General features: G+C 71.3%; 75 protein-coding genes and 1 pseudogene. 26 read left to right on the forward strand and 50 right to left on the reverse strand.

What is annotated here, in order from left to right; all coding sequences use genetic code 11:
* Positions 1-326 precede the first annotated feature (326 nt).
* Positions 327-1856 carry a helix-turn-helix domain-containing protein gene (locus IEZ19_RS18340; protein WP_189312275.1) on the forward strand — a complete coding sequence of 510 codons (1530 nt, stop codon included), beginning with the start codon at positions 327-329 and terminating at the stop codon, positions 1854-1856.
* Between the two features lie 297 nt (positions 1857-2153).
* Positions 2154-3371 (forward strand): sensor histidine kinase, encoded by a 1218-nt coding sequence (locus IEZ19_RS18345; RefSeq protein ID WP_229840453.1) that lies wholly within the window; start codon positions 2154-2156, stop codon positions 3369-3371.
* Positions 3372-3449: 78 nt separating this feature from the next.
* Here IEZ19_RS18345 and IEZ19_RS18350 read toward each other — a convergent pair whose 3' ends face one another.
* From IEZ19_RS18350 to IEZ19_RS18405, 12 genes are all read right to left on the reverse strand, one after another.
* A complete protein-coding gene (locus IEZ19_RS18350) occupies positions 3450-3644 on the reverse strand; it encodes a hypothetical protein (RefSeq protein WP_189312276.1) in 195 nt (64 codons plus the stop codon).
* Positions 3641-4705: an alpha/beta hydrolase gene (locus tag IEZ19_RS18355; RefSeq protein WP_189312277.1), complete on the reverse strand. Its 1065-nt coding sequence runs from the start codon at positions 4703-4705 to the stop codon at positions 3641-3643. The genes IEZ19_RS18350 and IEZ19_RS18355 overlap by 4 nt, the downstream gene beginning before the upstream one ends.
* Positions 4706-4951: 246 nt before the next feature.
* Positions 4952-6133 (reverse strand): macrolide family glycosyltransferase, encoded by a 1182-nt coding sequence (locus IEZ19_RS18360; RefSeq protein WP_189312278.1) that lies wholly within the window; start codon positions 6131-6133, stop codon positions 4952-4954.
* Between the two features lie 16 nt (positions 6134-6149).
* Positions 6150-7139, reverse strand: coding sequence for a Gfo/Idh/MocA family protein (locus tag IEZ19_RS18365; protein ID WP_189312279.1), 990 nt, complete (start codon positions 7137-7139; stop codon positions 6150-6152).
* A complete protein-coding gene (locus tag IEZ19_RS18370; protein WP_189312280.1) occupies positions 7136-8536 on the reverse strand; it encodes an NDP-hexose 2,3-dehydratase family protein in 1401 nt (466 codons plus the stop codon). The genes IEZ19_RS18365 and IEZ19_RS18370 overlap by 4 nt, the downstream gene beginning before the upstream one ends.
* Complete coding sequence (locus tag IEZ19_RS18375; RefSeq protein ID WP_189312281.1) at positions 8505-9332, reverse strand: NAD-dependent epimerase/dehydratase family protein; 828 nt, start codon at positions 9330-9332, stop codon at positions 8505-8507. Before IEZ19_RS18375 ends, IEZ19_RS18370 begins: the two co-directional genes overlap by 32 nt.
* Before the next feature lie 114 nt (positions 9333-9446).
* Complete coding sequence (gene rfbH / locus IEZ19_RS18380; RefSeq protein ID WP_189312282.1) at positions 9447-10778, reverse strand: lipopolysaccharide biosynthesis protein RfbH; 1332 nt, start codon at positions 10776-10778, stop codon at positions 9447-9449.
* A gap of 4 nt (positions 10779-10782) precedes the next feature.
* Positions 10783-11781 carry an NAD-dependent epimerase/dehydratase family protein gene (locus tag IEZ19_RS18385; RefSeq protein WP_189312283.1) on the reverse strand — a complete coding sequence of 333 codons (999 nt, stop codon included), beginning with the start codon at positions 11779-11781 and terminating at the stop codon, positions 10783-10785.
* On the reverse strand, positions 11768-12754 hold the full coding sequence (gene rfbB, locus IEZ19_RS18390) for a dTDP-glucose 4,6-dehydratase (RefSeq protein WP_189312284.1): 987 nt from the start codon (positions 12752-12754) through the stop codon (positions 11768-11770). Before rfbB ends, IEZ19_RS18385 begins: the two co-directional genes overlap by 14 nt.
* A complete protein-coding gene (locus IEZ19_RS18395) occupies positions 12751-13818 on the reverse strand; it encodes a glucose-1-phosphate thymidylyltransferase (RefSeq protein WP_189312285.1) in 1068 nt (355 codons plus the stop codon). Before IEZ19_RS18395 ends, rfbB begins: the two co-directional genes overlap by 4 nt.
* Before the next feature lie 122 nt (positions 13819-13940).
* A complete protein-coding gene (locus IEZ19_RS18400) occupies positions 13941-14513 on the reverse strand; it encodes a dTDP-4-dehydrorhamnose 3,5-epimerase family protein (protein WP_189312286.1) in 573 nt (190 codons plus the stop codon).
* 65 nt (positions 14514-14578) lie between these two features.
* On the reverse strand, positions 14579-15865 hold the full coding sequence (locus tag IEZ19_RS18405; protein ID WP_189312287.1) for a nucleotide disphospho-sugar-binding domain-containing protein: 1287 nt from the start codon (positions 15863-15865) through the stop codon (positions 14579-14581).
* Positions 15866-16226: 361 nt separating this feature from the next.
* Between IEZ19_RS18405 and IEZ19_RS18410 the strand changes: the two genes are divergently transcribed.
* From IEZ19_RS18410 to IEZ19_RS18425, 4 genes are all read left to right on the forward strand, one after another.
* Positions 16227-16835: a response regulator transcription factor gene (locus IEZ19_RS18410; RefSeq protein WP_229840454.1), complete on the forward strand. Its 609-nt coding sequence runs from the start codon at positions 16227-16229 to the stop codon at positions 16833-16835.
* Between the two features lie 309 nt (positions 16836-17144).
* On the forward strand, positions 17145-17465 hold the full coding sequence (gene fdxA, locus IEZ19_RS18415; RefSeq protein WP_189312289.1) for a ferredoxin: 321 nt from the start codon (positions 17145-17147) through the stop codon (positions 17463-17465).
* Positions 17466-17611: 146 nt separating this feature from the next.
* Positions 17612-18619, forward strand: a complete 1008-nt coding sequence (locus IEZ19_RS18420; RefSeq protein ID WP_189312290.1) for an AfsA-related hotdog domain-containing protein — start codon at positions 17612-17614, stop codon at positions 18617-18619.
* Between the two features lie 8 nt (positions 18620-18627).
* On the forward strand, positions 18628-21360 hold the full coding sequence (locus IEZ19_RS18425) for an AfsR/SARP family transcriptional regulator (RefSeq protein ID WP_189312291.1): 2733 nt from the start codon (positions 18628-18630) through the stop codon (positions 21358-21360).
* Between the two features lie 145 nt (positions 21361-21505).
* Here the strand turns inward: IEZ19_RS18425 and IEZ19_RS18430 are convergent, their stop codons facing one another.
* The 10 genes from IEZ19_RS18430 to IEZ19_RS18475 form a co-directional block, all read right to left on the reverse strand.
* Positions 21506-22393 (reverse strand): 4'-phosphopantetheinyl transferase family protein, encoded by an 888-nt coding sequence (locus IEZ19_RS18430; RefSeq protein WP_189312292.1) that lies wholly within the window; start codon positions 22391-22393, stop codon positions 21506-21508.
* Positions 22290-23159: a 2-oxo acid dehydrogenase subunit E2 gene (locus tag IEZ19_RS18435; RefSeq protein ID WP_229840456.1), complete on the reverse strand. Its 870-nt coding sequence runs from the start codon at positions 23157-23159 to the stop codon at positions 22290-22292. Before IEZ19_RS18435 ends, IEZ19_RS18430 begins: the two co-directional genes overlap by 104 nt.
* Positions 23156-23428 carry an acyl carrier protein gene (locus IEZ19_RS18440; protein ID WP_189312293.1) on the reverse strand — a complete coding sequence of 91 codons (273 nt, stop codon included), beginning with the start codon at positions 23426-23428 and terminating at the stop codon, positions 23156-23158. The genes IEZ19_RS18435 and IEZ19_RS18440 overlap by 4 nt, the downstream gene beginning before the upstream one ends.
* A complete protein-coding gene (locus tag IEZ19_RS18445) occupies positions 23425-24447 on the reverse strand; it encodes a 3-oxoacyl-ACP synthase III family protein (RefSeq protein WP_189312294.1) in 1023 nt (340 codons plus the stop codon). Before IEZ19_RS18445 ends, IEZ19_RS18440 begins: the two co-directional genes overlap by 4 nt.
* Positions 24444-27503, reverse strand: coding sequence for a type I polyketide synthase (locus IEZ19_RS18450; RefSeq protein WP_189312295.1), 3060 nt, complete (start codon positions 27501-27503; stop codon positions 24444-24446). The genes IEZ19_RS18445 and IEZ19_RS18450 overlap by 4 nt, the downstream gene beginning before the upstream one ends.
* Positions 27503-27790 (reverse strand): acyl carrier protein, encoded by a 288-nt coding sequence (locus IEZ19_RS18455; RefSeq protein WP_189312296.1) that lies wholly within the window; start codon positions 27788-27790, stop codon positions 27503-27505. Before IEZ19_RS18455 ends, IEZ19_RS18450 begins: the two co-directional genes overlap by 1 nt.
* 102 nt (positions 27791-27892) lie before the next feature.
* Positions 27893-29665: an acyl-CoA dehydrogenase family protein gene (locus IEZ19_RS18460; RefSeq protein ID WP_189312297.1), complete on the reverse strand. Its 1773-nt coding sequence runs from the start codon at positions 29663-29665 to the stop codon at positions 27893-27895.
* Positions 29659-31461 carry an acyl-CoA dehydrogenase family protein gene (locus IEZ19_RS18465; protein WP_189312298.1) on the reverse strand — a complete coding sequence of 601 codons (1803 nt, stop codon included), beginning with the start codon at positions 31459-31461 and terminating at the stop codon, positions 29659-29661. The genes IEZ19_RS18460 and IEZ19_RS18465 overlap by 7 nt, the downstream gene beginning before the upstream one ends.
* Before the next feature lies 1 nt (position 31462).
* A complete protein-coding gene (locus IEZ19_RS18470) occupies positions 31463-33250 on the reverse strand; it encodes a fatty acyl-AMP ligase (protein ID WP_189312299.1) in 1788 nt (595 codons plus the stop codon).
* Positions 33251-33392: 142 nt separating this feature from the next.
* Positions 33393-35330, reverse strand: a complete 1938-nt coding sequence (locus IEZ19_RS18475) for an HAD-IIIC family phosphatase (RefSeq protein WP_229840458.1) — start codon at positions 35328-35330, stop codon at positions 33393-33395.
* Positions 35331-35523: 193 nt separating this feature from the next.
* Here IEZ19_RS18475 and IEZ19_RS18480 point away from each other — a divergent pair, with 193 nt between their 5' ends.
* Positions 35524-36786, forward strand: a complete 1263-nt coding sequence (locus IEZ19_RS18480; protein ID WP_189312300.1) for an FAD-dependent oxidoreductase — start codon at positions 35524-35526, stop codon at positions 36784-36786.
* A gap of 369 nt (positions 36787-37155) precedes the next feature.
* Here the strand turns inward: IEZ19_RS18480 and IEZ19_RS18485 are convergent, their stop codons facing one another.
* From IEZ19_RS18485 to IEZ19_RS18500, 4 genes are all read right to left on the reverse strand, one after another.
* Positions 37156-38391 (reverse strand): cytochrome P450, encoded by a 1236-nt coding sequence (locus IEZ19_RS18485; protein ID WP_189312301.1) that lies wholly within the window; start codon positions 38389-38391, stop codon positions 37156-37158.
* Between the two features lie 127 nt (positions 38392-38518).
* On the reverse strand, positions 38519-38932 hold the full coding sequence (locus IEZ19_RS18490) for a DUF4260 family protein (RefSeq protein ID WP_229840460.1): 414 nt from the start codon (positions 38930-38932) through the stop codon (positions 38519-38521).
* Between the two features lie 157 nt (positions 38933-39089).
* A complete protein-coding gene (locus IEZ19_RS18495) occupies positions 39090-39863 on the reverse strand; it encodes a thioesterase II family protein (protein WP_189312303.1) in 774 nt (257 codons plus the stop codon).
* Between the two features lie 117 nt (positions 39864-39980).
* Positions 39981-40781, reverse strand: a complete 801-nt coding sequence (locus IEZ19_RS18500; protein ID WP_189312304.1) for an AfsR/SARP family transcriptional regulator — start codon at positions 40779-40781, stop codon at positions 39981-39983.
* A 214-nt stretch (positions 40782-40995) separates the two neighbouring features.
* On the opposite strand from IEZ19_RS18500, the gene IEZ19_RS18505 reads away from it, so the two are divergent.
* Positions 40996-41265 (forward strand): DUF6059 family protein, encoded by a 270-nt coding sequence (locus tag IEZ19_RS18505; RefSeq protein ID WP_189312305.1) that lies wholly within the window; start codon positions 40996-40998, stop codon positions 41263-41265.
* Between the two features lie 68 nt (positions 41266-41333).
* Here the strand turns inward: IEZ19_RS18505 and IEZ19_RS18510 are convergent, their stop codons facing one another.
* A complete protein-coding gene (locus IEZ19_RS18510; RefSeq protein WP_189312306.1) occupies positions 41334-41762 on the reverse strand; it encodes a DUF6299 family protein in 429 nt (142 codons plus the stop codon).
* Positions 41763-42009: 247 nt separating this feature from the next.
* On the opposite strand from IEZ19_RS18510, the gene IEZ19_RS18515 reads away from it, so the two are divergent.
* Positions 42010-42198, forward strand: a complete 189-nt coding sequence (locus IEZ19_RS18515) for a DUF5999 family protein (RefSeq protein ID WP_189312307.1) — start codon at positions 42010-42012, stop codon at positions 42196-42198.
* Positions 42199-42211: 13 nt separating this feature from the next.
* Here the strand turns inward: IEZ19_RS18515 and IEZ19_RS18520 are convergent, their stop codons facing one another.
* Complete coding sequence (locus tag IEZ19_RS18520) at positions 42212-42610, reverse strand: RidA family protein (RefSeq protein WP_189312308.1); 399 nt, start codon at positions 42608-42610, stop codon at positions 42212-42214.
* Complete coding sequence (locus tag IEZ19_RS18525; protein WP_189312309.1) at positions 42607-43968, reverse strand: acyl-CoA dehydrogenase family protein; 1362 nt, start codon at positions 43966-43968, stop codon at positions 42607-42609. The genes IEZ19_RS18520 and IEZ19_RS18525 overlap by 4 nt, the downstream gene beginning before the upstream one ends.
* A gap of 132 nt (positions 43969-44100) precedes the next feature.
* Between IEZ19_RS18525 and IEZ19_RS18530 the strand changes: the two genes are divergently transcribed.
* Complete coding sequence (locus IEZ19_RS18530) at positions 44101-45693, forward strand: AMP-binding protein (RefSeq protein ID WP_189312310.1); 1593 nt, start codon at positions 44101-44103, stop codon at positions 45691-45693.
* Between the two features lie 15 nt (positions 45694-45708).
* The gene (locus IEZ19_RS18535) at positions 45709-46521 is read left to right on the forward strand and encodes a PaaX family transcriptional regulator (RefSeq protein WP_189312311.1); all 813 of its coding nucleotides are present in this window, start codon (positions 45709-45711) and stop codon (positions 46519-46521) included.
* Here the strand turns inward: IEZ19_RS18535 and IEZ19_RS18540 are convergent.
* Together IEZ19_RS18540 and IEZ19_RS18545 are read right to left on the reverse strand one after the other, a co-directional pair.
* Positions 46506-48884 (reverse strand): bifunctional salicylyl-CoA 5-hydroxylase/oxidoreductase, encoded by a 2379-nt coding sequence (locus IEZ19_RS18540; protein WP_189312312.1) that lies wholly within the window; start codon positions 48882-48884, stop codon positions 46506-46508. The two genes, IEZ19_RS18535 and IEZ19_RS18540, sit on opposite strands and share 16 nt — an antisense overlap.
* Positions 48885-48886: 2 nt before the next feature.
* On the reverse strand, positions 48887-49714 hold the full coding sequence (locus IEZ19_RS18545) for an enoyl-CoA hydratase family protein (RefSeq protein ID WP_189312313.1): 828 nt from the start codon (positions 49712-49714) through the stop codon (positions 48887-48889).
* Positions 49715-50007: 293 nt separating this feature from the next.
* Between IEZ19_RS18545 and IEZ19_RS18550 the strand changes: the two genes are divergently transcribed.
* Positions 50008-50460 (forward strand): ATP-binding protein, encoded by a 453-nt coding sequence (locus IEZ19_RS18550; RefSeq protein ID WP_189312314.1) that lies wholly within the window; start codon positions 50008-50010, stop codon positions 50458-50460.
* Here the strand turns inward: IEZ19_RS18550 and IEZ19_RS18555 are convergent.
* From IEZ19_RS18555 to IEZ19_RS18565, 3 genes are all read right to left on the reverse strand, one after another.
* Positions 50420-51859: an amino acid permease gene (locus tag IEZ19_RS18555; RefSeq protein ID WP_189312315.1), complete on the reverse strand. Its 1440-nt coding sequence runs from the start codon at positions 51857-51859 to the stop codon at positions 50420-50422. The genes IEZ19_RS18550 and IEZ19_RS18555 overlap by 41 nt on opposite strands.
* Positions 51860-52047: 188 nt before the next feature.
* A complete protein-coding gene (gene argF / locus IEZ19_RS18560; protein ID WP_189312316.1) occupies positions 52048-53055 on the reverse strand; it encodes an ornithine carbamoyltransferase in 1008 nt (335 codons plus the stop codon).
* Positions 53056-53144: 89 nt separating this feature from the next.
* Positions 53145-54368, reverse strand: a complete 1224-nt coding sequence (locus tag IEZ19_RS18565) for an arginine deiminase (RefSeq protein WP_189312317.1) — start codon at positions 54366-54368, stop codon at positions 53145-53147.
* 168 nt (positions 54369-54536) lie between these two features.
* On the opposite strand from IEZ19_RS18565, the gene IEZ19_RS53490 reads away from it, so the two are divergent.
* Entirely contained in the window at positions 54537-55001 is a 465-nt protein-coding gene (locus tag IEZ19_RS53490; RefSeq protein ID WP_373297006.1) for a transposase, read from the forward strand.
* A gap of 38 nt (positions 55002-55039) precedes the next feature.
* On the opposite strand, the gene IEZ19_RS18575 is transcribed toward IEZ19_RS53490, so the two are convergent.
* On the reverse strand, positions 55040-55834 hold the full coding sequence (locus tag IEZ19_RS18575) for an alpha/beta fold hydrolase (protein ID WP_189312318.1): 795 nt from the start codon (positions 55832-55834) through the stop codon (positions 55040-55042).
* Positions 55835-56173: 339 nt separating this feature from the next.
* Between IEZ19_RS18575 and IEZ19_RS18580 the strand changes: the two genes are divergently transcribed.
* On the forward strand, positions 56174-56365 hold the full coding sequence (locus IEZ19_RS18580; RefSeq protein WP_189312319.1) for a hypothetical protein: 192 nt from the start codon (positions 56174-56176) through the stop codon (positions 56363-56365).
* 97 nt (positions 56366-56462) lie between these two features.
* Here IEZ19_RS18580 and IEZ19_RS18585 read toward each other — a convergent pair whose 3' ends face one another.
* The 4 genes from IEZ19_RS18585 to IEZ19_RS18600 all read right to left on the reverse strand — a co-directional run bounded on the left by IEZ19_RS18585 (position 56463) and on the right by IEZ19_RS18600 (position 61674).
* On the reverse strand, positions 56463-56945 hold the full coding sequence (locus IEZ19_RS18585) for an alpha/beta fold hydrolase (RefSeq protein ID WP_189312320.1): 483 nt from the start codon (positions 56943-56945) through the stop codon (positions 56463-56465).
* Complete coding sequence (locus IEZ19_RS18590; RefSeq protein ID WP_229840464.1) at positions 56911-57381, reverse strand: hypothetical protein; 471 nt, start codon at positions 57379-57381, stop codon at positions 56911-56913. The genes IEZ19_RS18585 and IEZ19_RS18590 overlap by 35 nt, the downstream gene beginning before the upstream one ends.
* 190 nt (positions 57382-57571) lie before the next feature.
* Entirely contained in the window at positions 57572-60142 is a 2571-nt protein-coding gene (locus IEZ19_RS18595) for a polynucleotide kinase-phosphatase (RefSeq protein ID WP_189312321.1), read from the reverse strand.
* On the reverse strand, positions 60139-61674 hold the full coding sequence (locus tag IEZ19_RS18600) for a 3' terminal RNA ribose 2'-O-methyltransferase Hen1 (RefSeq protein ID WP_189312322.1): 1536 nt from the start codon (positions 61672-61674) through the stop codon (positions 60139-60141). Before IEZ19_RS18600 ends, IEZ19_RS18595 begins: the two co-directional genes overlap by 4 nt.
* Before the next feature lie 83 nt (positions 61675-61757).
* Here IEZ19_RS18600 and IEZ19_RS18605 point away from each other — a divergent pair, with 83 nt between their 5' ends.
* The 3 genes from IEZ19_RS18605 to IEZ19_RS18615 all read left to right on the forward strand — a co-directional run bounded on the left by IEZ19_RS18605 (position 61758) and on the right by IEZ19_RS18615 (position 64229).
* Positions 61758-62642, forward strand: coding sequence for a Tn3 family transposase (locus IEZ19_RS18605; RefSeq protein ID WP_268248645.1), 885 nt, complete (start codon positions 61758-61760; stop codon positions 62640-62642).
* Positions 62643-62723: 81 nt separating this feature from the next.
* Complete coding sequence (gene sigJ / locus IEZ19_RS18610) at positions 62724-63677, forward strand: RNA polymerase sigma factor SigJ (protein WP_189312324.1); 954 nt, start codon at positions 62724-62726, stop codon at positions 63675-63677.
* 78 nt (positions 63678-63755) lie between these two features.
* Entirely contained in the window at positions 63756-64229 is a 474-nt protein-coding gene (locus tag IEZ19_RS18615) for a carboxymuconolactone decarboxylase family protein (RefSeq protein ID WP_189312325.1), read from the forward strand.
* Positions 64230-64842: 613 nt separating this feature from the next.
* On the opposite strand, the gene IEZ19_RS18620 is transcribed toward IEZ19_RS18615, so the two are convergent.
* Complete coding sequence (locus tag IEZ19_RS18620; protein WP_189312326.1) at positions 64843-65232, reverse strand: DUF2255 family protein; 390 nt, start codon at positions 65230-65232, stop codon at positions 64843-64845.
* Positions 65229-66107 (reverse strand): helix-turn-helix domain-containing protein, encoded by an 879-nt coding sequence (locus IEZ19_RS18625; RefSeq protein ID WP_189312327.1) that lies wholly within the window; start codon positions 66105-66107, stop codon positions 65229-65231. The genes IEZ19_RS18620 and IEZ19_RS18625 overlap by 4 nt, the downstream gene beginning before the upstream one ends.
* A gap of 195 nt (positions 66108-66302) precedes the next feature.
* Here IEZ19_RS18625 and IEZ19_RS18630 point away from each other — a divergent pair, with 195 nt between their 5' ends.
* Entirely contained in the window at positions 66303-67226 is a 924-nt protein-coding gene (locus IEZ19_RS18630; protein ID WP_189312328.1) for an alpha/beta hydrolase, read from the forward strand.
* Between the two features lie 74 nt (positions 67227-67300).
* Here the strand turns inward: IEZ19_RS18630 and IEZ19_RS18635 are convergent, their stop codons facing one another.
* Both IEZ19_RS18635 and IEZ19_RS18640 read right to left on the reverse strand, forming a co-directional pair.
* Positions 67301-67948: a class I SAM-dependent methyltransferase gene (locus tag IEZ19_RS18635; protein WP_189312329.1), complete on the reverse strand. Its 648-nt coding sequence runs from the start codon at positions 67946-67948 to the stop codon at positions 67301-67303.
* 224 nt (positions 67949-68172) lie between these two features.
* Positions 68173-68454: pseudogene (locus IEZ19_RS18640) on the reverse strand (hypothetical protein); the annotation flags it as partial.
* Between the two features lie 183 nt (positions 68455-68637).
* Here IEZ19_RS18640 and IEZ19_RS18645 point away from each other — a divergent pair.
* The gene (locus IEZ19_RS18645; protein WP_189312330.1) at positions 68638-69882 is read left to right on the forward strand and encodes a serine hydrolase domain-containing protein; all 1245 of its coding nucleotides are present in this window, start codon (positions 68638-68640) and stop codon (positions 69880-69882) included.
* A 365-nt stretch (positions 69883-70247) separates the two neighbouring features.
* Here IEZ19_RS18645 and IEZ19_RS18650 read toward each other — a convergent pair whose 3' ends face one another.
* The 5 genes from IEZ19_RS18650 to IEZ19_RS18670 all read right to left on the reverse strand — a co-directional run bounded on the left by IEZ19_RS18650 (position 70248) and on the right by IEZ19_RS18670 (position 74355).
* Positions 70248-71171 carry an LLM class F420-dependent oxidoreductase gene (locus IEZ19_RS18650; protein WP_189312331.1) on the reverse strand — a complete coding sequence of 308 codons (924 nt, stop codon included), beginning with the start codon at positions 71169-71171 and terminating at the stop codon, positions 70248-70250.
* A gap of 285 nt (positions 71172-71456) precedes the next feature.
* Positions 71457-71954: a DUF6099 family protein gene (locus tag IEZ19_RS18655; RefSeq protein ID WP_189312332.1), complete on the reverse strand. Its 498-nt coding sequence runs from the start codon at positions 71952-71954 to the stop codon at positions 71457-71459.
* Positions 71955-72184: 230 nt separating this feature from the next.
* Positions 72185-72526: a nucleotide pyrophosphohydrolase gene (locus tag IEZ19_RS18660; RefSeq protein WP_189312333.1), complete on the reverse strand. Its 342-nt coding sequence runs from the start codon at positions 72524-72526 to the stop codon at positions 72185-72187.
* The gene (locus tag IEZ19_RS18665; RefSeq protein ID WP_373297005.1) at positions 72523-73842 is read right to left on the reverse strand and encodes an AAA family ATPase; all 1320 of its coding nucleotides are present in this window, start codon (positions 73840-73842) and stop codon (positions 72523-72525) included. The genes IEZ19_RS18660 and IEZ19_RS18665 overlap by 4 nt, the downstream gene beginning before the upstream one ends.
* Before the next feature lie 123 nt (positions 73843-73965).
* On the reverse strand, positions 73966-74355 hold the full coding sequence (locus tag IEZ19_RS18670) for a cell division protein SepF (RefSeq protein ID WP_189312361.1): 390 nt from the start codon (positions 74353-74355) through the stop codon (positions 73966-73968).
* 239 nt (positions 74356-74594) lie between these two features.
* Here IEZ19_RS18670 and IEZ19_RS18675 point away from each other — a divergent pair, with 239 nt between their 5' ends.
* Complete coding sequence (locus IEZ19_RS18675) at positions 74595-76322, forward strand: hypothetical protein (protein ID WP_189312362.1); 1728 nt, start codon at positions 74595-74597, stop codon at positions 76320-76322.
* A gap of 7 nt (positions 76323-76329) precedes the next feature.
* On the opposite strand, the gene IEZ19_RS18680 is transcribed toward IEZ19_RS18675, so the two are convergent.
* Positions 76330-76839, reverse strand: coding sequence for a YceI family protein (locus IEZ19_RS18680; protein WP_189312334.1), 510 nt, complete (start codon positions 76837-76839; stop codon positions 76330-76332).
* Positions 76840-76950: 111 nt separating this feature from the next.
* On the opposite strand from IEZ19_RS18680, the gene IEZ19_RS18685 reads away from it, so the two are divergent.
* The 4 genes from IEZ19_RS18685 (at position 76951) to meaB (ending at position 82542) form a co-directional block, all read left to right on the forward strand.
* On the forward strand, positions 76951-77445 hold the full coding sequence (locus tag IEZ19_RS18685) for a MarR family winged helix-turn-helix transcriptional regulator (RefSeq protein WP_189312335.1): 495 nt from the start codon (positions 76951-76953) through the stop codon (positions 77443-77445).
* A 114-nt stretch (positions 77446-77559) separates the two neighbouring features.
* Positions 77560-79377: a methylmalonyl-CoA mutase subunit beta gene (locus IEZ19_RS18690; protein ID WP_189312336.1), complete on the forward strand. Its 1818-nt coding sequence runs from the start codon at positions 77560-77562 to the stop codon at positions 79375-79377.
* The gene (gene scpA, locus IEZ19_RS18695; protein ID WP_189312337.1) at positions 79377-81551 is read left to right on the forward strand and encodes a methylmalonyl-CoA mutase; all 2175 of its coding nucleotides are present in this window, start codon (positions 79377-79379) and stop codon (positions 81549-81551) included. Before IEZ19_RS18690 ends, scpA begins: the two co-directional genes overlap by 1 nt.
* 4 nt (positions 81552-81555) lie before the next feature.
* Complete coding sequence (gene meaB / locus IEZ19_RS18700; RefSeq protein ID WP_189312338.1) at positions 81556-82542, forward strand: methylmalonyl Co-A mutase-associated GTPase MeaB; 987 nt, start codon at positions 81556-81558, stop codon at positions 82540-82542.
* Positions 82543-82593: 51 nt separating this feature from the next.
* Here meaB and IEZ19_RS18705 read toward each other — a convergent pair whose 3' ends face one another.
* On the reverse strand, positions 82594-83031 hold the full coding sequence (locus tag IEZ19_RS18705) for a hypothetical protein (RefSeq protein WP_189312339.1): 438 nt from the start codon (positions 83029-83031) through the stop codon (positions 82594-82596).
* 171 nt (positions 83032-83202) lie between these two features.
* Here IEZ19_RS18705 and IEZ19_RS18710 point away from each other — a divergent pair, with 171 nt between their 5' ends.
* Both IEZ19_RS18710 and IEZ19_RS18715 read left to right on the forward strand, forming a co-directional pair.
* Complete coding sequence (locus IEZ19_RS18710) at positions 83203-83673, forward strand: cation:proton antiporter regulatory subunit (RefSeq protein ID WP_189312340.1); 471 nt, start codon at positions 83203-83205, stop codon at positions 83671-83673.
* Between the two features lie 4 nt (positions 83674-83677).
* Positions 83678-84400: cation:proton antiporter (locus tag IEZ19_RS18715; protein WP_189312341.1), on the forward strand; the 723-nt coding region annotated here is incomplete at its 3' end.

Below are 84400 nucleotides of genomic sequence, written 5' to 3' on the forward strand. Positions count from 1 at the left end.
GGCGACCCTTACTCGAGTGGCGACCGCGGTGCGCCTGGCAGATATCTCGATGTCGAGATAACTCTAGTACATGGGGCCGGGATGGTCATGCCCAGCCCGGTCCGACCCTGCCGCTTTCCGGCGGCAGCCCGCCACGGGATCATCCGGCGCCGGGATACCGGAGGTGCGCCTCTGGTACTTACGAGTGATTATCTACCAAAACGGGCAAACTGATTATTTGGTGGTCAATCCCTTTTATTTCCTTGTTCCCGCTGGTCATTGACCGGCCGTCACCCGAATGGACCCCCCAACAGGCGCCATCTCATATCTGAGATAACCTCAACCTCATGGCAGACGACTACCTCGTACGCATCGGCCGACTCATCCGTGACGCCCGGCAGCACCGGGGCTGGACACAGGCTCAGCTCGCGGAGGCACTCGGTACCAGTCAGAGTGCCGTGAACCGTATCGAACGCGGCAACCAGAACATCAGCCTTGAGATGATCGCGCGAATCGGTGAAGCCCTGGACAGCGAGATCGTCTCGCTGGGCTACGCGGGCCCGATGCATCTGCGAGTCGTCGGCGGCCGGCGGCTGTCCGGCGCCATCGACGTCAAGACGAGCAAGAACGCCTGCGTTGCCCTGCTGTGTGCCTCGCTCCTGAACAAGGGCCGCACGGTCCTGCGCCGCGTCGCGCGGATCGAGGAGGTCTACCGTCTGCTGGAGGTGCTCGGTTCCATCGGCGTGCGGACCCGGTGGATCAACGACGGGGTCGACCTGGAGATCGTGCCGCCGGCCGAGCTGGAGCTGGCGGCGATCGACGCGGAGGCGGCCGTACGCACGCGCTCCATCATCATGTTCCTCGGCCCGCTGCTGCACCGCATGGACCGCTTCAAGCTGCCCTACGCCGGCGGCTGCGACCTCGGCACGCGGACCATCGAGCCGCACATGATCGCGCTGCGCCGGTTCGGTCTCGAAGTCGCCGCCACCGAGGGGCAGTACCACGCCGAGGTGGACCGTTCGGTGCGCCCGGACCGTCCGATCGTGCTGACCGAGCGCGGGGACACCGTCACCGAGAACGCGCTGCTGGCTGCCGCCCGCCATGACGGCGTCACGGTCATCCGCAACGCGTCCTCCAACTACATGGTCCAGGACCTCTGCTTCTTCCTGGAGGCCCTGGGCGTCCGCGTCGACGGCATCGGCACGACCACGCTCACCGTGCACGGTGTGCCGACCATCGACGTCGACGTGGACTACTCCCCCTCCGAGGACCCGGTCGAGGCGATGAGCCTGCTGGCCGCCGCGGTGGTCACGGAGTCCGAACTGACCGTGCGCCGTGTGCCCATCGAGTTCCTGGAGATCGAGCTCGCGGTCCTGGAGGAGATGGGCCTCGACCACGACCGCACCCCGGAGTACGTCGCCGACAACGGCCGTACGCGCCTGGTGGACCTGACCGTGCGTCCCTCCAAGCTGGAGGCGCCGATCGACAAGATCCACCCGATGCCGTTCCCCGGCCTGAACATCGACAACGTGCCGTTCTTCGCGGCCATCGCGGCGGTCGCTCAGGGCAAGACGCTGATCCACGACTGGGTCTACGACAACCGCGCGATCTACCTGACCGACCTCAACCGCCTCGGCGGCCGCCTGCAGCTGCTGGACCCGCACCGCGTCCTGGTCGAGGGCCCCACGCGCTGGCGCGCGGCGGAGATGATGTGCCCGCCGGCCCTGCGCCCGGCGGTGGTCGTCCTGCTGGCGATGATGGCGGCCGGGGGCACGTCGGTGCTCCGCAACGTCTACGTCATCAACCGCGGCTACGAGGACCTCGCGGAGCGCCTCAACTCGATCGGGGCGCAGATCGAGATCTTCCGGGACATCTGACCCAGGAATGCCGCCGCACCCTCTCCGGCCTGCACGGATGCAGGTCTGGAGCGGGTGCGGCGGCATCTGTGGGACTTCGCGCGGACTTGACGGCCGGGATCGGACGCGGGAGTGGAAGCAGTTCCTGCCGTTCACCTTGCGTCGATCCCAACTACGTTGCTTGCCCTGTAAGGAGATTGACGGCATCAAGTCCCGTCTCTCCGGGCATCATCTGGCGGTGGACCCGCACGCACGAGCAGGCCTGCGCGTCAGTTGATATCCATGCGATTGCGCACATAGTTGTGAGAGGCCGTGAAGATGATGGACAGTCACGACCGTTGCGACAGTGCGGACGAGTCGAGGGGCAACAGACGCGAGGCGGCGACCCCGCCCGTACCCGGCAGCGATCTTCCCGCCCCCCGGCTGGCGCGCACCATCCTCATCGCCGCGCTGCTGAGCTTCGCGCTCCTGACCACCGTCAACATCCTGAGCGCCGGTGTCTCCACGACCGCCGAGACGACCGGTCTGCTCCTCCTCCTGATGATCCTCGCCCTGCAGCTCGTCCACTCCGTGCCGGGTGGCAACCGGGCGCCCCTGGCCCGCAAGTGCCTGACCCTGGCCGTCCAGGCACTGCTGACCTATCTGCCGCTCCTGCTGTTCCAGACCTTCTGGGCGACGATGGCCGGCTACCTCGCGGGTTCACTGCTGCTGCTCCTCCCGCCCCGGGTGGCCTGGCCGCTCTACGGAGTCGTGGGGCTCAGCATGCTGATCCCACCGGCCCTCGACGGCCGGCCGGTCATCGACAGCATCCGTCTCGCCCAGTCCTCGCTCCTGACCGGATTCGTCCTCTACGGGCTCACCCGGCTGACGGAACTGGTCACGCGACTGCACGCCGCCCGCGGTGAGCTCGCCCGCCGGGCGGTCACCGGAGAACGGCTGCGCTTCGCCCGGGACCTGCACGACCTGCTCGGCTACAGCCTCTCGGCGATCGCGCTGAAGAGCGAGCTGATCCACCGGCTCATTCCCGCGCATCCCGCCCGCGCGATGAAGGAGGTCGACGAGGTGCTGTCCATCGCCGAACAGTCCCTCGCCGACGTCCGCAAGGTCGCGGGCGGGTTCCACGACCTGTCACTACGGCAGGAGATCAAGTCGGCACGGTCGATGCTCGACGCCGTCGGCATCGACGTACGGGCGGAGGTCGAACTGGGGCCGCTCTCCCCGCACGTCGACACCGCGCTCGCCACCACGCTGCGGGAGGCCGTCACCAATCTGCTGCGGCACAGCAACGCCTCACGCTGCTGCATCGAGGCCGTTCAGCTGGACGGTCTGGTCCGGCTGGTGGTCGAGAACGACGGCGTCGACTCCGCCCACCACGCCCCCTCGCCCTACGGCGGCAGCGGACTCGGCAATCTGCACACGCGGATGACCGCGGTGGGCGGGCGGCTCGAGTCGGGCCCCTGGAAGGACGGCACGTTCCGGCTGCTGGCCGAAGTGCCCGCGCAAAGCGCCTCCTCCACCGCGTGTGTGGGCGGCTGACCGACCCGGAACCGGGGACGTGGGCGGCGGTATCGGCCGGACGGCCGCCGCCCACGCGCCGCCGGAGGCGGCAGCCGGTCAGAGGGGACCGGGGCCGCCGCCCACGTCGGTCGTGTTCCCCTGCGCGGACAGGGACCGGTGCGCGGAAGCCGGCCTGTGGTGGACGGTGGTCAGATCGTTCTCGGTGATGCCGAGCGAGGCCAGTGTCTGCCACGGCCGTACGCCGGTCACGGGGCCGGAGGTCACGTCCTTGTCGTTCCCGGGTTCGCTCATGAGGACCTCTCGCTGAGTAGGGTGCGGGTCGTCGGCCGGGTACCGCGGCGCGCGAAGCGCAGCCACAGCAGCCGGGAGATGAGCCAGCGCCGCATCGCGCCGAGATGGGCGGGCGAACCGTGCACGTCGTCGAACGTCTTGAACCGGACGTCGTCGAGCGTGCGGCGCAGCAGCGCCTGGTCACCGGCCGGGATGATCTCGTCGCGGCTGCTGGCGACGTACCGGACGGGAATCCGCACCTGACGCAGCTGCTCGGGCGTGAGCGCGAACTGCGGGAGCAGGTGCCGGAGTCCGGTGAGGTCCGCGCTGCCGGTGAGGCGGCGCAGAGTGTCGGCCGTGATGCCGGGCACCCGGGGCCACCAGGCCTCGTCGGTGAAGAAGCCGGCGACGGGTGCGCCCACGGTGAGGACGCGGCGGATGCGGGAGTCCTCGGCGGCGGCGCGCACGGCGAGGTGGCCGCTGAAGCTGAGGGCGAGCATCGAGGTGTCGGAGACCTGGGCGCGGTCGGCGAGCTCGTCGAGCAGGAAGCCGAGGATGCGCCAGGAGTCGGGGCCGTAGACGGAGGTGTTCTCGCCGACGCCCGGCAGCTCGGTGACGACGGCGGCGAAGCCGAGTTTGCGCAGCAGCGGCAGCAGGGGCGCCCACTGTTCCTTCACGCTGACGATGCCGCCCATGACGACCAGCAACGGGCGGGGCCTGTCGAGCCCGGTGGCCCAGCAGGCGACGGTGCCGTCGCCGTGCTCGAACTCCAGGCGCTCGATGCCGTCCTGGCCGCGGCGCCACTGGTCGAAGGTGTCGACGCAGAGCCGCTGGGCCCGGACGCGGTCGGCGTCGCCGTGGTAGGGGAACCGGGCGAGCGCATAGTGCCGGCACGCGTCGAGGAGGTCGCCGCGGTCGGCGGCGGCCCGGCCCTCTGCGGTCCACACCGCGGCCCACGACTCCGGGGCGCCGGGGGTGTCGGTGGTGATCCGGGTGAGGACCCGCGTGGCGTGCTCGGCCGTCATGCCCTGGCCCCGGGCGTGCAGACGGGCGAATTCCTTGAGTTCTTCCAGATGGTCCATCGGTCTCCTAGCGAGGGAACCACCGGCTTCGGCCGGTGGCGCCGTCGGGGCGGCGGGGACGCCGAGGGAGACCCTGCCCGCCGGCTCCCGCCGGAGCGGCTGTGCGCACCCATTGTTCCGTCGTCCGCTTGCGCCGTGCTTGTACGTGGCGCGACGTGCCGCACCGGTGTCGTAGGGCCTGTGAGCGGGGGCCTTACGGCACCGGTGCGGGTTCGGCCGTGGCACGGATCAGGGCCGCGGCAGCGATCAGTCCAGGCCGGCCAGGTACGTCTCGACGGCGTCGGCCGCGACGGCCGGGCCGTCGACGGACCGCATGCGCTCCCGCATCGCCCGCACCCGCTCGGCCACGGGCGCGTCGCCCGTCACCCGGGCCGCGACCTCGCGCAGGCTCTCCACCGTGACGTCCTCCTTGGCCAGCAGGCGGCCGAGGCCCAGCTCCTCCACGCGCAGGGCGTTCGCCCGCTGCTCGTTCGTCTGGGGCACGAGCACCATGGGCACACCGTTGTTCAGCGACTCCATGGTGCTGTTCATCCCGCCGTGGTTGATGAACAGCCGGGCGTGGCGCAGCACATCGAGCTGGGGTGCGTACCGCCGTACGTCGACGTTCGCGGGCAGCGGTCCGAGGTCGGCCGGGTCGGTGTGCTCGCCGACGGTGATGAGGACGTCCCACTCGGAGTCGCCGAAGGCCTTGATGGCCATCTGGAAGAACTCCGGCCAGCCCCTGGCCGAGGTGCCGAGCGAGATCAGCAGCACGGGCCGGTCCGGCGAGGCCGGCTGCCAGGTGCCCTGGTAGGGGCGTTCGGCAATGCAGGGGCCGGTGAAGACGAAGCGTTCGTCGAAGGTCTCGCCGGCGTACTGGAATTCGCGTGGAAGGAAGATGACGGCGAGCTTCTCGATGTGCGTGAGGAAACCCATCGGGTCGGCCGGCAGACCGAACTGTGGCAGCACACCCGCGAGTTTCCGCACCGCTTCGACGATCTGCGGGTCGTTCGGTCCGGCCACCGGGAACTTCTCCCGGATCGAGAAGTGTTCGTTCGCGCCGAACACGGGATACGTCCGGACCAGCGGAATGCCGTTCTTGGCGGCGAAGAAGCGCGCTCCCCAGGCCATGAAGTCATGGACGATCACGTCCGGCCTGTTCTCCTCGTAGAACGGGGCGACCTGGGCCACCAGGGAGATGGCCTCGTTCAGGCTCCGCAGTCCCTCGCCCGCGGTCTCCTCGGGGGTCAGGGGGACCCGGTAGAAGTCTCCGAAGACCGATTCGTATCGGACCGGTTCGGCACCGGCGGCCTTCATGATGGGGGCGAAGTGCTCCGTCACGGTGCAAGTGACGCGATGCCCCCGTTTCGCCAGTTCCTCGATCATGCCGACCGTGGGATTGACATGGCCTACGGCCGGAAAGTTGAAGAAAGCAATGTGGCGTCGCACGAATGTCTCCTGCCGCTCATCCAGTTCCGATGGGTTTGCCGTGTGAGGCGGACCGCTGTATCTGGTCGAGGAGTTCCGCCTGCCGCAGGGTCTCGCCGGTGTCCGGCAGGGCTCCGGAGCGCACGGCGGCGGCGAAGACCGCGACGGTCGCCGCCACCTGGTCGTGCGGTGCGAGCCGGATCTCCTCGGTCTTGCCGTCGCGGTGGAGGCCGATCACGGGGATGTGGTCGGCGGGCGGAGTGAACGCCCGGTCGACGGTGATGCTGCCCTCGCTGCCCCACAGTTCGTACGACGAGCGGTAGGCGTGCTCCATACCGAAGGTGATCTGGGCCGTGACGGTACCGGGCGTGCTCAGCAACGCTGCGCCGGAGGTCTCGACCTGCCGGCCCGCACCCCGGACGAGGCGGGCGCCGGTGACGTCGAGTCGGGGGCCCAGGAAGTGCAGCGCGGCGCGAAGGGGGTAGATCCCGACGTCCGCCAGGGCCCCGCCACCGAGTGCCGGGTCGTATCGGATGTCACCGTCCTGAAGCGGGGGAATGGTGAACGCCGCGTGGAACGCGCGCAGTTCGCCTATCGCACCGTCGGCGAGCAGACGCCGTACCGCCCCGTGCCGGTGGTGATGGACGAACATGACGTTCTCCATCAGCACCAGGCCGCGGGCGTCGGCGAGTTCGAGCAGCTCCGCGGTGCGGTGACGGTCTGTGGACAGGGGCTTCTCGGCGAGGACGTGCCGGCCCGTGGTCAGTGCCTTCTCGGTCCACTCGGCGTGCAGGGCGGCGGGCAGCGGCACATAGACGGCCTGGACGTCGTCCCGTTCCAGGAGCGCGTCGTATCCGTGGACCGCTGGGCAGCCGCCGAAGCGCTCGGCGATCTGCCGCGCCCTGGCCGCGTCCCGGCTGGCCACCGCTGCGATCTCGATGTCGGGGGAGGCGGCGAAGGCGGGGAGCATCCGGCGCACCGCGATGCCCGCGCATCCGATCACCCCGATCCGCAGGGGGTCGGTCATCGGGTCCTCACCGCCGTCGCGTTGAGACAGGCGAGCAGGGTGCGGGCCTGGACGTTGAGGTAGTGGCCGTGCCGGGCCAGGGAGGTGAGCTGTCCGGGGGTGACCCAGGCATAGCCGGGCGGCGGGTCCTGCGGGGCGTCGGCCTCGCCCGCCTCGACGAGGAGGTAGCGGCTCTCGGCGTTGAGGAAGCGGCCGCCCTCCTCGGAGTGCACGGCCTCGTAGCGGACGCGGTCCGGGCCGGCGCGCAGCACCGTGTCCAGGAACAACGGGCGGCCGCTCGCGGGCAGATGGGTGTAGTTGTCCGGCGTGTACTGCACGGTCGGGCCGAGTTCGACGGTGTCGAGGAAGCCGGCCTCGACCCGCGCGTGCACCAGGACGTGCGGGACGCCGCCGAACTCCCGGGTGAGGAAGGCGGTGACACCGGGGCCGACCGGCTCGAACAGGGGCTGGGTCCAGCCCGTCACCTCACGGTTTCCCGCCTGCACGGAGACGGCGACGACGTTGAAGTAGCGGCCCGCCTCGTGCTCGATGGTGCTCTCCCGGCGCTTCCAGCCGGGCAGGTTGTCCAGCGGGACGCGCTCGGCCCGCACACTGTGCCGGGTGCGCTCGCCGGTGATCCACGAGAACAGTTCGGTGTCGGAGAGCAGCGCGCCCTCCCAGGCGTCGCCGAACGGCAGGCAGGACAGCACCGTGCGCGCGTCCATGTTGACCACGTTGTCCAGGTGCAGCAGTTCGGCGATCTGACCGAGGGTGAGCCAGCAGAAGTCGTCGAGGAGCGGGACGTCACCAACGGCCTCGACCACCATGTTGCGGTTGGACTTGTGGTAGAACCACGAGCCGTGCTCGGACTGGAGCACGTCCGCGACGATCCGGCCGCGGTCCGGCCCGACGAAGTACTCGATGTACTTGACGTCGGCGCCCCGGTGGGCCTTGGTGTAGTTGCTCCGCGTCGCCTGCACCGTGGGCGAGAGCTGGAGCAGGTTGGGGTTGCCGGGCTCCATCTTCGCCTGCATCAGGAAGTGCAGCACCCCGTCGAACTCCTTGACGAGGATCCCCAGGACGCCCACCTCGGGCTGTTTGATGATGGGCTGGTACCAGTCGGCGTACGGGCCGTCGCCGTGCGGTTCGCCCTCCTCCGTCACGTGCAGGCCCTCGACCGTGAAGAACCGGCCGCTGCGGTGCACCAGGTTCCCGGTGGACTCCTGGAACGACCAGCCGTCCAGCTCCACGAACGGGATCCGCGCTACGCGGAAGGTGTTGGCCCTGCCTCGTTCGGCCAGCCAGTCGGCGAAGTCTTCGGTGCGCAGGTGCCCGCCTTGGACGGTGGCCGCCGAGAGAGCGATCCGGTCCGGCAGGCTCGTGTTCTCACGCGTCTGGAGTGAGTGGGACGACGGCATCGGAGAAACTCCCTGCCTTTCTGGTGAGGAGAGCGCGGCCGGGTCGGGCCTGGTCGGCCGCGATGAAGTCGTTGAGGACCCGGCGGTAGTAGTCGGGGCCGAAGCCCAGGTCCGCGACGTGCGGGACCAGGGCGCGCAACTTCTCGGTGGAGATGGCGTACTCGACGCCCGCGACACCTACTTCCACGTACCTCTTGCGCGGCACGAGCCGCAGCGCTCGGGCCAGATGGTCGACGATGTCCTCCACCGGGACCGCGAAGCCGGAGGCCACGTTGACCGTGTCGGCCCGCAGACCCGCGGCGAGCAGCCGGTCGATGATCATCAGCATGTCGCCGACACCGATCAGGTCGCGGGCCGCACCCCGGTGCAGGGACACCACCCCGCCCCGCACCTGCCGCACCAGCGTGGGGATGAGCTGGTGGTACCGCCCGTGCGGGCCCACCAGGTGCGCCAGCCGGAGGATGAGGTGGTCGGTCCCGGAGTCGCGCAACTGCTCCTCGAGCGCGAGTTTGTGTGCGCCGTAGGGGGTGGCGGGCGTCACCGGGGTGTCCTCCCTGCCGGGTCCCTCGGTGAGCCCGTACATTCCGGTGGCGGCCGTCGAGAAGAACAACAGCAGCTGCCCATTGGCCGCGCACTGCTTCGCGACGTCGCGCAGCAGTGCGGCCTCCCGTGCGTAGTCCGCGTCGGAGGCGCCGCTCGTCCTGGACTCCCCCGCCGCGAGGGCCACGGTGCCCGGATGCCGGCCGGCCAGCGGACGCAGGCTCCGTGCCAGGAATCCGGTTCCCACTATCTCCATCGTCGTCCCGATCTCCCTGGGGGAGGCGGCCCTGCGGGCTCCGAGCCGTCGGCGAACCCCGTTCCCGGGCAGGCGTGTTCGGGGCCTGGTCCCGGGGGGTGCGCCGACGGGCTCTCAGCCGTGCTGGGCCACGAACTCCTTGATCGTGGCGGTCATGTAGTCGAGCATTTCGTCGGTGAGTCCCGGGTAGACGCCGATCCAGAACGTGTGCTCGGTGATGACGTCGCTGTTCGTGAGGTCGCCGACGACACGGTGGGGCCGGCCGATGTAGGCGGGCTGCCGGGTGAGGTTGCCGGCGAACAGCCGCCGGGTGCCGATCCTGTGCTCCTCGAGATGGGCGACCAGTTCGGCGCGGGTGAAGCGGGCCTCGGGGTCGACGGTGATGACGAAACCGAACCAGCTCGGGTCGGACTTCGGGGTGGGCTCCGGGAGCAACAGGCCCGGCACGCCGTCCAGTCCCTCGCGCAGCCGGCGCCAGTTGCGCCGCCGCGCCTCGATGAAGCCGTCGAGTTTGTCGAGCTGGGCGAGGCCCAGCGCGGCCTGGATGTCGGTTCCCTTCAGGTTGTAACCGACGTGCGAGAAAATGTACTTGTGGTCGTATCCGGCGGGCAGGTCGCCCATCTGGTACTCGAACCGCTTGAAGCAGGTGTTGTTCTTGCCGGGTTCGCACCAGCAGTCCCGGCCCCAGTCGCGCAGCGACTCCACGATGCGGGCGAGGCCCAGGTCGGAAGTGAGCAGGCAGCCGCCCTCGCCCATGGTGAGGTGGTGTGCGGGATAGAAGCTGACCGTGGTCATGTGGCCGAACGTGCCGGTGATCCGGCCGTCATAGGTGGAGCCGACCGCGTCGCAGTTGTCCTCGATGAGGTAGAGGTCGTGCTCCTCGGCGAGCTGGGCCACCTCGGCGACCTCGAAGGGGTTGCCGAGGGCGTGCGCGATGATGATCGCCCGCGTCCTGGGCCCGATCGCCCGCGCCACCCGCTCGGCCGTGGTGTTGTACGTGGCCAGGTCCACGTCCACGAAGACCGGGATGAGCCCGTTCTGCAGGATCGGGTTGACGGTGGTGGGGAAGCCCGCCGCGACGGTGATCACCTCGTCGCCCGGCTTCAGCCGCCGGTCGCCGAGCTGGTGCGAGGTGAGGGCCGAGACGGCCAGGAGGTTCGCCGACGAACCCGAGTTGGTCAGATGGGCCTTGCGCCGCTTCAGCCGCTTGGCGAAGGCGGACTCGAACTTCCGGGAGCTGGGTCCGGCGGCGATGCGCATGGTCAGCGCGGCCTCGACGATGGCGACCCGGTCCTGCTCGTCCAGGACCGCGCCGGACGGCCAGATCTCGGTCACGCCGGGCACGAACTCCCGGTCGGGCGCGGTGTCCCGGTGGTATCTGCGGACCTCGTCCAGCACCAGTTCCCTGTGGTCGCCGTGGTCGCCGTTGTCGCTGGTCTGGCTCATTTCGTCATGTCCTTCCGTTGACTGGTGCCGGCACCGCGGCCGCGAGCAGGTCGCGCAGCGAGTCGTCGAGGGTGCGGCGCGGCCGCCATCCCAGGAGCCGCAGCGCCCGTGAGACGTCGAGTTGCTGCCATGCCACGTCGGTGCGCGGGGACGGGTCGGGGACGGCCTCGACGACCGGGAGGTCCACACCGCTGAGGTCGACCATGCGGTCGATCAGCGCGTGCATCGGGACGGCCTCGCCGCGGCCGACGTTGATCACCTGGCCGCCGGCGTCCGCCTTGGGCGCGGTGGCGGCGGCGCGTACGGCGTCGACGGCGTCGTGGACGTCCACGAGGTCGCGATGGGCGCGCAGCGGCGGGAGGCTGAGCTCGCCGGGCTTCTCGCCCAGGGCCTGGACGCGGGCGGCCTCGCCGAGGTGTGCGGCGACCCGGCCGAAGAAGCTGCCGGCCGGCACCCCGGCGCCGATCACGTTGGCGAGGCGGAGGACCACGGCGTCCATGCCGTCGTCCGCCGCGGCCTTGAGGACGGTTCGCGTGCCGAGGAGTTTGGTACGTCCGTACGGTGTGACGGGTGCGGGTTCCTGCTCCTCGCGGGTGCCGGCGCCCGGCGTACCGGCGCCGTACTCGTGGATGGTGCCCAGCTGGATCAGCCGTGGCGGGTGGGGCAGTTCGGCGAGTACCCGGGTGAGGCGGACGACCAGTTCCGCGTTGCCCGCGGTCATCTCGGCCTCGTCGCCCCGCCACACCCGGCCGGCGGCGTTGACCACCGCGTCGGGCCGCAACGAGCCGAAGAGACCGGCGAGTTCGCGTGCGCCGGCCGTGAGCAGGTCCATACGGACGTGGCACGCATCCGCCGGGCCGTCCCCCGCCGGGCTCCGGGACACCAGGTGCACCAGGGCGCCGTCGGCGTGGAAGGCCTCGCCGATACGGCGGCCCAGATAGCCGGTGCCGCCGAGCACCACGACACGGAGTCCGGATGCCGGCCCGTTCTCAGCCGTGGTCACGGTCGGCCCCGTACTTGACGGCCTTCCACCAGTCGGGGTGGTCGCGGTACCAGGCCACCGTGGCGGCCAGGCCCTCCTCGAACCCGATCTGCGGCACGTAGCCGAGTTCTTCACGGATCTTGGACTCGTCGATGGAGTACCGCAGGTCGTGTGCCTTGCGGTCGGCGACGTGGCGGATCATCCCCTCGCCGGATCCGGTCAGTTCGAGCAGGCGCTCGGTGATGGCCCGGTTGGTGCGCTCGTTGCCGCCGCCGATGTTGTAGATCTCGCCGGCCCGGCCGCTGTCGAGTACGAGGTGGATGCCGCGGCAGTGGTCGTCCACGTGCAGCCATTCCCGGATGTTGCGTCCGTCGCCGTACAGCGGCACCTGCCTGCCTTCGAGCAGGTTGGTGACGAACAGCGGGATGAGCTTCTCGGGGTGCTGGTACGGCCCGTAGTTGTTGGAGCAGCGCGTGATGGAGAGGTTCACTCCGTGCGTACGCCAGTAGGTACGGGCGACCAGGTCGGAACAGGCCTTGGACGCCGCGTACGGGGTGTTGGGCAGCAGCGGCCGGTCCTCGGTCCACGAACCTTCGTCGATCGAGCCGTACACCTCGTCGGTGGAGACGTGCACGACCCGCTCGACACCGCTGTCCAGCACGGCGTCGAGGAGCGTCTGGGTGCCCAGGACATTGGTGCGGAAGAACGGTCCCGCGCCCTCCAGCGAGCGGTCCACGTGGGACTCGGCGGCGAAGTGCACCACGGCGTCGTGGCCGGGCAGCAGGTCACGCAGCAGGCCCAGGTCGCAGACGTCTCCCTGGACGAACTCCAGGCGCGGGTGCGCGGCGGGCAGGTTGTCGCGGTTGCCCGCGTAGGTCAGCTTGTCCAGGGCGGTGACCCCGGCGTCCTCCCACCCCGCGTACGCGTTCGCGAGAAGGTTGCGGACGAAGTTGGAGCCGATGAAACCGGCTGCTCCGGTGACGAGGATCCTCATGCCGCGACTTCCACTCTGGTGTGGTCTCCGACGACCAGGCGGTAACGGTCCGTGCTCTGCCCGCTGGTGCCGACGGAGGCGGAGCGACCGATGACGGAACTGCGCAGGCCCTGGACGCCGGTGACCGAGGCACCGTCCAGGGCGATGGAGTACTCCAGCCGGCTTCCGGTGACGGCGCACGCGCGCCCGATGGACGTGTGCGGGCCGATGTGGCTGTCCTCCACGACCGTGCCGGCGCCGATGATCACCGGCCCCTCGATGCGGGAGCGCAGGATGCGCGCCCCCTCCTCCACGACGACCGGTCCCACCAGCACACTGGCGTCGTCGACCGCACCGTCCAGGGCCGGCCGCAGGCTCTCCAGGATGTGCTGGTTGCAGTCGAGGACGTCCTCCACGTTCCCGGTGTCCTTCCAGTAGCCCTCGTACTGGCCGGCCCTTACGTCCGCGCCCGTCGACACCAGCCACTGGATCGCGTCGGTGATCTCCAGTTCGCCGCGGGCGCTGGGCTCGATGGCCCGGACCGCCTCGTGGATGGCGGCGGTGAAGAAGTACACGCCCATCAGGGCCAGGTCGCTGCGCGGCTGCTGCGGCTTCTCCACCAGGCGCAGCACCTCGCCGCCGGGACCGAGTTCGGCGACGCCGAAGGCGCGCGGGTCCGGGACCTTGTACACCACGACATGGGCGGCCGGACGGTGCGCCGCGAACTCCTCGGCGATACCGGCGATCCCCTCGGGCAGCATGTTGTCGCCGAGGTACATCACGAAGTCGTCGTCACGGAGGAAGTCCCGGGCGATGGCGACGGTGTGGGCGAGGCCGAGCGGAGCCTCCTGCGGGATGTAGGTCAGCCGTGCCCCGAACCGCGAGCCGTCCCCGAGCGCCTGCTGGATCTCCTGGGCGCGGTCGCCGACGATGACGCCGACCTCGGTCACCCCCAGGTCCAGGATGTTCCCGAGGACGTATTCCAGGACCGGCGTGTTCGCGATGGGGATGAGCTGTTTGGGCATGGAGTAGCTGAAGGGCCGCAGGCGGGTGCCCGATCCGCCGGCCAGCACCAGAGCCTTCATGGGAGGTCCTCTCGCTTCATGTGTTGATGCCTCTTCGGTCCGGTGCGCGGTTCGCGGCCGCTCGGCCGTGTCCTCCTCGCCCCGGTGCGTGGGCGGTCGGCGGCACCGGGGGTGACGCCGGGTCAGACGGCGGCGAAATCCGACAGCGTGCCCGCGGCCAGGGCCTCGGCCAGCGTCGGTGCCTGCGCGTCCTTGTCCGAGATAAGCGGTGTCCCGGCGCACTCCCAGGGAAGGTCCAGGTCGGGGTCGAGCGGGTTGATGTCGATCTGTGTTCCGGGGACGTACGTGGTCGAGACGACGTAGCAGATGCAGGCGTCGTCGGTGAGCGCCAGGAATCCGTGGCCGACGCCCTCCGGCACGTACACGGACCGGCCGGAGGCGGCGTCCAGTTCGTTGACCTGGTGCCTGCCGAAGGTGGGCGAGCCGACCCGCAGGTCGACGACGATGTCGCGCAGCGCGCCCCGGACGCAGGTGACGAACTTCGCCTGGCCCGGAGGGACGCTCACGCTGTGGATGCCGCGCAGGGTGTGGCGCCGGGACACCGAGTAGTTGATCTGACGGGGCTGGAAGGCGATCCCGGCGGACCGCTCCAGTACGTCGGTGCGCAGCGACTCGTAGAACACGCCCCGGCTGTCGGATATGTGGTCCGGCTCGATCAGAAACGTGCCGGGGATGCCGATTTCCTCGACGCGCACGTTCGCCTCTTCTTCCTCAAGTCGACTGGCCTCGGTCCGGTACGGCGGCGGGTGGTGCCCGCAGCTCAGCCGCGGTGCTCCGCGGCCAGCCGCTCCAGGACCGGCACCACGTCCTTCGGTGCCGGGGCAGCCAGCATGTCCTCGTACAGGGCACGCGCGCCGAGCTGGAAGGACGGCTCCTCGAGCAGCCGTACGAGGTCCTTCTGCATGCTGTCGACGTCGATCGCGGCCGGGTCGGCGACCAGTCCCGCGCCCCGGCGGGCGACGTACCGCGCCGTGACCATCTCGTCCCACATCGGCAGCGGCACGACGAGCTGTGGCACCTTGAACGCCACGGCGGCGGCGAACGTCCCGCCGCCCCCGTGGTGGATGATCGCCGAGCTGGTGGGCAGCACCTGGTTGAGCGGGAGGTACGCGAGGGCGCGGACGTTGTCGGGGAGCGTGCCGGCCGCTTCCAGCTGCTCGCTGTTCAGCGTCGCGACCAGTTCCAGGTCGAGGCCGGACACGGACTCGAAGAACTCCCGCATCGGGAAGCCGCTGTGCCGGCCGGCGAGCAGCCGGCGGCTCACCCCCAGGGTGAGCACGACGCGGGGCCGCTCCTGCCGGGCGTGCAGCCAGTCGGGAAGCGTGGTGGCACCGTTGTACGGGACGCGGCGGACCGGGACGTACGTCAGGTCCAGCGGGGTGCGCATCCGGGACTGGGTCAGGTCCAGGGTCCACTGGCCGGTGAGCGTCTCCTCGGTGAAGTCGAGACCGTAGCGCTCCAGCACCGGGCGCAGCCACGGCAGCCACGGGTCCTCGGTCAGGTCCGAGGACGGATCGGCGAGCTCCTGACGCGTCTTGGCGCGGACCAGGCCGACGTTGTCGGTGCCGAACAGCAGACGCGCGTGGGCGGCGCCGCAGGCGCGGGCGGCCACGGCCCCGGTCGGCGCCAGCGGGTCCCACAGCACCAGGTCCGGACGCCAGCCCTGGGCGAACTCCACCAGCGTGTCCAGGACGGGCCGGCGCCCGCCCTCCACGGCCGCGGGCGGGTAGTACGCGTTGAACATGCCCCCGAGTACGGCCCTCGCCGTGCGCCAGGCGTTCGGGTCGTCGGGGTCGAGCGCCAGGGTGGGCCGGTTGGGGCCCGCGCCGGCGATGAGGGGCGCGAGCGAGGCGGTGAGTTCCTCCTTGCCGCCCAGCGTGACGGCGGTGAGGCCGGCCGAGGTGATGTTCTCGATCACCTTCTGGTCGACCACACCTTCGGGGCTGGCCACCACGACCTCGTGGCCGGCGCTCTGCAACGCCCACGCCAGCGGGATGGCTGGATAAAGATGTGCCGATGCCGGAAAGATGGTGAAAAGAACGCGCATCGCTGACCTCTCCGAGACTGCCGGCACCATGCCGACGCGTACGGTTCGCACGCATCCTGCGGGCGCCCTCTAAAGAGCCGCTTGTGCACCGCGGGCCGGGGGGAGGGGAGCGTTGTACCGCCACGGCCCGCTTCCACGCCTCCGGCCGAAGGTTCACCGGAAAAGATGAATCAGTTTCAACTCTTTTCCAAATGCCGGTCAGTTACAGAGTTTTGCGCTCACAGGGCTTTGAATGCCACACAATTTTTACGAGGTTGACTTACGATCTCCGCAGGATGGAGGCCGTGGAGATGATGGAGAGTCCCGACCGTTCCGGCACCGTGGACGAGTCGAGCAGTGCGGACGTCCCCCGGGGAGCTCAGTGATACGGATACTGATCGCCGAGGACATGAACATGGTCCGCGGCGCCCTGGTCGCGCTGCTGAATCTCCAGGACGATCTCGACGTGGTCTGTGAGGTCGAACGCGGGGACGAGATCGTCGACATGGCGCTCAAGCACCGGCCCGATGTCGCCATCATCGACATCGACCTGCCCGGCGTCGACGGCCTGTCGGCCGCCGGCCTGCTGCGCGAACAGCTCCCCCAGTGCCGCGTCCTCATCCTCACCAGCCTCGGCCGCCCCGGCGCTCTGCGCCGGGCCCTCGAGGCCCGGGTCTCCGGCTATCTCCGCAAGGACGCCCCGTCCTCCGAACTCGCCACCGCGGTACGGCGGGTGGCGGCGGGACACCGGGCCGTAGACCCGGAACTGGCGCTGGCCGCCTGGGGAGAGTACGAGAGCCCCCTCACCGACCGGGAGACAGAGGTGCTGCGGCTAGCGGCGGAGGGGGCGGAGCCCCGGGAGATCGCCGCCAAGCTGCGCTTGTCGGCCGGGACCGTGCGCAACTACCTGACGACCGTCGTCGCCAAGCTCAACGCCCGCAACCGCGTCGACGCGATCCGCATCGCACGGGACTCGGACTGGCTGCTTTGACCGCGCCGGCGGGTCGCGGTCGTTCGTCACAGGCCTGACGCGTCCGCCGCTCGCCGCCGCACACCCACGCCCGGCACCTCCGCCGGTCACGGCCGGAACTCGCACGCCCGCCCGGTGTTCGCACAGTGTCACGCGACCTCGCGGACCGGCTTTGGCCGATCACAAGGAGCGCTTTCTAGGGTGCGGCGGCAGGTGGTCAGCTGTGCGGCACCACAAGCCCGTCGGCGCCTTTCCCGACGTCGAACCGCACGGCAAGGGCGATCTCGCCTCCCTTCTCACCGGCAACGACTCCTGGACCGTGGAGACCTCATGACGTACGTCATCGCCCAGCCCTGCGTGGATCTCAAGGACAAGGCCTGCGTCGACGAGTGTCCCGTCGACTGCATCTACGAAGGTCCGCGCAAGCTGTACATCAACCCCGACGAATGCGTGGACTGCGGAGCCTGTGAGCCCGTGTGCCCGGTCGAGGCGATCTTCTACGAGGACTCCCTGCCCGAAGAGTGGGCCGGCTATCTCACCGCCGAGCGGGACGTGTTCGCCGGGACCGGAGCGCCCGGCGGCGCGAGCGCGGCGGGACCGCCGGCCGAGGACCACCCGATCGTCGGAAAAGAGCCGGTCGAAGCGGTCTGAACGCCATGGGTGCGGGGGACGCCGACCCCGCACTTCAGTGCGGCTTCCCCGGTCCTTCAGCGGAGTCGGGCAACGTGCACCCCGTCAAGCGCACGTGCCCAGCAAGCGTTCCGCAGAGCCGCCGGACACCGCCGCAGAGGAATTCCATGGACACCTTCACCCCACCGTCCCCCTCTTTCCTCGGACCCCACCATCTCGTCCACAGGCCGGGCAGCCCCGAGGCCTTTCTGCTCAAGGCGACGGCGCCGGTACGGCAGAACTTCGCCTTCTCGGCTCAACTGCCCGAAGAACACCCGCTGTTCGGCGACTCCGAATCGCGGTACCACGACCTGCTTTTCCCCGTGGAGTCGCTGCGCCGAACCATGCTGTTCGCGGCTCGCCGGTACTTCAGAGTGCCGGCGGGCCGGCACCCCGTAGTCGCCTCCGGCGGAGCCGCGATCACCGGTCTGGACGCCTGGCGCCGCGACGGCGTGCGGGCCGGGATCTCCCTGGAACTCGGGATGACACCGCTCGACGTCGTGGGCGGCGTGCCGCGCGGTCTGGAGTGCGAGGCCGCCGTCTCGATCGACGGCGAGCGCTGTGGCACGGCTTCGGCCCGGCTGGTCTTCCTCGCCCGGGGCGTCCACCACAGCCATCGTGCGCTCGGCCGGCAGGAGAGCGAGGAGCCCATGACGGCCCAGGACGGTGGCCCGGTGTCCGCCGGCATGCCGCTGCCCGAACAGGTGGGTCACCGGGACAGCCGTAACGTCCTGGTCGGGCTGCCCGAGTACGCCGGAGCGGACGGCGACGGCCTCGTCTTCCCCGTCCACGCGGGGGCGGCCGCCGCGTTGCTGTCCGAGGCGTCCGGCGCGCCGGACGAGGTGCCGCCGATGCTGTTCCTGGAGGTGTCCCGCCAGGTGGGGCTGCTCGCCGCCGCGGAGCTGCGCGGCTTCGTGCCGTCGTACGCCGTGCTGTCCCGGTGGCAGGCCTCGTTCCTCGGCTTCGCCGAGCCCGGGCTGCCGCTGCACTGCACGGTGCGGGAAGGCGTGCGCCGCACGGACGGACGGGTGTCCCGGGACGAGGCGGGCCGGCCGGTGATCGACCTGCGGCTGTCGTTCCTCCAGGGCAGCCGGGTCGTGGCGCGTGTCACCGCGGCCGTGCTGCAGGACTGCTGAGGCACGCGATGAGATACCGCGTGCTCGGCCCCGTGCACATGTCGCCTCGTACGCCGTCCGCGGCCAAGCCGCGCGCGGTGCTGGCCACCCTGTTGGTGCAGAGCAACACGGTGGTCTCGACCCATACCCTGATCGACGAACTGTGGGGTGCCGAACCCCCGCGCACGGCCACCACCACCCTCCAGGTGTACGTGTCCCAGCTGCGCAAGGCCCTGCCGGCGGCGACCGGCGAGACCCCGGCGGAGACGGACACGGCGCAGCCGCTGCTGACCCGGCCCCCCGGCTATCTGATGCGGGTCGCCCCCGGCGAACTGGACCTGTCCGTCTTCGAGTCGCTGCGGGCCGAGGGCCGGGCCGCGTACGGCCGGGGTGAGTACGGGGACGCCTCGCAGGCGCTGAGCCGTGCGCTCGCTCTGTGGACGGGGCCCGCGCTCGCCGGCATCCCGCACGGGCCCTCGCTGCAGACCTCCGCGATCAGGCTGAACGAACTGCGCGCCGAGGTGCTGGAACAGCGGATCTCCGCCGATCTGCGCCTCGGGCTGCACCAGGAGCTCATCGGTGAGCTGATGGCCCTCGCGCACGAACATCCGCTGCGCGAGGCGCTGCACTCCCATCTGATGGTGGCGCTCTACCGGTCCGGCCGGCAGTCCGACGCCCTGCAGGTCTACCGGCGGGCGCGACGGGCGCTGGTCGACGAACTGGGGGTGGAGCCCGGACCGGTGCTGAGCAGACTGCAGGAACGGATCCTGGCCTCCGACCCCTCGCTGGCCTGGCACGGTGAGCCCGAGCGCCGGCTCGTTCCCGTCGGCGGATCCGGCGACCGACCGGCCGAGGTACCCGCGAGGGACGCCGGGCCCACGGTGTGGTTGCCGCCGGCCGTGGCCGACTTCACCGGACGCGAGGACCAACTGATCGTCGGTGAACAGCTGTTGGCCGGTGGTTACGCCGGCCGGAACCAGGTGCTCGTGGTGTCGGGCCGGGCGGGCGCCGGAAAGACCGCGCTGGCCGTACGACTGGCCCACGGCGCCGCCGACCGGTTCCCCGACGGACGGGTCCTGGTGACGCTGCGGGACGCCGGCGGGCGAGCCGTCGAATCGAAGACCGCCCTGACGACCCTGCTGCGCCGACTGCACGGACCGCAGGCGACAGGAGCGGACTCCGACGCGGAACCGCTGCCGTCGTCCGAGACGGAACTCGCGGAGCTGCTGCACAGACGCACCGCGGGCCGCAGGATGCTCTTCGTCCTGGACGACGCCGTCTCGGAGGCGCAGGTCCGGCCCGTGCTGTCGGCCGTGCCCGACAGCACGGTGATCCTGACGAGCCGTCATGTGCTCGGTGCGCTGGAGAGCGTGGAGCGCCTGACCCTCGACGTGCTCTCCGCGCCGGAGGCCGAGGCGCTGCTCACGGCGTGCGGCGGAGAGCGGATGCGGGACGATCCGGAGGCGGCCGGGGAGATCGCCCGGCTCTGCGGCCGGCTGCCGCTGGCCCTGCGGGTGGCGGCGGCCGGACTCGCGGCCCGCCCGCACTGGACCGCCGCCGGGCTCGCCCAGCGGCTGCGTGACGAGCGGACCCGGCTGGCCGCGCTCGCGCTGGGCGATCTCGACGTACGCAGCAGCCTGCTGACCGCCTACCGCGACGTGGACGAGGAGGCCAGGCACGCCTTCCGGATACTCGGTCTCGCCTCGCTGCCCGACTTCGCCCTGTGGAGCGCGGCCGCGCTGCTCGGCACGGACCGGGCGGGGGCCGAGCGGCTCACCGAGGAGCTGGTGCAGGCGCATCTGCTGGAGGCGCGGCGGCAGCCGGGGCGACCGGCCACCGTGCGCTACGGCTTCCACGCGCTGCTGCGCTCGCTGGCCCTCGAGGTCCTGGCCCAGGAGTGCCGGCAGGAGGGCCCCGCGGCCGTGGAGCGGCTGTGCCGGGCCTTCCTGACCCTGGCCAGACACGCGGACGCGCGGCTGACTCCCGGCAGGGACCGGCTCGCGCTCGAGGCCGAGCCCCCGGCCGGGGTTTCCCCCGAGGAAGTGGTCGGCAGCGCGCCGCTGCGATGGTTCCAGGAGGAGTCCGCGGGCCTGTCGGAGGCCGTACGGCAGGCCCATGCGGCCGGGTTGTGGAGTCTGTGCTGTGCCCTGGCCTCGGCGTCGGCCGGCTACTACGAGGCGGGCGCCCTGTGGGACGAGTGGGAGTCGACGCACGACCTCGCGCTGGACGCGGCCCGGCGGTCCGGGGACGTCCACGCGGAGGCCGTCGTCCTGCGGTCCCTGGGTGACCTGGCGTGGCAGCGCCACCAGACCTCGGCGGCGCTCGACCGGTACCGGCTCGCCGCGGAGTTGTTCACCCGGCACGGCGACCGGGCGGCGGCGGGCCGCTGCCTGTCCGCGGAGGCGGACGCGCTCCTCGGCCTGGGGCGGGTCGAGCAGGCCGAACGGGCCTATGCGCACGCCCTGTCGGTGAGCCGGCCGGCCGACGACGCTCGCGGGGCGGCCGAGTCGCTGCGCGGACTGGCCCTGGTGGCGCTGCGCCAGGGCCGCAACGAGGAGGCGCTGGCCCGCCTGGCGGAGTGCGAGAGCGCGGCACGCTCGGCGGGCGACCACCGCTGGACCGAGTACGCGCGTCGCACGGCCTCCGCCCTCCGCACGGCCCTCGCGTCGGGCAGCCCGGCCACGGCGGCCTCGACTCCCCTCGAAGTCCGCCCGGGCGTCTGGCTCTTCTGCCCGTCGAAACCGGCGCAACGAGCAGCGTGAGGCTCCGCCCGCCCGGTGCCGGACGCCGTCGCCGGCACCGGGCGGGCGCCCCGCCGCGGAAGGGGCGCCGGGCTGTATCGAAAGGCGGCTCCGCAGCGTGGGCGCGAGCCGCCCACGACCGGCACCCGCGAAACAGACCCCTGCCTCACCACCCGTCGGCGTCGACCGCCTCCCGCTCGTCCTCCCCCAGCGCCTCCACCACGGCGTCGACGATGCCCCCGTCGAGCGCCGTGCCCGCCGCCAGGTCCGTCGTACGGCCGAAGCCCGCGTCCCCGACGGCGACGGCCAGGGTGTAGCGGTTCCCGAGGGACAAGGTGTGGAAGGCCCATCTGCCGACGGTGGCAGGGGTGCCGTCGGGGCGCAGTACGTCCCCGGGCGCTCCGTCCGGGCAGAAGCCGAAGTCCGTGAAGCGGAAGCGCAGGCCGAGGCCGAGGGCCTTGCTGTAGGCCTCCTTCAGGGTCCACAGGCGGAGCACGGCCGGGTTGCGTTCCGCGAGCGGCAGGGCCTCGACGCGCTCCAGTTCGTACGGGGTGCACAGGTGCCGGCCGAGCCCGGGACCGTACAGGACACGGTCGTTCGGCTCGGCGTCCACGCCGATCGCGCCGCCGGTGGCCAGCCCTACCAGCAACAGGCCGTCGGTGTGGCTGAGGCTGACCTGCACCCCGTCGTAGCCGCGCAGACAGGGGCGCCCGGTGAGGCCGTAGCCGAGTTCGACGGACTCGGGCCGTACACCACCGAGCGCGGCCGCCGCGGCGAACTTCAGCAGGACGCGCGAGGCGGCGAAGCGCGTGCGGACCTGCGGGTGCGTCAGCCCGAGGTAGCGGCCCCAGTCGTGGCCGAGGAGCCCGCGCAGTCGCGGCAGGCCCGCCCGGTCGGGGCGCCAGTCGGCCTGGCGGGCGAACAGCACCGCGGCGCCGTGCCGGTCCAGGTCAGCGCGTACTCTGCTCCAGTCCCCCGACGGGCCGCAGATCGCGATCGGCTCCCCGAGCGTCCGGCCCGGGCCCTGGCGCCCGGGTGCCGGCCGTGCTGTCATCGAACGCCTCCATCGTGTCGTGGAGATCTGACAGCACATCGGCCGCGGCCGCGCCGTCGATCACCCGGTGATCGAAGGTGAGGCCGAGCCGCATCACGGGCGCTGGCACCACGACACCGTCGCGCACCACCGCACGGTCCACGACGCGGCCCGCGCAGAGGGTCACGGCGGTGCCGCCGGCCGAGTGGAAGCCGTCGACGCTCCGGTGGCCGAGCGAGCTGACCGAGACGGTGCCGAACACGCCGGCGCGTCGGCGCGGGTCGCGCAGCGCCGCGGCGAACGCGGCCCTGCCGAGCGGCACCGGGAGCCGGCTCAGCAGCCGTACGCCCTTGAACTCGAGGAGTTCGGCGGCCTGTTCGCCCCGGTAGCGGTCGACGCGCTCCTGGATCTCGCTCAGGGTCGCCGACTCCAGGCCGGGGACCAGCGCCGACAGCACCGTGCGCTCGCCCTCTACGGGCCGGTCCAGGGCGAGTTTGGCGGTGACGCCGTCGAAGCGGACGGTCCTCGGGCGGCGCAGCGGTCCGGGCCACCCGGGGGCCATCGCGGCGTTGGCCTCCGGGTGCCGGTCGAGGACCCGTCCGGCGGCGTACAGCAGATAGCTGACGACCGAGTAGCGCCGACCGTCCTCGCGGGCGGTGGCGCGGTGCGCCTGGACACGGGTCATGTCGATGTCCGTGTCCAGGTGCACGGGCCGCTGCGCCGCCGCCCACTCCAGGAAGTACAGGGTGTGGCGGCGGCGCCGTTCGACGGTGACGACGGGGCTCACCCGAGCACCGCCAGCTCGTAGATCTCCTTCAGGGTGCGGGCCTCCAGGACCCTGCCGACCGGGATCCTGCGGCCGATGGCGGGCTCCAGGGCGGTGACGAGCTTGAGGAGGTACAGCGAGTCCCAGTCGGGGAGTTCGTCGAAGTCGGCGGCCACCTGCCCGGGTGCGAGCGGCATCCCGATCTCGTCGTTGACGAGCCGGACGTAGTCGCCGAGGGTGAAGCCGCCTCCGGCGGGAACGGGCGCGGGGACGGTGCTGTCGACGCTCATATCTTCTCCAGGGCGAAGCCGGCCTTGATCCACTTGCTGGACTCGACGGCGATCGCGAGGGCCTTCTCGCCGTCGGACATCCGCTCCAGCAACTTCTCGATCTGCAGGAAGGGCAGGGCGTTTCCGTTGTTGCCGGTGTCCGCGACGCAACTGACGTCCTGCGCGGTCGGCACGTCGAGTTCCTCGGTGATGCGGCGGGTCATCCGGCCGGACAGCTGGGGCGGCAGCAGATAGTCCAACTGGTCCGCTTCCCAGTCGAGTTCGCCGAGCATCTCCCAGAGGATCTCGACGGCCATGACGGGCACGGACTCCTCGATGGCCTTGTAGTCCTCGGTGAGGGCCTGCCGGTCGTCGTACCGGTCGGCGAGCCCGAACCACTCGATGACCTGCCCTGGCTTGCGGCCCAGCCCGGTGAAGCGGTTGAGGACATGCCGCAGGGCGAGACGCTGTCCGCGCGGCTCGTCGGTGACGACGGCCGCGCCGGCGCCGTCACCGAAGAGAACGTGGTTGACGAGGTCACCGGGGGCGGCACCGGCCACGTCGCGCTGGAGGTCGAGGTGCTTGCTGCAGACGTCGCCGCCGATGACGAGTCCGGTCCGGTACTGGCCGGAGGCGATCATCGTCTGGGCCACGCCCAGGGCCTGTACGGCGCCCGCGCAGCCGGACTGGAGCTGGAAGGTGGGCACCTGGTCCAGGCCGAGCTGGTCGGCGACATGGTTGACCGTGGCCGGCATCAGGGTGTCGGGGGTGGCCGTGCCGAGGACGATGAACTCGATCTCGGACGTGTCGACTTCGGGGGCGGCGAGCGCCTTCTCGGCGGCCTGCGCGCACAGGTCGGCGAGCGACCAGCGGACCGCTCCGGTGCCGAGGTCCCGGGCGAAGTGCCGCGTCCGGGTGCCGATGAAGACCTCGATCCAGTCCTCATTGATGCCTAGCACCTTGGCCAGGGTGGCGTTGTCCACCGGGTCACCGGGCAGGGCGGTGCCGAGGGACGCCAGAAACGTCGTCGGGGTGGTCATGCCGTCCTCTCTTCTTCCATGAGCGCCGGGTTCTCCGCCACGTCGCCGGTGCCCGCGGAACCGGGCGCCGCCGCGCCGATCTCACGCAGGAAGGCGACCAGGTCGCCGACGGACGAGAGGCGGGGCAACAGATCCTGGACCGTCACCGTGCCGATGCCGGTGAGCCGGGCCTCCAGCCGGTTCTTCAGCTCCATGATCATGACGGAGTCGAAGCCGAGGTCCTCGTAGAGCCGGTCGTGCGGGCCGACCTCGGCGTCGGTGTAGCCGCCGACCATCCGGACGGCGCCGAGGACGGCTTGCCCGACCGGGTCCGCCGGACCGCCGGGCCGGTCCAGGGTGAGGACGGCGGCGGGGGCGGTCTCCGGCTCCCCGTGCGCTACGAGCGCCGGGATCGTCGGCTCGGCCACCGTTCCCTGGCTCCGCACCGGATTCCTCGACCAGTAGCGATGGTCGGTCGAGAAGGCGTACGGCGGCAGCGGGTGCGGAACCCGTTCCTCGGGTGCGTACACGGCGTCCCAGTCGGGTTCGACGCCGCCCCGGTACAGCTCGGCGAGGGCCTCGGCGAGGTCCCGGCCGGCGGAGTCGGGGCCGCGCACCGGCAGGACGTGCACCGGGCCCGCGCCGGCGGCGGGGCCACCGAGGCGCCGCACCATCCCGGAGAGCACCGGCTGGGGGCCGATCTCCACCAGGTGCGTCGGGCCGTCGGCGAGCAGCGCGCCGGCCGCGTCGCCGAACAGCACGGGGGCGCCGATGTGTTCGACCCAGTACGCGGCGTCCATCGCCTCGCCGTCGAGCACCCGTCCGCGGACGGTGGAGTACAGCGGGATCTCGGGCACTCCCCCGCCGACCTGTTCGGCGATCTCCGCGAAGCGGTCCAGGACAGGCCGCATCAGCGGTGAGTGGAAGGCGTGCGAGACCTGCAGTGTGCGGGAGGTGACCCCCTCGGCCTCGAGCTCGGCCCCGATCTCGGCCAGGGGCTCCAGATCACCGGAAAGCACCGTGGCCGTGGGGCCGTTGACCGCCGCGATGCCGACCAGGGGCTCCCGCTCGATCCGCGCCTCCAAGTCCGCCCGGGTGGTACGGACGGCCAACATGCCGCCGCCTTCCGGGAGTTCCTGCATCAGGGCGCCGCGGGCGGCGATCAGCCGGGCGGCGCCGTCCAGCGGGAGCGCCCGGGCCAGGACGGCGGCGGCGAACTCGCCGACGCTGTGGCCGAGGAGCATCTCGGGGCGCACGCCGAGTTCCGTCAGGGTACGGCCGAGGGCGTAGCCGACGGCGAACAGGGCGGGCTGCGTCCACTGCGTACTGTGGACGGCGTCGTCACCGGCGAGGATCAGGTCGCGCACGGACTTTCCGGTGTGCGGCAGCAGCGCTGCGTCCGCCTCGTCGAGGAAGTGCCGGTACAGCGGCGACTGTTCGTACAGTACGGCGGTCATCCGCGGGTACTGCGAGCCCTGCCCGGTGAACAGGAACGCGCTGCGGGGCCTTTCGGCGGGCCTGGCGGAGAGCCGGGCCAGCAGCTCGGGGTCGGCGGCCGACTCCCGTAGTCCGGCGACCAGTTCGGCGATGTCCGTGGCGACGGTCGCGAAGCGGTGGCGGTGGCCGGCCTTGACGCGGTTGCTCCATCTGGCCAGCGGGCCCAGCGGTACCCGGCGGGCCGCTGCCGCGTCCGCCTGGGCCAGCAGGTTGCGGCGCAGCGCATCGGCGTTCGGCGCGGTGAGGGTGAAGACGGCGGCGCCGATGCCGCCCGGCGCGGCGGTGTTCGCCGGTTCGGGGCGCGCGGTGTGCGCGGGCGCGGACTCCAGGACGGCGTGGGCGTTGGTGCCGCCCATGCCGAAGCTGCTGAGTCCGGCGACGGTGGGGCCGGCAGGCAGCCGCAGCGGTGCCTTGAGGAGCCGCAGTCCGTGGTCGCGCAGTTTGAGCTGCTTGCTCTCCTTGGCCGCGAAGCGGCTGGCGGGGACGACCCGGTGGTGCAGGGACAGGGCGACCTTGATCAGTCCGGCGATGCCGGCGGCGCCCTCGGTGTGGCCGAGGTTGCCCTTGACCGAGCCGAGCGCCATGGGCCTGGCGGCGCGGCCGGCGTGGTGGTGGCCGAGTGCCTTGACCTCCATCATGTCGCCGAGGGCGGTGCCGGTGCCGTGCGCCTCGGTGAAGACCACGTCGGAGGGTTCGACGCCGGCCCTGCGGTAGGCGGCGGCGAGCACCTCCTGCTGGGCCCACCGGTTGGGTGCGGTCAGCCCGTTGCTGCGGCCGTCCTGGTTGACGGCGGTGCCGCGGATGACGGCGTACACGCGCTGGCCGTCGGCGATCGCGTCCCGCAGTCGGCGCAGCACGACCACGCCGACGCCCTCGCCGCGGCCGATGCCGTTCGCCTCGGCGCTGAAGGGCTTGCACCGCCCGTCGGGGGCGGAGAGCCCGGCCTGGGTGTAGAAGATCGACAGGGCCGGAGTGAGGGCCAAGTTGACGCCGCCGACGAGTGCGTGGTCGCACTCCTCGGCCAGCAGCGCGTTCGCCGCGAGGTGCGCGGCGACCAGCGAGGAGGAGCAGGCGGTGTCGACGGCGAGGCTGGGGCCCTTGAGGTCGAGGTGGTACGAGATCCGGTTGGCGGTCATGCAGTAGCCGTTGCCGGAGCCGACCTGGGCGGTGACGTTGGCGTAGTCGGTGAGGTGCAGTTGCGCCCACTCGTTGCCCATGATGCCGACGAAGACGCCGGTCCGGGTGCCGGCGAGGGTGCGCGGCGGGATGCCCGCGTCCTCGACCGCCCGCCACGCGGACTGCAGCAGCAGCCGCTGCTGGGGGTCCATGGCGGCCGCCTCGCGCGGCGAGATGGTGAAGAACTCGTTGTCGAAGGCGTCCGGGTCGGCGATGAAGCCGCCCTCGGTGGTGTTGGCGTGTCCTTCGTCCCCGGCCGCCGAGTGGAACTCCTCGGCGTCCCACCGCTGCCGGGGCACCTTCCCCACCCCGTCCGCGCCGCGCATCAGCAGGTCCCAGTAGGCGCCGGTGTCGGGCGCCCCCGGGAATCTGCAGTCGATGCCGACGATGGCTATGGGCTCCATCAGGCGCCGCCGTCCTTCGCGGCCTCCGCGGCCAGCTCCTCCACGAGGTGGCCGGCGAGGGCGTGGACGGTCGGGTAGTCCCAGGCGGCCGTCGGCTCGATCACCAGGTCGAAGTCGTCCTCGATGTCTCCGCACAGACTGAGGGCGGCGACGGAGTCGAGGCCGTACTCGGCGAGGGGCACGTCCGGGTCGATCTCGGCGGGCTGCCGCTTGAGGTAGAGGGCGATGCGCTCGGCCAACCACGTGGTCAGAGACTCGGTGGTGTGTCCGGTGGTCGGAACGGGCATGGTGCACTCCTCGCGGGGGTGAGCGGTTGTCGCGTGCTGTCGTGCTGTCGTCGGGGGGCCGTCGCGGACGGGCCGTCGTCCGTGGCGGCCGGCCGGTGTCCGTCAGCCGGCCGGCGGGGTGTCGTACAGGTCGTAGCTGGTGCGCGCGTGGAACCTGCGCAGTACTTCCTCGTGGACCCGGGCGTCCACGGACGCCGGGAGGTCGGCCGGCCGCCGGCCGAGCCGCCGGGCGAGCCGGTGCAGTGCGGCGGCGAGCCAGGCGGGGTCGGCGAGGAACGCGTCACCGCCGTCGTGGGACGCCTGCTGCCGGACGCCGATCGCCGAGGCGGCGGCGAGCAGGACGGCGTAGCGGTCGGCGAGGGCGAAGGCGGCGGGGCGGGCGAGCGCCGTACGGTCCTCGGGCGCGAGCGCGCGGCTCGCCTCCTGGACCTGGCGCAGCTCGTCCACCAACTGCAGCGCGAGCCCTTGGACGGCCCGCTCCTCGGGCGACGCACCCGGCAGCTGGTCCACTGCGGCGACCAGGGTGGCGCTGAGCCCGTCCCGCCCACTCGCCAGGGTGAGCCGGCCGTAGGAGAGGTCCGGCAGGTCCGTGCGCGGCTGGAAGAGCTGCGCGGGGGCTGGTTCGTCGCTGAACCAGGAGCGCCGCGCGAGCCGGGACAGCTGGGGGATGATCGTGGCCTGGCAGGCCGCGGAGCCGGCGTGGCCGAGGCTGAGCACCGGCATGTCGCGCAGGTGCTTCTGGAAGATGCCGTGCTCGCCGTCGCGGATGTAGAAGCGGGCCCCGAGCACGATGGACAGCTCGTGCATCGCGTCGGTGAGCACTTTCGGGACGAGGTACTTGGTGGCGGCGGCGAAGACGCTGGTCTGCTCGGGGAGCAGATGCACCGCCCGGGTCGCGGCCAGCGAGAGGCTGTCGCAGGTCAGGAGGTCGACGAAGGCCCCGGACAGGGTGCCCCTGGCGTGCGGGATGTCCATGACGGACTTGCGGTAGAGCTGTCGGCCGAGCGCGAAGCGCACGACGGTCCGCAGGGCCGTGTCGGTGGTGCCGACCGCCATGCCGGGGAGCGCGGACCGGGTGATCTGGAAGGCGCGCAGGGCGGTTTCGACGCCCTTGCCCGGCTCACCGACGAGGGCCGAGGCGGGTACGGGTGTGTCGTCGAACCGGAGTCCGGACAGGAGGCAGCCGCGCACGCCGACGGTGTCGTAGCGGGGCAGTACCTGCCAGGTGTCCGTGTCCAGCCCGTCGCGCTCGACGAAGAGGACGGAGTGGCTGCGGCTGCCCGGTGCGGGACTGGTGCGGCTGAACAGGACCCAGGCGTCGGCGCGTTGGGCGTTGTTGATGACCTGCTTGGCGCCGTTCAGCAGATACCCGCCGCCCTCGGCGGGGCGGGCCTCGAACTCGTTGCGCACGAAGTCGTTGCCGTGCGCGAGTTCGTGATAGGCGACCGAGACCTTGCCGCCGCCGGTGAGGATCCGCGCGAGGCATGCGCGCTGCGCGGCGTCCCCGGAGGTCCAGATGTTCACGGCGGCCATGAACGAGGTCACACCGTAGCCGAGACCGAGGGCGACGTCGCGGCGGAACACCTGCCGCATGATCCGGACCAGGGTGTCGAGCCGCTCCAGGCGGCCGCCCTCGGCACGCGGCACGAAGTCGGCGCCCAGGCCCAGTTCGTCGAGGGCGCGCTCGCCGGGCTCGGAGAGTTCACCGGCCTCGTCCGCCTCGAGCAGCCGGGTGTAGGAGAGTTCGTTGCCGTCGTCGGTGGGGTCGCCGAGGCGCCGGTCCAGTTCGGCGACGCGGGTCGCGGCCCGCGCTTCCTGGCCGGGCGCCTCCTGACCGTCCTGTACGGCCCGCTGGAGCTCTGTGCCGATCAGCATGACGTCCTCTCACTCTCGACGGCGGCCGCGCCGGTCCTCACGGGCTGCCGCTCGGGGAGCCGCTGCGGCAGCAGCGAGAACAGCCGGCCCGAGGAGCGGGCCGCCCGCAGGGCGCCGAGCAGTTCTTCGTACGTCTCCTCGCCGGCCGCCGCCGGTTCGCCGAGGCGGACCAGCAGCCGGTCCAGGGCGGTGTGCAGCCACCGTCCGTCGCGCCACAGCTCCCCGGTGCCGGGGTCGTCGCCGAAGTGGTCGGTGCTGTGCGTCCACAGGCCGAGGCAGGCCGCTCCCGCCCAGCACAGGGTGTAGCGGCGCGCGACCTCGAAGGCGGCGGGCGGGACTTCGGTGAGCACGCCCTGGTACTCCTCCATCTCGGCGTGCACCGCGGTGGTGACGTCGAGCAGCCTCCGCGCGGCCGCGGCCACCGGGCCGATCACGGGGTTCTGCTCCGCGCGCCGGGTGATCTCGTCGACGGAGGCGGCGAGACCCGCCATGACGCCGCTGCCGTGCCGGGTGACCAGCGTCAGCCGTGCGGGGTCCAGGGGCGGCAGCGGCGCGGTCAGGTCGCAGGCGGCGTCGGCTCCCGCCGTGTCGCCGGTGCCGCGCCGGAAGCCGCGCGCCAGGGAACGGAACTGGTTGACCAGGGAGTTGAGGTTGACCAGGGTGTTGCCGTCGAAGAGTCCGACGATGCGGTGATCGCGGGCGACCTTCTGGAACCGGCCGCCGGCGTAGACGCCCTTGAGGAAGGCACGGGCGCCGAGCAGGCCGGTCAGGTCGGCCAGGACCTGGTCGGTGCCGGTGGGCAGCAGGTACTTGGTGACGGCCGAGGTGACGCCGAGCTCCGCGGTCTGGGTCTGTACGGCACGGGCGGCGACCAGGGCGACCGCTTCGTGCAGCAGGACGTCGGCGGCGGCGCCGGCCAGCACCTGCCGGGCCTGCGGGAGGTCGATCAGCCGCCGGCCGTACAGCTCGCGCTCCTCGGCGAAGTCCAGGCCGAGCCGCAGCCCGTGGTCGGCGGCGCCGAGCGACAGCGCCGCGCACATGGTGCGGGTGAGCTGGAGCGCCTTCAGCACGATCTCCAGGCCGGCGCCCTCGGCACCGACGAGGGCACCGCGCGGCACCCGGGCTCCGTCGAACGCGATGCCGGAGATGTCGGCGCCGCGGATGCCGTGGGTGCGGATCTTCGGCAGATGGCGATAGGTGTCCTCGTCGAGCTCGCGCTTGTCCACGAGGAGGACGCTGAAGCCGCGCGGGCCGCCGTCCGGGCGGGTGCGGGTCAGCAGCGCCAGCACCGAACCGCGGGTGGCGTTGTTGATCAGCCACTTCTCGCCGCTGACCAGCCAGTGGCCTTCGGTGTCCGCCGCCTTGTCGTCGGTGCGCACGTCACCGGCCAGCAGGTCGCTGCCGTGGGCGCGTTCGGTGAGCCCGAGGGAGACCGGGACCCCGGCCATGATCTCGGCGCCGAGCCGGGCGCCCTGCTCCGCGGAGCCCGCGACCCAGACGCAGACCCCGCCGAGGTAGGTCTTGCCGTGGCCGATGGCGCAGGTCAGATCGCGGCGGGCGACGGCGCGCACGAGCTGGAGCACCTGTTCGTAGTCGCGCAGCCGGCCGCCGTACTCGACCGGTACGTACTGCTCGGGCAGGCCCCACTCCTGGAAGCGACGGCAGATGTCGGCGGGGAACTCCTCCTTGTCGTCGAGTTCCACGCAGCGCGCGTGGGAGAAGACCTCGCCTGGGTCGTCGGGGTCACCGAGGAAACGGTCGAACTCCTCGGCGAGCCGGTAGGGCTGGTGTTCCATGTCAGACCACCGCTTCCAGGGACGGGGCGGCGTCGGCGGAGGCGATCAGGTCGCGGACGGCCGGCTCCAGGACCTCGTGCAGCGCGGTGATCCGGCCCTCGAGGAACAGCTTGCGCATCAGGGTCCGCTGGATCTTGCCACTGGTGGTCTTGCGGATGGTTCCCGGCCGTACGAGCAGGACGTTGCCGGCGGGGACGGTGAACTCCTTGCTGATGAACCGCTGGACGCCGGAGGCGAGGGTGGGCAGGTCGGTGGAGACGCTGCCGGGGCGGATCTCCTGGACGGCCACCAGGTGCTCGCGGTCGGTGTCGACGGCGAAGACGGCGCCCGCGCCGGTGCCGAAGGCCGGGTCCAGGGACTGGACGGCGCGTTCGACGTCCTGCGGGTAGAGGTTGCGGCCCGCCAGGATGACCATCTCCTTGAGCCGGCCGGTGACGTAGAGCTCGCCGTCCTTCAGGACGCCCATGTCGCCGGTGCGCAGCCAGCCGCCGTCGTCGCATCCGCCGGCGCCGTCGGAGATCGCCGCGTCGAAGATCTCCTTGTTGGTCTGCGGCCGCTTCCAGTAGCCGGAGGCGACGCTGTCACCCTTGAGCCAGATCTCGCCGACGTGTCCCTCGGGCTTCTCCACGTGGGTCTCCGGGTCGACGACACGGATCTCGAAGTCCCGTACGACTCCGCTGCTGACGAGGGAACGGCTGGGCTCGCCCCCACGCGGGCCGGCCAGTTCGCCGCGCTCCAGGGCCGCGGCGTCGACGTCGAGCATGCGGGGTCCCGCGGTGCGCGGGATGCCGGAGACCAGCAGGGTCGTCTCGGCCATGCCGTAGCAGGGGAAGAAGGTCTCGGGGCGGAATCCCGCGGGGGCGAAGCGCTCGGTGAAGGCGCGGATCGTCTCGGCCCTGACCGGTTCGGCGCCGTTGCAGGCCGTCGTCCAGGTGGACAGGTCGAGCGTCTCCAGCTGTGCGTCGGTGATCCTGCGCACGCACAGGTCGTACGCGAAGTTGGGGGCGCCGCCGCTGGTGACCCCGTAGTCGCCGATCATCTTCAGCCAGCGGTAGGGGCGCTTGAGGAAGGTGAAGGGCGCCATCAGGACGGCGGGGATGCCGAGGTAGAGCGGCTGCAGGATGTGCCCGATCAGGCCCATGTCGTGGTAGAAGGGCAGCCAGCCGCCGCACACGGTCTCGGGGCCGGTGCCGATCGACCGCTGGATCGCCGCCTCGTTGGCGAGCAGATTGCGGTGCGAGACCGCGACACCCTTGGGGTCGCTGGTCGAGCCCGAGGTGTACTGCAGGAACGCCAGGCTCTCCGGGGTGAGGGAGGGCGCGTACCAGGCGTCCGCGTCGCCCTGGGCCTGGTCGTCGGTGGCCAGGCACGGCACGTCGGTGAGGCCCTCCGCGGCCAGCCAGGCCGAGATCTCGGGGGCGTTGGCCGAGTCGGTGAGCACGGCGCACGCCTCGGCGTCGCGCAGGATGCCGGAGACCCGGGTGAACTGCCGGCCCTGCTCGGTGGGCAGCGGTCCGGGTACGGCCACGGCACCGGCGTACAGGCAGGCGGTGAACGCCTTGATGAAGTCCAGGCCGGGCGGATAGAGCAGCAGGACCTGGCGGTTCACCGCCCCGTGCGCCTGGAGCCAGGAGGCGACCCTGCGCGCCTCCCAGTCGAGGCCGGAGGCCGTGAGGTGCTGCGGCACCGAGCCGCGGGCGTCGTCGGGCAGGAAGATGAAGGCATCCGCGGCGCTGCGGGCTTCGGTACGCTCCAGAACCAGTTCCGTGAAGGTTCGGAAGTTCGTCAACGTCTTTCTCCGGCCTCTCCGAGATCCGCTGGCGTGGCGCCGGCACGGGTCGCTCTGACATCACGATCGTTGTTCGCGGTGCTGAGGAGACGCTTGTGCGTTCCATGCACACGGTGAGGTGCCGCTGAGGGTGGGGCGCAGGTCACCCGGCCTCGTTCCGGAAGCCCGCGTCGAGGGTCACGTGCCCGGGAACGTCGGGCAGTTCGGTGAGCGGGTGCCTGAACTCGACCGTGCCGTCGGCCGATTCGGCGGCCCGCTCGAAGCCGAGCGACGGGTAGAGGTCGCGCACCTTGTGGTTCTTGGCGGTGGGCCGGTAGCTCGCGCGCACCTCGGCCGCGCCCGAGTCCCTGGCGTGCTCCAGCAGCGAGGCGAGCGCGGCCTGCTCGATGCCGCGGGCGAAGACCCGGCAGCTGAGCAGCATGTTGTCGATGCGCAGGGCCCCGTCCTCGCGATGTGCGAAGAGGGCGCCGACGACCCCGTTGTCGCCGAAGCGGTCGCGGGAGCGCACGGCCAGCACCAAGTGGCCCGGTGAGTCGAGCCGTTCGCGGACGTCGGGTACCTGGAGCCGGCGGGTGGTGAGGTTGAACTGGTTGGTGCGCAGGGTGATCTGGGCGACCCGGGCCACCTCGTGGTCGCGTACCGGGGCGACCTGCACGGTCACGCCGAGGGCGCGCAGGTACTCCTCCATCGAGCCGGTGACCTGCTGGAGGTCCTGCCGCTTCGCCTCCTGGCGGTACTGCACGGCGCGGCCCCGGTCCTCGGTGGTCAGTTCCCGTACGTCGAACCAGCCGTCGGCGAGCAGCCGGTCGATGTGCAGGGCCGGTTCCTCGTCGAGCGCGACCAGGGCGATCTCGGGGAGCGAGGAGGCGACGAGGCCGCGTTCGAAGGGCGAGTCGTCGGCGAAGACGAGGCTGTCGGTCCCGAGGTTGAGCCGGTCGGCGATGGCGCGGATGGCGCCGTCCTTGGGTTCCCAGTCGGCGCTGATCCGGACGAAGTCGTCCTCGCGCAGGGTCATGTCGGGGTGGGTGCGCAGCACGTCGAGGACCGGCTCGCGGTCGTTCTTGCTGCACACCGCGAGCAGTACGCCCTGGCTGCCGATCTGCTTGACCACCCGCTGGAACCGGCCGAACGCCTCACCGCGGTAGGTGGTGGCGGCGGCGATGCCGTCAGGGCCGTCGTCGCCGAGGATGCCGTCCCAGAGAGTGTTGTCCAGGTCCACGACGAGGACCTTTCTGGCCCGGCCGCGCAGCGTCCGCAGCAGATGGCCCGCCTGGCGGGCGTACCGGCCGAGCAGTTCCTCCCCCAGGTGCACCTTGGCGTAGGCGGCGAGCCGCGGGTCGCGGACCGGTCCGCCCTCGGCGATCAGCGGTTCCAGGTCGACGACGTGCAGCCGCGGGTGCGCGGCGGCGAGCCGCAGCATCCCGACGTTGAACTCCCGCCATATGATGGAGAGTTCGGTGCGCGAGCGGTGGTCCACCAGCTGCTGCGCGTGCTCGGGCAGCAGCGGCAGCGTGTTGAGTACGAGCGTTCCGGTGCCGTGTTCGTCGTAGCGGGCGGCGAGCGCGTCGAGGAGTTCGAGCTTGCCGGCGGCGGCCTTGGCGACGTCCTCCGTCCCCCAGGGCAGGGGCAGTTCGTCGAAGACGACCTGGGCGTCGAGGAGGCACAGGGCGAGTTCGGTGCCAGGGGTGTACAGATGGCTGCCGGGGTCCTGGAGGTCGCGCAGCCACGCGTCGTGGTCGCCGGCGCTCACGCGCAACGGGATGCCGTGGCGGGCTAGTTCCGCGGTGAGCGGTGCCGTCAGTGCGTCGAGCGTGCCGTGTCCCGTGACGGCGACGGTCGCGGGTACGGCACCGGGGTGCCGCGCCACGATGTCGTCGGGAGCGACCTTGGCGAGCAGCCGGCCCGCGCGGGACAGCTGGGTCGGCCCGTCGTCCTGCTGCGCGAGTTCGGCGAGCAGTCCGGGCACCGCCGGGTACTCGGCGGCGAGGCTCTTCTCGCCGTACAGCGCGCGCAGCCGGTCGAGGGGACCCGCGGGGCCGGTGGGCTCCGGGCCGGACGGCGTCGTCACTGCTGTGCTCACGGTCTGTTCGCCTCTCTGCCGGGGCGGGCGGGCTCTTCGGAGCTTGTGCCCCGGCCCTAAAGACGGGCTTGCGCCGGGGCGCTCACCCCGCTTCGCGGGTCGCCCGCAAGAGCTGCCTGGGCGCTCGCAAGAGCTGCTTTAGGCGGGCTGCCGACCATCGGCGGAGGATGACTCCTTCTGAAAGGCAGCGTTGATGACGACAACTGAGCTGACCGCAGAGGTGTGTGTGGTCGGAGGAGGCCCGGCGGGACTCACGCTGGCCGTGGAACTCGCCAAGCGTTCGGTCTCCGTCGTGGTGCTGGAGCAGAGCGGTCACTTCGACCGGTCGTTCCGGGGCGAGTCGGTCTCCCCCGACTCGGTGTGGCTGCTCGACAGGCTGGGCGTCCTCGGCCGCCTGAACGGCGCCTACCAGCAGATGCACAGAATGGAGATCGTCGACTCCGGCAGCACGGTGCTGCGGGCCGACTTCCGCCGCTTCCCGTACCCGCACCCCTACCCGGTGGAGTTGCCCCAGCCGGCGCTGCTCTCGGCCCTGGCGGGCCTCGGGCAGGACGAGCACCCGGAACACTTCGTCCTTGTACGCCGGGCGACGGCCACCCGCCTGCTGCGCGCGGCCGACGGCAGCGGTCCGGTCACGGGGGTGACGGCGCGCACCCCGGAGGGCGAGATCACGGTGCGGGCGGCGCTCACCGTGGCGGCGGACGGCCGGTTCAGCAAGGTCCGCGAGATGTCGGGCCTGCCGTACACGAAACTGCCGCTGGACCGTGACGTGGTGTGGCTGAAGCTGCCGTTCCCGCCCGAGTGGGACGACCGTACGTATCGCATCCGGATCCGCGGCGACCAGCACGGGCTGTTCATCCCGACCCACCCGAACAGCGTGCGCGTCGGCTTCAACATCCCCAAGGGCGGGCTGAAGGGGCTGCGCGCCCAGGGGCTGCCCGCGCTGTACGAGCGGCTCGACCTGCTCGCTCCCGAGCTGTCCGGGTCGGTGCGCAGCGAGATCCGCTCCTGGTCCGACACCTCGATGCTGGACATCTTCACCGCGCTGGTGCCGCGCTGGTCCATGCCGGGCCTGGTCCTGATCGGCGACGCGGCGCACACGCTGACGCCGATCCTGGGGCAGGGCGTCAACCACGCGATCATCGACGCGGTGACGCTGGCCCCGCTGGTCCGCGACGCACTCGGCGCGGGTGGGGACGAGTCGGCGCTGCTGCGGGCGTGCGAGGAGTTCCAGCGGGCCCGGGAGGAGGCGGTCGGCAAGTCGCGCGGTCTGCAGCTTCGGCAGGAGCGGCTGTTCGCCCTGCACGGCGCCGGCGGCATCTTCCGCCGCTCGCTGTACCGGGTGGTCGACCAGAGCCAGAAGCTGAAGGAGAAGGTGCTGGGAGGCGCGTACTTCCAGCTGCAGAAGCCGGGTCCGCACGTCGTGGAGGCGCAGTCCCCCGCCACCCGCGTGTGACCACCCTGTCCGTGGACTGGGTGAGGGCCGGCGGACGGCACAAGACCCCGGTCCGCATGGGAACCCACGTGCGGACCGGGGCCTTCGTGTGCACTTGCTGAAGCCGGCCGCCCTCCCTGCCCGTGCTCGGCCGCTGTCCGGAGCCGTACCGGACCCGGGCGTTCCACCACCGCCCCACCGGTGCACGGCCGTTCCACGACCCACCGCACGCCGGCGGGGCCCCGCCACGGGCCTCCCGCCCGGGCACCGCGCCCCCGGCGCCGGAACACGGCGGCCACGGACTGAGCCGGACGGAGTGATCGGCCCGGCCGGGCGTGCCGGTGCCCGGCCGTCAGCCGGTGACGGCCGGGCGGTGTTCCGGTGGGTTCGTCACCAGGTGACGGGCAGGCGGGTCAGGCCGTGCACCATCATGCCGGTCGTCAGCTCCAGGGACTCGACCTCCTCCGCGAGCCGCAGACCGGGGAAGCGGTCCAGCAGCGAGGTGAGGACGATCTGCAGCTCCGCCCGGGCCAGTGCGGCGCCCAGGCAGAAGTGCGGGCCGTGGCCGAACGCGACGTGGTGGACGGCCTCGGGCCGCGCGGGGTCGAACTCGTTCGCCTCCGCGCCGGGGAAGCGCGCCGGGTCCTGATTGGCGGAGCAGACCGCCGCCAGGACCGCACTGCCCTTGGGAATGACGGTGCCGCCGACCTCGACGTCCTCCAGGGTGATCCGCAGCGGGCCGCCGTCACCGATCGGGTTGACGCGCAGCAGCTCCTCGATGGCGTGGTCCATCATCTCGGGGTGCTCACGCAGCGCGGCCATGTGCTCCGGGTGACGCAGCAGGGTCAGCACCATCTTGCCGATCATGCTGACGGTGGTCTCGTGACCGGCGACGAGGATGGTCGCCGCCATGACGATCAGCTCGTACTCGTTGAGGCTGCCCTCTTCGTCATGGGCGGCGACGAGCGCCCCCATCAGGTCGTCCGTCGGCTCCTCCCGCTTGCGCCCCACCAGTGCCGCCAGGTACCCGATCATCTGCTGGCGCTGCGCGGCGGTCTCCTCCGCGGTGTGCGCGGTCAGTGAGACGAAGGCGTCCGACCACTCGCGGAACCGGTCTCGGTCCTCGAAGGGCACCCCGAGCAGTTCGCAGATCACCATCACCGGCAGCGGGAAGGCGAGCGCCGTGTTGAGGTCGACCGGCCCCTCGAGCTTCTCCATCTCGTCCAGCAGACCGTCGGTCAGCTCCTGGATCCGCGGACGCATGTTCTGCACCCGGCGGGCGGTGAACTCCCGGGACACGAGCCTGCGCAGCCGGGTGTGCTCGGGCGCGTCCGTGGTGAACAGGCTGCCCGGCACGGGCGGCGTGCTGGTGAGCTGAGGCGCGTCGGGGGCGATGGTGGCGGCCCGGCTGAACCTGGCGTCCGCGAGTACGGTGCGCACGTCGTCGTAGCGGGTCACCACGTACCCCTCGTCGCCGCTGGGCAGCCGGACGTGGGCGACGGGGCACTCGGCCCGCAACTCTTCGTAGACGGGCGGCACTTCGACGGCCGAAGGACGGTGGAACGGGTAGTTGAGTATCGGCTGGTCCGTCTCCGGTCCGCCCTGCGTCGTCTCCGTCGTTTCCATGCGTTTCCTCCGGCAACAGGTGCTCAGCGGTTACTTGTATGCGGTGGTCCGGTCTCCGGGGCGTGGCGAGAGGCGCTGCCGGGGACCCGACGAGCCTCGCAGCAACGGCTTGCGCGGGACCAAAGCGTCAGCGCTGCCGGCCGTCCGCCGTACGCAGGCCGAAGCCGAAGGCCCGGTCGGAGGCGATGTGCTGCAGCCAGGCCAGACCGAAGTTGAACAGGGGGACGGCGATGGCCGGCGAATCGGGGACCAGACAGCTGAGCATGACGAGGAGGGCGACGACGGGCCGGTGCAGGAGGTTGTAGAGGGGAACGGCCTGGGGAGAGAGCCGGCCGTGCTGGTGCGGGCCGGAGAGACCGACGAGGAACGACAGGTCGGGCACGACGATCCCGGCGACGACCGCGACGATCACCCATCCTCCGTACTTCGCCGCCTCGAACACCGCCCAGATCAGCAGGAGGGCCGACAACAGCCCCCAGGCGATCCGGACCTGCCGTGAGGCCGAGCTCCTGATGGCGCCCTTCGTGGCGTCGTGGGTCACGGAGCTGTTCCTTTCGCGATGGTTCTGTGAGCGCTCCGGGGCGCCGCCGTACGGGCGTGGTGATCCCCGCGAAGCGGGACCCCGGCATGGCATGTGAATGGCCGAAGCGTGAAATTCTCACGACCCGGCCGCGGTGCTCGCGGTGTGTGTCCGCCGGTTACACCGCGATCCGTTCCGTGGCGTACCGGCGGGTCAGGGAGGCGAGTTCGCGCAGGAAGGCGCCCTCGTCCGATCTGACGAAGAAGTGTCCGCCGGGCATCGTGCGCACGGCGTAGCCGGCTCCCGCGTGCCGCCGCCAGGAGAGCACCTCGTCGACACTGACGAGCCGGTCTCCCCGTCCGGCGAACAGGTGCAGCGGCACCCGCAGCGGCTCGGTGTGGACAGCGCCGCTGCCGAGGCACAGCCGGAGGTCGTCGCGGGCCACCGGGAGCAGCGCGGAGAGGAATTCGGGATGGTCGAGCAACGTCTGCGGGATGCCGCCGAGATCCATCAGACCGGCGACGAGTTCCTCGTCCCCGGCGTCCGGGTCGGCGATCGCCGGGGCCGGCAGGTGCGGGGCGCGGTAGGCGCTCAGCACGAGTGCCCGGGGCAGAGTCGCGCCGCGCTGCTGCCGGCGCCGGGCGAGCGAGTAGGCGATGAGCGCGCCCATGCTGTGGCCGTAGAAAATGTGCGGCTCGGACAGCTCCTCGTCGAGCTGCGCGTCCATGTCGTCGATGAGGGCGTCCAGATCGGTGAACCTGGGTTCGCTGAACCGTTCCTCGCGGCCGGGCAGTTGCACGGGCATCACCCGTACTCCGGCGTCCAGGGCGTCGAGGCCGCGCTGCCATCGCCTGTACGCCGAGGCTCCGCCGCCCGCGTACGGGAAGCAGAACAACCGTGTCGCAGGGGCCGGTTCGTGATCCGGGCGCTTCCGGGACAGGTATCGCGTCATGGTGGTCCGTCTCGGTTCCGTCCAGGGGGTGGGTGGGGGGATGCCCGGCTCCCGGGTGGGCTGCGCGAATCCCGCGGGGCGGACCCGGCGGGCGCGGCCCCACACTGCCCGGGACCGCTAAAAGGCCGCCAAACTCGGTGCCGTGAGGTCGAGTTGGGGGTCGGCCGCGAGGACCGCCCGGTGTAGTCGCTGGATGCGCAGGGAGGGCTCTATACCCAGCTCCTCCACGGTCGACGCGCGTAGCTTTCGGAAAATTTCGAGCGCCTGCCACGAGCGACCGCTTCGGTAGAGCGCGAGCATCAGCAGCGCGTGCAGACTTTCCTCGAGCGGGAAACGCTCGGTGAGCGCGAGGAGTTCGCCGATCACCTCGGCATGTCTGCCGAGCCGCAGATCGGCGGTGATCCGTCCCTCCAGCGCGGAGCGCCGTGTCTCCTCCAGCCGGAGCGACTCGACGCGCAGCGCCGGTCCGATCCGCACGTCGGCGAGGACCGGCCCGCGCCACAGGGCGAGCGCCTCGCCCAGCAGCTTCGACGCGGCCTCGTCGTCGCCGCCGGCCAGGGCCCGCAGCCCGCGGGCGGTGAGCCGCTCGAAGACTTCGGCGTCGATGGCGTACGTGGGCATGTTCAGCACGTACCCGGCGTAGCTGCGGCTCAGGACCTCCTTCGGCGCACACTCGTGCTCCGGTCCCAGAGCGAGGGCGATGGCCCGGCGCAACTGCTTGACATAGGTCTGCACCACACCCGCGGGCCCGCTGGGGGGACTCGCGTCCCACAGCTCCTCCGTCAGGGTCGTCACCTTCACGTCCCCGCCCGCGTTGACCGCCAACAACGCAAGCATCTGGCGCGGCTTGGCCGCGCTCGGCACCACGGAGGTGCCACAGATGTCCACCACGAGCGGCCCGAGAACTCCGATCTCCATGCCACTGCTCCTTCCGCCTGCCGGAACAGTGACACGTTGCCGCTTACAACGACACTTAGCCGATCATGATCTCGGCTAGGAATTTGGCTGAGCCGGAGCGTGAAATATTCACGCCGCGCCCGCTTTAAGCGACGCTTCAGGGCAAGTGGTGACCATGATGCCGACGGGCCGTCCTGCGACGGCCCCGGGACCAGCTCGTGCGAGGAGGGGCCGTATGAGGCTGAGGATCTGGCTCGGCAGGGCCGGCGCCGCCGCGATGAAGCACCTGCTCATCCAGCTCAACGGTCTCGGCGTCTTCTTCACCGGACCGCTGCCGGGTGTCCACTACGCCGACCTGGGCACCGACTCCGGCCTCGCTCGCCGGGAGGCTCCGCCGGGACCCCCGCCCGGACACCCGGAGCGGCGCTGCGCGACCCCGCCGAGCCGGGAGGAGCAGGAGCTGTGGGCGTCGCTCGGCATCGACACGGAACGAACCGGCAGCTGACGCACCGCCACGTCACGCACGACGGCCGCGCCTGCCCGGTGGGCGGCGCGGCCGTCGTGCGTGTCCGGTCAGTTCGCGACGAGCGTCACGTCCTGCTGTCGCGACGCGTGGAACACCGGCAGGGGCAGACCGCCCTCGGGGCGGAGTTCCATCACCGTGGCCTCGACATGGGCCGCACCGGGCGCGATCTTGTCCGACGCGACCGCGCCGGTGTTCTGCCAGGTGTGCTCGGCGCCGTCGCAGACCGCCCGGGTGCCGCCGACGCCGTGACTGACCGCGGAGTCGCCCTGGCTGACCGACGAGCTGACGAACACCGCGCCCGTACCGGCGCGGCAGCGGTAGGTGCCGGACAGGATGACGGTGCCGTCCGCGGAGATACGGCCCGTCGGGTCGGCCGTGACCGACTCGTACGGGTCGGCGGTCGCGGGGGTGACGGCCGCGGCGAGCAGCAGGGCCGCCATGGCGGCGACGGCGCCGAGGTGGGGGCGCACGGGCATGGTGGTTTCCTCCCGGAACATGGGGTGGGGGTTTCCCCTGGTAATTACCGGGCGCGTGGGACCTGGTCCATGATCGTCACTCCATCGGTGGCGGGTCATGACCGTCGTGGAACGGTCAGGAGCTCGTCCGTGTGCTGTCACACTTCGCCACGGGCCGTTCCGAGGAGCTCGTAAGCGGCGCATGGTCTATTGTGCCGGGCCGCGAAAGGGCTGCCGGCACCCATCAGATCCGACGCGGAGGTGCGCCATGTGTTTCCACGAGACCCCGAGCCACGACAGCGGCGCCCCGCACATCGTCGCCGCCCACCCCGAGCAGGGCTGGAACCTGCTGTGCGACGGCACTGTCCACTTCGACGGCACGGGCGAACTGCACCCCGACGGCAGCGTCGTCCAGCCGCACCGGGTCCCGGTCGAACGGCTGACGATCGCCGCGTGAAACGGCACCGGTCCTAGGGCAGGACCGCGAAGCCGTCCAGCTCCACCAGCGCGCGCTCGTCCCACAGTCGTACGACCTCCACGACCGCCATCGCCGGGTAGTTCCGGCCGGCCAAGTCACGCCAGACACAGCCGAGTTCGCGGGCGTGGGCGCGGTAGGCGGCGACGTCCGTGGTGTAGACGGTGACGCGGGCGAGGTCGGTGGCGGTGCCACCCGCAGCACGCAGGGCGGTGAGGAGGTTGGTGAGCGCCGTCTCGAACTGCTCGGCGAGAGTGTCACCGGTGACCTTGCCGTCGGTGTCGAGGGCGGTCTGCCCGGCCAGGAACACCACGCGCGAGCCGGTGGCGACGACGGCGTGCGAGAAGCCGGTGGCCGGGGAGAGGTCGGGCGGGTTGATGCGCTCGTTCGTCACGGGTGCTCCGGGTGGTCCTCGGTGGCGGGCGGGCCGGCGTACAACTCCTTGGCGATGATCCCGCGTTGGACCTCGCTCGCGCCCTCGTAGATCCGCGGGGCGCGCACCTCGCGGTAGAGGTGCTCGAGGAGGTGGCCGCGGCGCAGGGCCCGGGCGCCGTGCAGCTGGACGGCGCTGTCGACGACGTACTGCGCGGTCTCGGTGGCGAGCAGCTTCGCCATGGCGGCGCGCAGGGGGACGTCCGGGGCGGAGGTGTCGTACGCCGTCGCCGCCGCGTACACCATCAGGCGGGCCGCGTCGGTGCGCAGGGCCATCTCGGCGACCTGGTGGGCGACGGCCTGCAGGTCCTTCAGCTTGCCGCCGAACGCGTCCCGCCGGCGGGTGTGGGCGAGGGTGGCGTCGAGCGCGGCCTGGGCCATGCCGACGGCGAAGGCCCCGACGCTGGGCCGGAACAGGTTGAGCGTGCCCATGGCCACGCGGAAGCCGCGGTCCACCTCGCCGAGCACGTCGTCGCCGGTGACGGGTACGGCGTCGAAGGTGAGGCTGCCGATCGGGTGCGGGGAGAGCATCTCCAGCGCGGCGCCGGTGAGCCCGGGCCGGTCGGCGGGGACGAGAAAGGCGGTGACCCCGCGGGCACCGGCGCCGGATGTGGTGCGCGCGAAGACCGTGTAGAAGTCGGCCTCGGGGGCGTTGGAGATCCAGCACTTCTCCCCGGTGAGCAGCCAGCGCCGAGGGCCGTTCGGCCGGGCGTCGAGGGCTGTGCCGCCCTTCGCGGGGTCACCGGGGCCATCGCCGTGCTCCCGATCGGTACGCGCCGCGCCGCCGTCAGGGCGCCGGTCAGCTCTCCTCCCGCCGGCCGTCGCGCCCACGGTGCCGAACGCAGCGCCTCGCGCCGGATCCTCCCGTGCGGCAAGGGCGGCCGAGCCCTCGTCACCCGCGCCCGAGCCGTCGTCCGGCTCCGCGCGCAGCGTGAGCGCGGCCGCGTCCGAGCCCGCGCCCGGCTCGCTGAGGGCGAAGGCCGCGATCGCCGTGCCGTCGGCCACCGCGGGGAGCCAGCGGTCGCGTTGGGCCGGGCTGCCGTGGGCGTGGACAGGGTGCGCGCCCAGGCCCTGGAGGGCGAGCGCCGTCTCGGCCTCCGTGCAGGCGTGGGCGAGGGACTCCCGCATCAGGCAGAGGTCCAGGGCGCCGGAGGTGAACAGGCGGGTGAGCAGGCCGAGTCGGCCCAGCTCCGCCACGAGCGGGCGGTTGACGTGGCCGGGTTCGCCCTTCTCGGCGAGCGGACGCAGCCGTTCGGCCGCGAGGGCGCGCAGTTCGGCACACCAGGAGATTTGCTCGGGTTCGAGTGAGAATGCGGACACTGCCGGTCCTCCCTCCACGAGGGGCCGCCATGACCCCACCCGACGGTATCGCGCACTGTTGACTGTCGTCACCAACACGATACGCTCCTTGTGCGAGCCCACTACCGGCCGGCCAGGCAAGGGGGCGCCACCATGAATGTCTCGGCCCACGTCGACACCTTCGCGCGCGACCATCTGCCGCCGCCCGACGAGTGGCCCGAGCTCTGCTTCGACCTGCCGGAGCTGAGCTACCCCGACCGGCTGAACTGCGCCGCCGAACTCCTGGACCACGCCGACCCGGCGCGTCCGGTGTTCCACACGCCCACCGGCGAAACGTGGACGTACGGCGACCTGAGCGCCCGCGTCGACCGGCTCACCCACGTCCTCACCGGCGACCTCGGCGTGGTCCCCGGCAACCGCGTCCTGCTGCGCGGCCCGACGACGCCCTGGCTCGCGGCCTGCTGGCTGGCGGTGCTGAAGGCGGGCGCGGTCGCCGTCACCGTGCTGGCCCAGCAGCGCCCGCACGAACTGGCCACGATCTGCGAGATCGCCCGGGTGGGACACGCGCTGTGCGATGTCCGGGCGGTCGACGACCTGGCGAAGGCCGAGGTCCCCGGACTGCGGATCACGACGTACGGCGGTGACGCGCCGGACGACCTGCTGCGCCGCCCGGCGCCCACGACGCCGTACGCGGCTGTGGACACCGCGGCCGACGACGTCGCGCTGATCGCGTTCACCTCGGGGACCACAGGTCGCCCGAAAGGGTGCATGCACTTCCACCGGGACGTGCTCGCCATCGCGGACACGTTCTCGAAGCATGTGCTCAGACCCATGGCGGACGATGTGTTCGCGGGCAGCCCGCCGCTCGGTTTCACCTTCGGGCTCGGCGGGCTCGTGGTGTTCCCGATGCGCGTCGGCGCGAGCGCCCTGCTGCTCGAACAGGCCGGTCCCAGGCAGCTGTTGCCGGCGATCGCCCAGCACCGTGTGTCCGTGCTGTTCACCGCACCGACCGCCTACCGCGCGATGCTCGACGAACTGGACGAACACGACACCGGCTCGCTGAGGCGCTGTGTCTCCGCGGGCGAAAACCTGCCCGCGGCCACCTGGCGAGCCTGGCAGGAGCGCACCGGCGTGCGCATCATCAACGGCATCGGCGCCACCGAGCTGCTGCACATCTTCATCTCCGCCGCCGACGAGCACATCAGGCCGGGCACGACGGGCACACCCGTCCCGGGGTGGCACGCGCGCGTGCAGGACGAGCACGGTGAGCCGGTGCCCGACGGCCGGCCCGGACTGCTGGCCGTGCGCGGCCCGGTCGGCTGCCGCTATCTCGCCGACCCGCGGCAACGGGGGTACGTGCGCGGCGGCTGGAACGTCACCGGGGACACATACGTCCGCGAGAACGACGGCTACTTCCGGTACGTCGCCCGCGCCGACGACATGATCATCTCGGCCGGGTACAACATCGCAGGCCCCGAGGTCGAGGACGCGCTGCTGCGCCACCCGGACGTGGTCGAGGCGGCGGTGGTCGGCCGGCCCGACGAGGCACGCGGCCAGGTGGTGGTGGCGTACGCCGTCGTGAAGGAGGGCGCCGAGCGGGACGCCGACGCGCTGCGCGCCTTCGTCAGGTCCGAGCTGGCGCCGTACAAGTGCCCGCGCGAGATCGTCTTCCTGGACGCCCTGCCGCGCACGGCCACCGGCAAGCTCCAGCGCTTCCGGCTGCGCACCGGCGGAGATCAGCAGTGATCAAGAAGACCTAAGATGATCAACGTGTCCGAGCAGCACGCCCCCCGGTCCCTCATCGTCACGCTCTACGGCGCGTACGGCCGCCTCATGCCGGGCCCGGTGCCCGTCGCCGAGCTGATCCGGCTGTTGGCCGCCGCCGGTGTGGACGCACCCTCCGTACGGTCGTCGGTGTCCCGGCTGAAGAGACGCGGGCTGCTGCTGCCGGCGCGCACGGCGCAGGGCGCGGCCGGATACGAACTGTCTCCGGAGGCCAGGCAGTTGCTCGACGACGGCGACCGGCGCATCTACGCCGCCGCGCCGCCGGAGGACGAGGGCTGGGTGCTGGCCGTGTTCTCGGTGCCGGAGTCGGAGCGGCAGAAGCGGCACGTGCTGCGCTCCCGTCTCGCGGGGCTGGGCTTCGGCACGGCCGCGCCCGGCGTGTGGATCGCCCCGGCCCGGCTGCACGAGGAGACCCGGCACACCCTGTGCCGCCTCGGCCTCGACCCGTACGTGGACTTCTTCCGCGGCGAACACCTCGGCTTCGCGCCCACGGTGGAGGCGGTCGCCCGCTGGTGGGACCTGGCCGCGATCGCCAAGGCGCACGAGGCGTTCCTGGACGTGCACGCGCCCGTGCTGCACGCCTGGGAGCGGCGCACGGACACCCCGCCCGAGGAGGCGTATCACGACTATCTCCTCGCCCTCGACTCCTGGCGCCATCTTCCCTACACCGATCCCGGACTGCCCACCCGCCTGCTCCCGGCGAACTGGCCCGGCGCCCGCTCGGCCGAGGTGTTCCGGGCGCTGCACGAGCGACTGCGGGACGCCGGGGCGGCTTATGTGGGCGTCTGATCCAGCGTGAGCCGGGGTTTGGGCGCGTCGGTGCGTCCGGTCTGCGGGCGGCGGCTGCCCGCACGGTAGGGCGCGGGCCATCCGGCGCCCGGCCCCTCGTACCCCTGCTCGGCCGCGGCGTGCAGGGTCCAGTTCGGGTCGTACAGATGCGGGCGGGCCAGGGCGCACAGGTCCGTACGCCCGGCCAGGATCAGGGAGTTGACGTCGTCCCAGGAGGAGATCGCGCCGACGGCGATCACCGGGACCCGGATCTCGTGCCGGATGCGGTCGGCGAACGGCGTCTGGTACGACCGCCCGTACTCCGGCCGCTCCTCCGCCACCACCTGCCCGGTCGACACGTCGATCGCGTCGACGCCGTGCGCGGCGAAGGCGCGGGCGATCTCTACGGCGTCCTCGGCCGTGGTCCCGCCCTCCGCCCAGTCGGTGGCGGAGATCCGCACGGTCATCGGCTTCTCCTCCGGCCACACCCCGCGTACGGCGTCGAAGACCTCGAGCGGGAAGCGCAGCCGCCTCTCGAGCGAGCCGCCGTAGACGTCGGTGCGGTGGTTGGTGAGCGGGGACAGGAAGCCGGAGAGCAGATAGCCGTGCGCGCAGTGGAGTTCGAGCAGGTCGAAGCCGGCGCGGGCGGCGCGCCAGGCGGCGGACGTGAACTGTTCGCGGATGCCGGAGAGTTGGGCGCGGGACAGCTGGCGCGGGATCTGGCTGTCCGGCCGGTACGGCAGCGGGGAGGCAGCCACCAGTGGCCAGTTGCCGTCGGGCAGCGGCTCGTCGATGCCCTCCCACATCAGCTTGGTGGAGCCCTTGCGCCCGCTGTGGCCGAGCTGCACGCCGATCGCGGTGCCCGGCGCCTGCGCGTGCACGAACTCGGTGATCCGCTTCCACGACTCGGCCTGCCGGCCGGTGTAGAGGCCGGTGCAGCCGGGGGTGATCCGGCCCTCCGCGCTGACGCACACCATCTCGGTCATCACCAGCCCGGCGCCACCCAGCGCACGCGCGCCGAGGTGGACGAGGTGGAAGTCGCCGGGGACGCCGTCCGTCGCCGAGTACATGTCCATGGGCGAGACGACCACCCGGTTGCGCAGGGTGAGGCCGCGCAACCGGAACGGGGTGAACATCGGCGGGGTGCCGGGCGGGCAGCCGAACTCGCGCTCCACGGCGCCGGTGAAGCGGGCGTCGCGCAGCCGCAGGTTGTCGTGGGTGACGCGACGGCTGCGGGTGAGCAGGTTGAAGGCGAACTGGCGGGGCGGCTGGTCGAGATGGAACCCCAGGTTCTCGAACCACTCCAGACTGGCGCGGGCGGCGCGCTGGGTGGAGGCGACGACGGGTTTGCGCTCCTCCTCGTAGGCCGTCAACGCCTCGGCCAGGGACGGCTGTTCCTCCAGGCAAGCGGCCAGGGCGAGAGCGTCCTCGACGGCGAGCTTGGTGCCGGAGCCGATGGAGAAGTGGGCGGTGTGGGCAGCGTCGCCGAGAAGGACGACGTTGCCGTACGACCAGCGCTCGTTGACCACCGTGCGGAAGGTGGTCCAGGCGGACTTGTTGGAACGCAGCGGGCGTCCGCGGAGCGCGTCCGCGAAGATCTTCGCGCAGCGGTCGATGGATTCGTGGGTGTCGGGTTCGTCGAACCCCGCCGCCTGCCAGACCTCTTCACGCATCTCGATGATCACCGTGGAGGCGTCGGGTGCGTAGGGGTAGCCGTGCAGTTGCATCACGCCGTGCTCGGTCTCGGCGATCTCGAAACGGAACGCGTCGAAGGCGAAGTCGGCTGCCAGCCAGATGTAGCGGTTGCGGTGAGCCGTCACTCGGGGGCGGAAGAAGCGGGCGTATGCCTCACGGGTGCTGCTGTTGACTCCGTCTGCGGCGATGACGAGGTCGTATGTCTCGGAGAGCCAGGCGGGGTAGGGGGCTTCGGTGGTGAACCGGAGTTCGACGCCCAGGGTGTGGCAGCGGTTGTGGAGGATCTCCAGGAGGCGTTTTCTGCCGAGGGCGGCGAAGCCGTGTCCTCCGGAGGTGTGGCGGTTGTTGCGGTGGACGATGTCGATGTCGTCCCAGCGGACGAAGTCCCTTTGCATCGCTTCGTATACGACTGGGTCCGCGTGTTCGATGCCGCCCAGGGTTTCGTCGGAGAGGACCACTCCGAAGCCGAAGGTGTCGTCGGGGGCGTTGCGTTCCCAGACGGTGATTTCTCGTGTCGGGTCGAGTCGTTTCAGCAACGCCGCCGCGTACAGGCCGCCTGGGCCTCCGCCGATGATCGCCACGCGTAGGGGGTGGCTCGGGTTGTTCGGCGACTGCGGGTGCGGTGTGGCTGATCGCGCCCCGCGGCGGAGCCGCACATCGGCACTGCCCCGCGCCCCTGGGGCCGGCATGGTCACCGTCCCTGCCAAGTCGGCGTCCGCTTCTCCTTGAACGCCTGGTGGAACTCCGCGTAGTCCTCGCTGTTCATCAGCAGGGCCTGGGTCGACGCGTCCAGTTCCACCGCTGCCGACAGGGGCATGTCCAGTTCTGACGTGAGCAGGGCCTTCGTCTGGGCGTGGGCCAGGGCGGGGCCCTCGGCGAGGCGGCGGGCCAGGCGGTGTGCTGCCGCGTTCGCTCCGCCCTCGTCCGTGAGTTCGCTGATCAGGCCGATTCGTTCCGCCTCCGGGGCACGGACCTGGTCGCCCAGCATCAGGAGGCGGGTGGCGTGGCCCAGGCCCACCACTCGCGGCAGCAGGTATGCCGCGCCCATGTCGCCGCCCGACAGCCCCACGCGCGTGAAGAGAAAGGCGAAACGGACCGTGGGGTCCGCCACGCGGAAATCCGCGGCCAGGGCGAGGACCGCGCCGGCGCCCGCGGCCACGCCGTGCAGCGCCGCGATCACCGGGAACGGGCATTCGCGTACGGCCCGGACCACCTGGCCCGTCATGCGGTTGAAGTCGAGGAGCTGGGCCGTGTCCATGGCGAGGGTCGCGCCGATGATCTCGTCGACGTCGCCGCCGGAGCAGAAGCCTCGGCCCTCGCCGGCCAGGACCAGGGCGCGCACCGTCTTCTCCCGCGACAGCTCGGCGAGGAGATCGCGCAGGTCGGCGTAGGCGCCGAAGGTGAGCGCGTTGAGCTTCTCCGGGCGGGCGAGGGTGACCGTGGCGACGCCGTCGGTGATCTCGACGCGCAGGTGCTTCCAGTCGGCGGTGGGGGCGGCGGAGCCGGTGAAGGGACTCATGACGTGCGGCCTCCTCGGGCAGGCGGTGCCTCACGTAGCTCTACCCCTTGAAACTATCACTCATTTGTGACTGTCGTCACGACTTCGCGACAGCGTCGCGCGGCCGACCCGGCCCGGTGGCCGCCGTCACGGGTCGTCAACGACGCGGTAACAGCGGGCACGGTTACGGGAAACGGGGCGCCGGTGTGGGTATGCCGCCTGTCATCGGGCCGAAAGTCCCGAGCGGTGCCCGTCGAGGGACTGTGTGGCGGGCGCCGTACCATTCATAAGGTTGAAAGCAGGACAGCCTGCTCATGAACGGATCCGCCTTGTACGAACGCCCCGCCTCCCCCGCTTCCTGGCGCATCGCGCTGCCGCACACCGCCGCGGCGGTGCCGGTGGCCCGTGCCCTGGTCCGTTCGGCTCTGGCGGAGCACGAGCACGGGGCCGACCGCGACACCGCGGAGCTGCTCACCGCCGAGCTGGTCGCCAACGCGGTGGAGCACACCGGCGGCACCGGCCCGATAGAGCTGGTCGTCGAACTGCGCGCGAGCGGCTGCCAGGTCGAGGTGCACGATCCCGATCCGGCCCCGCCCGCCGACCTGACCCGTCCAGGCGTCGAGCCGCCCGACGTATGGCAGGAGAACGGGCGCGGTCTGCTGCTGATCCGCGCCCTCAGCTCCTCCTGCGGCCACCGCCCCACCGAGTCGGGCAAGGCGGTGTGGTTCAGACTGCCTGTCGTACCGCGTCAGTGGCGTCCGGCGTGACCTCGGCGGCGTCCTGCGCGAGCGTGGAGTGCCGGCGGCCGTAGCCCACGTACACCAGGGATCCGGCCACCAGGAACACCGCGAACTGGATCCAGGTGTTCCAGCCCGTCTCGTACATCAGGTAGAGGCAGAAGGCGACCCCGAGCAGCGGTCCGACCGGGTAGAGCGGCACCCGGAAGCTGCGGGCGAGGCCGGGCTCGCGGCGGCGCAGGGCGATCACCGCGATGTTGACGACGGCCATGACGGCGAGCGTGCCGATGGTGCTCAGGTTCACCACGGAGTCCAGCGAGGCGAAGGCCGCCGGGAGCGCGAAGACGACCGCGACGATCAGGGTGCCGGAGACCGGGGTGGCCGTGCGCGGCGAGACCTTCTCGAAGACGCGCGGCACCAGGCCGTCGCGGGACATCGACATCAGGATGCGGGTCTGGCCGTACATGACGGCGAGCACGACGGAGGCGATGGCGACGACCGCGCCGAAGGCGATGACCCCGCCGCCGATGGTCGAGCCGGTCACCTCGTTGACGACGTACGACAGCGCGGCGGGCCGGCCGCCGACCTGGTCGCCGCCGATGGCGCCGATCGCGGCGACAGCGACCGCGCAGTACAGCAGCGTGACCAGGCCCATGCAGACGAGGATCGCGATGGGGATGTCACGCCGCGGGTTCTTGGCCTCCTCGCCGGCGGTGGTGATCGCGTCGAAGCCGATGTACGAGAAGAACGCGGCCGTGGTGCCCGCGCCGATGCCGCCGAGGCCGGCCGGGGAGAACGGGGTGAGGTTGCCGTGCTTGAAGGCGCTGTAGCCGATGGCGCAGAAGGCGATCAGGATGGCGAGCTTGACGGCGGCCATGACGGTGGTGGCCCGGGCGCTCTCGCGCACGCCGCGCACCAGCAGCACGGAGGCCATGGCGATGACGATCACGGCCGGGAGGTTCACGAACCCGCCGTCGCCGGGGCCCGCGGACAGGGCGGTCGGCAGCTGGGTGCCGGTGAGGCTGTGCAGCAGTTCGTTGACGTACTGGCTCCAGCCGACGGCGACCGCCGAGATCGAGATGCCGTACTCGAGAAGCAGGCACCAGCCGACCAGGAAGGCGGTGGACTCGCCGAGGCCCGCGTACGCGAAGGAGTACGACGATCCGGAGACCGGGATCGCGCCGCCCAGCTCCGCGAAGGAGAGGGCGGTGAAGACGCAGGTGATCGCGGCGAGGACGAAGGAGACGACGACGGCCGGGCCCGCCTGGGCGACGGAGTCGGAGAGGCCGACGAAGATGCCGGTGCCGACGATCGCGCCGACGCCGAAGCAGATCAGCTGGAAGAGGCCCATCGTGCGCTTGAGCCCGTGGCCTTCGCGGTCGGCGCCGGACTCGGCCACCAGAAGGTGGGAGGACTTGATGCGGGGCATGCGGGTGGTGCTCGTTTCTGGTGGTGCGGGTGCGACGGGGGGTGCCCCCTGCTCGAGCGAGGCCGAGAGCTTGGGGGAAGTCGCTGCGTGGCCGGGAAGGGGTGGCCCCGGGCCGCGGGTCAGGACAAGGCCTGGTGAGGCCTGTCGGGCAAGGCTGTGCGAGGTGGTCGAGGGGGTGTGCGGCGAGGTCAGGCGAGGGTGGCGACCAGGATCGCCTTGATCGTGTGCATCCGGTTCTCCGCCTCGTCGAAGACGACGGAGCGCTCGGACTCGAAGACCTCGTCGGTGACCTCCAGCTCGGTCATCCCGTGCCGTTCGTGGATCTCGCGGCCGACGTCGGTGCCGAGGTCGTGGAAGGCCGGCAGGCAGTGCAGGAACTTGACATCCTCGTTGCCGGTGGCGCGCAGCACGTCCATGGTCACGGCGTACGGGCCGAGCAGCGCGATGCGCTCGTCCCAGACCTCCTTGGGCTCGCCCATCGACACCCACACGTCGGTGGCGACGAAGTCCGCGCCGCGCACGCCTTCCTTGACGTCGTCGGTGAGGCTGATCCGGGCGCCGGAGGCGGCGGCGAGCTGCTGGGCCACCTCGACGATCGTGCTGTCGGGCCACAGGACGCGGGGCGCGACGATACGGACGTCCATGCCGAGGAGGGCGCCGGTGACCAGGTAGGAGTTGCCCATGTTGTAGCGGGCGTCGCCCAGGTAGGCGAAGGCGATCTCGCGCAGCGGCTTGTCGCTGTGCTCGGTCATGGTGAGCACGTCGGCGAGCATCTGGGTGGGGTGCCACTCGTCGGTGAGTCCGTTGTAGACGGGGACTCCGGCGTAGGCGGCGAGTTCCTCGACGACGCCCTGGCCGTGGCCGCGGTACTCGATGGCGTCGAACATCCGGCCGAGCACCCGGGCGGTGTCCTTGACGGACTCCTTGTGCCCGATCTGTGAGCCGGCCGGGTCCAGGTAGGTGGTGTGGGCACCCTGGTCGGCGGCTGCGACCTCGAACGCGCAGCGGGTACGCGTCGAGGTCTTCTCGAAGACGAGCGCGACGTTCTTGCCCCGGAGGTACTGGGTCTCGGTCCCCGCCTTCTTGGCCGCCTTCAGCTCGGCGGCCAGCTCGACCAGACCGCGGAACTCCTCGTCGGTGAAGTCCAGCTCCTTGAGGAAGTGGCGGCCGGCGAGGGCGGTGGGGACTGTCGCCATGGGGCGCTCCAGGGATGCGGGGACGGGGACTTTTGGAATTCTATACGACTCTCAACATTTATATACACAGCCTTTGCCGACGGCGCCGGCTACGCGGCGTCCCGCTCCACGGGACAGCTCATGCAGCGCGGTCCGCCCCGGCCCCGGCCAAGCTCGCTGCCCGGGATCTCTATCACCTCGATGCCCTGCTTGCGCAGATGCGTGTTGGTGGTGGCGTTGCGTTCGTAGGCGACGACGACGCCGGGCTCGACGGCGAGGACGTTGCAGCCGTCGTCCCACTGCTCGCGCTCGGCCGCGTGCACGTCCTGGGTGGCGGTGAGCACCCGGATCTCGCTGAGGCCCAGGGCGGCGGCGATCGCGCGATGCATGTGCTCCGGCGGATGGTCGGTGACCTTCAGCTCCTTGTCGCCCGCGCCCGGCTCGATGGTGTACGAGCGCAGCATGCCCAGGCCCGCGTACTGGGTGAAGATGTCGCCGTCGACCATCGTCATCACCGTGTCGAGGTGCATGAACGCGCGCCGCTTCGGCATGTCGAGCGCCACGATCGTCCGCGCGGAGCCCGCCGCGAACAGCTTGTGCGCGAGCATCTCCACGGCCTGCGGGGTGGTGCGCTCACTCATCCCGATCAGGACGGCGCCGTTGCCGATCACCAGGACGTCACCGCCCTCGATGGTGGACGGGTAGTCGGCCTGTCCCGACGACCAGACGTGGAACGTCTCGTCGCGGAAGAGCGGATGGTGCCGGTAGATCGCCTCGAAGTGCACGGTCTCGCGCTGCCGGGCGGGCCAGCGCATGGCATTGATGGAGACGCCGTCGTAGATCCAGGCGGAGGTGTCGCGGGTGAAGAGGTGGTTGGGCAGCGGACCGAGGAGGAAGTCGTCGAGGTCCATCGCATGGAAGCGGACGGAGGTCGGCTCCGCGTGCGCGTCCAGGAACTCCCGTTTGGTCATGCCACCGACGAGCGCCTCGGCGAGTTCGCGCGCGGACAGCTGCTCGAAGGTGTCCCGGAGGTGGTCCGTGGCGAGCGGGCCGTACTCCTTCTCATCGAAGACGCGGTCCAGGACGAGAGTCCTGGCCTGTGGGATCTCCAGGGTCTCGGTGAGCAGATCACCGAAGAGGTGGACGGCCACTCCGCGGTCACGCAGCACGTCGGCGAACCCGTCGTGCTCGGCGCGCGCCCGGCGCACCCAGAGCACATCGTCGAAGAGGAGCGCGTCCTTGTTGCTGGGGGTGAGCCTCTTGAGCTCGAGATCCGGCCGGTGCAGGATGACGCGGCGCAGCCGCCCGGCCTCGGAGTCGACGTGGAATCCCATGCCTCCATCCTGACCATCACGGACCGTCTTCACCCTCGGCTCGACCGTTTCCGCATCTTCCTGTTCTCGTCCCATTGACGACAAGAGCTCCCGCGGCACGACGGGAGTCGTCCCCCGTGTCCCTCCCGAGCTCCGATCGGCGGCGACAGAGGTCGCCATCGCTGGGGAATCGCGACGGGTCCGTCGTCGGTCGACCGACGGAAGACGGGCAGCAAACACCACCCGATCCGTGACGGCAAGGGCACCCCGCTCCATGTCATCACGACCGCCGCGAACGTCCACGACGTCACCCAGACCCTCGCCCTGGTCTACGGCATTCCGCCGGTAGCCGGACGCCCGGGCCATCCGCGTAAGCGCCCTGAGGCCGTCCTGGGTGACAAGGCCTGCGACTCGAAGGCGGTACGACGTGCGCTACGACATCGCCGGATTCTGCCGGTGATCTCCCGCAAGGGCGCCCCGAACATCAAAGGCCCGGGCAAGCTCCGCTACGTCGTGGAGCAGACCTTCGCCCTGCTCCACCAGTTCAAACGCCTTGCCGTGCGCTGGGAGAGGCGCGTCGAACTCCACGACGCTTTCATCTCACTGGCCTGCAGCCTCATCTGCTGGAGGAGCCTCAAGAAGGCCGCATCGTGATCCATCGGCGGGGTGCCGGAAAGGCTGGGGGCCAATGGCTATGCCGAGGCAAGGAAGTCCCGGACCGCGTCCGCGAAGCCGACCGGGTCGTTGGCGTACAAGAAGTGGTCCGTCCCCAGTTCGACGAGACGGGTGCCGGGCCGCCGAGCGGCCATCTGTGCTGCCTGCTCCGCCGACAGCACACCGCCTCTGGCGCCGCGTATCAGCAGCGCCGGGCAGGTGGAGCCGGTCCAGTCGGCCCAGTGGTCGCCGTGGACCTGGTCCTCGGATTCGTAGATGTCCTTGGGGTGGAAGTGCAGGCCCCACGTTCCGTCCGGCCGCTCGCGAACGGCGGATTCGAGGAAGGGGGCGAACCGGCCCAGCTGCGCCACGAACGCCTCGCGGCTGGGGCAAGTTCCCTCCGGAAGGTTCAGCACGAACGCCAGCGGGTTGCTGCCGTCCAGGCCGAGCTCGGCACAGCCCTCGCCGTTGACCAGCGCGGTCACGCGCTCGGGGTGGCGGGCGGCGAACTGGTAGGCGTTGATCGCGCCGAGCGAGTGGCCGAGAAGAGCCGCCCGCTCCAGTCCCAGGTGGTCCATGAGGGTGTCCAGGTCGGCGAGGTAGCCCTCCCGGCTGTAGTCGGCCGCCCGGCCGGAGTCGCCGTGGCCGCGCTGGTCGGGCGCTATGACCCGCCAGTCCGGGGCGAGGCGGGCGGCGAGATCGGCGTACGACATGCCCTCGGACATGTGTCCGTGCAGGGCGAGCAGCGGGCGGCCCGGTCCGCCGAAGTCCACGTAGGACAGGGTGCGGCCGTCGATGGTGAGCGCGGAACGCTTGGCGTTGTCGATGTTCATGGGTTCACCGTAGACGACATCTATACGCATGTACAAGACGTATGTGTAAGACGGTTGTATGAATCACGGTGCCATGCGGTCGACCAACCCGACTGATCGCCGGCGTGCGCGAACGGCTCCCAGGTTCACGCGACAGGGGAGTGCCGCGACCCGCCTGTCACCGCTCGACTGGCGGAGAAGGGCGGCAAGCGCCTCCCGATCTGTGCGTGATCGTGTTATGAGCTCTATGTCCGGCTTCTTCATCCTTGACCCGCGGCCCGACGCACGGCCCGCCCCCGGCGAGTTCGTCCGCGCGGCGATGCGCTGGCACTTCCCCCCGACACCGGATCGGCGTACTGGTTGAAGCGGGCCGCCGACCTGCCCTTCGACCCGCTCGGCGACGTGCGGGAGGTCGAGGACCACGGGCTGTTCCCGAACCTCGTCGACGAGCTGCGCGGGGTACCCGTCCAGGACCTGATTCCCCGGGGACTCAGCCCTCACCACGTCACCGGGATCTACGAGAGCGGCGGTACGGCCGTCATCCGGGACTGAGAAGCCTTCACCCCCGCCGCACACGTCCACTTCATACCGCCGGCATTCCGGTCTCCATGAAGGCGCAAACCGCCGAGTTGAACAGCTCGGAATTCTCTCAGAACATCAAGTGGCTGCCTTTCACGGTCGCCGAGAATATTCGGACCACTGATTTCGGTATCCGCTCCGCAACATCTTCCGTAACATCGGAAGGGATCAAACCGGCCGCCCCACCGATGACCAGTGTGGGCACGGTGATCCGAGGCAGCACGTCCCGCCAGTCGTTACCACAGTAGTCAAGAAGCAGAGTCACGGCGTCTTCGCGCGGCGGCAAAAGATTCTGACGAAGAATCCATTCCACGTCCTCGTCACGCAGTTCGGGGCCGTGCAGCATGTCGACCACGGCACGGGAAACTTCCGGGGCCTGTTCGCTCTTGAGCCCGGCGGCAATTTGTAGAGCTTCCTCGAAGGTGAAAATCGCTCCGCGTTGCTCCGACTGCGCACCCTGTGCCAACTCCTTCAGACCGATCGGGCCTTGATCGACCAGGATCAGCCGCTTGATCCGGTCACTGCCGTACAGGTCCCAGTAGTTCCAGATCACCGTGCAGCCGAGTGAATGACCCAGCAGCGTGACGTCTCTCGTCGGGATCGGCGGCCAGCACCTCGGTGGCGCACTCGGCGATGAAGTCGGGGGCGTACGGCCGCATGGCGAGGGCGGTGTCGATGTACACGTCCCCGGCGGCGGCGTAGGAGCGAGGCCGTGTCGTGCCCCAGTCCGCGTCGTCGTACAGGACGCCGGAGAAGACCCAGTCGCCGAGGCCGTGCAAGATGGCGTCGCTGCCGACCGCCACACAGTCGCCGGGTCGCAGCCGTCCGCCGGAGCGGTCGAGGAGGAACTCCGCCCAGCGCAGGGAGCCGTGGAACTCGGTCACCTCGTCGGCCGGACGGGCCTGCCGCACCAGACGGTGCAGCAGGCCCAGTTGGAGTGAGGGGAGGTCGATGGGATGCCAGGGCATCGTCACCAGATGGACGCGCATGTCAGCGGGTCGGCCGCTTCTCCAGGATCGCCGGCGGGCGGCTGGTGCTCCCCTCCTCGCGGACCACGACCTTCTTGATCTCCATGACCACCACTCCTTCTACGGCTCTCGGGTACCGAACACACGTACAGGGCACGGCGGTTCACCATATGGACGGTACGTGCGGTCCACAGGAGCGTCGGGTGACCGCTCAGAGCCGAGGGTCGACCGGCTCCGACTCAAGGGCCAGCACCCCGAACACGGCCTCGTGCACCCGCCACAGCGGCTCACCGTCCGCGAGCCGGTCCAGGGCCTCGAGACCCAGGGCGTACTCGCGGATCGCCAGCGACCGCTTGTGGCCCAGGAATCGCTTGCGCAGCCGCTCGAGGTTGTCCGGACGGGTGTACTCGGGACCGTAGATGATCCGCAGGTACTCCCGGCCACGGCACTTCACGCCCGGCTGGACCAGCCGCCCCTGCCCGTCACGCACGAGCGCGCCGACCGGCTTGACGACCATGCCCTCGCCGCCCCGGCCGGTCATCTCCAGCCACCAGTCGATGCCCGCGCGCACCGACTCGGGGTCACCGGTGTCGACGTACAGCCGCCGTGTGGTCTGCAGCAGTCCGGTGCCGTCGTGCTCCACGACCCGGTCGATCAGGGCGAGTTGCCGGTCGTGGGGTACGGCCGCGAGGCTGCGCCCCTGCACGGCGAGAATCTGGAACGGCGCCAGGCGCACGCCGTCCAGGCCGTCGGTGGGCCAGCAGTAGCGTCCGTACGCCCGGGTGAACGCCCCGGCGTCGGCAGCCCGTTCGCGCTGTCGACCCAGGAGAGCGGAGACGTCCACGCCACGCGCCTCCGCACCTTGCAGTGCGCCGAGCACGCCCGGGAACACCGCGCCGGCGGCGGCACCGACGGCCGCGTACTGGCTGCGCAGCAGCCCGGAGGCCTTCAGCGACCAGGGCATCAGCTCGGCGTCCAACAGCATCCAGTCGGTGGCGAGTTCGTCCCACAGTCCGGCGGCGTCGGCGGCCGCGCGCACTCGCCCGAGGATCTCCTCGGTGACCGTCTCGTCGTCGAAGAAGGGCCGCCCGGTACGGGTGTACAGCGCCCCGGTGGGGCCGCCGTCCACTCCGAACCGCTTGCCCGCCACCTCCGCGTCCCGGCACACCAGTGCCACCGCCCGCGAGCCCATGTGCTTCTCCTCGCACACGACCCGCTCGACACCGGCCTCCCGGTACTGCGCGAAGGCCTCCACCGGGTGTTCGAGGAAGTGTCCATCAGCGGCTCCGCCGCGGTTCTCCTCGTGGCTGGTGGCCGTCGGTGCCATGGTCGGCGGGAGGTACGGCAGCAGGCGCGGGTCCACCGCGAAGCGGCTCATGACCTCCAGGGCCGCCGCCGCGTTCTCCTCACGGACCGCGACCCGGCCGGAGTGCCGGGTCTCCACGACCCGGCGGCCGTGGACGTCGTCCAGGTCGAGCGGCCGTCCGTCGTGCCCGCCGGGTGCCTCGGTGCGCAGCGGCCTGGCCGGTTCGTACCAGACCCGCTCGGCCGCTACGTCGACCAGCTCACGCTCCGGCCAGCGCAGCGCGGTCAGCTTGCCGCCGAAGACGGCGCCGGTGTCCAGGCAGATGGTGTTGTTCAGCCAGGTCGCCTCCGGGACGGGCGTGTGGCCGTAGACGACCGCCGCCCTGCCCCGGTAGTCCTCGGCCCACGGGTAGCGCACCGGCAGCCCGAACTCGTCCGTCTCGCCGGTGGTATCGCCGTACAGCGCGTGCGAGCGCACCCGGCCGGAGGTGCGGCCGTGATACTTCTCGGGCAGGCCGGCATGGCAGACGACGAGCTTTCCGCCGTCGAGGACGTAGTGGCTGACGAGGCCGTCGATGAACTCCCGCACCCGCTGTTTGAACTCGTCGCTCTCCCCCTCCATCTGCTCGATGGTCTCGGCGAGTCCATGGGTGTGCTGGACCTTGCGGCCCTTGAGGAAACGGCCGTACTTGTTCTCGTGGTTGCCGGGCACGCACAGCGCGCTGCCCGCCTCGACCATGCCCATCACCCGGCGCAGAACGCCCGGGCTGTCGGGGCCGCGGTCGACCAGGTCGCCGACGAACACCGCCGTGCGGCCCTCCGGGTGGACGCCGTCGGTGTAGCCCAGCTTCACGAGCAGCGACTCGAGTTCGCTCGCGCAGCCGTGGATGTCGCCGATGATGTCGAAGGGGCCGGTGAGGTGGGTGAGGTCGTTGAAGCGCTTCTCGGTGACGACGGTGGCGTTCGCCACCTCTTCGACACCCCTGAGGACGTGCACCTTGCGGAAGCCCTCGCGTTCCAAGTGCCTTACAGAACGGCGGAGTTCACGGATGTGCCGCTGGATGACCCGGCGCGGCATGTCGGCGCGGTCGGTGCGGGCCGCGTTGCGCTCGGCGCACACCTCCTCGGGGACGTCGAGCACGATGGCGATGGGCAGCACGTCGTGCTTCTTCGCCAGCTCGATCAACTGCCGCCTGCTGTCCTGCTGCACGCTGGTGGCGTCGACGACGGTACGGCGGCCTGCGGCCAGGCGCTTGCCCGCGATGTAGTGCAGCACGTCGAAGGCGTCGCGGGTGGCGCCCTGGTCGTTCTGGTCGTCGGAGACCAGGCCCCGGCAGAAGTCCGAGGAGATGACCTCGGTGGGCTTGAAGTGCCGTCGGGCGAAGGTGGACTTGCCGGAGCCGGAGGCGCCGACGAGGACGACCAGAGAGAGGTCGGTGACAGGCAGTACGCGTCCCTTGCGCTGTGTCTCGCTCATGCGGCCGTCGCCTCCTTCTCGGTCGTGGTGCCGGTCGTCCCGCCCTCGGTGCTGGACGTCTCGGTCGTGGTGCCGGTCGGTTCGGTCGCCGTGCTGCTCATCGTGAAGACGGCCATCTGGGTGGGCGGGCCGACCTCGGGGTCGTCCGGTCCGATCGGGCGGAAGCCGACGTCGTAGCCGTACCGTTCGGCCACGGACCGCGCCCAGGCGCGGAACTCCTCGCGCGTCCACTCGAAGCGGTGGTCGCCGTGCCGGACGTGTCCGGCCGGGAGGCTCTCCCAGCGGACGTTGTACTCGACGTTGGGCGTGGTCACGAGGACCGTCCGGGGCCGGGCAGCGCCGAACACCGCGTACTCCAGGGCGGGCAGCCGGGGCGGGTCGACGTGCTCGACGACCTCGCTGAGCACGGCGGCTTCGTACCCCTTGAGCCGCTTGTCGGTGTAGGCGAGCGAGCCCTGGACGAGCTTGACCCGCGAGGCCTGCCGCTCGCCCATGCGGTCCAGCTTGAGGCGCCGGGAGGCGATGGTGAGCGCCCGCACGGACACGTCGACGCCAACGATCTCGGTGTAGCGCGGGTCCTTGAGCAGTGCCTGGACCAACTGCCCCTGTCCGCAGCCGAGATCGAGCACACGAGCCGCTCCGGACGAGTGCAGCTCGTCGAGGATCGCGTCCCGCCGCTGCACGGCGAGCGGGGTCGGCCGCTCCTCGGTCCCGGTCTCGTCCGCGACGGCGTTGTCGATCTCCTCGACCGCGCTGTCGTCGGCCTCGGCGAGCCGCACCAGCTCCAGCCGCTCCATGGCCTGCCGGGTGAGCGACCAGCGGCGGGACAGATACCGGCTGGTGATGAGCTTCTGCTCCGGATGTCCGACCAGCCAGCCCTCACCGGCCCGCAGCAGCTTGTCGACCTCGTCGGACGACACCCAGTAGTGCTTGGCGTCGTCGAGGACGGGCAGCAGCACGTACAGATGGCGCAGGGCCTCGGCGAGGGTCAGCCGCTCCGACTCCAGGATCAGCCGTACGTAGCGCGAGTCGCCCCACTCCGGGAACTCGGGATCCAGCGGCACGGGGTCGGCGGTCACCGCCCAGCCGAGCGGCTCGAAGAGACGCCGTACGAGGTCCGGGCCTCCACGGGCGGGCAGCACGGGTACCTCGACGGCCAGCGGCAGCGGCTCGGCGGCGCGCTCGGGCCGGGCGGTGCACACACCGCGCATGGCGCTGGAGAAGACGCTGCTCAGCGCGACGGCGAGCAGTGAGGATGCCGCGTACGGCCGGTCGTTGACGTACTGGGCCAGTGCCGCGTCCGGGGCCCCGCCACGGCCTTTGCCCTTCCCACGCCGGACCAGCGCCACCGCGTCCACCTCGAGGAGCAGCGCCGCCGTGCAGCGCTGGGTATCCGCCTCGGGGTACAGCACATGGGCCGTGCCGTACGAGGTGGAGAACGCCTGCGATTTCTCGGGATGCTTGTGCAGCAGGAAGCCGAGATCGGTGGCGGGGCGTTCGGGGGTGCCGGTGGTGGTGATGGTCAGGAACATGGGCAGTCAACCTCGAAATGCCGTCTGTACTGCGGGTTTTCACCGTGCCCAGTGCACGACGAGTGCACAGTCGCAGAATGCCGATGAGGCACGGGAAGGGAAGATCGCGCCTTTGTGATCACAGCTCCTGGCCCCTTCCCAACGCGGTAGCGGCGCTGCGCTACGGTCAGTCGGCCACGGGAGCGGCGCTCGTTCGGCGCGCCCGCTCAACGTACAGCGAATGCAAGAAACACACTCGAGATTTTTCGCCCGCTCGGCACGACCTGATCCGCATGCTCTCCCACGACGGCAAGCCGACTGGGCTGGGCGACGCGTTCGCCCACTACGGGCGGATCTTCAAGACCCTGCACCTGCTCCAGCTCCTCTCGGACGAGGGATGCCGGCGGCTGATCGGCGCCCGGCTCAACGTCACCGGGGCCAGCCGCCGCCTCGCCCGGAAGATCTTCTTCGGGCAGCGCGGCGAACTGCGCCGGCACCACCGCGAGGGCATGGAAGACCACCTCGGCACACTCGGCCTGGCCCTCGACGCCGTAGTGCTGTTCAACAGCCTCTGCAGCGACGCCGCCGTCGAGCAGCTCGCCGCAGACGGCTTCCCCGTCATCGACGAGCCGCTCGCCCGTCGACCCGCTCCAGTACGGCCATATCGACTTCCTCGGCCGCTACGCCTTCACGCGACCGCCGGCGTCGGGCCTGCGCCGGCCGTGCGACCCGCACAGCAACGACGACACGGACGACGGCGAGGACCGATCACCGCAGGCCCGTACAGTCGAAGGCGGTCCGGCCGGTCACCACTCGTAGATCGTGACCGGCCGACGCCGGGCAGGCGGGTCATCGAGGAGACGCGTTGTCGAGGTCGGCGAGCAGAGCGGGCGTGGCGGGCCTGCTCCGGCGTCGTGGCGCAGCGAACGGGGGGGGCGGGCAATCGTGACCTGCCCGCACGGTTCGACGGCACAGCCCCCGGACGGTGAAGCGGCGTGCCGGCCTCACAACCCGGTGCGCTGCCTTGTCGAACTGGTGAGGGCAGATACCACCAAGGGAGCCGGCGCACCATGAGCACCCCATCCGAGCCAGGACATGGCCGACCCGACACGAGCCTGAGTGCGCTCATGAGCGAGCGGCGTCAGCTGATCAATCTCGCCTACCGGCTCCTCGGCTCCCTGGCCGAGGCCGAGGATGCGGTACAGGAGACCTACGCCCGCTGGTACGCCCTGACCCCGCAGCAGCAGGACGCCATCGAATCCCCGGGCGCCTGGCTGACCAGGGTCGCCAGCCGCATCTGCTTCAACCTGCTCGGCTCGGCACGGGCCCGGCGAGAGCGCTACGTGGGCCAATGGGTCCCCGAGCCGCTGCCCGACCGCACGGAGTGGATCGACAGGTGGCCGGGCGACACCACCATCGACCCGGCCGACCGGGTCACCCTCGACGAGTCGGTCAACATGGCCTTCCTCGTCGTGCTCGAAGCGATGACCCCGGCCGAACGCGTCGCATTCATCCTGCACGACGTCTTCCGCTACCCCTTCGCCGACATCGCCGAGATCGTCGGCCGTACGCCGGCGGCATGCCGCCAGCTGGCCGCCTCGGCCCGCCGTCGCCTCCGCGCGTCGCAGCCTTCCGCGACCCCGACGGCACAGCAGGCCGGCATCGTCAGGGACTTCAAGAGGGCGTGGGAGGCCAAGGACATCGAGGCCCTCGTCGGCCTGCTCGACCCCGACGCCACGGCGATCGGCGACGGCGGCGGCCTCGCCACCGCCCACGTCGACCCGATCGAAGGCGGCGCGCAGGTCGCGCGGGCCTACGTCGACATCGTCCGTACGGCACCCGGCCTGACGATTCTGGAGCGCACGGTCAACGGCCGGCCCGGCCTGGTCGCTCAGCGGGACGGCGTCACCGTGACGGTGTACGCGTTCGAGGTCGCAGGCGACCGGATCACGCACATCTGGGCGGTACGCAACCCCGACAAGCTCCGGCCCTGGACGACGGGCCGCCGCGAGCGGGAGAGGTAGATCGCTTCCGGGTGGCTCACACTTCGCGGGGCTGTCTTGTCGGAGGGGTGTAACAGCCAACACGGCAAGGAGATCAGCATGGACGCTCGTTTCGACCACCGCAGCAACCCGGTCGGGGCCAAGGTCGTAAAGTACATCGTCTCGGCGAGCAAGGTCGTGTGGGACTCGACGCTGCCGGCCGCGACGCGGCATCTGGTGGAGATCCGCGTGAGCCAGATCAACGGCTGCGCGCACTGCATCGACATGCACACCAAGGACGCCGCCCACGCGGGGGAGACCTCGGCGCGCCTCAACCTGGTCGCGGCCTGGCGGGAGGCGACGGTGTTCACCGACGCCGAGCGCGCCGCCCTGGAACTGGCCGAACAGGGCACCCGCATCGCCGACGCCGCCGGCGGCGTCACGGACGAGGCCTGGGCGAACGCCGCCAAGCACTACGACGAGGACCAGCTCGCCGCCCTGGTGTCCCTCATCGCCGTCATGAACACCTGGAACCGCTTGAACGTCATCACCCAGCAGCCCGCCGGCGACTACCGGCCCGGCCAGTGGGGATAGCCGCACCGCTTCGCGTCAGGCCCGGTGGGACGAGCTCTGGCAGTCCCACGCACCGGGCCTGACGCGTCAACCAGGCGCTACCGGCGCTTACCCCCGACCCGTGACAACAGCGACCCCGCCACCAGGACAGGCGCCGGGCGAGTGCGGGCGTCAGCCCAGGCGTCCGCCGAGGCCGCCGTCGGGGGCGGTCTCGGCGATGCGGAAGAGCGCGCGTCCTTCATGACCGCGCGCCGGGCCGCCATCGTGGCAGCCGTCCAACGCCTGTTTCCCGCCGCTACGTCCTAAGGGCTTTCCGTAACTGGTCTTCGGGACGCCGCCGGACCGTTCACCGAAGCGAGGTGGCCGGTGTCTTCGAGTCGGTTCGACCGAGCAGGGCGTTGGTGATCGCGCTGGGGCGGACCTGGCGGGAGCGGTGGGACGCGGCCGGCCTGAACCAGCCCGGACGCACGGTCGCCGGCCTGGCCGACGGCGACCCAAGAGGTGCAGCCCGGCGCCCGAGCTGCTGGCATCGCCTCTGCAGTCGGCCTCCGGGGAAGATCGCCCGTCCCCTGCCGATCTGCTCGGCGGCGAGCGTGCCTTGCTGCGTGCCGACGTTGCCCGGGTTCCCGTTCCGTCAGCGGATCAGGCCCGTGGCTCCGTTCGATGAGGGTGCCGGGTCGATCCGTATCGTCGCGGCGTATGCCGCGGAGCTCGCGGCGAGGGCTCCGGCGGCCTGTCCGTACTTGTTCCGGTAGGCGGCGTCGATCTCGAAGGCGGGCCCGCTGTCACACGTTTCCAGGAGGACGTCGCGGGTGACGGCCCCCACCCGGATCTGGCCGTGGCCGTGCTTCTGTGCCGCCTGGTACCAGCGGGAGCGGACCCCCCGGTGGGCGCGGACATACAGCTCGCCGCCGACCAGGACCATACCGATCTCCACGCCGGGGTGACCGTCGTCCCCGGCGGTCATGACGAGGGACTCGGCCCCGGCGAGAAGGGCGAGATCTTCGGATGTCCAGGTCGTCATCGCGTCAGGTCCTCCGTCCGGTCGGTGCTCGGTTGCTGGGTGGTCCAGGAAGTGAGGATGCGCAGGGCGTCGTGGGAGGGGCTGCCGGGTTCGGCGGTCAGGATCATCAGGCGCTGTCCGGAGCCGTCGGGGCTGGTCCAGGTGTCGCAGTCGAGGGTGAGGTCGCCGACCAGGTGGTGGCGGTAGTGCTTGGTGCCGTAACTGGCGCTGTTGACGTGGTGTTCGGCCCACCAGATGCGGAAGTCGGGGTCCTGGAGAGACAGTTCGCCGACGAGCTGGGCGAGGTCGGGATCGTCGGGGTCGGCCGCGGCCTCCATGCGCAGCGCGGCGACGGCTTCCCGGGCGTCGTGGGCCCAGTCCTGGTGCAGCTGCCGGACCACCGGGTTCGTGAACAGCAGCCGCACGTAGTTGCGCCGGTGGGCCGGGATGGCGGCAAAGTCGGTGTAGAGGGCTACGGCGGCGGGGTTCCAGGCCAGGATGTCCAGGCGTTTGCCAAGGACGAGCGCGGGGGTTTCGGCCAGCTGGTCGAGCAGACGTCGCATGGCGGGGCGCAACCGTTGGGCGGGTCGGCGGCGGCGTGGGTGGGCGTCGGTCCGGCCGGCGAGTTCGTAGAGGTATCTCTGCTGGTCGTCGTCGAGGCGCAGGGCGCGGGCCAGGGTGGTGAGCACGGGTACGGATGCCCGGACGCGACCCTGTTCCAGTCGTGTGTAGTAGTCCACGCTGATGGCGGCGAGCTGGGCGACCTCCTCGCGGCGCAGTCCGGCGACCTTGCGGGCGGAGTCCGGCTCGGGAAGGCCGCACTCCCGCGGTGTCAGCTGGGCCCGGCGGGCCTTGAGGAAGGCGCCCAGCGCCCGGGAGTCGGAGTCTGAAGTCATGCTCTCAAGTGTCATTGCGCCGCGACGACCACGGCACATGTTTGAGGGGGCACGTTCTTTCCCAGGCAGAAACCTGACTCTCCCGCTCGTGTGGAGACTGACCGAACGTGGACGTGTGCCCAGGAGGGTGCGGGCCCCAGGGTCCGCCCACGGGTGCTTCACGACACGTCATCGACATCTCACGGAGAGTCCCTCATGGCCCAGATCACCGTCAGCTTCGACAGCGCCGGCATCCCCCTCGCCGGCCACCTCTACACCCCCGACACGCCGGCGTCGGGTCCGCGGCCGGCGCTCGTGGTCGGTCACCCCGGCACCAGCGTGAAGGAACAGACCTCCGGCACGTACGCGCGACTGATGGCCGAGCGCGGTTTCGTCACCCTTGCCTTCGACGCCGCCTACCAGGGCGAGTCCGGCGGTCTGCCGCGGGGCCTGGAGGACCCCGCCCAGCGGGTGGAGGACTTCAAGGCCGCCGTCTCCTACCTCACCACCCTCGACGAGGTCGACGCCGACCGGATCGGCCTGCTGGGCATCTGCGCCTCCGGCAGCTACTCGCTGGCCGCCACCGGCGGTGACCACCGCGTCAAGGCCGTGGCCACCGTGTCCACCGCCGAGCCCGCCCGCCAGTTCCGTCTCGGGGCCGACGGCACCCAGGACCCCGCCGTCTTCCAGGCCTTGCTGGACGCCGCAGCAGCGGCCCGCAGCGCCGCCGCACGCGGCGAGGACCCCGGCACGATGACCATGTTCCCGGAGACCGCAGAGCAGGCCCGCGCGCTCGGTGGCCAGCACGGTGTGGAAGGTTTCGAGTACTACTGCACCCCGCGCGCCCGGCACGAGCGCTCCGCGAAAACCCTCGCCTGGGAGAGCATCGACAGGATGGCCTTCCATGACGCCTTCTTCGCCGTCCCGCTGATCGGACCCCGCCCCATCCTCCAGATCATCGGCGAACGCGCCGTCACCGCCTGGATGGCCGTCGAGGCCCACCAGCGCGCCACCGGCCCCAAGGAGATCCACTGGATCAAGGGCGCCAGCCACGTGGACCTGTACGACAAAAAGGAGTACATCGACCCCGCCATCGACAAGCTCACCGACTTCTACACCACCCACCTCACCACCGGCTGATGAGCACTCCGCGACGGTAAGTACCTCGAGGCCCCGTTTGGACGCGGTCATCCCATCGGACGAACAGCCCTCGCCTAGGCTTTGCGGGCGAGCAGGTGGATCTCCTGGAATTGCCGTCGGTCGGTGGGCTGAGGCTGGCGCACCATCCGGGCTACCTCGTCGAGCCCGGACTTGCGCAGCATCGCGGCGAGGTGATCCGGCGACCACCGATAGGCCGGCGCGACTGTGTGATCGAAGACCTGTGTCGGGTGAGAAGGATCATCGCTGGCCGAAAAGCCGATCAGAAGGTGGCCGCCAGGTGCCAGCACGCGGTGGAACTCCGCCAGGATGACGGGGAGTTCTTGCGGTGGAGTGTGGATGATGGACCAACGTGAGAGTACGCCGCCCAGCACACCGTCAGCGATGTTCACCGCGGCCATCGAGCCCACGTCGAACCGCAGACCCGGATAGGCATGTCGAGCCGACTTGATCATCGCAGGAGAGGCATCAACGCCGAACACCGCCAGCCCCAACTCATCCAGACAAGCGGTGATGTGGCCGGGTCCGCACCCCAGGTCCGCGACCTGACCGTTGCCACTCGCGCTCACGACATCGGCGAAGGCACTCAAGATCGCGCGGTCCAGGGGCCTGTCACGCAGCTCGCCGCGGAACAGCTGCGCATACACGGGGGCAGCAGCGTCGTAGGCCTCGCGGGTGGCACTGAGGGCATCGTGTTCGACCATGCTCTCGACAGTAGTTCCTGGCGCTGAGACGAGCCGGGAGGATCGCGATCTTCACTCCCGCCAGTTCGCCTGGCTACGCCAGTTCAGAGAAGCCTGCGTCCGCTGCCCCATGCCGCGTGCGAACCCAGTGGGTTGCCGTTGCTGCGCGAGCTCGAAGCAACTTCACGGTCTCGGGCGCGGCTCTTCCAGAGTGACCAAGGCGATCAAGGACCAACCCGAGCCACTTACCCCGCCGGCTCAGCCAGCCACGGGTGCCCAGGGTGCAGGCGCTCCACCGACTCACCGAGAAGGTCCCGCCGCGCTCGGCCCAGCAGCGGCAACACCCCGTAGAAGTCAGCCCGATCCTTGGACCGCGGCCCCTTGGCTTTGCACAGCAGCACCAACTCTGGTAGCGGATACGGGATCCCGTCCGCCGTCCGCTCGGTGATCGCGTCGTACGGCAGTCGCAGCCCCTCGTCCCGCCTGCAGATCCACATCCCGCCCTCGTGCGGCTCGCGGAAGACGTCGAACCCGGCCCGGGTGCGGCCCAAGACCGAAGTCGCACGGTCCACGGGCGGCGCGAGGCCCACAGCTCGTAGGGGGTCTACGTACACCCCTCATTCGGTGGGCAGTCCCATCCTTTCGCGCTTCACGATCCGGTTGGGTGGTGATCGTCACCGATCAGGCCCGAAGCACCGGGAGACTCGAACATGCAGATGCCGCCGTCGATGAAGGTCAAGGCCGCCATGCTGACCGTATCGCTGCTCGCACTGGCCACACCCATGACCGCGACCGCCGCCACCGCCGGGCAGACGACCGCCCGGCACCCCTACAGCGAGGCCCTGCTGCGGCAGGACCTGGCGGCCGTACGGGCGGCGGGAGGAGGCGATGTGAACGTGCTGGCCAGGGTCGACCGGACGAACGGCGCACCGCTCATGGCACGCATCGGCACGAGAACGGCCGACTCCTCGGCCCCGATCCCGTGGAACGCACACTTCCGCGTGGCAAGCACGACGAAGACGTTCACGGCGACGGTGGTCCTGCAACTCGCGGCGGAGAAACGGCTGTCGCTCGACGACACCGTCGAGCACTGGCTGCCGGGAGTCGTCGCGGGCAACGGCAACGACGGCAGCCGCATCACCGTCCGCGACCTGCTCCGCCAGACCAGCGGCCTGTACGACTACATCGACGACCCGGAGATCCAGGACCTGCTGATCAACCACTTCGACGAGAACCGCTACGACACCACCCCGACGGCCGACCTGGTCGCGGTGGCGATGAAACATCCGCCGGTGTTCGTACCGCAGCCGGGCGGGGCCACCCGATGGGCGTACTCGAACACCAACTACCTGTTGGCCGGGATGATCGCCGCGAAGGCCGGCGGCACGAGCTGGCAGGAACTGGTCGAGCACCGGGTCATCGCGAAGCTCGGACTGCGGGACGCCTCCGTCCCCGGGCTCGACCCGCACCTGCCCGACCCGCACGTGAACGCGTACCTGACGGACACGGACGGCAAGCGTCTCGACGTCACCGAGCACAGCCTCCAGCACACCGCGGACTCCGGCGTGGTGAGCACTACCGCCGACCTGAACACCTTCTTCCGCGCCCTGGCCGGCGGCAGGTTGCTCCCCGCCGAGCAGTGGCGCGAGATGCGGCAGACCGTCCGACGGACCGACGACCCGGACGACGTGGCCGAGATGCCCGAGGGCACCTACGGCCTCGGACTGCGCAAGATCCCGCTTTCCTGTGGCGGTTTCTACTTCACCCACGAAGGCGACGGGGCGGGCGTCAACACCCGCCCCGCCGTGAGCGCGGACGGCAAGCGCGCGGTGACCGTCTCCATCACCACCACGACCGCACCGCCGGACCTGGCCACCCTCAACCGCGCGACAGGCGCCCTCGTCGACCACGCCCTGTGTGACAAGCCCGGCAAGGGCTCACCGAAAAGCTACTGATCACCTGATCGCTCGGTCCTCTGGAAGAGACGCACCCAACGACCGGTCAGGCACCGGCCCCGGCCACCGCCGGGCCGGGCTGCTCGTCCCAGGCCCGGCCATCCAGCACGCGGCCGCCGGCCTTCGGGGTGAGCCCACCGATCTGCTTGAAGGGCTGGGGTCTCCGTCAGCAGCGGCAGCCGGACCCGCGCCCACGGAGCGAGCCTGCTGCCCGTCGCCGGGTCATGGTGAAGTGCTGCGGCAGGCGGGGGCGCGGGCGGCCCGGGCGCGGTCGCCGCAGCGGGTGGAGCACCAGTGGCGGCCAGCGGTTTCCGTCGGGCCCGCCCCTGGCCTGGCGTGGACCCCACGGGGTCGTGACACAGGTGTCACGACAGCTGGGACTGCACCTGGGTGGAGAGCAGTTCCAGGTGGTCCAGGTCGGCGAGGTCGAGGATCTGGAGGTAGATGCGCTGCGAGCCGATGGCCGCGTACCTGCCGATCTTCTCGACGACCTCGGCCGGGGAGCCGGCCAGGCCGTTGGCCTTGAGCTCGTCCACCTCGCGGCCGATCGCGGCGGCGCGGCGGGCGACCTCCTGGTCGTCCCTGCCGACGCAGACGACGAGGGCGTTGGAGTATGTCAGGTCGTCGGCACTGCGGCCCGCCTCCTCGGCGGCGGCCCGCACCCGGCCGAACTGGCGCACGCTGTCCTCGATGGAGGCGAACGGGATGTTGAACTCACTGGCGTAACGCGCCGCCAGCTTCGGGGTTCGGGTCGCGCCGTGGCCGCCGATCAGGACCGGGATCCGGTCCTGGGCGGGCTTGGGCAGCGCGGGCGAGTCGGTGAGGTCGTAATAGGTGCCGTGGAAGTCGAAGGTGTCGCCGACCTTGGTCTCCCAGAGGCCGGTGACGACGGCAAGCTGCTCCTCGAGACGGGCGAACTTCTCCTTCGGGAACGGGATGCCGTACGCCTTGTGCTCGTCCTCGAACCAGCCCGCGCCCAGGCCCAGTTCGACGCGGCCGCCGGACATCTGGTCGACCTGGGCGACCTGGACGGCGAGCACGCCGGGGAGGCGGAAGGTGCCGGCGGTCATGAGGGTGCCGAGGCGGATGCGCTTGGTCTCACGGGCGAGGCCGGCCAGGGTGATCCAGGCGTCGGTGGGCCCGGGGAGGCCGTCCACGTTGCCCATGCGGAGGTAGTGGTCAGACCGGAAGAAGGCGTCGAAGCCGAGGTCCTCGGTGGCCTTCGCCACGGTGAGCAGGGTGTCGTAGGTCGCACCCTGCTGGGGCTCGGTGAAAATTCGAAGGTCCATACACCCATCCTGCACGCCGACCCCCCCACCCACCGCATCGGCACCTCCTGTCACCCCGGTGCCAGGGCGGATGAATTCCGCCGATGCGGCTGGTAGGGGCGTTGCGGGGACGTTGCCAGGGCGAGTGAACGGCCGGCCCGCCGTGGTGATCGTCGAGGGGCCGAGTCCGGACCGTGCGGCGCACGGGCCTCCGGGCGGCAAGCGACACCTGGCCGCCCAGTGCGCCGGTCCACCTGTCTTGCCGCGTCGCCCTGTACGCCCTCCCGCCCCACGATCCCGGCCGACCTACCGCAGCGTCGGCCCCCATCGGCCCTGTCCCGCCTCCTTCTCGGGCAGAGCCTCCTCCCGCGCCGCCAGTTTGCGGAGCATCTCGCGGACCCTGTCGCGGGATTCGTCGGCCGCGTCGATCGCCTCCATGCACTGCCAGTACGTCGCCTCGTCGTCCGCCGCGCTGGCGATGCCGACCAAGGCCATGCCGACCTCGCCGAGCAGGCCGCCCAGGGAGAGAAGGGTTTCGTGCGCGTCGACCAGGTCGGTCAGCTGGGCGGCGCGCAAGGCCCCGGGGTCGAGGGCGGGTGTGTCCAGGACGCCGCAGCCACGGCCCGCCAGCTCCGTCAGGCCCAGTGCCTCGCCGCGCAGTTCAGGTGGGCCGGAGACCGCCAGACGGCTGCCGATCGCCTGGGCCAGCGCCTGCGCCTGCCACACCTCCGTCAGCGTCTGAGGCGCGCCTCCGCTCGCCGCCAGGGCGTGCCTGCTCGTCACGATGAGCCGCACCGCATCCATGCGCTGCCCCCGTCTGTCCGACGTACTCCTCGTACGCCCGCCCGAACCACACTGTCCACTACCCAGCGTGAGCTTCCCTGGGAAGAAAAGCCAGGGGAAGCCGGAAATCTGTGGACAACAATTCGGATTCGGCGGGGATTTCAGCTTCGGAGAGTGATAACGGAAGCTCCTACTCCTGCCGTTGGCCGCGCATTCACCACGGTTTCGCGCCGGGTTCCGTGCCCGGCGCACTACGCGTCGTCCGCCCCCGGCACCGGAAACCTCCGCTCGTTCCGGTCGATCTTGGCGGACAGCGCGGCCAACGGGTCGACGCCGAGCACCCCGCACAGCTGCAGCAGATACGCGAGCACGTCGGCGATCTCGTCCGTGACGCGGTGCGCGGTGTCCGGGTCGTCCATCACGCGGGCCGACTCCTCCGGCGTCAGCCACTGGAAGATCTCGAGCAGTTCAGCGGCCTCCACGCCGAGCGCGCTCGCCAGGTTCTTGGGGGTGTGGTACGGCTGCCAGCCCCGCGCGGCCGCGAACTCGGCCAGGCGGCGCTGCAGTTTCGCCACGTCCAGATGTTCCGTCACGCGTCCAGGTGTACCACCGTGACTCCGGGCACCTCCCCGGTCCACGACGCGTCGCTCACCGCCCCCACGAACCGGATGTGCCCGCGCGTGCACATCCGGGCCGCCAGCCGCAGGAGTTCCGTACGCTGCCGCGGGTCCAGCGCACGATCGAGGCCGTCGGCGAGCACGGTGAGCACCTTTATCGCGTCGGGCACCTCGCCAGGCACGTCCACGTCGAGTACGCCGGGACCGGTGAGCAGCACCAACGCCAGCGCCAGATAGCGCAATTCACCGTCGCCCAGCCGCCCGAGGTCCGTGCGCGTACCGTCACCCCGGTCCAGCATCGCCCGCACGGTCCCGTCGCCCGCGGGTTCGGAGACCAGATCGGTCACGCGTCCGGCGCAGCCCGCCTGCACGGCGGTGACGAGCTGTGCGTGCCGCCGTGCGCACTCCGCGCGCGTGCGCCACAGGACGTCGGCGAGGTTGTCACAGCCGGGCAGGAGCCGTCCCGAGCCCATGAGGACCGGTTCGCGCATCCGCTCGGGACGCGGGTCGCAGGCGAAGACGGTCCTCAGGGCGACCACGGTCTGCTCGGCGGCGGCGAGCACCCGTCGCTGGCCGTCGGTCTTGCCCGCGACGCGCAGCGGCAGCAGCGCGGTGCCGAGCCGGTCGTCGGGGAGCGGGGCGCGCGTCACCGGGGATGTGCCCGCCGTGTGCCAGGCGGCCTGCACGGCACGCCGGCCCGGGTCACGCAGGGCGGTCTCGAGCAGTACCAGCCCGCTCGCCGTCAACCGCTCGCCCACGATGCGCAGTTCGGGCTCCACCTGGACGGCGACGTCGAGCCGCACCGGGCCCTCCGGACCGTCCACCGTGCACCCGATCCGGAAGCCCCGGCGGCGTTGCGCGTCGGGCCTGGCCCGGTCGGGCACGCACGCGACGGGATCCGGCAGCGCCTCCACGAGCGGCGCCCCCGCGCCCAGCCGGGCGAGCGCCTCGTACGCCCGCAGCGCGGTGGACTTGCCGCACCCGCTGGGCCCCGCGAAGAGGGTGAGCGGCCCGAGCGGGAACCCGGCCCGCCGGTGCCCGGCGAACGCCGACAACCGCAACTCGGTGAGGCACGGCCGCAACGGCCCCTCCCGCACCTCGACGGACGGGACCGAGGGCGCCGTAGAGACCGACAACGGGGAGGACGCCGACCTGGGTGCCGGGACCGGCGCGTCGGTGCCGACGTCCCCGACGCACGGAACGGGCCGGGAGGAGTCGGCGGAAGCCGCGTTCACGAGCGCGGCGGACGCGGGCGCATCCGGGCCGCCGGACTCCGGAGACGCGGAGGACAACGGCGTATGCGGACCATGAGATTCCGCAGGCATGGGGGGCAGGGGCATATGCGGACCGTAGGACTCCCCGGCGGCGCCGAACCGTTCCCTCAGAGCACCTTCCTACGATCGGGGGACCGCACTTCAGCCCCCGGAGGCCCCGGCGCTCTCCATCAGGCCGCTGACCTCCGTGCCGGGCGGAGTCAGCAGGAACACGTTGCGGTCGACGCGGTGCATCCCGCTGTGCAGGCCGAAGACGACACCGGTGCTGAAGTCGAGGACGCGCTTGGCGACCTCGGTCTCCGCACCGGAGAGGTCGAGCAGGACCGGGATGCCCGCCATGAGCGTCTCGGCGACGTCGCGGGCGTCGGCGAAGACGTTGACCCTGAGGACCACGAAACGGCGGCGGGTCTCGGTCTCGGCGTCGGGGAGCGCACGGTGGCCGACCGCGGACGGCCACGCGTCCCGGCCGCGCAGCGGCACGACCTGGGCGAGCCCTTCCCATTGTTCATCGGTGACGTCGTAGTGGTTCACCGGCTTCCCCCCGAACTGACTCGCGTTCCATGCCTGCACCAGCCAATTCTTACGCAAGTCACCTGTTCGGCCCAACAGCGACACGAAGCGCGACCTCCCCGGCAGCCCCACCCGCATGCCACATGTGCGCATACGCCCGCTTCTTACCGGCCTCACACCGGCCTCTTCACCTCCTGCGACGCCCCGCTCACCGAGCGCGCATAGTGTGCGATCTCGTGCACTTGGCAGAGACACAGCAGGTGACACCCGGCCGGCGGACACAGTCGGTGGTGTTCGCCGGACCGGTACCTTCGGACGCCCCCGCGCAGTGGCATCGCGTCCTGACCCTCCTCGCCGACGTCAGTCTGTTCATCGGTACGCGCGCGGTGTGGACGCAGGCCGCCACGCACCGTCCGGTCCTCGCGGCCGTCATCTCCGTCTGCTACGTCTCGATCCTGGTCACCGGCGTGCTGGCCCTCACGGTCCGCCGGACCGGGTCGCTGGCCCGCCTGGACCTGGTGGTCCTGGTGACGGCGGTGACGCTCGTCCTGTGCGCCTGGGCGCTGGACCACGGCGGCGGCGACGAGGCGGTCCTCACCACGCAGGCCGCGCGCGAACTGGCCGCCGGGCACACGGTGTACGGCCGTCCGTGGCCGTGGCTGTTCACCGGCCACGGTGTCGCTCTCACGCCGACGACGAGCGGAGGCTACGACCTCACGTACGGCTATCCCCCGCTGGCGCCGCTGCTGGCCGTCCCGCTGCTGTGGCTGGGGCACGGCGGCGCGCCCGCGACCGCAGTGAGCACCGGCGCCCTGATCGCGGGGGCGGCCGTGCTGTGGCGGATGCTGCCCGTGCCGTGGCGTTCGGCCGCGACCATCGCCTGTCTGGGTTTCAGCTTCCTGCCGACGTACGCCCGGCTCGGCTACCCGGCGATCCTCGCCCTCGCCCTGCTGGTGCCGGTGGTGGTGCGCTGGCCGAGGATCGGCCGGGGCGGGCGGCTCGGGGCCGCCGGTGTCGCGCGGGCCGCGTGTCTCGGCGCGGCGTGCGCGGCCCAGCAACTGCCGTGGTTCGTGGTGCCGTTCCTGCTCGCCGGGATCTACGCCGTGCGCCGCGGCGAACTGGGCGGGCGTGCGGCCGGCCTCGTCGTCGCGCGCGTCGTGGGGATCGCGGCCACGGCGTGGCTGCTCATCAACACGTACTTCATCGTGTCGGAGCCCGGCCCCTGGCTGGACGGGGTCGCGCTGCCGCTGACGCAGGGCGCGGTCCTGCACGGCCAGGGCCTGGTCGACGTCTCGCTGTACTTCACCGACGGAAGCGACCGCCTGGACTGGTACGGGCACGCGAGCGTGCTCTTCGCGGCGGCCCTGCTCGCGCTGTTCGTGCTGTTCGTACGGCGGTTGGGCCCGGCGGCGACCGTGCTGCCCTGGTGTGCCTTCTATCTGGCGACCCGCTCGCAGGACGGCTACTACCTGATGATGACGCCGCTGTGGCTGGCGGCGGCCGTCACCGCACCCCTCCCGGAGTTCGCGACCGCCTGGCAGCCCCGGCCCCGCGCGCTCACCGGTCCGCGGCGTCGCCCGGCCCTGGCCGCTGCGACCGCGCTGCTGCTCACCCCGGCGGTGGTGAGCGCGGCCCTGGCGGTGTCCGGGTCGCCGCCGCTGCGCATGCGGGTCACCTCGGTGCGCCGGGCCTCGGCGACCGTGGTCTCGGCGCTCACCCTGCGGGTGACCAACGCGGCGGGCGACGCGCTCACCCCGCACTTCACGCTCACCACGGGCCAGGGGATGAACAAGTACTGGTCGCTCGCACGGGGCCCGGCGACCATCCCCGCCCACACCACGGCGAGCCTCGAACTCCGGCCGCCCTCAGGTATGTTCGCGATCCCGAAGCCGACCGTGCGAATCCGGCTGCGGGCGTTCACGGCGGCCCCGCAGACGCTGTCGAGCCAGGACGTGCGGCTGCGCCGGGGCGGCGGCGCGGCGGGCTGACGGCGAGTCAGGCCTCGGTACGGGTGAAACGGAGCGTCGCGCTCACCTTCGTCAGGCCGCCCATCATGCCCAGCTGGTTCCAGCTGACACCGAACTGGTCGCGGTCCACGGTGAACTCCGCCTCCAGCGTGACGGCCGACGCGTCCGCCGCGGTGACGCGCGCGGTGACGGTCTGGGGGCGGCTGACGCCACGGACGGTCAACTGACCGTCGACGGGCGCCGTGTCGCCGTCGCGGAGTTCGGCGCCGCGGACCGCGAAGGTGATCTGCGGGTGGTTGTCGGCGTCGAAGAAGTCGGCCGAGCGCAGATGGGTGTCGCGCTTGGCGTTCTTGGTGTCCAGGGAGCCGGCGTCCAGGGTGACGGTGCCGGTGGCCGTCCCGTCGGGCCCGACCTCGCCGCCGCCGGTGACGGCGGTGAAGGTGCCCTTGACGGTGGCCAGACCCCAGAACGTCTTGTGCCGTACGGCGACGGTGGAGGCGGCCGGGTCGAGCTGCCAGGTCCCGGTGGCGACGGTCATGGTCGTGCCCTTTCTCGACGGACCGGATAGCCAATGGTCCAATTTTGGATTATCTCGGGGCGCCTCACGCTAGCCCAATATCCAAATTTGGACAACACGTAGACTCGACACATGGCCACCCGCGACGAGCCCCTCGCCGACCGGCCCGCGTGTCCCTCCGGGGGCGGCGGGCTGCTCCCCGACGAGTTGCGCGCCTGGATGCTGCTGCTGGGCGCGACGGGCGCGGTGGAGCAACGGCTGCGCTCGGTGGTGAAGCAGACCCTGGACGTCTCGCACGACGAGTTCCTGATCCTGTGCCTGCTGGCCGAGGAGCCGGGCGGCGGGCTGCGTCTGACCCGGATCGCCGCCCTCCTGGGACGCCCCAAGACCCGGCTCACCTACCAGATCGCCCGCCTCCAGCACGCGGGCCTGGTCACCCGTCAGGCGGTGTGCGGCGACAAGCGGGGTGTGGAGGTGTCCCTCACCGAGAAGGCGCGCCAGCTGCTGCGGGAGGCCTCCGCGCAGCTCGCGAGCGCGGTCAAGGAGGCGCTGGCCGAGTTCGTCGGACCGGAGCAGCGCAAGGCGGTGTCCGGACTGCTGCCGGGGCTCGCCGAGGGTCCTTGCTGACCCATCGACGCACGCCCGCGTGGGCGTCGAGAGGTGCAGGTCACAGCTGCCGGGAGGGCAACGTCACAGCCCCCGCTCCGGTATCGGATGAGCGGGCTGGCCTAGCATCCGAGCATGACGGTCCTGCCTGACGACGGGCTCTCACTGGCCGCCGAGTTCCCTGACGCGACACATGAGCAGTGGCAACGCCTGGTCGAGGGTGTGCTGCGCAAGTCGGGCAAGGAAGTCTCGGGCGCGGCAGCTGAGGACGCCCTGTCCACGACGCTGGAGGACGGGCTGCGCACCCGTCCGCTCTACACCGCGCGCGACACCGCGCCCGACGCCGGCCTGCCCGGCTTCGCCCCGTTCGTACGCGGCGGCCGCCCCGAGGGGAACACCGCGGGCGGCTGGGACGTACGGCAGCGGCACGCGGCACTCGGCGAGGGCGCGGTCCTGACCGATCTGGAGAACGGCGTCACCTCGCTCTGGCTGCTCGTCGGCCCGGGCGGCATCCCCGTGTCCGAGCTGGGCCCGGCCCTCGACGGTGTCCTCCTCGACCTGGCGCCGGTCGTTCTGGACGCCGGGGCGGAGTTCGAGGCCGCGGCGGCCGAGCTGCTGCGGCTGCACGCCGAGCGGGGCGTGGACCGCAAGGCGGTACGCGGCGGCCTCGGCGCGGACCCGCTGGGCCACCAGGCCCGCACCGGCACCGCCCTGGACGTCGCACCGGCCACCGCCCTGGCGCGCCGCGTCGCCGAGGAGTACCCGGGGCTGCGCACGCTGACCGTGGACGCGCTGCCGTACCACGAGGCGGGCGGCTCGGCCGCGCAGGAGCTGGGCGCCTCCCTCGCCACCGGCGTCGCCTATCTGCGCGAGCTGACCGAGACGGGCCTCACCGTCGAACAGGCCTGCGGGCAGCTGGAGTTCCGGTACGCGGCCACCGCCGACCAGTTCCTGACGATCGCCAAGCTGCGTGCGGCGCGCCGGCTGTGGGCGCGGGTCGCCGAGGTGTCCGGTGCGCGCGGCACGGGCGCGCAGGTGCAGCACGCGGTGACCTCGCCGGTGATGATGACCCGCCGCGACCCGTGGGTGAACATGCTGCGCACGACGGTGGCCACGCTGGCCGCAGGCGTTGCCGGCGCCGACGCCGTCACCGTGCTGCCGTTCGACCACGCGCTGGGCCTGCCGGACGCGTTCTCCCGCCGCATCGCACGCAACACGTCGACGATCCTGGTCGAGGAGTCGCATCTGGCCCGGGTGATCGACCCGGCGGGCGGCTCCTGGTACGTGGAGCGGCTGACCGACGAACTGGCCCACGCCGCCTGGGAGTTCTTCCGAACGATCGAGCGGGACGGCGGTCAGGCCGCCGTGCTGCGCTCCGGCCGGCTGCGCACGGACCTGGCGACGACGTGGGCGGAGCGCTCGAAGAGGCTCGCCAAGCGGCGCGAACCCATCACCGGGGTCAGCGAGTTCCCGCACCTCGCCGAGAAGCCGGTGGAGCGCGAGCCCGCGCCCGAGCCGCCGTCCGGCGGTCTGCCGCGCGTGCGCCGCGACGAGGCGTACGAGGCCCTGCGCGCCCGCTCGGACGCCCACCTGGCGAAGACCGGCTCGCGCCCCCGGATCTTCCTGACCACGATCGGTCCGGCCGCCGCGTACACCGCGCGCGCGACCTTCGCCGCCAACCTCTTCCAGGCGGGCGGCGTCGAGCCGGTCACCGAGGGCCGGTTCGAGGACAGCGGCGCCACGGAGGCCGTGGTGTGCTCCAGCGACGCGGTCTACGCCGAACAGGCGGGGCGGGTCGCCGAGTTGCTGAAGACCTCGGGCGCCCGGCACGTGTTCCTCGCGGGCCGTCCCGCCGAATCCTCGGGGTATCCCGGTATCGACTCGTACGTCTTCGCGGGCTGCGACGCCGTCGACGTGCTGTCCGCGACCCTCGACCGCATGGGAGTGTCCTGATGGGAATCCCCGACTTCTCCGGCATCGAGCTGGGGACCCCGGTCGCCGACGGCGGTGACGCGGAATGGCGTACGGCCGCCGAGCGGGCGGCCGACGGCGAGGAGCCGCTGTGGGAGACCCCGGAGGGCATCGGGGTCAAGCCGCTCTACACCGGCCGGGATCTGGAGGGCCTGGACTTCCTGGGGACGTACCCGGGCATCGCACCGTATCTGCGCGGCCCGTACCCGACGATGTACGTCAACCAGCCCTGGACGATCCGCCAGTACGCGGGCTTCTCCACCGCCGAGGAGTCCAACGCGTTCTACCGGCGCAACCTCGCCGCCGGCCAGAAGGGCCTGTCGGTCGCCTTCGACCTGCCCACGCACCGGGGTTACGACAGCGACCACCCGCGCGTGACCGGCGACGTCGGCATGGCGGGTGTGGCCATCGACTCCATCTACGACATGCGGCAGCTCTTCGACGGCATCCCCCTCGACAGGATGACCGTGTCGATGACGATGAACGGCGCCGTGCTGCCGGTGCTCGCGCTCTACATCGTGGCGGCGGAGGAACAGGGCGTACCGCCCGAGAAGTTGGCCGGGACCATCCAGAACGACATCCTCAAGGAGTTCATGGTCCGCAACACCTACATCTATCCGCCGAAGCCGTCGATGCGGATCATCTCCGACATCTTCGCGTACACCTCGCAGCGGATGCCGCGCTACAACTCCATCTCGATCTCCGGCTATCACATCCAGGAGGCGGGTGCGACGGCCGATCTGGAGCTGGCGTACACGCTCGCGGACGGTGTGGAGTACATCCGGGCGGGTCGTGAAGCGGGTCTGGACGTGGACGCCTTCGCACCGCGGCTGTCCTTCTTCTGGGCGATCGGCATGAACTTCTTCATGGAGATCGCCAAGCTGCGGGCGGCCCGGCTGCTGTGGGCCAAGCTGGTCTCGCAGTTCGAGCCGAAGAACACCAAGTCGCTGTCCTTGCGCACCCATTCGCAGACCTCCGGCTGGTCGCTGACCGCGCAGGACGTCTTCAACAACGTCACGCGCACGTGCGTCGAGGCCATGGCAGCGACCCAGGGCCACACCCAGTCGCTGCACACCAACGCCCTCGACGAGGCGCTCGCGCTGCCCACCGACTTCTCGGCGCGCATCGCCCGCAACACCCAGCTGCTCATCCAGCAGGAGTCGGGCACCACCCGGGTCATCGACCCGTGGGGCGGCAGCGCGTACGTCGAGAAGCTGACGTACGACCTCGCCCGCAAGGCCTGGCAGCACATCCAGGAGGTGGAGCAGGCGGGCGGCATGGCTCAGGCCATCGACGCGGGCATCCCCAAGCTGCGCGTGGAGGAGGCCGCGGCCCGCACCCAGGCCCGGATCGATTCGGGTCGGCAGCCGGTGATCGGCGTCAACAAGTACCTCGTGGAGAACGACGAGCAGATCGAGGTGCTCAAGGTCGACAACTCCGCCGTGCGCGCCCAGCAGATCGAGAAGCTGCGGCGGCTGCGCGCGGAGCGGGACGAGACCGCCTGCCGGGACGCGCTCGACGCGCTGACCCGGGCGGCCGACGGCGACGGCAACCTGCTGGAGCTGGCCGTGCGCGCGGCCCGCGCCAAGGCCACCGTCGGCGAGATCTCCGACGCCCTGGAGAAGGTGTACGGCCGGCACGCGAGCCAGATCCGTACCATCTCCGGCGTGTACCGCAACGAAGCAGGCCAGTCCCCGTCCGTGGACCGCACCCGGGCCCTGGTGGACGCGTTCGAGGAGGCCGAGGGGCGCCGGCCGCGCATCCTGGTCGCCAAGATGGGCCAGGACGGGCACGACCGCGGCCAGAAGGTGATCGCCACCGCGTTCGCCGACCTCGGCTTCGACGTCGACGTCGGCCCGCTGTTCCAGACCCCGGAGGAAGTCGCCCGCCAGGCCGTCGAGGCGGACGTCCATGTGGTCGGCGTGTCCTCGCTGGCCGCCGGGCACCTCACCCTCGTGCCGGCGCTGCGCGAGCAGCTCGCCGAGGAGGGCCGGGAGGACATCATGATCGTGGTCGGCGGTGTGATCCCGCCGCAGGACGTGCCGACCCTGCTCGAGATGGGCGCGACGGCCGTGTTCCCGCCCGGGACGGTGATCCCGGACGCGGCGTACGACCTGGTCGAGCGGCTGTCGGCCGACCTCGGCCACGATCTGTAGTCCCATGGCAGCGATCGATCTCGACACGTATGTGAAGGGTGTGCTCGACGGGCGGCGGGCCCTGGTGGCCCGCGCCATCACGCTCGTCGAGTCCACCCGGCCGCAGCACCGGGCGCTGGCACAGGAGTTGCTCACCGAGCTGCTCCCGCACAGCGGCCGGGCGCGGCGGATCGGGATCAGCGGGGTGCCGGGTGTCGGCAAGTCGACGTTCATCGACGCTTTCGGCACGCTGCTGACCTCGCTGGGGCACCGGGTGGCCGTACTCGCGGTGGACCCGTCCTCGACGCGCACGGGCGGCTCGATCCTGGGCGACAAGACCCGGATGGAGCGGCTGGCGGTCGACCCCGACGCCTTCGTACGCCCCTCCCCCAGCGCGGGCACGCTGGGCGGGGTGGCCAAGGCGACCCGCGAGTCCATGGTCGTGATGGAGGCGGCGGGCTACGACGTGGTCCTCGTCGAGACCGTCGGCGTGGGCCAGTCGGAGACGACGGTCGCGAACATGGTCGACTCCTTCCTGCTGCTGACCCTGGCCCGCACCGGCGACCAGCTCCAGGGCATCAAGAAGGGTGTCCTGGAACTGGCCGACGTGATCGCCGTCAACAAGGCGGACGGCCCGCACGAGCGCGACGCCCGGGCCGCCGCACGCGAGTTGTCGGGCGCGCTCCGGCTGATGCACGGCAAGGACGCGTTCTGGACGCCGCCGGTGCTCAGTTGCAGCGCCCGCGAATCGACCGGCCTGGACACGGTGTGGGAGCGACTGGAGCAGCACCGCACCCTGCTCGACTCGACGGGCCGGCTCGCGGCCAAGCGGCGGGACCAGCAGGTCGACTGGACCTGGGCGATGGTCCGCGACGAGCTGCTGGGCCGGCTGCACACGGACCCGACGGTGCGGGGGGTCGCCCCCGGGCTCGAACAGCAGGTCAGGGACGGGGAGTTGACTGCGACGCTGGCCGCCGAACGCATTCTGAGGGCGTTCGGCGACCGGAGCTGATCTCGCTCGCTCCGTGGTCTCCCGTCCTTCCCCGGCCTGCTCCGGCCGGATTCACCAGCTCTCCCTGCCGTTCTCCGGCGAGAGGGGGCCGGTCGTGGGGGTCAGCCGGCGGTAGGCGGCGCGGGCGTTGAGCAGGCGGGCGAGAGTCGTGCCGACGAGCCCCGCGCCGAGCAGACAGGCGAGCCAGAACGTGTCCCTGGGCGCAGCCCAGGTGAGCGTGCCGGCGGGCGGAACGGCGAAGCCGTTGAGGAAGAGCCAGCACAGCAGGGCGGTGCCGGGAGCCGCCGTGAACCGGGCGCACAGGCCCAGCAGGGCGGCGAGCACCGACAGCGCGGTGAGGGCGAGTGCGGGGCGGTCGGCGCCCATGACGTGGTTGATCAGCGCCACCAGCACCGGTGCCCCGCCGAAGGCCCCGGTCCACACCAGCGGGGTGGCGACGGGCTGCGGCACGGGTACGGCCGCGGTGCCGAGGGACACCCATTCGATCATGCTCAGGCTTCCTTCCGGTCCGGCCCGGCGCCGCCGACGACGACGACCAGGCATCGCCCATGGGGCCGGTCAGGCGCTCCTGGGGTGCTGGTTAGAGTGTCACCAACACTTTGGCAAAGGAACAGTCAAACCAGACAGCCGGACAGGGGGCCAGCCGTGGGGGCTGCACGCATGAGCAGTACACCGTTGCCGGGGATCGGTGTCCGCTACGACCTGACGACGCGCGAACAGCAACGTCTGTCGGTCGTCGCCCACCGGGACGGTTCACGGACGCTGAGCGCGTACCGCGAGGACGATCCGGACGCCTGCGCCCTGTCGGTGCGGCTGGCGTCGGGCGAGGCGGACGCGCTGATCGATGCGCTGATGCCGACCCACCACAGCCCGAGTCTGCTGTCGACGACCGAGCTGGGCCTGGTGGCGGAGCGCATCGAGCTGCCTGCCGCCTCGCACTGGAACGGGCGTCTGCTCGGTGACACGCGTATGAGAACGGAGACGGGTGTGTCGATCGTGGCCGTACTGCGCCGGGCGGAGGCGATCCCCTCGCCCGGACCGGACTTCCGTCTCGCCGGCGGTGACACGCTGATCGTGATCGGCACGCGCGAAGGCGTGGAGGCGGCCGCCGCGATACTCGGGCGGGAGTGACGGGGTGCACAACTCCCCGGTCTTCCTCGTCGAGTTCGGCGCGATCCTCCTCGGCCTCGGCCTGCTCGGCCGGTTCGCCGGCCGGCTGCGGTTCTCGCCCATTCCTCTCTATCTGCTGGCCGGGCTGGCGTTCGGCGAGGGCGGTCTGCTGCCCTTGGGCGCCAGCGAGGAGTTCGTGGCGATCGGCGCCGAGATCGGCGTGATCCTGCTGCTCCTCATGCTCGGCCTCGAGTACACGGCCAGCGATCTCGTCTCCAATCTCAAGACCCAGTACCCGGCGGGCCTGGTCGACGCGGCGCTCAACGCCGTGCCCGGCGCGGCGATGGCGTTGCTGCTCGGCTGGGGCCCGGTCGCCGCCGTCGTCCTCGCCGGGGTCACCTGGATCTCGTCGTCCGGAGTGATCGCCAAGGTGCTGGGCGACCTGGGGCGGCTCGGCAACCGGGAGACCCCGGTGATCCTGAGCATCCTGGTCCTCGAGGACCTCTCCATGGCCGTGTACCTGCCCATCATCACCGCGCTGCTGGCCGGTGCGGGACTGGCAGCGGGCAGCGTGACCCTGGCTGTCGCGCTGGGCGTGGCGGGACTGGTCCTGCTGGTGGCGGTGCGCTACGGGCGGCACATCTCCCGCTTCGTCTCCAGCGACGACCCCGAGAAGCTGCTGCTCGTGGTCCTCGGTCTGACGTTGCTGGTGGCGGGGCTCGCCCAGCAACTCCAAGTCTCCGCCGCG

The sequence above is a fragment of the Streptomyces brasiliensis genome (assembly GCF_014647875.1).
In the GTDB taxonomy this organism is placed as follows: domain Bacteria; phylum Actinomycetota; class Actinomycetes; order Streptomycetales; family Streptomycetaceae; genus Streptomyces; species Streptomyces brasiliensis.

Coding starts and splice junctions, on each gene's coding strand:
- IEZ19_RS18340 (WP_189312275.1), top strand. CDS start 327: ATGGCAGACGACTACCTCGTACGCATCGGCCGACTCATCCGTGACGCC.
- IEZ19_RS18345 (WP_229840453.1), top strand. CDS start 2,154: ATGATGGACAGTCACGACCGTTGCGACAGTGCGGACGAGTCGAGGGGC.
- IEZ19_RS18350 (WP_189312276.1), bottom strand. CDS start 3,644: ATGAGCGAACCCGGGAACGACAAGGACGTGACCTCCGGCCCCGTGACC.
- IEZ19_RS18355 (WP_189312277.1), bottom strand. CDS start 4,705: ATGGACCATCTGGAAGAACTCAAGGAATTCGCCCGTCTGCACGCCCGG.
- IEZ19_RS18365 (WP_189312279.1), bottom strand. CDS start 7,139: ATGACCGACCCCCTGCGGATCGGGGTGATCGGATGCGCGGGCATCGCG.
- IEZ19_RS18370 (WP_189312280.1), bottom strand. CDS start 8,536: ATGCCGTCGTCCCACTCACTCCAGACGCGTGAGAACACGAGCCTGCCG.
- IEZ19_RS18375 (WP_189312281.1), bottom strand. CDS start 9,332: ATGGAGATAGTGGGAACCGGATTCCTGGCACGGAGCCTGCGTCCGCTG.
- rfbH (WP_189312282.1), bottom strand. CDS start 10,778: ATGAGCCAGACCAGCGACAACGGCGACCACGGCGACCACAGGGAACTG.
- rfbB (WP_189312284.1), bottom strand. CDS start 12,754: ATGAGGATCCTCGTCACCGGAGCAGCCGGTTTCATCGGCTCCAACTTC.
- IEZ19_RS18395 (WP_189312285.1), bottom strand. CDS start 13,818: ATGAAGGCTCTGGTGCTGGCCGGCGGATCGGGCACCCGCCTGCGGCCC.
- IEZ19_RS18405 (WP_189312287.1), bottom strand. CDS start 15,865: ATGCGCGTTCTTTTCACCATCTTTCCGGCATCGGCACATCTTTATCCA.
- fdxA (WP_189312289.1), top strand. CDS start 17,145: ATGACGTACGTCATCGCCCAGCCCTGCGTGGATCTCAAGGACAAGGCC.
- IEZ19_RS18420 (WP_189312290.1), top strand. CDS start 17,612: ATGGACACCTTCACCCCACCGTCCCCCTCTTTCCTCGGACCCCACCAT.
- IEZ19_RS18425 (WP_189312291.1), top strand. CDS start 18,628: ATGAGATACCGCGTGCTCGGCCCCGTGCACATGTCGCCTCGTACGCCG.
- IEZ19_RS18430 (WP_189312292.1), bottom strand. CDS start 22,393: ATGACAGCACGGCCGGCACCCGGGCGCCAGGGCCCGGGCCGGACGCTC.
- IEZ19_RS18440 (WP_189312293.1), bottom strand. CDS start 23,428: ATGAGCGTCGACAGCACCGTCCCCGCGCCCGTTCCCGCCGGAGGCGGC.
- IEZ19_RS18445 (WP_189312294.1), bottom strand. CDS start 24,447: ATGACCACCCCGACGACGTTTCTGGCGTCCCTCGGCACCGCCCTGCCC.
- IEZ19_RS18450 (WP_189312295.1), bottom strand. CDS start 27,503: ATGGAGCCCATAGCCATCGTCGGCATCGACTGCAGATTCCCGGGGGCG.
- IEZ19_RS18455 (WP_189312296.1), bottom strand. CDS start 27,790: ATGCCCGTTCCGACCACCGGACACACCACCGAGTCTCTGACCACGTGG.
- IEZ19_RS18460 (WP_189312297.1), bottom strand. CDS start 29,665: ATGCTGATCGGCACAGAGCTCCAGCGGGCCGTACAGGACGGTCAGGAG.
- IEZ19_RS18465 (WP_189312298.1), bottom strand. CDS start 31,461: ATGGAACACCAGCCCTACCGGCTCGCCGAGGAGTTCGACCGTTTCCTC.
- IEZ19_RS18480 (WP_189312300.1), top strand. CDS start 35,524: ATGACGACAACTGAGCTGACCGCAGAGGTGTGTGTGGTCGGAGGAGGC.
- IEZ19_RS18485 (WP_189312301.1), bottom strand. CDS start 38,391: ATGGAAACGACGGAGACGACGCAGGGCGGACCGGAGACGGACCAGCCG.
- IEZ19_RS18495 (WP_189312303.1), bottom strand. CDS start 39,863: ATGACGCGATACCTGTCCCGGAAGCGCCCGGATCACGAACCGGCCCCT.
- IEZ19_RS18500 (WP_189312304.1), bottom strand. CDS start 40,781: ATGGAGATCGGAGTTCTCGGGCCGCTCGTGGTGGACATCTGTGGCACC.
- IEZ19_RS18505 (WP_189312305.1), top strand. CDS start 40,996: ATGAGGCTGAGGATCTGGCTCGGCAGGGCCGGCGCCGCCGCGATGAAG.
- IEZ19_RS18510 (WP_189312306.1), bottom strand. CDS start 41,762: ATGCCCGTGCGCCCCCACCTCGGCGCCGTCGCCGCCATGGCGGCCCTG.
- IEZ19_RS18515 (WP_189312307.1), top strand. CDS start 42,010: ATGTGTTTCCACGAGACCCCGAGCCACGACAGCGGCGCCCCGCACATC.
- IEZ19_RS18530 (WP_189312310.1), top strand. CDS start 44,101: ATGAATGTCTCGGCCCACGTCGACACCTTCGCGCGCGACCATCTGCCG.
- IEZ19_RS18535 (WP_189312311.1), top strand. CDS start 45,709: ATGATCAACGTGTCCGAGCAGCACGCCCCCCGGTCCCTCATCGTCACG.
- IEZ19_RS18540 (WP_189312312.1), bottom strand. CDS start 48,884: ATGCCGGCCCCAGGGGCGCGGGGCAGTGCCGATGTGCGGCTCCGCCGC.
- IEZ19_RS18545 (WP_189312313.1), bottom strand. CDS start 49,714: ATGAGTCCCTTCACCGGCTCCGCCGCCCCCACCGCCGACTGGAAGCAC.
- IEZ19_RS18550 (WP_189312314.1), top strand. CDS start 50,008: ATGAACGGATCCGCCTTGTACGAACGCCCCGCCTCCCCCGCTTCCTGG.
- IEZ19_RS18555 (WP_189312315.1), bottom strand. CDS start 51,859: ATGCCCCGCATCAAGTCCTCCCACCTTCTGGTGGCCGAGTCCGGCGCC.
- argF (WP_189312316.1), bottom strand. CDS start 53,055: ATGGCGACAGTCCCCACCGCCCTCGCCGGCCGCCACTTCCTCAAGGAG.
- IEZ19_RS18565 (WP_189312317.1), bottom strand. CDS start 54,368: ATGGGATTCCACGTCGACTCCGAGGCCGGGCGGCTGCGCCGCGTCATC.
- IEZ19_RS18575 (WP_189312318.1), bottom strand. CDS start 55,834: ATGAACATCGACAACGCCAAGCGTTCCGCGCTCACCATCGACGGCCGC.
- IEZ19_RS18590 (WP_229840464.1), bottom strand. CDS start 57,381: ATGCGCGTCCATCTGGTGACGATGCCCTGGCATCCCATCGACCTCCCC.
- IEZ19_RS18595 (WP_189312321.1), bottom strand. CDS start 60,142: ATGAGCGAGACACAGCGCAAGGGACGCGTACTGCCTGTCACCGACCTC.
- IEZ19_RS18600 (WP_189312322.1), bottom strand. CDS start 61,674: ATGTTCCTGACCATCACCACCACCGGCACCCCCGAACGCCCCGCCACC.
- IEZ19_RS18605 (WP_268248645.1), top strand. CDS start 61,758: ATGAGGCACGGGAAGGGAAGATCGCGCCTTTGTGATCACAGCTCCTGG.
- sigJ (WP_189312324.1), top strand. CDS start 62,724: ATGAGCACCCCATCCGAGCCAGGACATGGCCGACCCGACACGAGCCTG.
- IEZ19_RS18615 (WP_189312325.1), top strand. CDS start 63,756: ATGGACGCTCGTTTCGACCACCGCAGCAACCCGGTCGGGGCCAAGGTC.
- IEZ19_RS18620 (WP_189312326.1), bottom strand. CDS start 65,232: ATGACGACCTGGACATCCGAAGATCTCGCCCTTCTCGCCGGGGCCGAG.
- IEZ19_RS18625 (WP_189312327.1), bottom strand. CDS start 66,107: ATGACTTCAGACTCCGACTCCCGGGCGCTGGGCGCCTTCCTCAAGGCC.
- IEZ19_RS18630 (WP_189312328.1), top strand. CDS start 66,303: ATGGCCCAGATCACCGTCAGCTTCGACAGCGCCGGCATCCCCCTCGCC.
- IEZ19_RS18635 (WP_189312329.1), bottom strand. CDS start 67,948: ATGGTCGAACACGATGCCCTCAGTGCCACCCGCGAGGCCTACGACGCT.
- IEZ19_RS18645 (WP_189312330.1), top strand. CDS start 68,638: ATGCAGATGCCGCCGTCGATGAAGGTCAAGGCCGCCATGCTGACCGTA.
- IEZ19_RS18650 (WP_189312331.1), bottom strand. CDS start 71,171: ATGGACCTTCGAATTTTCACCGAGCCCCAGCAGGGTGCGACCTACGAC.
- IEZ19_RS18655 (WP_189312332.1), bottom strand. CDS start 71,954: ATGGATGCGGTGCGGCTCATCGTGACGAGCAGGCACGCCCTGGCGGCG.
- IEZ19_RS18680 (WP_189312334.1), bottom strand. CDS start 76,839: ATGACCGTCGCCACCGGGACCTGGCAGCTCGACCCGGCCGCCTCCACC.
- IEZ19_RS18685 (WP_189312335.1), top strand. CDS start 76,951: ATGGCCACCCGCGACGAGCCCCTCGCCGACCGGCCCGCGTGTCCCTCC.
- IEZ19_RS18690 (WP_189312336.1), top strand. CDS start 77,560: ATGACGGTCCTGCCTGACGACGGGCTCTCACTGGCCGCCGAGTTCCCT.
- scpA (WP_189312337.1), top strand. CDS start 79,377: ATGGGAATCCCCGACTTCTCCGGCATCGAGCTGGGGACCCCGGTCGCC.
- meaB (WP_189312338.1), top strand. CDS start 81,556: ATGGCAGCGATCGATCTCGACACGTATGTGAAGGGTGTGCTCGACGGG.
- IEZ19_RS18705 (WP_189312339.1), bottom strand. CDS start 83,031: ATGATCGAATGGGTGTCCCTCGGCACCGCGGCCGTACCCGTGCCGCAG.
- IEZ19_RS18710 (WP_189312340.1), top strand. CDS start 83,203: ATGAGCAGTACACCGTTGCCGGGGATCGGTGTCCGCTACGACCTGACG.